We start from the raw sequence: 115,343 nt of genomic DNA on the forward strand, positions 1-115,343 counted from the left end.
GATCTTGGCGCGCGGGTCGTAGTTCTTGTAGACGCGGTGACCAAAACCCATGAGGCGGGCTTTGCCGTTCTTGGCGTCTTCAAGGAACTTCGAGCCGTCGTCGCCCGCCTCGTGGATGGCGGTGAGCATCTGGATCACGGCCTGATTGGCACCACCGTGCAGCGGGCCCCAGAGGGCATTCACGCCGGCGGCGGCGGAGGCGAAAAGATTGGCGCCCGCGGAGGCGACCATGCGCACCGTCGAAGTGGAGCAGTTCTGCTCGTGCTCGGCGTGAAGCAGCAGGAAGAGATTGATGGCGCGAGCAACTTCCGGCGTGGCATTATACTCGTCGTAGGGCACCGAGAACATCAGGTGCAGGAAGTTCTCCGCGTAACCGAGGCTCTTCTTCGGGTAGTTGAGCGGGAGACCGCCACTGACGCGATAGGTGTGCGCAGCGATGGTGCGCACCTTCGAGAGCGCGATGGCCGCAGCTTCGTCGAAGTGTTCCAAGTCCCGCTGGTGATTGTTGGAAGCGATGTGCGGGTAGTAGGCGCCCAAGGCGTTGAGCGACGACGAGAGCACCGCCATCGGGTGGGCGTCGCGCGGGAAGTTCTGAATGAAACGCTCCATTCCGGCGCGCAGCGGCGCCTGCTCGGTCAACGCGGCCGAGAAACGGGCGCGTTCAGCAGTGGAAGGCAACTCGCCGTAGATGACGAGGTAGGCCACGTCGATGAAACGGCAATTTTCGGAAAGTTGTTCGATGGGGTAACCGCGGTAACGGAGGATGCCGGCCTCGCCGTCGATGTAAGTGATTTCACTTTGGCAAGAGCCCGTGTTGCCGAAGCCTTCATCGTAAGTGATGTAACCGGTCGTGGAGCGAAGCTTGCGGACATCGACCGCCTTCTCGTTCTCGGTGCCTTCGAGGACCGGGAGTTCGAGTTCTTGGTCGCCAATCTTTAGGGTAGCGGACTGTGCCATAAGGAGAGAAAGGGAATGGATATTAGAGGTATTGCAAAGCAAAGACCTACAGAAAGCGGAACCATTCCCACAACATTAGCGAGTGGGTCGCACAACTTTAGCCGAACGAATAGAGATCAGCGAAATTTCATTCGCTCAACCCGCCGCCACGCGCGCGAAGTTGCGGTAGATTTGCAATCCCTTCGCCTGACTTTTCTCCGGATGGAACTGCGTCGCGAAGCAACGTCCGCGCGCAATCGCCGCCGTGAACGGGCCCGCGTAATCGGCCTGTGCCAACACAAGCTGCGAGTCCGCCGGCACACAGTGATAGCTGTGCACAAAATAAAACGACTCCCCTTCCGTCGCGAGGTCGGCGGCCAACGGCGAATCGGCCTGCGTGAAGCGCACCGTATTCCAACCCATGTGCGGCACCTTAAACTCCGGCGGCAGGCGGAAGCGTTTCACTTCGCCGGGAAAGATGCCGAGCCCTTCAACACCGCCCTCTTCCGAACGTTCGAAGAGCGCCTGCATGCCGAGACACACACCAAGGAACGGACGATCCGCGGCAATCCACTCGCGCACCGAATCCGCCAGTCCCGTGGCGCGGAGCGAAGCCACACAATCGCGCAACGCACCGACGCCCGGCAGCACCAGACCGGTGGCCGAGATGGCTTCGAGTTCCGCCGGTGTGCGAATGACATGAGGCTGCGCACCAACCGCCTCCAAGGCTTTGGTGACGCTGCGCAGGTTGCAGATTCCGTTATCGACGACGGCGATCATCTCTTCGAGATGAAGTCGAAAGTCCCAAAGTCTAAAAGTCTAAAGGTCGGATTGGTGATTCCTGACTTTTAGACCTTCGGACATTTGGACCTTAAGACTCCTTATATAAGTCCCTTGGTTGAAGGCAGGCTGTCGGCGGCGCGCGGGTCGATCGATGTCGCGATGTCGAGCGCGCGGGCGAGGCCCTTGAAGATGGCTTCGGCGACGTGGTGCGGTTCCTCACCATAGAGGAGCGCGACGTGCAGGTTGGCGCCGAGGGCGTTGCTGAAGGCGCGGCAAAATTCCTTCACCAGGATGATGTTAAAATCGCGCACAAACATGGTCGGCGCATTGGCCTCGTAGACGAGGTGCGGACGGCCGCCGATATCGACCACCACGCGGGCGAGCGACTCGTCCATCGGCAGCAGGAAAAAGCCGTAACGTCGGATGCCCTTCTTGTCGCCGAGCGCCTGCTTCAGCGCGTCGCCGAGCACGAGCCCCACGTCTTCCACCGTGTGATGGTAATCCACATCGACGTCGCCGTCGCAACGGACGGTGAGGTCAAACAAACCATGCTTCGCGAAGAGCGTGAGCATGTGGTCGAAGAACGGCACGCCGGTGGCCACATCGGCCACGCCGGTGCCGTCGACCGCGAGCGTGAGCTCGATGTCGGTTTCGGCGGTTTTGCGCGAGACGGTTACGGTGCGTTGGTCAGCCATGCTTGGATTGCTTCGTCGACGGCGAGCATCTCGTCGTCGGTGCCGACGCTGATTCGCAGGAAGGATGCGGTCAAGGCGTGGCTGGGGAAGGCGCGCACGAGGATCTTGCGCGATTGGAAGAACTTAAAAAGGGACTCCGCGACGGCCGGTCCACTCTCACCCGCGGCGTTGCGTGGCTCCACGAAAAGGAAGTTGGTGGCGGACTGATAGATGAACCAATCGCGCTGCGCCCACTCCCCGGCCCAGTGGTCGCGGGTGCGTTTGATTTTGCCGATGATGGCGTCGTAGTAACTCGCATCGGAAAGCGCGGCGAGCGCGGCCACCTGCGAGAGGCGGTTGACGTTGTAGCTGTCGCGCACGCGATCGAGCAGGCCGATCGTCTCGGGATCCGCCAGCGCGTAACCGACGCGCATGCCGGCGAGGGCGTGGGCTTTGGAGAGCGTGCGCACGACGACCAGGTTGCGATACTCGGCGAGCAGCGGGACGGCGTTCTCTTCGGCAAACGGCGCGTAAGCTTCGTCCACCACGAGCACGCCCGGGAAGGTATTGAGCACGGCGCGGAGTTCGGCATTGGTGAAACCGACGCCGGTCGGCGCGTTCGGCGAGGTCAGGAAAAACGCGCGAGCCCCGGATTGCGCAATGCGATCAACCGGCAGGCGCATGGAGCGGTCGAACTCGATGACCTCGGTGCCACCGTCCTGGATCGCCACCAGCACCGGATAGAGCGAGTAACTCGGAAAGGTGAAACCGGTGCTCTGACGATCGTCACCAAAGACGCGCACGAGCAGATTGAGAATGTCGTCGGAGCCATTGCCCACGATGACTTGCTCCGGGGTCACGCCATGCACTTCCGCAATCTTTGCGCGGAGCGGCGCGCTGGTCGGACTCGGGTAGAGGCGCAGCCGCGCGCCGCCGTGAGTGAGCTCCTCTTGAATGGCCGCGACCACGCGCGGGCTCGGTTCGTAGGGGCACTCGTTGGTGTTGAGTTTAACCCAACCGGAATCTGTCGGCTGCAGGCCCGGCGTGTAGGCGTAGAGCGCGGGCACATGAGCGCGGGCAAGTTCGGAGGGCGTAGGCATGGTGAGTTCAGGTAGAGGACAACGACGCCGAGGAGGCTCGCTTACTCTACGCGCATCGTCGCACTGCGACCGTGAGCGTCGAGCTGCTCCATCTGGGCGAAGGCCGCGACGACCTCGGCGCCCTTGGCGATCGATTTTTGGTCGTAGCGGATGATGCTGGTGCGACGCAAGAAATCGGCGACCCGCAGACCGCTGAAGAACCGGCCGGCGCGGCCGGTCGGCAGCACGTGGCTGGGGCCGGCGGTAAAGTCGCCCAAGGCGGTCGCGGTGAGGTTGCCGATCATCATGGCTCCGGCAGTGGTGATGGTCCGCTCGAGTTTCTTGGCCGTGGCCGGTTTGACCAAGAGCTCCATGTGTTCCGGAGCCACGTAGTTGGCGACCTCCGCCATTTGCTCGGGCTTGGGGGCGATCAAGGTGAGGAATCCCTGATCGAGCACGCGCTCGGCCTTTTCGTTGCGACCGAGCGTCGGCAGCTGCTTTTGAACTTCGGCGTGAATGGCCTCCGCCACCGCGGCGGTCGAAGTGACGAGGTAAATCTTTTCGCGACCAGAGCCGTGCTCGGCCTGCGCCAGCAAGTCGGCGGCGGCGAAATCCACGCGAGCGGACTCGTCGGCAATGACCATGACCTCACTGGGCCCCGGCAGACTGTCGACCCCCACCGTGCCAAAGACCTGGCGTTTCGCTTCGCAGGTGTAGGCGTTGCCCGGACCATAAACCTTGTCGACCGCCGGGATCGTCTGGGTGCCGTAAGCCATCGCGCCGATGGCGTGCACGCCGCCGATACGGTAAACCTCGGTCACCCCGATGAGGTGGAGGGCCGCCAGCAGACCGTCGGCGATTTTGCCCTTGGCATTGGAGGGCGTGAACACGGCGATTTCAGGGCAGCCAGCGATTTTCGCGAGCGTGGCGGTCATGAGCACCGTCGAGACCAAGGGCACTTCCCCACCCGGCACGTAGAGCCCGACCCGGCGGATCGGATAGTGGCGTTCGCCGACCTCCGCGCCTTGGGCGTTGGTGCTGGTCCAGTTCTGCGGCAGGCCCTGCTTGTTGTAGGCGCGGATATTGGCGAGCGCGGCCTTCATCGCCTTCATTTGGGCGGCGGGCAGACGCTTGGCCGCGGCGGCGAGGGAGGCGGGACGCACCCGGAACTGGGCGGGCTTGAGCGAGGCACCATCAAAACGGTGCGCGTAGTCGGCGACGGCGGCGTCACCGCGCTCGCGCACATCGGCGAGGATGGCGGCCACGCTGTCTACGATCGCAGTCGGAACGATCGCCCCTGCACAGAAGGCGGCGAGTTCCGTCCGGGCGGACTTGGAAGCAAAGTTGATCTGGCGCACGATGAAGAGAAACCGCCCAGCGTTAGCGGGCGGAGTGCGTTCGAGCCAGCCGGAAACGAACCGGCAACTTAATTGGCCGTCGGCGCGACGGTCGGGACGCGGAAGAGCGAGGCCGGGAAGGTCTCGTTCACCGTCACCTTGTCGAAGACCACTTTGACTTGGGTCGAGCCACCGTCGGCGCGGGGCGAAACCGTGGTGACCGAGCCGGGGAAACGCACGCCCGCGACGCGGTTTTCGCCGTCCTCGGTGATGGTCGCGCCGCTGTCGGTTTCACTCACCACCAGCTTGCCGGTGGCGGGATCAAAATAGCGGTGGAAGACGATGCCGTAACCATGGTCGAAGGAGACGAGGTGCAGGCTGCGGTCGTTTTTGGTTACCAGACCGCCATCGATCACCTTGCCGCCCTGCTTCTCCAAGCCGGCGAAGAAGGACAGATTTTCCCAGGTGTTGGCGCGCAGACGACGGATCTGCGGCTGGTCGAGCAGCGACATTTGCCACTGGTTGACGTTCTCCGGGTTTTCGATGCGCTGCCACGCCTCGTAGATGTCGAGGGCGGTGGTTTCGTTCTTCTCCGGCGTCGTGATGGCGATGCGTTGGTAGAAGGGCTTGGCGAAAATGATGTCGATCTCGGCGGTGGTGGAACGGGTTTCACCGTCGGCGCTGGTGATGGTCGATTCCAGCTGGCCGTGATAATGCACCGACTTGATCGCATTGAGCGCGGCGTCGCCACCCAGGAACGAACGGGCCTTCGCGATGATCGCAGTGGGTTGAGCCAACACGGGAGCGGCGACCAAAGCGAGGAGGAGCAGAGAACGGGACAGGGATTTCATGATGCGCGAGCGATTAAACAAATGACGCAGAAGCAGGCGGAAACCATCGGGGATTCCCCCCACCAATGCAAGTTGCAGACGGGGCAAAACCGGCAAGCCACCGGAGGGCTGCCTCACTCCCACTCAATCGTGGCGGGCGGCTTCGAGCTGATGTCGAGCACCACACGCGAGACGTCACGAACCTCGTTGGTGATACGATTGGAAATGCGTTGCAGCAGATCATACGGGAGGCGGGTCCAGTCGGCGGTCATGGCGTCGATGGACTCCACCACGCGGACCGCAATCACCCAGGAATAGTTCCGCTCGTCACCGATGACGCCGACGGATTTGACCGGCAGGAAAACGCAGAACGACTGCCACACCTTCCAATACCATTCGGTGGTCTTCATTTCCTCCATGAGGATGGCGTCGGCTTCCTTGAGCACGTCGAGCTTGGCTTTGGTGATTTCGCCCAGCACGCGCACGCCGAGACCCGGGCCCGGGAAGGGCTGGCGCCAAACCACCTCGCGGGGCAGACCCAGCTCGGCGCCGACGGCGCGGACCTCGTCCTTGAAGAGTTCACGCAGCGGCTCGAGCAGCTTGAGCTTCATGCGCTCGGGCAGACCGCCGACATTGTGGTGGCTCTTGATCAAGGCCGCCGGGTTGTTGCCGATGGCGACCGACTCAATCACGTCCGGATAGAGCGTGCCCTGCGCGAGGAACTTGGCGTGGCCGATCGTTTTGAGCGACTTCTCGAAGACGTTGACGAAGGTATTGCCGATGATCTTGCGCTTCTGTTCGGGCTCTTCGACGCCCTTGAGGCGACGTAGGAAAAGCTTCGAAGCATCCACCACCCGCAGGTCGATGTGGAAGTGGTCGCCGTAGAGTTTCTCCACCGCCTCCCGCTCCCCTTTGCGCAGCAGACCATTGTCGACAAAAACGCAGGTAAGCTGCTTGCCGATGGCCTTGTGTATCAGCGCAGCCGCTACAGAGGAATCAACGCCGCCGGAGAGACCGAGAATGACGCGGGACTTGCCGACCGTCTTGCGGATTTCCTCCACGGCATGGTCGATGTAATCCTTGGTCGTCCAATCCTGGGCCGCGCCGCAGACATTGAGCAGGTAGTTCCGGATCACATCCACGCCACGCTCGGTGTGAAATACTTCGGGGTGAAATTGGATACCGTAGAAGTCGCGCTTGCGGTCCTCGATGACGGCGAAGGGCGAATTGTCCGTCGTGCCGATTGGCGCGAAACCCGGGGGCAGCTCGGTCACCTTGTCGCCATGGGAGTTCCACACACGGAGTTTGCGGGGCAGCTTGCGGAAGAGGCGGCCGGGCTTGGTGATGGAAAGGGTGCCATGGCCAAACTCGCGCTCTTTGCTCTTCGCGACCTTACCGCCGAGCATCTTGCCCATGAGCTGGAGGCCGTAACAGATGCCGAGCACGGGAACGCCGAGTTCAAACACCGCCTTGTCCGGCATCGGGGCGTCCTTCGCGAAAACACTGCTCGGACCACCGGAAAGGATCACGCCCACGACGCCATCTTTCTTCAATTCCTCCGCCGAGGTCGTGTAGTGGTAGATCTTCGAGTAAACCTCGCACTCGCGAATGCGACGCGCGATGACCTGCGTGTATTGGGAACCGAAATCGAGGACGGCGATCGTCTGAGCCATGGGGGAGCAAAAGCACCCGCAATGCCGGAATCAAGAGGCGATGCTTCTCCGCGACGTTTTCCTCTCGGACCCTTAATTATCGCGCCGGGTCTTAAAAACGCAGTCGGCCATTTAGGTGCCCACATCGCGGGCAATTGGCTTCATCCACCCTGCCCCGCGTGGTGTAAACATGCTCGCACCGCACGCAGTGGAAGATCGTCTTCCGTTTTTCCGCCTCAAATCGGGCGTGGTCCCGGCGATCATAATAGATCCATAGACCGAGAAAGAACGCCGCCAGTCCGAGACAGTAAATTACAGCGGCGGTGGTGAGATCGATCATGGCGCATCCAACGGTTTGGCATGCCCGTTGACGGGGACAAAGAAAAACGCCGACCGGGAAAACCGATCGGCGTTGAAAGTGGCGAGAGGCACGCAGGCCAATGGCCTTAGTCCTTCTTCTCTTCTTCAGTCGCGGGAGCCTCGGTGGCCTCGACTTCGGCAGCGGGGGCCTCTTCAGCGGCGGGAGCCGGAGCAGCTTCAGCCTTGGCCGGGGCGGCCTTCTTCTTCGGCTTCTTGTAACCCGGATCGTCGGCCTTCACGAATTCGATCAGAGCCATCTCAGCCGCGTCGCCGATACGGGCGCCGAGCTTGTAGATGCGGGTGTAACCACCCGGACGGTTGAGGAACTCGGAGACCTTGTCGTTGAAGAGCAGGTCAATGGCAGCCGTGTCGCGAACATCGCGCAGAGCGAGGCGCTTGAGGTGCAACTTGTCCTTGGCCTCGGTTTTGGCGTGAGCCTTCTTGGCCTTGGTGACGACCTTCTCAATGAAGGGACGGAGGGCCTTGGCCTTGGTCAGGGTGGTCTTGATGCGACCGTAGGTGATCAGGGACACGGACATGTTGGACAACATGGCCGCGCGGTGCTCGCGGGTGACGCCGAGGGACTGGCGATGAACTTTGTGACGCATTGTGGTGTGTGTTTTTGGTGTGTGGTGGTCTCCGATCGGCTACCGGGCTGCAGCGTTGGGCGGCACGGCGGCGCGAAGACCGGGAGGGGAGAAAATCCTAAATCCTAATGACTAAATCCTAAACAGAACTGCGACGGGATCGTTGCTACCTCTGTTAGGATTTTGAAATTTGGGATTTAGGATTTACCGGGCGTAAAACCGCCCGGTTTTTAGATTTCCTTCTTCGAGTCGAGGAGGCGCTCGTCGAACTTCATGCCGAGCGAAAGGCCGAGGGCCTCGAGCTTCTCTTTGATCTCGTTGAGCGACTTCTTACCGAAGTTGCGATACTTGAGCATCTCCTGCTCGGTCTTCATGGCGAGTTCGCCGACCGTGGTGATGTTCGCGTTGTTCAAGCAGTTGGCCGCACGAACGGAGAGTTCGATTTCGTTGACCGACATGTTGAGGAGCTTGCGGAGCTTGTTCTGCTCTTCGCTGACCTCGGACTGCTGGTTGTCGAACTCGTAGGTCTCCTCGGACACGCGATCGAAAACGTCGAGGTGGTGCTTGAGGATCGAGCCGGCTTGCTTGAGGGCGTCGTCCGGGGTGATGCGACCGTCGGTCCAGACCTCGAGGATGAGCTTGTCGTAGTCGGTGATCTGACCCACGCGGGTGTTCTCAACGGCATACTTGACGAGCTTCACCGGGGAGAAGAGCGAGTCGATCGGGATGACACCGATGGCTTGATCTTCCTTCTTGTTGAGCTCGCCCGGGCAATAGCCGCGACCGGTCTTCACCGTGATCTCGGCTTCGAAAGGCTGGGCCTTGTCGATGGTGCAGATGACCTGCTCCGGATTGACGATGGTGATGTTGGCGTCGGCTTGGATGTCGGCCGCGGTGACGGGGCCTTCGCGGTCAACCTTGATGCCGAGCACCACTTCGTCGCGGTTGGCGGTCGAAACGATGAGCACCTTCTTGAGGTTGAGCACGATATCGGTGACGTCCTCGACGATGCCGTCGACGCTCTGGAACTCGTGGTTCACGCCTTCGATCTTGATGGAGGCGATGGCAGCACCCTCGATGGAGGACAGCAGCACGCGACGCAGGGAGTTACCGATGGTGTGACCGTAACCGGCCTCGAAAGGCTCGGCGATGAACTTGCCGTAGGTGGCGGTGGAGCCTTCCTCCACCTTCGTGAGCTTGTTGGGGAGTTCGAACTTACCGAGGCGTTTTGGCATGGTGATTAAGAGATTAAGTCAAAAGGTTAAGTTTAAGGAGGAGGACGTTGAGGTCTTCAACGTCAACTTCCCTCTTAAACTCGGCAATTAGCGCCAATCAGAAGCGAGAGTAGAACTCAACGATCAGCTGCTCGTTGATGTCCTGGGTCATCTCTTCGCGGGTGGGCAGACGGTTCACGACGCCGGTGTAGGTCTCTTGGTTGAGCGTGAGCCAACCGGGGACGTTGCGGGCGCGGGTCTCTTCGAGATTGCGGGTCGCGATCTGACGGGAGGTCGGGGTGTCCTTGATCATCACCTCGTCGCCAGCGACGACGGTGTAGGAGGAGATGTCGACCTTCTTGCCGTTCACGCGGACGTGACCGTGGTTGACCAGCTGACGAGCAGCGGCGCGGGTCTTGGCGAAGCCGAGGGAGTAAACCGTGCTGTCGAGACGGGTCTCGAGGAGCTGGAGGAAGCGCTCACCGGTAACGCCCTTTTCGTTCTTGGCCTTCTCAAAGGTGCGGCGGAACTGACGCTCGAGGAGGCCGTAGACGTAACGCAGCTTCTGCTTCTCATCGAGGCCGATGGCGTATTCCGACTTCTTGCGGCGCAGACGGGGGCCGTGCTGGCCGGGCGGATACGAGCGCTTCTCGTAAGCCTTGGTGGCGCCAAACAGCGGCTGGCCGAAGCGGCGGCTGAGGCGAGTGGTGGGTCCGATGTAACGAGCCATGGGAGGTGATCCTTGTTTTTAAATAAGTTGGATTGCGCGGGCTCGCATTAGACGCGGCGACGCTTGCGGGGGCGGCAGCCGTTGTGCGGGACCGGGGTGACATCGATGATCGAAGTCACCTCGAGGCCGATGGCCTGGATGGCGCGGACGGCGGAGTCACGACCGAGGCCGGGACCAGACACCTTGATCACGACGTCCTTGAGGCCGTGGGCCATGGCGGCGCGGGCGGCATCTTGAGCGACGATCTGGGCGGCGTAGGCGGTGGACTTGCGGGAACCGCGGAAGTTGCACTTGCCGGCGCTGGACCAGGAGATGACGGCGCCCTTCGGATCGGTGATCGAAACGATGGTGTTGTTGAACGAGGCGAGGACGGAAACGATACCCGAAGAAATGTTCTTCGAGCCTTTGGCCTTGCGGATCTTCACCGCGCCGAGCTCCTCCTTCAGGAGGTCTTCAGCGGTGGGCTGCTTGGGCACGCCACCAACCAACTCGACCTTCTTCTCGGCCGGGGCATCGGTGGCCTCAACCGGAGCGGCACCCTCGGGGGCGGCGGCGGCAGGCTTGGTTTCGTTCTCAGGAGTGGGCTTCTCTTCGGCCATGACGGGAAAGGGAATGGGTTATTTCTTGGTGACACCAACGGTGCGACGCGGGCCCTTGCGGGTGCGGCTGTTGGTCTTGGTGCGTTGACCGCGAACCGGGAGGCTGCGGCGGTGACGGAGACCACGGTAGCAACCGATGGCCTGGAGGCGCTTCAGGTTGCCGGTGATTTCACGGCGGAGGTCACCTTCGACCACCCATTTGTGTTCGGTGATGACGTTGAGGATCTGATTGAGCTGTTCCTCATTCAGGTCGTTCGCACGCATGTCCGGATCGAGTCCGGTTTCCTGCACGATCTGATCGGCCCGCTGCGGACCGATGCCATAAATGTAGCGAAGCGCGTAGTTGAGCTTTTTCTTCGCCGGGATGTCGACGCCAAGGAGACGAGGCATAGTGGAAGGTGTTGGGTGTTTAAGGGAAGGTTAGTTGGTAAAAACGGGAAGGGATCACGCGGTCAGTGCGTGAACCGTGGGAGACGAATCAAGGCGCGGAATCGTGAGGACCTCGGGGCCTTGTTCGGTGGTGAGCACGGTGTGTTCGAAATGCGCGGAGTCGGAGTTATCGACGGTCGTGATCGTCCAGCCATCGCGCAGGGTTTTCGTCCGCCAATTGCCGACGTTGACCATCGGTTCGATAGCCAGAGTCATGCCCGGACGGATAATCTCTCCCTTACCACGGCGGCCGAAGTTGGGGATCTGCGGTTCCTCGTGCATCGAGGCCCCTACCCCATGGCCGACCATGTCGCGCACCACACTGAAACCATTACGTTCCACGTGGGTTTGCACTGCATGCGAAATGTCGCCGATGCGGTTGCCGACCGTAGCTTGGGCGATACCCAAGCGGAGGGCTTCTTCGGTGACCCGCAGCAGTTTTTGCTTAGCGGATGAGATGGTGCCGACCGGCACGGTGATGGCGTTGTCGCCGATGTATCCATCGACTTCCAACACTACGTCGAGGGCGATGATGTCGCCGTCGGAGAGGACCCGTTTCATGCTACCGATGCCGTGAACCACCTCCTCGTTAACGGAGAGGCAGGTGTAGGCGGGGAATCGGCGGGAGCCGATTTGGTAGCCGTAACAGGCGCTGCGGGCACCGAGCTTTTGCATTAGCTCGCGGCCAATTTGATCCAAGTCGTAGGTAGTGATCCCAGGCGCGACGTGCTCTCTAAGCGTATAGAGCACGGTCGCGGCAATCGCACTGGCTTCGCGCATCTTCGTGATGGCTGCAGAGTTCTTAATCGGAATGGCCATCAGACGGCGAGGAGTTGGTCGGCCACGAAAACGTCGTAACCTTGAGTGCGATAATGATCGACGACGACGGAGTCAGCCGCATCACCGACAGCGCAGGCGCTGAGGGACATGCCGCGAGACTCGAACCATTCGTCGAATACTTTTGCTTGGAGCAACGTAGCCGGGAAGTCCGTAAGGACGAAGCCCGCATCGGGTTTGCGCGCCCAAAACCAACGACGCATGACGCCGAAGATAACTTGGTCTGGAATCGGAAGACCCTTTTCCAGTGCACGCTCGGCGGCTTGGCCGGCGGGCGTGCGGCGCGAAATCTCCTGTCGTATCATTTCAACAGAAGAGACGTGCTCAAAATTCAAAGAACGGGATCGTTCAGCCAAGGCTGACGAGATGGATCCAAGGATCAGAACCTTGGCCTTGGCGGGCATACCGCCAAGCGAAAGGGGGCAGAACGTGGAGACCGCCGTGGCCAAAGTAAAGGGTTATTTTTACCCGCCAAACTGGCGCCACAGCCAGATGGCCAAACCGAAGGCGAGCATGCCACCCATGAAGGCAGTGAGCTTGTAAACCGCGTCGGCGCTGGCGGCATCGCCCAGCGCCCCCTGACGGGTTTGCGAAGCGGAGCGAGCGCGCACGCGACCCTTCTTGAGGAAGCCATCATAATGACGCTGCAGCAGGAAGGTCTCAATCTGGCGCATGGTGTCGAGCACCACACCCACCGTGATCAGCATACCGGTGCCACCGAAGAAGATCGCGATACGTTGCGGGACATTAAGCTCGAAGAGCAGAACGTCCGGCAGGACGGCGATGATCGTCAGGAAGATCGCGCCAGCCAAAGTGAGGCGGGTCATGATGAAGTCCAAGAATTTGGCTGTCGGTTCACCGGGACGGACGCCCGGGATGTAACCGCCATACTTCTTGAGATCATCGGCGATCTGGATCGGTTTAAACATCACCGACACCCAGAAGTAGCTGAAGAACAGGATCAGGAATCCAAAGCCGACGTAGTAGACCCAGTGGCCGCGCAAAAGGTTATTGGCGAATTCGACCAAGAAGTCCCAACCGATCGCGGCGCCGAGCTGCGACATGATCTGTTGCGGGAACATCAGAATCGCACTGGCAAAAATCACCGGCATGACACCCGAGTAGTTCACCTTGAGCGGCATAAAGGAGCTTTGGCCACCCATGACCTTATTGCCGACCACACGCTTGGCGTATTGCACCGGGATCTTCCGTTGGCCCTGCACCACCATGATGATGCCCATCGTAACGGCGATAAAGAGACCGAACATCACGAGTCCCTGCGGCAGGCCGAGCGTTTGCACTCCCACCGGAGCGAAGAAGAGCTGCCACGTCGCCTGAGCGGCCCCGGGGATATCCGCCAAAATACCGATGGTGATGAGGAGGGAGACACCGTTGCCGATGCCGCGCTGCGTGATCTGCTCACCGAGCCACATGAGGAGCATCGTGCCGGCCGTCATGATGACCACAGACGTGATGAGGAACCACGCCTTGCTCACGATGACGATGTCACCGTAGGCCGCGACATCATAGCCGCTGAAAAGGCGAGCTGGATTCTCTAGCGCCAGAATAAGCAGCGTGCCCTGCACCAAACAGATCAACACCGTCGCATAACGCGTGTATTGCGTGAGCTTCTGACGGCCCACGTCCCCTTCCTGCTGCAGGCGGCTCAAGGCCGGCACCACGGCCGTCATGAGCTGGAAAATGATCGATGCGCTGATGTAGGGCATGATGCCCAACGCGCCGATCGCGCCCTGCACCAGAGCTCCACCCGTGAACATGTTGTAGAGCCCAACGAGGGCACCGGAACCAGCAGCCGTCTGGTCGGCGAAGAACGCCTTCAGCGGTGCGGGGTCCAAGCCCGGCAGCGGCACGACCGCCGCCACGCGGGCGACGAACAGCAACGACAGCGTATAGAAGATCCGTTGACGGAGCTCAGGAATCTTCAGCGAGTTCGTAAAGGCAGAGAGCACGGGGGTTCAGTAATTGCGGATTGTAAAAAACTGGACGCGGAAAAGCCGGTTTGCAGGCCAAGGTGTTTTACTCCCCTGCCCCACAAGCCGACTTCCGCATAAGATGAAATCAGGCTACGATGGCTTCGCCGCCAGCGGCCTCGATTTTGGCTTTGGCCGAAGCGGAGAACTTGCTGGCCGTGACCTTGAGGGCACGGGAGAGCTCACCGTCGCCGAGCACTTTCACGAAGGTCTCACCGGCGCGGATAATACCGGCCTTGGCAAGCACCTCTGCGTTGACCTCGGTCACGCTCTCGTCGAGACGAGCGAGATCACCGACATTCAGAACGGCCGGCTCAGTGCGGAAGTTCGCCTGGTTGAAGCCGCGGTGCGGCAGACGACGATAAAGGGGCATCTGGCCACCTTCAAAGCCGATCCGGATACCGCCGCCGGAACGAGCCGTTTGGCCCTTACCGCCGCGACCGGAGGTCTTACCGTGGCCGCCGCCTTCGCCGCAGCCGACACGCTTCCTGCGGTGCACGGCACCAGCAACATTCTTGAGTTCGTGGAGTTTCATTTTGGTTTCCTCAATGGACGCCCCGATTCCGCAACGGCGGCATCGGGACTCGGATAAAGTTACGGACGATAAGCGGAGATCAGGCCTCGCTGGTAGCGACCGGAGCGCGGAGAGCCTTGATGGTCTCGCGGTTGCGGAGCTGCTTGAGCGCGTCGAACGTGGCGTTGACGACAGCCTGATGATTGTTGGAGCCGAGCGACTTGGTGAGCACGTTGTGCACACCGGCAGCTTCAAGGACAGCGCGCACACCGCCACCGGCGATGAGACCCGTGCCGGGAGTGGCCGGACGGATGAGCACCTTGCCACCATCGGAGACGCCAAAGGCCTCGTGCGGGATGGTGTCGTTCTTGATTTGAACCTTGGTCATGCGCTTGCGGGCACCTTCATTACCCTTGCGGATAGCCTCGGGGACCTCGTTGGCCTTGCCGAGCGAAACGCCGACCTGGCCCTTGCCGTCGCCGACCACGACGAGGGCGGAGAAGCTGAAACGGCGACCACCTTTGACGACCTTGGCGCAACGGTTGATGAAAACGACCTTTTCGAAGAGCTCCGGCCCCTCGTCTTGGGTCGGGGCATTATCGCGGCCGCCACGACGACCGTCGCGACGATTGCCGCCCGGGCCACGGCCACCGGGGCCACGGCCGCCCGGACCACGATTGTGACCGGCGGGGGAGTTGGAGGAAGGATTGGCGGAGGGATTGCTCATGGCCTTTTCGTTCTTAGAATTTGAGTCCGCCTTCACGGGCGGCGTCGGCGAACACCTTCACCTTACCGTGGTAGAGGGCACCATTGCGGTCGAAGACCACATCGGTGATACCAGCGGCGGTAGCCTTGGCGGCGAACGCCTTGCCGAGCGCCTCGGCACCAGCGAGATTCGCGGCGAGGTTCTGCTTGCGCAGCTCCGCGTCGAGGCTGGAGAGGAAGGCAAGCGTCGCGCCGGCCTCGTCGTCGATGGCTTGGGCGTAGATGTGCTTGGAGGTGAATTTGACGGAGAGGCGCGGACGGGCGGCGGTGCCGGAGACCTTCTTGCGAATGCGCCATTTGCGCTTCTGGAGAAGCTTGGCTTTTTGAATCGTTTTCATGGGTGCAGTTACCTTTCTGGGCCTTAGGCGACGGTCTTACCTTCCTTGCGGCGGACGCGCTCACCAACGTATTTGACGCCCTTGCCCTTGTAGGGCTCGGCCGGGTAGTAGGAGCGGATGTTGGCGGCGACCTCGCCGACCAGCTGCTTGTCGACGCCCTCGACCTTGACCTTGGTCTGATCGGTGACGGTCACCGTGATGCCATCCGGCACCGGGTAGAGAATCGGGTGGGAGTAGCCCAGTGCGAGATCGAGGGTGTTGCCCTTGAGAACGGCTTTGAAACCAACGCCGGAGATCTCGAGATCCTTGACGAATCCCTCGGTCACGCCTTGCACCATGCCCGCGATGATGGAGCGAGCGGTGCCATACATGGCGTTGGCGAAGCGGGTCTTGTCGGCCGGAGAGACGCGAATCTCACCCTCCTCAAAAACGAACTTGGCGGCGTTGTTGAACGTCTTCTCGAGCTTACCCTTGGGGCCCTCGACGGACATGGTTTGGCCAGAGATGGTCACTTTGACTTTCTCCGGAACGGGAACGGGTTGTTTGCCGATGCGGCTCATGTGAATGGGCTCCTATTACCAGATGTTGCAGAGGAGCTCGCCACCCGCCTTGTTGCGGCGGCAGTCCTGGTCCTTCATGAGACCCTTGGAGGTGGAGAGAATGCTAATTCCGAGGCCATTGAGAACGCGCGGAATGTCGGTATAGCGGTAGTAGAGGCGGCGGCCCGGAGTGGAGACGCGCTTGAGGCCGGTAAGAGCCGGGGTGCCGGCGACGTATTTCATGGCAACGACGAGGGTCTTGTGGCCCTTGGCATCGGTGCTCTCGGTCACGTCATTCACGTAACCTTCGCTTTTGAGAATACCAGCGAGGCTGGCTTTGAGCTTGGAGTGCGGAACAACGCACTTGTCCAGCTGAGCGGCGCTGGCATTACGCAAGCGCGTCAGGAGGTCTGCAATAGGATCGGTCATTTGGGTGGATGTTTGTAGGTCTCGGTCGCCGGGTCATATCCGGGCCCCGCAGGGTGCGGGACGAACCCCCGGTCGACTGAAAAAGTTAAACGCTTTTACCAGGAGGATTTGATGACACCCGGGATCTTGCCAGCGAGGGCGAGCTCGCGGAATTGGATGCGGGAGACACCAAACTTGCGGATGTAGGCGCGCGGGCGACCGCTGAGGGAACAGCGATTTTTCACGCGGACCTGCGACGAATTGCGCGGGAGCTTCTGCAGCTTCTTTTGCGCAGCGAAGAAGTCCTCGTCGGAAGTTTCCGGATTGAGGAGCGCGGCCTTCAACTCAGCGCGCTTTGCGGCGTATTTGTCGGCAAGCTTCTGGCGCTTGATGTTGCGGTAGATGGCGGAGGTCTTCGGCATGGCGAAAAAGGCTTAGGCGGCTTGCGCGGTTTCGGCGGCGCGACGGAAAGGCATACCGAGGAGCTTGAGCAGCTCGCGGCCTTCATCGTCAGTGGAAGCGGTGGTCACGATGGTGATATCGAAGCCAATGGTGCGCTTGACGTTCTCAACGGAGATTTCCGGGAAAATGGAGAAGTCGGCGATACCGAGATTGTAGTTACCCTTGCCATCGAGGCGGGTCGGCACACCGCGAAAGTCGCGGATGGTCGGCAGAGCGATGGCGATGAGACGATAAAGGAAGTCCCACATGGCGTCGCCGCGGAGGGTGACATGGGCGCCGACCACTTGGCCTTGGCGCAGCTTAAAGTTGGCGACCGACTTGCGGGCCTTGGAAGCAACCGGCTTTTGACCGGCGATGAGGCCGAGATCACGAAGCACGTCGCCGACTTGGTTCTTGTCCAGATCGGTGCCGAAGCCGGAGTTGATGGAAACCTTCACCAGACCGGGGATCTGATGCGGGTTGGTGTAACCGCGGCTCTTGGTCAGCTCGGGAACAACCGTTTCTTTGTAGTGCGCCTTGAGGGCGGGAATATTGGACTGGCTCATTTTAATTGTCGCTGGATTACCGACCCAGCGGCGGCAATTGAGATGATTGCGGGAAAAAGAGGACGAGTAACGCAGTCGCCGCGTCGACTTGGCAAGTGATATCTTACCGAGGCAACGCGGTTGCGGATTCAGCTTTAGGCAGAGGCTGCGGCGCGCTTCTTGGAAGCATCGTAGCGGCTCTTGAGCATAAGGTTGGAGACGTGAACCGAACCTTCGCGCTCAACAATGGCGCCGTTGGGGTTCTCTTCGGACTTGCGCACGTGGCGCTTGATCATGGCGACGCCTTCGACGCGGGCGCGTTGTTTGGCGGCCAAGAGTTCGAGAACCTTACCGGACTTGCCCTTGTGGGCGCCGGCGATGACGACGACTTCTTCGCCGCGTTTGATATGGAACTTCTGCATTTTAGAGGACCTCCGGAGCGAGCGAGATGATCTTCATGAAGTTCTTCGCACGCAGTTCACGGGCGACGGGGCCGAAGATGCGGGTGCCCTTCGGGTTGCCGTCCTGATTGATGATGACGATGGCGTTGGAGTCAAAACGAAGGTAGCTGCCGTCGGCGCGACGGATCGGCGCCTTGGTGCGAACGACGACGGCCTTGGTGACCTCGCCCTTCTTGACCGAAGCATCGGTGGAGCTGTCCTTGATGTTGACGGTGATGATGTCACCAACGGTGGCAACGTTACGGCCGGCTCCCTTTTTGGAGATCATGTGGGCCTTACGCGCGCCAGTGTTGTCGGCGATGGTGAGAACGGAACGGAGTTGAATCATGGTATACCTCCTGGGAGTGGATGGGCTGGGTCTTAGGCCTCGGAGTCAGCGGCCGCTTCGGCCTTGACCTCTTCAGCAGCACGAGCGGCGGCAACCTCAACGTCAGCCGAGAGGGTGACGATGCGGAGGATGCGGAAGCGCTTCAGGCGGCTCAGCGGGCGGGTTTCCATGATCTCGACCTTGTCGCCAACGTGAGTCTCGTTCTTCTCGTCGTGCACGTGGACGACGGACTTACGGTTAATGACCTTTTTGTAGCGCGGGTGCGGGATCTTGTAGGGGATGGTGACCTTGACGGACTTGTCGCCGGAGCGGCTGGTGACGACGCCGATGAGGGTCTTGCGGGCATTGCGGGTCTCGGTGGACATGGCGGTTGCTTATATTGGGCTGCCCTCAGGCGGCGGCGGTTTGCTTCTCGTTAAGGATGGTCTCCAGGCGAGCGATCTCCTTGCGGAGGCTGCGGAGCTGATGCGGCTTCTCGACGAGGCCGGCGTTCTTCTTGAGGCGAAGATCGAGCAGGGCCTCACGGGTTTCGCGGAGCTTGGTCTCGATCTCGGTCGGCGCGAGTTCGCGGATGTCTTTGGCTTTCATTGACGGATGTCGGATCGAGGAGGTTTAGATGGAGGAATCGCGAACGATGAAGCGGCAGTGGAACGGCAGCTTGGCATCGGCGAGGCGGCAGGCCTCTTTGGCGATCGATTGAGGAACGCCGGCGAGCTCGAAGAGCACGGCGCCGGGTTTGATCATGGCGACGTAGTGGTCGACCGAGCCTTTACCGGAACCCATGCGGACTTCCGCCGGCTTGGAGGTGACGGGCTTGTGCGGGAACACGCGGATCCAGATCTTACCCTTACGCTTGAGGTGACGATTCATGGTCACACGAGCGGCTTCGATCTGACGGCCGGTGAGCTGGCCACGGGTGAGGGACTGCAGGCCGAATTCGCCGAACGCGATGGTGTTGCCACCCTTGGCGTTACCGGCATTCGAGCCTTTCATTACCTTGCGGTATTTGGTGCGGGAAGGTGCGAGAGCCATTGTGGTTATCTCCTATTATTGAAGGTTCGCGACCGCGCCTTAGGCAGGCTGGTTGCTGTCGGCTTCCGGCTTACAGATCCAGCACTTGACGCCGATCTTGCCGTAAACGGTGTTCGCCTCGGCGAAACCGTAGTCGATGTTTTCGCGCAGCGTGTGCAACGGGACGCGGCCCTTGCGCTGCCACTCGCGGCGAGCGATATCGGAACCGCCGAGACGGCCCGAGCACTGGATACGAATACCTTCGGCGCCGAGAGCCATGGCGATCTCGACGGTGCGCTTCATGGCGCGACGGAAGGCGATACGGCGCTCGAGCTGGAGAGCAACATTCTCAGCGACGAGCTGCGCTTCGATCTCGGGCTTCTTGACCTCTTGGATGTCGAGCAGGATCTCTTTGCCGGTGAGCTTGGAGAGCTCGTCTTTGATCTTCTCGATCTCCTGGCCCTTGCGACCGATCACGATGCCCGGACGGGCGGTGTAAATCTTGACGCGGACGCGGTTGGAGGCGCGCTCGATGAAGATGCGCGGCACGGAAGCCTGCTTGAGCTTCTCCATGAGTTTCTCACGGATGAGCTGATCCTCACGCAGGAGCGTGGGGAAGTCTTTCTTGTTCGCATACCAGCGCGACTGCCAGTTGCGGCGGACGGCGAGACGGAAACCGACGGGATTGGTTTTTTGGCCCATGGAAGTAGCTTTAGGAGTTGGTGCCGTCCGAGAGGACGATGCGGATGTGGGACATGCCCTTGCGACGGGGCTTGGCGGTGCCTCGGGCACCGGCCTTGAAGCGCTTAAGAACGGGACCTTGCTCAATGAGAGCACGGTGCACGATGAGCTCGTCGGCCGAGACGTTGTTATTGTTCTCGGCGTTGGCGATTGCGCTCTTGAGCGTCTTGGCGATGAGGCGGGCGGATTTGCGCGGGATGATCGAGAGGAGACCGAGCGCTTCCGGAGCCTTGCGGCCTTGGATGGTGCGGGCCACCTCGCGCATCTTCATCGGCGACATGCGCGCGTAGCGGGTGAGGGCTTGAACTTCCATGATTTTAGTGAGGATTCCCCGAACGATGGGGCGACAGCAGCGGGTCCGGCGAACCGGACCACCCTGCCCTTTTGTGGTTGATTGATTAAACGGGGGTTAAACGACGACGGGTTTAGTCCTTGCGGGTCATGCCACCGTGGGTGCGGAACGCACGGGTCGGGGCGAACTCACCCAGCTTGTGACCCACCATGTTCTCGGTGACGTAGACGGCGGTGAACTGCTTGCCGTTGTGCACGTTGAAGGTGAAGCCGACGAATTCCGGCGTGATGGTCGAGCGACGGGACCAGGTTTGAATGGGTTTCTTGGCACCACCGGCTGTATTGGCCTTCTCGATTTTCTCGATCAGGTGGTAGTCGACGAAGAAGCCTTTTTTGATGGAACGGGCCATGGGAAATCAGGTGCTGACTGCTTATTTCTTACCGCGCGGCTTCTTGCCGTTGTGGCGGACGAGGATGAGGCGGTTGGAGGCCTTGGAGCGCTTCCGGGTCGGGAAGCCCTTGGCCAACTGACCCCAGGGGGACACGAGGTGCTGGCCACCGCCACCACCCTTGGACTTACCGTTACCACCACCGTTGGGGTGATCGACCGGGTTCATCACCATACCGCGAACGCGGGGGCGACGGCCGAGCCAACGGTTGCGACCGGCTTTGCCGAGCGACTGGCGGTTGTGGTCACCGTTGCCGACTTCACCGATGGTGGCGCGGCACTTGGCATTCACGAGGCGGATCTCGCCGGAAGGCAGCTTGATCTGCGCGAAGCCTTCTTCCGTGATCGAGACGAGCTCGACCGCCGTGCCGGCACCACGAGCCATCTGCGCACCACGACCGGGCAGCAGCTCAACGCAGTGCACGCGGGTGGAGGGAGGCATCAGGGAGAGCGGATAGTTGTTACCGACATTGAAGTCGTTGATCGTTGCGGTCGTGCCGGCGACGATCTTGGTGCCAACATCGAGACCGTCCGGAGCGATGATGTAACGCTTCTCACCGTCCTCATATTGCACGAGGGCGATGTGGGCGGAGCGATTCGGATCGTATTCGATCGCGATCACTTCGCAGGGTTGGTCGAGACGGTCGAGACGCTTGAAGTCGATACGACGGTAGAGCTGCTTGTGGCCACCACCACGACGACGCGAGGTGATGCGGCCATAAACGTTGCGGCCACCAGTCTTGGGCTTCGGTTCGGTGAGAGCCTTTTCCGGACGCTTCTTGGTCAGCCCCTTGGAGGAGGTGATCGCAGTGAAACGCTGGGAAGCGGTGGTCGGGCGATGGGATTGAATAGCCATGGGATGATATCTCCAGGTTGAGGGATCGCGCTTAAACGAGCTCGATCTTGTCGCCGGCCTTTAGCGTAACGATGGCCTTCTTGAAGTCGGATTTCTTACCCGGACGGCCGGTGCGGCCGCGGGTGGTCTTGCCGAGGTAGTTCTGCACGTTGACGCGCTTGACGGTGACCTTGAAGGTCGACTCGACAGCGGCAGCGATTGCGGCTTTGGAAGCGTTGGGGAACACCTCGAAGGTATATTGACCCAACTCAGCGGATTGCGCGTTGGACTTCTCGGTGAGACGAACGGTTTTGAGAATCTTGTCGGCTTGCATCAGTTTTCACCTCCGTTGACACGAGCGAGGATCGCTTCGAGAGCTTTGGAGCTGACGACGATCTTGGCGTAACCGGCCAGATCGAAGGCGTTAAGTTTGGCGGCCTCCTGGAAGGAGACGCGCTCGATGTTGCGAGCGGCAAGGACGGTGGTGTCGGCGAACGGAGCGTCGACGAGCAGCACCTTACCCTCGGGGGCGATACGACCGATGATCTCGTTGACGACCTTGGTCTTGGCCGGGGCGACGGAGAACTCCTCGATCACGGCGATTTCGCCGGAGACCGCGCGATCAAACAGCGCACGGGAGAAAGCGAGCGCCTTCACCTTGGAGTTGATCTTCTTGGAGTAGTCACGGGGCTTCGGGCCGTGAGCGCGGCCACCGCCAACCCAGATCGGGGAGCGGGTGGAACCGTGGCGAGCGCGGCCGGTGCCCTTTTGGCGCCAGGGCTTCTTACCACCACCGGAGACATCGCCGCGGGTTTTGGTCGAGCGGGTGCCTTGGCGGTTGTTGGCGTTGATCGCGACGATCGCTTCCTTGACGGCCTGGAGACCCTTGTCGCCTTCGAAGGTGGGAAGGCTGAACTCTTCTTCACGGCTGTTGGTGCCGTCGGGAGAAAATACAGTGAGTTTCATGGTTGCGTGCTCTCCTTATCAGGCGGCGGCCTGCTTTTGACCTTTGATGGCCGAACGCACGACGACGGTGTCGCCATTGGCGCCGGGGATGCAGCCGCGGACGAGAAGCAGGTTCTTCTCGGCGTCGACTTGGACGATGCGCAGGTTCTGCACGGTGCGGCGCTTGTTACCCATGTGACCGGGCATCTTCTGATTCTTGAAGACGCGACCAGGGGTCTGGCGCTGACCCACCGAACCGATGCGGCGGTGGAACATGGAACCGTGCGAGGCGGGGCCACCGGCGACGCGGAAGCGCTTCACAACGCCAGCGAAACCTTTGCCCTTGGAGACGCCGATCACGTCGACCAGCTGGCCGGAGATGAAGGCTTCCACGGTGACGGTGTCACCGGCCTTGGCTTCAGGAGCGTCAGCAAGACGCACCTCATCAAGGATGCGGGGGGCTTGCTCGAGGCCCGCTTTCTTGGCGTGGTTGAGCTCGGCCTTCGAAGAATTTTTAATCTTCTTGGCGGAATAGCCGAGCTGGACGGCGTTGTAGCCGTCGGATTCGACAGTCTTGACCTGGACCACAGGGCAGGGTCCGGCTTCGACCACGGTGACCGGCACGAGGACATTGTTGTCATCGTAGACCTGAGTCATGCCGATCTTTTTACCGATAATGGTGTTGATCATGGGCTAAGTGGTAGGTGGAGGGTTTCCGTTTGGTTTAGACCTACATTAGCGATTCCGGAGGTTAGGCCCTCCGGAGATGCCGCTAAACTGTTGGTGAAACTGTTATTACTGGGTGATGCGCAGTTTGGGTTGCGGATCAGACGTTGATGGTGATGTCCACGCCTGAGGGGAGGTTGAGCTTCTTGAGCTCGTCGACCGTTTGGGCGGTGGGTTCGATGATGTCGATGAGGCGCTTGTGGGTGCGGGTCTCAAACTGCTCCATGGATTTTTTGTCCACGTGCGGGGAGCGGTTGACGCTGAGCTTCTCGATACGAGTCGGCAGCGGGATGGGACCGGAAACCCGGGCGCCGGAGCGCTTGGCGGTCTCGACGATCTCGAGGGCGGACTGGTCGATCACACGATAGTCGAAGCCCTGGAGCTTGATGCGAATGCGTTGGCCTTTCATGGCGGTATAAAGAACGGAGTTTAGGTGCGGGCCGGAGCGCGGCTGGAAGTCTCGACAATCTTGGCGAGAACCTGCTGCGGAACCTGCTCGAAGTGGGAGGGCGTGATGGTCGCGCTGGCGCGGCCCTTGGAGAGGGAGCGAATGTCCGTGACGTAACCGAAGAGCATTTCGAGCGGAACTTCGGTATCGACGATAGCGGCACCACCCTTGCTCTGCATGCCGTTGACGCGGCCACGACGACGGTTGATGTCGCCGATGAGATCACCTTGGAATTCTTCCGGGGTGGTCACTTCGACCTTCATGATCGGCTCGAGGACGATCGGGCTGGCCGCCTTCATCGCTTCCTTGAAGGCGAAGATACCCGCCATCTTGAACGCGATTTCGGAGGAGTCGACCGGGTGGAAGGAACCATCGATGATGGCCATCTTGACGTCCACAACCGGGTAACCGGCGACGACACCGTTGTTGCAGGCCTCCATGAGGCCGTCGGTGGTGGGCTTGATGAACTCCTTCGGGATGACACCACCAACAATCTTGTTGATGACCTCGATACCCTTACCCTTCTCGTTCGGTTCCATGGTGATGACGGCGTGACCGTATTGGCCCTTACCGCCCGACTGACGGACGAACTTACCTTCGCCGTTGGCGGAGCTGAGAATGGTTTCGCGGTAAGCGATCTGCGGCTTGCCGGTGGTCGCCTCGACTTTGAATTCACGACGCATGCGGTCGATGATGATGTCGAGGTGGAGCTCACCCATGCCGGCGAGAATGGTCTGACCGGTCTCTTCGTCAGTCTTGACAGAGAGGGTCGGATCCTCGGCGACGAGGCGCTGGAGGGCGGTGCCCATCTTCTCCTGGTCGGCCTTGGAGTTCGGCTCGATCGACATGGCGATAACCGGTTCCGGGAAGGACGGCGGCTCGAGGCGGATGTCAAAGTCGGCGTCGCAGAGGGTGTCACCGGTGATGATGTCCTTCACGCCGACGACGGCGCAAATGTCACCAGAGTAGGCGACGTCGATCTCGTCACGATCCATGGCGCGCATGAGCACGAGACGGGAGACGCGCTCGGAGCGACGGGTGCGCGGATTGTAGACCGCGGTGCCCTTTTTGAGCTGACCGGTGTAAACACGGTAGAACACGAGCTTACCCACGAACGGGTCGGTCCACAGCTTGAAGACGAGACCGGCGAGTTTGCCCGCGTCGTCGACTTCGGCAGTGACAGTCTCACCATCGCTGTCCTGGCCCTTGATGGGAGGAAGGTCGATCGGGGACGGCAGGTAGTTGACCACGGCGTCGAGGAGACGCTGCACACCCTTGTTCTTGAAGGCTGAACCAGGCATCACGCCGGTGAACTCGAGGGAGATGGTAGCCTTACGGACTGCGAACATAATCTCCTCAACGGAGATTTCTTCACCTTCAAGATACTTTTCAGCGAGGGTGTCGTCGAAGTCGCACAGCGCTTCAATCAGCTTCTCGCGATACTCAGCAGCCTGAGCTTGGTAGTCTTCCGGAATCTCGGTGGTGATCGGCTTGAGGCCGAGTGCGTCCTCTTCGGTGCCGAAGATGTAAGCCACGTTCTGAACCAGATCGATCAGACCAGAAAAGTTTTCCTCGGCTCCGATCGGAATGCAGAGCGGGTGGGCATTGGCGCCCAGCTTTTCGCGCATCTCGGCGACGGCCGTGAAGAAGTCAGCCCCGACGCGGTCCATCTTGTTGATGAACGCAAGGCGCGGAACGCCATACTTATTGGCTTGGCGCCACACGGTCTCAGACTGCGGTTGCACACCGGCCACGGCGCAGAACACGGCGACGGCACCGTCGAGCACACGCATGGAGCGCTCCACCTCGGCGGTGAAGTCCACGTGCCCGGGAGTATCAATGATGTTGATACGCTGCTTGATGCCAGACCACGGGCCACAGGAAGCGTCCCAAGCGCAGGAAATGGCGGCTGCGGTGATGGTGATGCCGCGCTCCTTTTCCTGGGCCATCCAGTCGGTCACAGTGTCACCTTCGTGCACCTCACCGATCTTATGAACGGCACCCGAGTAGAACAGGATGCGCTCGGTCGTGGTGGTCTTGCCAGCATCGATGTGAGCGGCAATACCGATATTGCGGGTCCACTCGAGCGGGAAGGGACGCTCTTTGGCGTTAACCTTGTTCGCTTTGGACCGTTCAGTGACGACCTTAATGACGGGATTTTCGTCGGACATGGATATTCCTTACCAGCGGAGGTGGGCGAAAGCGCGATTGGCTTGGGCCATCTTGTGAGTGTCTTCCTTCTTCTTCACGACGCCACCGGTGTTGTTGTAGGCGTCGATGATCTCATTCGCGAGAGCGTCACGCATGGTCGTGCCCTTACGGGAGTGAGCAGCGTTGACGATCCAGCGAAGAGCGAGGCTCTCTTGGCGCTCGTAAGAGATCTCGACCGGGACCTGATAGGTGGCACCACCGACACGACGGCTCTTCACTTCGAGACGCGGACGAGCGTTCTCAAGCGCGCCGATGAGCAGATCAACCGGATCACCCTTTTCGAGCTTCTCGGACACCTTTTCAAAGGCGCCGTAGACGATGCGCTCGGCGAGGTTCTTCTTACCATCAAGCATCACCACGTTAACGAGGTGAGCGACGAGGGGGCTGTTGTAGCGAACGTCCGGACGGACCTTGCGCTTGGTAGCTCTGTGGCGGCGTGACATGGTCTTAGTAGTTAAATTTTATTTCTTATCCTTCGGGCGTTTCACGCCATACTTGGAGCGGCTGCGACGACGCTTCTCCACGCCAGTGGCGTCGAGGGCACCACGCACGATGTGGTAACGGACACCCGGGAGATCCTTCACACGACCACCACGGACGAGCACGATGCTGTGCTCTTGGAGGTTGTGGCCTTCGTCCGGGATGTAGGAGATAACCTCGTTGCCATTGGTGAGGCGAACCTTGGCCACCTTACGGATAGCGGAGTTCGGCTTCTTCGGGGTGCGGGTCATGACCTGCACGCAGACGCCACGGCGAAAAGGGTTGGCGTCGAGGGCAGGCGACTTGGACTTCGCCACGATTTGGCGGCGTCCTTTGCGCACAAGCTGGTTGATGGTCGGCATGACTGAAACGAGGGTGTGAAGTTGAGAAAAGAGGCGAAACGTGAAGAGCGCCCAAAAGCTGATCAAGAACTTTTTGGCGAAAAAGAGATAGGTCACGCGCCAGACCGCGAAGAGCAGCTGGATCGTGATCAAAAAAAGCGCACCAGTCAGAAGGGACCGATCGCCGTTTTGAGAGGAAAAGGGGCGAGATAGCAGACACGACTTTCTTGAAAGACAAGCTCCGAAATCACTCAACGGCGCGCGACATTCGTTTTTATCGGCTCCCGGAGCAATTTTCCTCCCTGCCCTACTTTCAGCGACCCGCCTCCGCGGTATGCCCGCCGTCATTTCGTTAGATCGTCCAGAAATACCTCGACCCGGTTCGCAAACGCCTCCGGCCGGTCGGCAAAGACGTGATGCCCCGCCCCTTCGATCACGGTAAATTTAGCCCGTGGGATAAGCTGCGCATAACGCGCACTCGATTGTGGCAGAATCATATCCGCGCTCCCGTGGAGGACCAGACATGGAGCCGATATGCGCCCTAACGCCTTCGTATAGTCGTGCCGCTGACCGAGCCCGATGTAGAGGGCCTGGGCCAGCCATCCCCCCGTCCACTCCTGCTGATGTCGCGGCAACGGGGGCTGCCCGAGACTGGCGAGATAGTAGTTTGCGAAGGTGATGTTCAACTGGCGCATCTCGGTTTCGCTCCGACCAAGATGAGCAGGGAAATCGAGATAGTTCTCCATATAGCTTTTGAATTCCGCGGTCGTCTGCGCGGGCAGGCGCGCAGCCACGCGTTCAAATAGATCTCCCTCCTCGCTCGGGAAAACCAGAACGTCCGCCGGCGCCACCAGCACCAGCGCCTCTACGTAAGGGGGAAACTCAGCCGCATACATCGCCGCAAGAAATCCACCAAAGGAATGACCGATCAGCACCACTGGCTCATCTCCCTCCCCCACCAGTTCCCGTCGAACACGTTCCAGATCCGCTAGCTGAGTAGCGATACCCAAGGTCTTATCCAGATAGGCGATTTGCTCGAAGGGATTGTCTCCAACGGGTCGCTCAACCGGGTGCGAGGAGCGGCCGCAACCACGCTGATCGTAAAAGGCGAATTGATAACGATTCCCCAGTGAAACAAGTGCCGGCCACGGCTCGGCAAAGGGATGCCCCGGTCCCCCATGGAGGACAATAACCGGCTTCCCGGAGCCAATGATCTGGTGAAATATCTCAACCCCATCACCAGTGATCCAGCGCCTGGGGCCCTCGGGGTCGGATTTCGCAAAGGACTCTATATTTCGCTCCGCCAGCCTTCCCGGGATATAAAGCGGCTGCGCAATGAACCACTGCCACCCCCACACCAATCCTCCCAGCACCAAAAGCCCGGCAAGCCCGAGACCAAGACTGCGACATAGCCAAAAATTCCGAATAAGCATGTGGCGAATTCTACCAATCGCCGACCGTCGCGTGCTTGATCGGTTTTGCTGAAGCGACTGGACCTCGCAACCGCCCGCACCACGGGAACTCGGCGCACCGCGCCTCAGGCCGTGAGCTCCACGCCCTTGGATCGGGGCAAAAAAATCGCCCGGCCGGGAAGGCCGGGCGAATAAAGACCGCGGAGCTAGGCTCGACACGATCTTTTTGGCGGGAGGGACTGAGAGAGTCACGAGCCCGCGGGGCGTTGACAAGAGTATATTTGGAGAAATCCAAAAAAAACGTCCGGCCCCAACGCGGGACCGGACGTTATGAAAGAAACGATCGGACAGCAGTTTAGCTGGCTTCGGTCGAAACCGGCTCGTCGGCGATCTCTTCGGCGCCGAACGGCAGGCTGATCTTGAGCTTCTTGTAAGAAGGCAGACCCGTGCCGGCCGGGATGAGGTGACCCATGATCACGTTCTCCTTGAAGCCTTTCAGGTTGTCGATCTTGCCGAGGGTGGACGCATCGGTCAGCACGCGGGTCGTCTCCTGGAAGGAGGCGGCGGAGATGAACGATTCGGTCTCCAAGGACGCCTTGGTGATACCCAACAGGATCGGCTCGGCCTCAGCCGGCTTACCACCGGCCTCTTCGATCCGACGGTTGTCGGCGAGGAAGGTCGCGCGGTCAACCTGCTCACTCCAGAAGTATTCGCTGTCACCCGGATCGGTGATGCGCACCTTGCGGAGCATCTGGCGAATGATGATCTCGATGTGCTTGTCGTTGATGGTCACACCCTGAAGGCGATAGACCTCCTGGACCTGCGCGATGAGGAAGTCATACAGCGCGGAGGGACCGAGAATTTCGAGGATCTCGTGCGGGTCGGCCGAACCTTCGGTGAGGTGCTGGCCCTTGTAGACCACGTCACCAGGCTGCACGATGATGTGCTTGCCCGGAGCGATGAGATGCTCCTCTTCCTGCTCGGTTTCCTCGTTGCGAACGACGAGCTTGCGCTTGCCGCGGAGCGTGCCTTCGAAGGACACCACACCGTCGACACGGGCCATCTCGGCCGCGTCCTTGGGACGACGAGCTTCGAAGAGTTCAGCCACACGGGGAAGACCACCGGTAATGTCCTTGGTCTTGGACGCCTGACGCGGGGTCTTAGCGAGCAAGGAACCCGGGGCGATGATGTCGCCTTCGTTGACCGAGATCTGGGCGCCCACCGGAATGGTGTAAGCGGCGAGCGGCTTGTTGGCTTCGTCGCGGACTTCGATCTGCGGATTGAGGTCTTCCTTATGCTCGATGACCACGGTCGCAATGCGGCCTGAAGCCTCGTCGAGTTCGCGCTTCACCGTGACGCCGGGGATCATGTCTTTGAAGACGAGCGTGCCACCCTTTTCGGAGAGCACCGGCACGTTGTAAGGATCCCACTGGGCGAGGAGGTCACCCTTGTTGATCTGTTCACCATCCCCCACCGGGAGATAGGAACCGACAACGATATTGTAGGATTCAACTTCGCGCTCCTCAGCATCAACGATCTGGATCGTGCCTGTCTTGTTGAGCACGATGGAAGCACCGTCTGCCGTCGGCACGAGGCGCAGACCGCGATACTTCACGGTGCCACCCACGCGAACGCGGATTTCCGGGTTCTTGAAGCCACCGGACGCCACACCACCGATGTGGAAGGTGCGCATGGTGAGCTGCGTGCCGGGTTCACCGATCGACTGGGCCGCGATGATACCGACGGAGTCACCGGTCTTGGCGACCTTGTTGGTGGCCGGGTTGATGCCGTAGGACTTTCCATCGATGCCGTGGCGGCTGGTCGAGGTGAGCGGAGACATGACCTTCACGCGCTCAACACCGCTGTCCACGATCACGTCGGCCATTTCCTCGGAGATGAGTTCGCCGGACTTGACCAGGATTTCCTCGGGGCTGAGCGGGTTGTAAACGTCGTCACTGGAGCAGCGACCAACGATACGTTCCTTGAGGCCGACAATCTCATCGTCACCCTCGTAGATGGCCTTCTTCCAGATGCCGTCGCGGGAACCGCAATCGGGCTCGGCAATGACCACATCCATGGCCACGTCGCAGAGCTTACGGGTGAGGTAACCGGCGTCAGCGGTCTTGAGGGCCGTATCCGCGAGACCCTTACGGGCACCGTGGGTGGAAATGAAGTATTCGAGAACGGTCAGACCTTCGCGGAAGGAAGACAGAATCGGGCGCTCAATAATTTCGCCGGACGGCTTGGCCATGAGTCCGCGGGTGCCGCACAGCTGGCGAACCTGCTGTTTGTTACCACGGGCACCGGAGTCCATCATGATGTAAACCGGATTCACTTCCTCGCGACCGTCGTTGCCTTGGAGAATGCCGAACACCTCCTTGGCGATCTTGTCGGTGGCGTTGGTCCAAATGTCGACGACCTTGTTGTAGCGCTCGCCGTCGGTGATGATACCCTTCGAGAACTGAGCCTCGACTTCGGCGATCTTCTTCCGGGAGTCCTTCACGATGTCCTTCTTCGCCTCGGGGATGATCATGTCATCGATACCGATGGAGATGCCGGCTTGGAAGGCGGTCTGGAAACCGAGCTCCTTGAGCTTGTCGAGGGACACGACGGTCTCGGCCTCATTGGTCACCTTGTAGGTGTTGAGGATGATGTCACCCAGTTTGCCCTTCGGCACCGGGAAGTTCACGAAACCGAGTTCCTTCGGCCAGATCTGGTTGAAGATCACGCGGCCCACGGTGGTGCGGAGAATCTTCTTCTCCGAATTGCCGTAAACAGTGCCATCAACCCCGCGATCCGGATTGGGTAGATCGACCCAATCGTGCACGTTCAGTGCACCATCGGCCTTGGCGAAAAGCACTTCATTGAGGTCGGCCATGAGCGGCACACGGGCACCCTTTTCCGGCTTCTTGCGCGGTTCGAGGGTGAGATAGTAGGCGCCCAGAACGATGTCTTGCGACGGCGTGAGAATCGGCTTGCCGGAGGACGGCGAGAAGATGTTGGAGGTCGCCATCATGAGGAGTTTGCACTCCATGATGGCTTCAAGGGACAGCGGCACGTGCACGGCCATCTGGTCACCGTCGAAGTCGGCGTTGTAAGCCGTGCAGACGAGCGGGTGAACGCGGATAGCTTCGCCCTCGATGAGGACGGGCTCGAAGGCCTGAATGGACAGACGGTGCAGGGTCGGCGCACGGTTGAGCAGCACCGGGTGGCCCTTGGTCACTTCCTCGAGGATGTCCCACACTTCCGGGGACTTCTTCTCGATCATCTTGCGGGCACCGCGGACGGTGTGCACGAAGCCGAGTTCCTTGAGGCGGCGGATGATGAACGGCTCGAAGAGCACGAGCGCCATCTTCTTGGGCAGACCGCATTGGTTGAGCTTGAGCTCCGGTCCGATCACGATGACCGAGCGGCCGGAGTAATCGACGCGCTTACCGAGCAAGTTCTGGCGGAAGCGGCCCTGCTTGCCCTTGAGCATGTCGGAGAGCGACTTCAGGGAACGGTTGCCGGCACCAGTGACGGGGCGGCCGTGACGACCGTTGTCGAACAGAGCGTCCACCGACTCCTGCAGCATGCGCTTTTCGTTATGGATAATAACGTCCGGCGTCTTGAGCTGCATGAGGTTCTTCAACCGGTTGTTACGGTTGATCACGCGGCGGTAGAGATCGTTGAGGTCGGAGGTCGCGAAGCGGCCACCTTCGAGCGGCACCAGCGGACGCAGGTCCGGCGGGATCACCGGCAGCACCTCAAGCACCATCCACTCCGGACGGGAGTTGGAGGCAATGAAGCCTTGGATGACCTTAAGACGCTTGGAGAGCTTCTTCTTGATCTGCTTGGAACGGGTCGCGCGCATCTGCTCCTGGAGCTCGATGACGGTCGCGTCCATGTCCATGACTTGGAGGCAATCGCGAATGGCTTCGGCGCCCATCTTGGCCACGAAGGAATCGTCGCCGTATTCGTCGAGGGCCTGACGGAACTCGACGTCGGTGAGGAGCTGCTTGGGCTCGAGGGGAGTCTTGCCCGGGTCGACCACCATGTAGTTCTCGTAGTAGATCACGCGCTCGAGGGAGCGGGCAGTCATGTCGAGCAAGAGGCCGAGGCGGCTCGGCATGCTCTTGAGGAACCAGATGTGGGTGACCGGCACGGCCAACTCGATGTGACCCATGCGCTCGCGACGGACGCGGGCAATGGTGACCTCGACGCCGCAGCGATCGCAGACGACGTCCTTATACTTGATGCGCTTGTATTTGCCGCAGGCGCACTCGTAGTCACGCACGGGACCGAAGATCTTCTGGCAGAAGAGGCCTCCCGGCTCGGGCTTAAACGTGCGGTAGTTGATCGTCTCGGGGTTTTTGACCTCCCCTTTCGACCAGCTGCGGATGGTCTCCGGCGCGGCGACGGTGATGGAAACGCAATCGAACGGGTTCTCATCCACGCCCAGAGCAGAGCGAGCTTCCTCGCGGGCTCCGGCGGCGACTTCGTTGGGTTGAATGCTCATGTGTTCGTGTTCCCTGACAGGTTATTAGAAGTTGCTGGCGCGAGTTTGAATCGACGCGGCGGAGGGCGGTTGCACCGGCGTGAGATTGCCGAGCGCATCCTTCTTGTTGAGTTTGATGTCCAGACCGAGGGACTGGATTTCCTTGATCAAAACGTTGAAGGATTCCGGCGTGCCGGCCTGCAGCGTGTTGTCGCCCTTGACGAGCGACTCGTAGATCTTGGTGCGGCCCTGCACGTCGTCAGATTTGACGGTGAGGAGTTCCTGCAGCGTGTGCGCGGCGCCATAGGCTTCCAGCGCCCACACCTCCATTTCGCCGAAGCGCTGGCCACCGTATTGGGCCTTGCCGCCCAAGGGCTGCTGCGTGACGAGGGAGTAAGGACCGACCGCACGAGCGTGAATCTTGTGCGAGACCAAGTGATTCAGCTTCATCATGTAGATGTAGCCGACCACGACCTGCTGATCGATCTTCTCACCGGTGCGACCGTCGTAGAGGGTCGACTTGCCGGAGTTCGGCAAACCGGCATCTTTGAGGTAGTTACGCACCTGCTTCTCGGGAATACCGTCGAAGACCGGGGTGGCGACCTTGATGCCGAGCTTGGAGCAGGCCCAACCGAGGTGGGTCTCCAAAACCTGCCCCACGTTCATGCGCGACGGCACGCCCAGCGGGTTGAGGCAGATCTGAATCGGGGTGCCGTCCGGGAGGTAAGGCATGTCTTCCTCGGGCACGATCTTGGCGACCACACCCTTGTTACCGTGACGACCGGCCATCTTGTCACCGACCTTCAGCTTCTGCTTGGTGGCGACGTAGACCTTGACCTGCTTGATGGCACCGTTGCCGGCATCTTCGCCGGACTCCACGCCCTCAACCTTGCGCTCACGATCCGCGTCGAGCTCATCGAACTTCGACTGGAAGGAACCGATGATCTCCATGATCTTGATGCGAACCGGAGACGGATCGATCTCAACGTGCTTGGAGACCGCGGCGAGCTTGCGCAGGAGGGTCTTGGTGATCTTGCGGTTGGCCGGGATGATGATCTCACCCGTGTCGCCGTTGATGACGTCGAGCGGGATCTTCTCACCGAGGAGGATGTTGGAGAGGGACTCGGTCAGCGCCTCGCGGAGCTTGTCCATCTCGGTCTTGTAGGACTCCTGGATCTGCTTGATCTGGCGGCGACGATCGGAGGGCGAGAGCTTCTCCTTCTCGAAGTCGACGCGACTGGAGACCTTGACATCCATCACGATACCGGTGGCGCCGGAGGGAACGACGAGTGAGGTGTCCTTCACGTCGGCGGCCTTTTCACCGAAGATGGCGCGGAGGAGTTTCTCTTCCGGCGCGAGTTCGGTTTCGGACTTCGGCGTGATCTTACCGACGAGGATATCGCCCGGCTTCACCTCGGCACCGACGCGAATGACGCCATTGTGATCGAGGTTCTTGAGGGCTTCCTCACCTACGTTCGGGATGTCACGGGTGATTTCTTCCGGACCGAGCTTGGTGTCACGCGCGGTGACCTCGAATTCCTGAATGTGGATGGAGGTGAAGATGTCTTCCTTGAGCACCTTCTCGGAAATGAGGATGGCGTCCTCGAAGTTGTAACCATTCCACGGCATGAACGCGACGAGCACGTTGCGACCGAGAGCCATCTCGCCCTTTTGGGTGGAGGGGCCGTCGGCGATAATGTCACCGACCTTCACCTTCTGACCCTTGTCGACGACCGGCTTCTGGTTGAAGCAGGTGCCGGCGTTGGAACGCATGAACTTGCGCAGCTCGTAAACGTGTACGCCATTCTTCGAATCGCTCTTCGGGTTCTTATCGAAGTTGCGCGGGAGTTCGCCGTCGCGGCTGACCACTACGCGCTTGGCGTCGACGGAGGCGATGACGCCCTCCTCTTCGGCCACTGCAACGATCTTGGAGTCGCGGGCGACGCGCTCTTCGATACCGGTGCCCACATATGGGGACTCGGCCTGGAGGAGCGGCACACCTTGGCGCTGCATGTTGGCGCCCATGAGCGCACGGTTAGCATCGTCATGCTCGAGGAACGGAATCATCCCGGCCGCGATCGAAATGACCTGCTTCGGCGAAACGTCCATGTAGTGGACCTCTTCCGGGTCGAGTTCGAGGAACTCCCCGTCCTGACGAACGGTGACCTTGCCGATGAAGTGATTCTTGTCGTCGATCTCAGCGTTGGCCTGGGCAATGATCTTTCCCTCTTCCTGGTCGGCAGTGAGGTAGTCGATTTGATCGGTGACACTGCCATCTTTCACCAAACGATACGGCGTTTCGATAAAGCCGAACTCGTTGACGCGAGCGTAGGTGGACAGGGAATTGATGAGACCGATGTTCGGACCTTCCGGGGTCTCAATCGGGCAGATACGACCGTAGTGCGAAGGATGCACGTCGCGCACTTCAAAGCCGGCACGTTCACGGTTAAGACCACCCGGGCCTAGCGCGGAGAGACGACGCTTGTGCGTGACCTCGGCGAGCGGGTTGATCTGGTCCATGAACTGGGACAGCTGCGAACGGGCAAAGAAGTCACGAATAACCGTGGTGAGCGCCTTCGGGTTGATCAGCTTCTGCGGCGTGATCGAATCGACGCTCTGATCATACATGGTCATGCGCTCGCGCACCAGACGTTCGGTGCGGGCCAGACCCACGCGGCACTGGTTGGCGAGCAACTCACCCACGGTGCGGACACGACGGGAACCGAGGTGGTCGATATCATCGACGACGCCCTCACCCTTCTTGAGACGCACGAGATACTTGGTGGCGGCGGTAACGTCGCCTGACTCCAACGTGCGTTGCTCGAGATCAACTTCGAGACCGAGCTTTTGGTTGACCTTGTAACGACCCACGCGACCGAGGTCGTAGCGCTTCGGATCAAAGAAGAGACGCTTGAGCAGGGCTTTGGCGTTGGCGGTCGTCGGCGGTTCGCCCGGACGCAGGCGCTTGTAAATTTCCTTGAGGGCTTCCTCCTCGTTGCGAGTCGGATCCTTCTTGAGAGCGCGAATGATGGCACCCTCGTCGGCCGAAGTATCGATGACACGGATGGCCGCGATATCGTGCTTCTCGAACGTGCGGACAATCTGCTTGGTCAGCGGCTCAAAGGCACGGGCGAGCACCACACCCTGCTGGGCGTCGATGGCATCTTCCACCAGCACGAGATTGGAAACATTTTCCATCTCGAGGGCCTGGTTCACCGTGAGTTCCTGGATCTCGTAGAACAGGTTCAGGATATCCACGTCGCTGGAGTATCCCACCGCCCGCAGCAGCGTGGTGATGAGAAACTTGCGCCGACGACGGCGACGGTCGAGGTAAACGTAGAGGAGGTCGTTGTTATCGAACTGGACTTCCAACCAAGTGCCGCGGTCGGGAATGATGCGGAAGGAGTGCAACGGCTTGCCGTTGGCGTGCGGCGTCACCTCGAAGGCGATACCCGGCGAACGGTGCAGCTGGGAGACGACGACGCGCTCGGCACCGTTGATGATGAACGAGCCGCGCTCGGTCACCATCGGGATTTCACCCATGTAAATTTCTTCGTCTTTGATGAAGTCCTCTTCGCGCAGACGGAGCTTCACGTAGAGCGGCACCGAATAGGTGATACCTTCACGGAGGCACTCGATCTCGGAATTTTTGGCGTCGCCGATCGTGTAGGAAACGTATTCGAGGGTCAGACGACCGTCATACGACTCAATCGGGAAAACCTCGCGGAACACCGCTTCCAGGCCTTGGTTCAGGCGCTGCTTGTCCGGGGTGCCCTTTTGCAGGAATTCAAGATACGAACTGATCTGGAGTTCGATCAGATTCGGCGGCTGAAGCACTTCGCGGAGCTTACCGAAGTTGATGCGATCGGCTTGATTTTTGCGGACGGCCATGGGTGTTCCCGGTTGTATTAGTGGAATGGAGAATGTGGTGGTGGCGGCTTTACGTAAGCCCCACCTCAAGCCTCAACGACCGCGCAGCGGTTGCGGTCCGATTGAAGCGAAACTGGCGTAAAAAGAACGGAACGAGAAAAGGCAAAGGACAGGCCGCGTCCAAACACGGCCTGTCCCGAAGTAAACGGACGATTTTCGTCGGAATGAGACAAGCGGCAGGTGCCTTACTTGAGCTCGACCTTGGCGCCAGCGGCCTCGAGCTTCTTCTTGATCTCTTCGGCTTCTTCCTTCGAAGCGCCTTCCTTGACGGGCTTCGGGGCGCCTTCGACGAGGTCCTTGGCTTCCTTGAGGCCGAGGCCGGTGATGCCGCGGACTTCCTTGATGACGTTGATCTTCTTGTCGCCAGCGGCGGCCAGAATCACGTCGAACTCGGTCTTCTCCTCGGCGGGAGCAGCGGCAGCGGCGGCAGCCGGGGCGGCGGCAACGGCTACGGGAGCAGCGGCGGAAACGCCCCACTTCTCCTCGAGGTCCTTGACGAGGCCGGCGATTTCGAGAACGGACTGGCCGGAAAGCCACTCGATGACTTGGTCTTTGGTGATGTCGCTCATGATATGAATCTCCTGCTCCTGAATAGCGGCCTCAAACCGGAGGCGCGTTTAAGAGACGTATCTCCTATTCCGGTGCTGTTGATTTTTGGGCTTTCATCAGGCGCACCTGGCTAGAGGCCCGTGCGCTGTTGAAAAGGGTTGGATTAAAAGATTTGGAGGATGGAACTTACTCTTCGCCGCCCTCTTCGCGAACCTTGGCCTGAAGCACGTTGGCCAGATTTTGCGCAGGAGCATTGAGGAGGCGGACAAACATGGTGCCGGGCTGATTGAGCAGACCAAGCAGCTGTGCGCGGAGGGCGTCGAGGGACGGAAGTTCGGCGAGCGCCTTAACATCGTCGGCGGTGATGACCTTGTCGCCGAGGATGGCCGACTTAACCTCAACCTTCTTCTTATCCTTGAAGAAGGCCGTGACGGTCTTAGCCGCCCCCGGGGAGTTTTTACCGCCCACAATGATGGCAGTCGGGCCACTCAAAACATCGTCGACTTCGGGCAGACCGAGGGACTTGGCGGCGACGCGGAACGAGCTGTTCTTGACCACGTGGAACTCGGCGCCGTCGGCGGAGAGTTTTTCACGCAGCTCAGCAGTCTCCTCGACCGTGATGCCACTGTAGTCAGCGAGGATGACCCAGTCGGACTTCTTGAGGTGCGTCTCGACCTCGTCGATAAGGTATTTTTTAGCGAGTCTCATTTCCGGGTCCTCAGAATTGGTTGTATTCGGTGCTGGCGATACGAACGCCCGGGCTCATGGAAGCCGAAATGGAGACGTTCTTGATGTAGAGACCCTTCACCGCGGAGGGGCGGGCCTTGCCAATGGCTTCAATCACGGCCTTGGCGTTCTCAACGATCTGCTCGTTGGTGAAAGAACGCTTGCCGATGCCGACGCCAATGTTGGCGGTCTTGTCCATTTTGAACTCAACGCGACCGGCCTTCACGGCCTTAATGGCGCCTTCGATGTCGTCGGTCACCGTGCCGCTCTTCGGGTTGGGCATGAGGCCCTTCGGACCGAGGACACGGGCGATCGTGCGCACGGACTTCATCGCTTCCGGCGTGGCGATAGCGACGTCGAATTCAAGCCAGCCTTCCTTGATCTTGTTCATCACGTCGTCGAGACCGGCGTGGTCGGCGCCAGCAGCGAGAGCGGCGTCGGCATCGGCGGTGAAAACGAGCACGCGGACCGTCTTGCCGGAACCGTGCGGCAACGGCGTGGTGCCGCGCACCATTTGATCGCCTTGGGTCGGATCGACAGTGAGGCGGAAGGAAAGCTCGACGGTTTCGTCGAACTTGGCCTTGGGGAAATTCGTCAACACCTTGACGGCGTCAACGAGGGCATACTCCTGCTTCAGATCGGTGCTGGAAGCGGCGGAGCGGTATCGTTTGCTGTGTTTTTCCATTTAGGACTCCTTGCGGTGCAGACGTCCGGGAAATCGGACTCCCGCGATGAGTGGGTTGTGGGTGAAAAGGATGAGGATCAGTCGATGACCTCGATGCCCATGCTGCGGGCCGTGCCAGCGATGACCAAAATACCGGCTTCAACGTTGGTGGCGTTGAGGTCCTTCTTCTTGAGCTCGTAGATCTCCTCGAGCTGCTTGCGGGTAACCTTGCCGACCTTGTCGAGGTTAGGCTTGGCCGAACCGGAAGCGATGTTGGCGGCCTTCTTGAGCAGCACCGCGGCGGGAGGGGACTTGAGGATGAACGTGAAGGACTTGTCGGTATAGACGGTGATAACCACCGGCAGGATCATACCGTTCTGATCCTTGGTCTTGGCGTTAAACTCCTTACAGAACGCCATAATGTTGACGCCTTGGGCACCGAGAGCGGGACCGACAGGAGGAGAGGGATTGGCGGCACCAGCGGGGAGCTGGAGACGGATGTAACCTTGAATCTTCTTAGCCATGGAGGTGAATGAATTGGCGGGTGTTGAGTGACGTTGGTGGGACTTGCTGAACGTCGGCGGTGAGAAAGAGGCGTCGCGTTACTCGGTAATGCGTTCCACCTGCCAGTATTCGAGCTCGACCGGCGTAAACCGGCCGAAAATGGAAACGGAGATCTTGAGCTTGCCGCGCTCCGGATCGATCTCGTCGATGCGCCCAGTCAGGTTGGCAAAGGCGCCGTCGGTGATCTTGACGTTTTCGCCCACCTCATAAGCCACCTTCGGCACTTCTTTGCCGCTGGCGGCCTCGATACGGGCACGAATTTCATCCACCTCGGATTGACGCAGGGCCGCAGGGCTTTCCCCGCCGACAAAACCGATCACGCCCGTGGTCTCCTTCACAAAATACCAAGGCTTGTTGATCAGCTTCTTATCCTCGCCGTAGAGGCGCATGTTGATGAAGACATAGCCCGGGTAGAGCTTACGGGTCTTCGTGCTCTTCTTGCCGTTCTTGACCTCGGAAACAACCTCGGTCGGGAGCAGCACTTCGAAGATGTAGTCGTCGAGTTCTTCCGCCTTTTTGAACTTCTCAATGTAAGTCTTCACCTTGCCCTCCTGACCGGAGAGAGTGTGAAGCGCGAACCATTGCGCGCTGGCGGGGGCGGTGCTGGTGGACTCGGACATGAGGGATTAGCTCACCCAGGAGGTGAGCAGGTCGACGACTTGATACAGCGCGAAATCGCTGATGCTGGTGAAAACACCGAGGATAACCGCGGCAACGATCACGACGATGGTGGAGTCGCGAAGTTCGGTGCGAGTCGGCCAGGAAGCTTTTTGAAGCTCACCAATCATTTCACCGACGAAGATACGGGTGCTGCGGAACGGGTTTTTCATCAGACTTAAAAGTGGCAGGCGCGGAGGGACTCGAACCCCCAACCGACGGTTTTGGAGACCGCTACTCTACCAATTGAGCTACACGCCTTTAGGAAAGTAATTCTCAGACGACGCAGCCGAGGCCCCTATGCGAGGCCTCGGCGGTCGGTAAAACGACTGAAAGCGATTATTCAGTGATCTCGACGATACGACCGGCACCGATGGTGCGACCGCCTTCGCGGATGGCGAAGCGCTGGGTCTTCTCCATGGCGATCGGGCAGATCAGCTCGATGTCGACGGAGACATTGTCACCCGGCATGACCATCTCGACACCCTCGGGGAGGGTGATGACGCCAGTGACGTCGGTCGTGCGGAAGTAGAACTGCGGACGGTAGCCGTTGAAGAACGGGGTGTGACGGCCGCCTTCATCCTTGCCCAGCACGTAGATCTCGGCCTTGGCCTTCTTGTGCGGGGTGATGGACTTCATGGCCGCGATGACCTGACCGCGCTCGATGGAGTCCTTATCGACACCACGGAGGAGGAGGCCGACGTTGTCACCAGCCTGGCCGCTGTCGAGCAGCTTGCGGAACATTTCGATACCGGTCACGACGGTGGTGGCAGTGTCCTTAATACCAACGATTTCAACCTGCTCGTTGAGCTTGATGATACCGCGCTCGATACGACCGGTGGCAACGGTGCCGCGACCCGTGATCGAGAAGACGTCTTCAACAGACATGAGGAAGGGCTTGTCGGTCTCGCGAGCCGGCTCCGGGATCTCAGCGTCGATGGCATCCATCAGATTACCGATGGCCTCAGCACCACCCGGCTTGCCCTCGAGGGCGGCGGTGGCAGAACCACGGACGATCTGGGCATTGTCGCCGTCGAACTGATACTTCGAGAGAAGCTCACGGATTTCCATCTCGACGAGCTCGAGGAGCTCCTCGTCGTCGATGAGGTCGACCTTGTTCAGCCAAACCACGATCTTCGGCACGCCAACCTGGCGGGCGAGGAGGATGTGCTCGCGAGTCTGCGGCATCGGGCCGTCAGCAGCGGAAACCACGAGGATGGCGCCGTCCATCTGGGCAGCACCCGTGATCATGTTCTTCACGAAGTCGGCGTGGCCGGGGCAGTCGACGTGAGCGTAGTGACGATTGGCGGTCTCATACTCCACGTGGGCGACGGAGATGGTCACGATCTTGGACGCGTCACGCACGGTGCCGCCCTTCGCGATGTCCGCGTAGGACTTGAATTCCGCCAACCCCTTGTCGGCCTGAACCTTCAGGATAGCCGTGGTGGTGGTGGTTTTGCCGTGGTCGACGTGGCCGATGGTGCCGACGTTGACGTGCGGTTTGGTGCGCTCGAATGTGCCTTTAGCCATTTGGGTTGGAGACGATTGTTATTCTAGATGTGAGGAGAATGTTCTAACGACGATTGTTTCATGGAGCCCAGAACCAGAGTCGAACTGGCGACCTCACCCTTACCAAGGGTGTGCTCTACCAACTGAGCTATCTGGGCGACACGAGACTTCGTCAAAAGACGAGAAAAGAGTGCCGAACGTGGAGAGCCGGAAAATCACCGTCAACTGCAATTTTAAACATTTCTCTAAGTCTCATGGACCTAGCGAAATGCGGTAGATTCCGGCGGCCAAACGCCCCTCAAACTGACTTACACGCAGCAACTTCGAGAGGGCGGAAAGATTAACAGGTTGCTGGTCCAACAACGGCGCTCCTCCTCCACTGGCCGCCAGCTCCACCGCGCCACGACTGGTGACCATCCCCGCCTCATTCACCAAAACCAACAGGTCCAGTGGAGCGATCCCATCCTGCACGCCCTCGGACTGCACCGGAATAATCTCCTCCCACATCACCTTCCCGTCCAAAACCCGCCGCACCTCAAGAATCGCCTGGCGTCCCGCCAACGGGTCGACCGCGAACGCCTCCCGCGGCAATTCAGCGAGGACAACGCGTGGAGCGAGATTCTCCAAAACCTGAAGTGGTTCCGCATCCAGATGGACGACATCCGGCACCGCCAACTGATTACCACTCTCCGGAAACACAAGTTTGGACCCGATCACGTCGAACGCGATGCCGGGCGAACGCTCTGCGGTCATATCCATTTCCACCCGCCCACTGTTATAAGGGGTCGGCAAGAACAACGGCGTCGGATCGTTGAGCGACAACTCCAGTGCGGAGGCACTTTCATCCGCCCCAAGTTGCTCCGCCCACGGCGTCAGGTTGACCTCAGTCTCGTTCCGACGCGTGGACCTCTCTGTCGACTCCAGCTCAGGTCCTCGCCAATTGATCAGATTAAGCGCCCCGAGCAGGCCCCCTCCGGCGAGCAGCGCCGCCCACACCCACGGAAACGTTTTGCCGTCACCCCGCATGATTCGCGCTTAGGGATTGGGCTGCACCTGCAGCACGTCACGCGGGTTCTCCAACGCCAGCTGCACCCCGGAAAAACCAGCCGCCCGGGCCATATCAGACAGCCGCACCAAATCCTGCGCTGCCACTCGGGCGTCTGCCCGCACCAGCAAACGCGATTCCTGCTCGCCGCCCCGGGCAACTTGAGTCGGCAGCCAGAGGCTCAATTCGCCGTAGGTCATCCGTCCATCCGCCGTGAACACCATATCCGCCCCCAGCACACTGATCACAGCGGTAGAACTCGCTCCGGTCACCGCCGGATTCTCCGCTACGGGCAAGGCGAAGTTACCGCTTCCCAGCTCCATACTCGGGGAAATCACAAAACGGGACCCAAACAACGCGAAGAACAGCCCCAACAAGACGAGGTTGGCATAAAACACCGTATCCATACTCCGTGGCGGCGGACGCAACTTGGACGCCAGATCCAATGGGCGGGTGATCACGACGATTCGCCTTCCTCCTTCAAGGGGTCCGATTCCGCCGCCGGCTGCCGCCGCTCAACCACCCCGGCCTCTCGACCCTGGTCCGCCAACACTCCGCGCCGATAGTCGACCAAAAGGTAGCGCATGATCTCATTTCCCGCCCACTCTACATCACGCACGATCGCCCGCACTCGACCGCTGAGAAAATGGTAACCCAAATGAGCCGGGATCGCCAAAGTCAGACTACCGATCGTCACCAGCAGAGCCTGCCACATCCCGTCCGCCAGCGCCCGCGCGGTCGCATACTCCGCTCCGCCGCTCATAAACGCATAAAAGGTGGTCGCCATGCCCAGCGCCGTGCCCAGCAGCCCCACCAACGGCGCGATCTGCGCGATCGCCGCGATCGAGCCCAAGCGACGCTCCAAGGCCGGGATCTCGACGATGCCAGCCTCCTGCACCGCAAACCGCATCTTCGCTTCATCATCATGCACGTGCAACAGCGCCGATTTCACCACCGCTGCGACCGGCCCGGGGGTTTCCTCACATACCGTCAAGGCCTCCATCACCCGTCTCTTCTCGAGAATGTTCTTAATGCCGTCGACAAAGGCCGTGGAACGGATCTGGCCACGATGCAGATAGAGCGTGCGCTCAGCGAATAACACCACCGCTGCTACGGCCATGACCAGCAATACCAACATCATTGGTCCGCCCTGTGCCAAGAGACTGAATTCGAAATCACCCATGAGTCGTCGCTGTTAGAGAGTCTCGGCCCCGTGCCGTCAACCGCCCGACGGTCCGCTACCGACCGCCTCCCCCTCAGATTCCGGCACCGCAACTACCCCGCCCAACCGCTCCAACTGTCGCCGCGCCCAGAAGCCTTGGGGCAGCCCCGCCGCGATGATCAGTTCATAGGCCTTGCGCGCTTCCGCCACCCGCTCCTGCGACTCCAGCACCTGACCGAGCTGTGCCAACAGCCGCACCAACCAGTAACGCCCCTTCACGCCGAGTTCCTCCCCCGGCTCCCGACCAGCTTCGCTGGGTTCGACCAAAAACTGATTTACTACCTGCCACCACGTCTCCGCCGCCCGGTCCAAGGCACCGTTTTGCTGCAGGACTCCACCCGCCTTAAACCCCGCTTCCACCCGCAACGGCACCGCCGCCGTCGGCAAGTCCCGCAACCGCTCGTAAATCGCACCGGCACTCTCACGCAGCGCTGGCTCCGACAAACCTGCCTGCGCGCTCAGCGTATCGGCCAGGGCCAATTGCGCCGACCATACATCGGCGTGATTCGGGAACTGATTGATAATCAGCTCATATACCTGCCGCGCTGGCTCCCATTGATTGAGCTTCCGCAACAGGTCCCCCTGTTTGAAGCGCGCGTAAAACACCAGATCGTCATCCGGATAACGCGTCACGAGCTCCTCGATCTTCGTGATCGCCTCCTCCAAAAAGCTATCTTCACGCCGCCCCTCGGCAACCAACGCCGACTGATACAGCGCAAACGGCGCATAACGATGCTGCGGATGCTTCTCCACCAGCTCCGTAAGCAAACGCTGCGCCGCCACCAGCTGGCCACGACTCGCCTGCACATTGGCCTCTTCGATGAAGGAATAGACCGCTGCGAGCGTGTTCGGTGCTTCACTGCGGAGCGCCTGCAGCATCGCGAGAGCCTCGTCATGCCGATCGAGCCCAAAATACGCCTCCGCCTCCAAAAGCCGCAGCGAGGACTCGATTTCGTGCCGAAGCTCCTCCGCCACCCCAGCCACTCGTGCCCGCAATGCCGGCGCCAGGTCCAGGGCCCTCTGCCACTCGCCCGCTTCCAACGCCAACCGCACCTGCAACCACGCCAATCGCACCGCCAACGCTTCCGGCAACGCGCCGACCGCCACCGCGTCCCCTCGCATCAATTCGTTCACCCGGCGATAGGCCTCCACCACCCGCCCGTTCGCCTGCAACGCCCGAGCCAGTTTCCACTCCGCCTGCCAACGATTCTGCACGTCGAATCGCACATCCTCCTTCAGTAAATCGATGCGCTCCCCCGCTTCTGTGAGCTGCTGGTCAAGAATGCGCGCCAGGACTTCCTGGAAAATCATATCCCCTGGCGCCACTCCGGCCGGCAACTCATCCAGCGCCGCCGCGTAGGCGTCGGCCGCACTGCGATAGTCACGGGCCCGGAAAAAGGCCTCAGCCTGCAACACCGCCAATTGCGCGCGCACTTCACCATCCCCCAACGGTAACTCCCGCCGCGCCTGAGCCGCATAGCCCGCCGCCGCCCGATAGCGCCGTTCCTCCCACGCCGCCGTCACCAGCACGCCGAGGGCACTGGGCCGTAGATCCGAGGCCGGATAACGCTCCAACAGCATCAACGCATCCCGCGTTGCCTCCTCCGCCGTCCCTGCCAACTGCGCCCTGAAGAGCAACAAATCCTGCTCGATCGGGTGCGTCTGACCCGATTCCGCCGCCCGATTCAACAACTCGCCCAGAGTCGACCGCAGCGCCGCTTGCTCCGCCTCGCTCCGCGCGCCGACCGCCAACAGGCGCAAGGCAATGCGTTGCTTCTGTCGATCCACGCCTTCGCGCACCACCTGCTCAAGACGCAGTCGCCCGCGCTCATCCTCCGGCCCCGCGATCAACCCGAACAACAGGCGAAAATCATCCTGCTGCACGCGCTCCGCCGCCGGCAACGCCAGCAGCTGATTTTGCAGAAAATCAATCGCCTCCGGCTCCCTTCCCAACGCCGCCAGCACCGCCGCATAGCGCTTGGCCATATCGTAGCCGATCTGCTCGCCCGCATATTCTTCCATGCCGCGGCGAAGGTTCACCAACTGACCTTCCGTCGGCTCCGCCACCCGCCACGACGAACGCAAATCCGCCAACTCAAACCGCGCCCGCTGCAAGCCCGAAGTCGCCACCTGAATTGCCGCCCGATAAGCCTGCCGCGCCGCCTGCGTTTCGCCGGCCGCGTCCGCCACCGCCCCCACCGCGTAATGAAACCAAGCCCGCTCCCTCGGCGGCAACCGATCCGGGGTGAATCCACCCAACACGTCCTCCGCCGCATCCGTCTGCCCGCGCACCAACTCGATCAAAGCCCGCCGCAAACGCACCCGCGGCGTGTTCACATCACTCACTCCCGATAAAGCCGCCGCCGCGCCCGCCACATCATCCGCTTCGAGCAAAGCCAACGTCCACTCCAACCGCAGCTCATCCTGCCGCGCCGTTGCTCCCCCCTCCGCCACCAATTGCTCCAAAATCCCCGCCGCGACATGCGGAAAACCCATTTGCATGGCCCGCCGCGCCGCCGCTTCGCGCGTCAGCGACGTCGCCACATCCTCGCGCGGCCCCGCCCCCGCCATCAGCGGCACCTGCCCCACGCCATCCACCGCCAGAGCCGACTGCTCCTGGGCACACACACCCGTAACAGCCGCCATCCACAGCAGCATTCCCAGGGGCCAGAAATTCACGCGACACACTCGCATTCCGGGCAAAGTGCGAAGCCGCTCCATCTGACGCAAGTCCGCGGCGCGCTCCGTGTTTGCACCAACCCGCCCCATGCGTCCTCTTGGAAGCCCTCCGCATGACCGTCGCCCAACGCCAACAGTCCGTCGTCGAAGCCTACGCCCTGATCGAAAACAAACAGGAACGCCTCGGCGCAATCGTCGACACCGCCCGCACGCTCCCGCCCTTTTCCGAGAGCGAACGCATCGCCGAGCATCTCGTGCCCGGCTGCACCTCCCGCGTTTGGCTGCGCGCCGAGCTCCGCGACGACACCTGCCACTTCACCACCGATTGCGACTCCCCCATGGTCAAAGGGCTCGTTCACCTCATCTGCGAGTGCTGCGAGGGCCTGCCCCCCGCCGAGGTTGCCCGCGCCGAGATCAGCGTCATCGAAGCCCTCGGCCTCTGGCGCGACCTCTCCGGCACCCGCCAAAACGGCCTGCGCGCCGTCGCCCAACGCATCCGCCAACACGCCGTCGCCTTCGCCGCCGCGTAGTTCGCCAGCCCGCCCAGCCCCTGCCCCTCCCGTGCTGTTCGACGCTCACAACCACCTCCACTTCGCCGAACTCACCCCACACTTCGACGCCATCCTCGACGACCTGCAGGCCATCGGCCTCGCCGGCGCCGTCGTCAACGGCACCCACCCCGACGACGACTGGGCCGACGTCAACGCGCTCGCCGATCGTTACGACTGGGTCCTGCCCAGCTACGGCATTCACCCCTGGGACGTCGGCCAACGCCCCTCCGACTGGCAGGACAAATTCACCCGCCAACTCTCCGCGTCACCACGCTCGCCCGTCGGCGAGATCGGCATCGATCGTTGGATGACCGACTCCGCGCGCCCCGATCACCCCCTCCTGCAGGACGTCGTGCGCGCCCCCTATGCGGAGCAGGTGGAGGTCTTTACCTGGCAACTCCGCTGGGCCGCCGCCCACGACCGGCCCGCCACCATCCACTGCCTCCAAGCCTGGGGTCCGCTCCTCGAGATCCTGCGCTCCTCTCCGCTCCCCGCCCGCGGCTTCCTGCTCCACGCCTACGGAGGCTCTGCCGACATGGTGCCTGCTTTCGCCGAGCTCGGGGCCTACTTTTCTTACAACACCTCCTTCATCGATCCGCGTCGCGCCAAGACTCACGCCGCCTTCCGATCCGTGCCACGCGACCGCCTCCTCGTCGAAACCGACGCCCCGGCGACCCCGCCGCCGGAGCCGCCCTACCTCCTGCCCTCGCCCACCGCCGGCAGCCGGCCACTCAACCACCCCGCCAATCTTGTCGCCGCCTACGCCCATCTGGCCCAACTCCGCGACCACCCCCTGCCCGACCTGACTGCGCAGATTTCAGCAAATTACCACCGCCTATTTCTTGCACTCTAGGCCCGATTCGGAGGCGCCACCAAAAAACGCGGATCATCCGCCAAGCGTCGCGTGACTGTGACTCATTCGGACCTTGGCGACCGCCATATCCGACCTCCATATTAACGCTCCCCTGACGTCCGATCGTCACTGGGGCGCTGTGCCGATTTTGGCCTCAGTCCGTTCTTTTAGGTCAGATTTCCCTCCAATTGCCAGGGTGACACTCACACCGCGCATCCCGGCCCTTTTTCCATTACTACTATGGTCGCATCAAAACCCAAATACCCCGGCATCCGCATCACCACCAACGGAAACCAGCTGGTCTCGTCCTACACCGAGGCGCGCATCACTGACGCGGGTATCTTTTATCCGATCACGCCGTCCACCGAGATGGGCGAAATGTATGAGTTCGCGCGGGCCAAGGGTCAGCTCAACGTCTGGGGTCGCCCCACCCTCGCCATCGAGTGCGAAGGCGAGCACGCCGCTCAGGGTGGCGCCATCGCGACCAGCGTCACCGGCAAACGCGTCGTCAACTTCACCTCCGGCCAGGGCATCGTCTACGGCATCGAGCAATACTACCACGCGCCGGGCAAGCTCTCCACCATGGTCCTCGAGGTCGCCGCGCGCGCCCTCACCAAGCACGCCCTCAACGTGCATTGCGGCCATGACGACATCTACGCCGCTCTCGATACCGGCTGGATCATGCTGTTCGCCAAAGACGCCCAGCAGGCCGCCGACCAAGCCATCATTCTCCGTCGCGTCACCGAGCAGGCCCTCACCCCGGGCATGAACATCCAGGACGGCTTCCTGACCTCCCACCTCGAGCGCACCTTCCTCAAGCACGAGTCCGAGCTCCTCCGCGAATACCTCGGCTCGCCGGACGACATCATCGAGTGCCCGACCGAGGCCCAGAAGACCCTCTTCGGCCCGACCCGTCGCCGCATCCCCAAGGTCATCGACCTCACCAATCCCGCCCTGATCGGCCCCGTCCAGAATCAGGAGCACTACATGAACGGTGTGGTCGCCCGCCGAAACAACTTCGTTGAGCCCATCCTCGGCATGCTCGAGGACGCCTACCACGACTGGGCCGCCCTCACCGGCCGCAACTATGGTCTCGTCTCCGAATACAAGAACGACGACGCCGAAGTCACCTTCGTCACCCTCGGCTCCGCCGCCGAGAACATCGAGGCCGCCGTCGATCACCTGCGCGCCACCCGCGGCGCCAAGGTCGGCTCCGTGCACGTCAACGTGCTGCGCCCCTTCCCGCAGGCCGCCGTCGTCAACGCCCTCAAGGGCAAGAAGTCGGTCATCATTCTCGAGCGCACCGACGAGCCGCTCGCCGGCGACAACCCCCTCGCTCGCGAGGTTCGCGCCGCCCTCACCAAAGCCTACATCCATCCGGGCTTCCCGCACCGCAAGGGTCTGCCGGTCATCGAGCAGCACGAAGTGCCGCGTAACTTCTCCGGTTGCTACGGCATGGGCTCCCGCGACTTCCGTCCCGAGCACGTCATCGGCGCCTACGAATTTGTCGCCGAGGGCCGCGCCCGCCAGGACGGTCACACCGCCGCGCAGGGTTACACGTTCTTCAACCTCGGCGTCGACCATCCCTATTCCGTCTGCGCCGACGAGACGCCTTCCCTCCTCCCCGACAAGGCCGTCGCTGTCCGCCTCCACTCCATCGGTGGCTGGGGCATGATCACCACCGGCAAGAACCTCGCAGAGATCATCGGTGACCTCGGCACCCACGTCGCCGAGCGCGACAACGTGACCGACGCCAACGGCAACCCTCAGGAGGTCATCCACGTTTCGGCCAACCCGAAATACGGCTCCGAAAAGAAGGGTTCGCCCACCTCCTACTTCCTCACCGCCGCGCCCGAACGCGTGCGCGTCAACTGCGACCTCAAGCACGTCAACGTCGTGCTCTGCTGCGACCCCAAGGCCTTCACCCACATCAACCCGCTCGAGGGTCTGGTCGAGGGTGGCGCCTTCATCTGGGAGTCATCTGAGACGCCGGAAAAAGCCTGGACCCGTATCCCGGCCAAATACCGCCAGGAGATCATCGAAAAGCAGATCAAGGTCTACATCCTCCCCGGCTTCGACATCGCCAAGGCCGCCACCAACCGCCCTGACCTGCAGCTTCGCATGCAGGGCAACTCCTTCCTCGGTGCCTTCTTCAAGGTATCCCCGTTGCTCGAGCAATTCGGCATCTCCGAGGAACTGTTCCGCGACCTCGTCCGCGCCCAATACCAGAAGAAATTCGGCAAGTTCGGCGAGGCCGTCATCGAGTCCAACATGACCGTCATGACCGCCGGCGGTGAACGCATCCAACTCGTGCCCTACGGCCCGATCGATGCCCCCGACACCTCTTCCATGCGCGGTGAGCTCCTCCTGCCGACGAACTCCGACTGCGGTGGCCGCTGCGGCTGCACCCCGTCCGAGGAACAGGCCGAGGGTCTGCCCATGTATAAGACCGAGACCTTCGACGCGGAATTCCGCGCCGGCCTCGGCTACAACCAGCCCGCCTCCCCTCTCGCCGCCGTCGGCGTGATGGCCGCCGGCTCCGGTGCCACCGCCTCCAAATACGGCGCCCGCCGCGAGACCCCCAAATACTTCGCCGAGAACTGCACGCAGTGCATGGAGTGTATCACCTCCTGCCCCGACACCGCCCTGCCCAACACCGCGCAGGACCTGCAGACCATCCTCAACACCGCGGTCGACAACTACGTCACCGATGCCGAGCAACGCGCCGCCATCCACGCCGCCATCCCCGACATCGACGGCGCCATCCGCGAGCAGATGCTCGCCAACGCCAAGGCCAAGGAAGGTGAAACCGTCCGCGAGCTGGTGATGAACATCGTGCGATCTACGCCGTCCATCTCCGCCGACGCCGCCCTCGAACTCGACGGCATCCTCAACATCCTGCCGCTCTCCTACCTCAAGGTCCCCGCCGTGTTCCTCTCCAAGGAACGCAAGGAAAAGGGCGCCGGTGGCATCTTCTCGATCTTCGTCTCCGACCTCTGCAAAGGCTGCGGCCTCTGCGTCGAAGAGTGCGGCGATCACGACGCCCTGCGCATGATCGAGGACACCGAGGAATACAACGCCGAGCTCCTCTCGGCCACCGAGTTCCTCCGCCTCCTCCCCGACACCGACCAAAAATACCTCGGTCTCTACAACGACGCGGCCCCGGAACAATCCCGCCCCGCCGCCCTGCGGAACCACATGATGGTCAACCGCAACTACGATGCCCTCGTCTCCGGCGACGGCGCCTGCGCCGGCTGCGGTGAAAAACCCGTCCTCCACTCGCTCGCCTCGGTGACCGAGGCCTACATGCGCCCGATCTTCCACGCCAAGGCCGACCGCCTCACCGAGAAGTTCGGCAAGCTGAAGCGCGAAGGCACCACCGCCCTCGAGAAGCTCAAGGCCGAGAACCCGACCTCCTACGCCACCTGGAAACGCATGGTCGCCCATATCGTCATGGGCCTCGGCGGTGACACCGATAAGGACACCGACGCTCGCCTCGCCGCCCGCGGTGAGATCTCCGACCAGGAGGCCGTCAACGCCATCTGCGCCGTGATCAAGCAGGAGGCCTTCAACCACAAGATTATGCAGACCATCGACGGCCGCCTCTCCAACGGCATGTCCGTCATGGCCATGGGTGCCCACACCGGCTGCAACACCGTCTACGGTTCCACGCCGCCCAACAACCCGCACCCCTACCCGTGGCTCAACTCCCTCTTCCAGGATGGTGCCACCATCACCTGGATGATGGGCGAGACCTTCATCACCGACAACGCTCGCCGTTCCGTCATTCCGGAGCGTCTCATCGATCACCTCTTCGCCGGCGACGAGCTCGATCAGGCCTCCTACTTCAACTACACCCACTTCACCGACGCCCTGATGACCGACCAGGAAATCAAGGAGCTGCCCAAGGTGTGGTGCGTGGGTGGCGACGGTGGCATGGGCGACATCGGCTTCCAAAACGTCTCCAAGGTGATTCTCCAGAATCGCCCCAACGTGAAGCTGCTCATGCTCGACACTCAGGTGTATTCCAACACCGGTGGTCAAAACTCCGACCACTCGCCCATGACCGGTGGTTTCGACATGAATCAGGCCGGTGCCGCCTCCCAAGGTAAGCTCAGCGAGATGAAGAACATCGCCGAGTGTTTCCTCAACGGCCACGGCTCGCCCTTCCTCGCCCAGGTCTCCATGGCCGACTCCGCCAAGCTCTACCAGTCGATGATCTCGGCCCTCGAGTATCGCGGTGTCGCCTTCTTCCAGGCCTACACCACCTGCCAACCGGAACACGGCGTCGCCGACAACATGGCCACCAAGCAGGCCGAACGCGCCCGCGAGTCCCGCTGCTTGCCCGAGTTCGTCTTCGACCCGCGTCTCGGCGAGTCCTACGCCGAAGCCCTCTCGCTCAAGGGTAACAAGAACCCCGACCGCGACTGGACCACGCTGACCTACTCCGACACCGACGAGAAATACGCCTACACCATCGCCCATTGGGCCTGCACCGAGGCGCGTTTCCGCCAGCACATCAAGAAGGCCAGCGCCGACGAGGTGGAGCACATGGAACACCTCGAGGACGTCCTCCTCCGCGTGACCCAGCAGGATGTCGTCTACCGACGCTACAACGACCCGGCCTCCCGCGCCTACATCCCCGACTTCGGCGTCTACCTCAAGCTCGACGCCGGCAACGGGAAGCACGTCTTCATGAAGATGACCCGCCAGATGGTCCTCTTCTGCGTGGAGCGTCGCAAAGCCTGGCGCATGCTCCAGTCCCACGCCGGCATCGTGAACAAGGACTACCTCGCTCAGAAGGAGCTCCTCGCCAAGGTCGACAAAGGCGAGATCAGCATCGAGGACCTGAAGGCCAAGGGCCGCGCCCTGCTGGAAGTAGAGGCCTGATTTACTGGGGACTATCACTCATTCCCAACCCTCTCGAGGCACCGCCACCGGCGGTGCCTTTTTTGTATTGCGCTATATAACAATACTTTAGCGCCTACGTATTCCTCGCTCCCCGCCGTATGCAACCAAGTAGCGCGCTCAATCCGGTTCAGAACTGTGCCGATCATGAGGCCAGCGCTCCAGATGTCATTACCCTCACCACGTCCGCGATTTAAGCCTCTCGGCCGCCAGCTCCTGCTGTTGGTCACGATACCTCTGTGCTGTGCCCTCATCTTTGGCGCCGTATTTGCCTGGGAACGTTATCAAAAACTCCTGGCCTTTGAACACTTCGCCGAGGTGATGGCACTCGCCGACGCCATGGCTGAGTTTAATGAGGCCAATAACGCCGAGCTGGCTCTCACTTGGGCCTACAGCGGCACCGCCGTGGCCGAGAATGGCCAAACCGTAGTCGACCAAGCCAAGGCCGACCATCGCCGCACCGCAGAACAGGTCGATACTCTCTACGCCGAAGTCCAGGCCATCCACGAAGCCCTCGACAACCGCTACCGCGACCCGGCGCTGCACCCGATCATCGAAGACATCGCAGGCTACTATCAAAACCTGTCGACCCACCGTCAGCACCTCGGCGAAGAGACCAACTACTTCCGTCTGATCGCCCCCTACGTGGAGCTGCGCACCGGCATTCAGCGCGTCTTTCCCGCTCTGCTGAATGAAACGGATGACAAAGACCTCATCCAGCTCCTCAACGCTTACAACCTCTACACCGACTACCACGCCAGCGTCGTCCAATACGTCGGCACGCTCATTTGGGCGCACCAAGTCGCCGAACTCCCTCCCGGCGGCTACGCCGGGTATGAGGCCAACATCCTGGCCAGTGAGTTGCTGCTGAAACAATTCCGGCTCCTCGCCCCGTCACCCGTGCTCGCCGAGCTCGATACGATCCTGAACCGGCCCGACAACCGATGGGTCGAACAGCAAATCAAGTCCTTCCAGCACGCCGAGCGCATGCAGTGGTTCGACTTCCCCTCCGACGCCGCCGTGACCGAACACTTCAAAAGCCGCGCGGAAGGACGCTCCGTCGAACTCGGCACGATTTTGCACCGGCTACGACAGGAAATCGCCGAGCACACCCAGGAGCACATCGCCTTGCTACGGCGTGAAAGCCTCACCGCCGGCGCCACCACCCTGTTCGCCGCGCTCATCACCATCGTGATCAGCTTCCGCCTCGCCCACCGCTTGCGCAGCACCCTCAAGGCCATCACCCGCGGCATCACCGAAAGCGCCCATCACGTCTTCACCACCGCCCGCGACGTGCAACGCTCCAGCGAAAACTTCTCCCGCAGCGCGGCCGACCAAGCCGCCCTCGTCGAAGAGACCAACACCCGTCTCGAACAGATTTTGGAGGTCACGACGTCCACCGCCGAGAACGCTCGCTCTGCCACGACCTCGATGCGCTCCACCAACGACGTCATTGATTCCAGCAAAGCGACCGTCGACCAGCTCAACGTCGCCATGGACGAGATATCCACCAGCAGCGAGCGCTCGCAGCAGATCATGGAAGCCATCTCCGAAATTGCCTTCCAAACCAACCTGCTCGCTCTCAACGCCGCCGTCGAAGCCGCCCGCGCTGGCGAGGCCGGAGCCGGCTTTGCGGTCGTCGCCGACGAAGTGCGCAACCTCGCCCACCGCTCCTCCTCCGCCTCCGCCGATTCCAGCCAGCTCATCGAAAACTCCCGCCGCAACATCCACACCGGGCACGAGTTTGTCGCCGGCACCAATCAGGCCTTCGAAAACGTCGCCCGTCACGCCCAGGAGGTCATGCGCTTCGTCGCGGCCATCGACAGCGACACCATTCGCCAGGCGCAGGCCCTCGAGCACATCGAAGCCGCCGCCCGTCAAGTCGACGATACCACGCGTAACAACGCCCAATACGCGACCGAATGCGCCGAGGCTGCCACCGCCCTCAACCGACAGGCCCACACCCTCGAGCGTTACGTGCAGGACTTGTCTCAACTCGTCTATGGCACGAGCCACCACCCGTCGCCAGCGGGCTCCTCCCCTGACGTTGCCCCCACGGTCAAGTCGTCTCGCCCCCGCCCCCCCAGCCGTCCCGCCATGCCCGTAAAGTCTCCTGCCGTCGCCGACGTGACCCTATTTTAAGGCAGTCTGCCCGGCCACTCACCCCATCGTGCCCAGCCCCTCGACCAAACTCCGCACCGGTGCCCTCAGTCGTCGTCTCCTCGCGATTGTGGCCCTGCCCGCGCTCTGTGCCCTGGGCTTCAGCGGGTTGCAAGTTTGGCAACACCTGCGGGCCATCCATGAGTTTCGCACGTTCCGCGACGCCGTGACCATCGCGGAGCTGTTCTCTCAGGTAAACGAACAACACGAGATCGCGGTCGAGTCGCTCTGGGCGTTTACCCCGGAAGCCGTCGAAAACAACGGCGCCATTGTCGTTGCCGCCACCCAGCAACGCTACGAACAGGCCATGGAGGCGATGGCTGCCAGCTACGAAAATACCAAACTGCAACTCACCCAAATCGATACCGAGGCCTTCGGCACCACGTTCAATCAGGCCCTCAACGACATCGCCGCGAGCTACGCCGCGATGGAGGCGAGCCACGCTGATCTGCAGGGCACTTTCCAATACAACGACCTGACCGCTACCCCCGTCCGTTTCCGCGCCGCCCTATCGAGTGTCTTCCCCGCCATGCTCCACGAAACGAGTGACCGGGACCTCAACCTCCGCCTCGCCGCCTACAACATCTACAGCGAATACTACGCCGCCGTCGTGCGTTACTGCGGCACCATCATCTGGGCGCATCAGATCGAGGACATGCCGCCGGGCGGCTACGTCAGCTACGAACGCGACGTCGCCATCGCTGAAGTCCTGCGCCGTCACTTCCTTCTGGTAGCGTCCCCTTCCATCGCCGACCAGCTGCGTGAAATCCTGGCCACCCCCAACTCCCAATGGATCGAAGCTCAAGTTGCACTCGCCCTGCACGACGCCAAAGCGGTCTGGCACGACTTCCCCTTCGATCGCGACTACGCCCAACACGAGTTGAAGGAACGGATCGATGAACGAAAGGTTCAGCTCCACGAATTGCTGCAAGTCATGCGCGACGACCTGCGCACCTACACCACCACGCGCATCGCCTCTCTCGAACGCGAGCGCAACTTGGCCCTGGGCGTCACCCTCGCCGCGCTTTTCCTCAGTCTCGTTATCAGCCTGCGCTTCGCCCGCGGCCTCCGCACCGTTCTTGGCCAGATCACTCAGGGCATCACCGAAGGCACCCAGTCCGTGATCCGCTACGCCCAGGCCGTGCACCAATCGAGTGAGCAGTTCTCCCGCAGCGCCGTCGATCAAGCCGCGCTCGTCGACGAAACCAATCGCCGCCTCGAACAGATCCTCGACGTCACCACTTCCACCGCCGAAAACGCCCGCTCCGCCACCGCGTCCATGCGCTCGACCCACACCGTCATCGACGAATCGGGCCAGACCGTTGGCCACCTCACCGAGTCCATGCGGCATATCGCCGCCAACTCCGACCGCACCCAGGAGATCATGGAATCGATCACCGAGATCGCCTTCCAAACCAATCTGCTCGCCCTCAATGCCGCCGTCGAAGCCGCCCGCGCCGGTGAAGCCGGCGCCGGTTTTGCCGTCGTTGCCGAAGAGGTGCGCTCCCTCGCCCGCCGCTCCTCCGACGCCTCGGCCAACTCCAGCCAGCTCATCGAAGCTTCCCAAGCCGACGTCACCGAAGGCACCCGCCAGGTCGATCACACCCAACAGGCTTTTCAACGCATCGCAGCCCACGCCGCCGAGGTGATGAAGTTTGTCGCCGCCATCGACCACGACACCATTCGCCAGGCGCAGGCCCTCGAACACATCGAAGCCGCCGCTCGCCAAGTCGACGCCACCACCCGCACCAACGCCTCCAACGCCGAGGAATGCTCCGCCGCCGCCGACGCCCTCAATCAGCAAGCCTTGCTGCTCAACCGTCACGTCAGGGCTCTCGTCGCCCTCGTCGAAGGCCGTGCCGCACCGTCCCGCGAGACGCCGCCCGCTCGCGCCACCAACAAATCACGGGCGCAGGCTTCGGGCACCTCCCCTCACCGCTCCACCTCCAAGCCCGCGACCTCCGCCGCAACACCGGCCGACGTCACCCTCTTCTAAGAAGGCGTTCTACCGCCGAGGCCTTGCCGCCTCCCGCGCACCGTCGCGAACATCGCGACAGGATAGCGTTGTCGAAATCCCATCGGACCGCACGAATAGCCGGCGCCGCCGCCGTCCTTTTGCCGTCCGATGCCCGCGCTTGAGTTCACCCTTCACTTCTCCTCCGACGAGGTCCTTCGCTACTACCGCGGGCAATCCCGCCAGGTGATCGCCTACCTCGACGATGGCCGCTCGGTGCAGTTCCCCGCCTCCGCCTTGCAAAAGGTCGTGACCGAAAACGGCGTGCACGGCCGCTTTCGCCTGCTCTTCGACGAACACCACAAATTTGTGGGCCTGCAACGCCTCCCCGCGTCATTCTCCGCCTGACTCGCTCCGCCCTTCGCCTACGACTCCCAGCTTATGAAGCTCCGCGCGCCCAACGCCTTCGTTCTCATCGTCGCCATCATGGTCACCATGATGATCGCCACTTGGATCATCCCCGGCGGTCACTACGCCCGCGAAGTCCGGGAGTTTGAAGGTTACGGCAGCAAAGAGATCGTGCTGCCCGATCAGTTTGAGGTCGTCGACTCCGTGCCGCAGACGCCTTTCGACCTGCTGCTCGCGCCCATGAAGGGCGCCGAGGAGGCCGCCGAGACGCTCGCCTTCGTGCTGCTCATCGGCGGCGCCTTTGGGGTCCTCATGCAGACCGGCGCACTCATGGCCGGACTCAAATGGCTCACCCTGCGCGCTCAGGGCGCCGGGCGCTTCATCGTCATTCCGGTGCTCATGTTCGCCTTCAGTTTCGCCGGCGTGCTCTTCGGTATGGCCGAGGAGTGTCTCGTTTTCGTGCTGCTCACCGTGCCGCTCGCCATCTCCTTGGGCTTCGACGCCACCACCGGCGTGGCCATCCCCTTCATCGGCTCCCAGGCCGGTTTCGCCACCGCCTTCGTCAACCCCTTCTCCTTTGGCATCGCCAAGCAGATCGCCGAGCAACCCACCGATGTCGGCTACGGCTACCGCGTGTTCTGCTGGCTGCTCATCACCAGCGTCTGCATCGCCATCGTCATGCTGCATGCCCGCCGGGTCGCCCGCGACCCCAGCAAGAGTCTCACACCTGAGTCCGATGCCAACTGGCGCCAGCGTCTCGCCGCCGAATCCGGCGACAAGCCCGACTCCGCCGCGGTCATCTCTACCTCTCAGGTCGTCACGCTCGCCGCCTTCGGGCTCATGATGATCGTGCTCGGTTACGGCTCCATCCAGCTCGGTTGGTATGTCATGGAAATCGCCGGCCTCTTCCTCGCCATGGCACTGTTCTGCGGCCTCACCGCCCGCATGTCGTTCAACCAGATTGCCGACTCCTTCATGACCGGCGCTCAGCAACTCTGCTCCACGGCCGTGTTGGTCGCCTTCTCCCGCGCCATCGTCGTGCTCGCCGAGGACGCCAACATCATCGACACCATCCTGCACAGCGTCGCCTCGCGCATCGATCATCTCGGTCCCGACCTCGGCGTGTTTGTGATGTATAGTTTCCAGAGCTGCCTCAACTTTCTGATTCCCAGCGGCAGCGGTCAGGCCGCGCTCACCATGCCGATCATGACGCCGCTCTCCGACCTGCTCGGCATCCACCGGGAGAGCGCCATCCTCGCGTTCCAGTTTGGCGACGGCTTCACCAACATGATCATCCCCACCAGCGTCATTCTGGTCGGTGTGCTTTCCAGCGCCGGCATCGGCTACGGCACCTGGTTCCGCTGGTGGGCCAAGTGGCAACTCCTCCTCTTCGTCCTCGGCGCCCTCCTCCTCGCCGCCGCGCCGTGGAACTGAATTTCCGCCAGTAAAATCTCGTCCTGCTGCCGCTCAATACGACCAGCGGTAGCCGAGTCGTGCTGAGCGGCCTGCCCCCACCCGACCGGCCCGCACGAGCAGGTCTTCGTCCAACGCGTTCTGCACCCGCAGCGAGAGATCGTGCCGTTGTTTACCGTCTCCGGTGCGCCATTGGTAACCCAATCCCAGCGCCAGGGTCACGTAACCCGGGTAATCCAACTCGGCGTATCGAGTATCTTCATACCGCTGCACATACGACCCCATGTAAACGAGTGAGGTCGACGCGTTCCATCCCGCCAACGCCCCGTCCTGCCAAGCCAGCCGCCCCGACAGCGCTCCCGTCCAACGCGGCACCCGCGCGATCGCGCGCCCTTCCTCCTGCGGCAGATCCGGCGAACGCTCCGTGATCGAGTCCGTAAACGCCACCTTGCCCTGCACCTGCCAAACACCGGCCGGCTTCAACCGCACATCCAGCGTCGCCCCCTGAAAACGTTCCCGCCCCGCCGCGATCAACTCCGGCTGGGTCTGATCCGCATCCGCGATCGGATCGCGGTAGAGCGGGTTGCGCCGCGAGATGTTGCGGTTGACGAACGAAAACCCGTGCAGCGTGAAACTCAGCCGCCGGTCCCAGCCCATGCCTTTCAACCCGGCCTCCACCCCGCCCGTGGTTTCGTTGCCCTGAATGTCTCCCGTGCGCCGGTCCACCCGCGTCGAAGGTTCAAACGCCGTGCTGGTATTCGCATAAACCAGCAACCGTCCCGGCACCGCGATGACGTTGCCCCCCACGTGATAGGTCAGCTCGTGCGTCGTCGCCGACACCGCCGGCTGCGGCGCATTGGGCGCCTCGTCCGTGAGTTCGAGATCCACGCGATCGTGGCGCAGGCCCGCCGTGAGCACGACCCGACCACTGCCGATCGCCGCGCGCTCGCTAATCGCGTTGCCCCAATACCGCGTGACTTCCTCGCGGTCGTTGATGATGCGCCGATAACTCGCGGCACTCAGCGCCGGCCGAAACCAATCCGGCGCCGCCGGATCAAACCGCCGCACGCTCAAGGGCAACGCCGAGAGCTCCTCCGCGTCGAGGCCTCGCTGCAGACGCGAACTGTCGGCGCTGACCAACTCGGACGACACGAGCAGTTTGTGACTCACGTCGCCGACATCAAAACGCCAGGTCAGGTCACCATCCACCGCTAGCGCTCGCAGCGGCTGCGCAATATGCTGCGGCTGGCGCGTGCCGGCGAAGCGCCCCTGATCGAGCAGATAATCGCCCCGCGTAAACCGATCCTCCTCGAGCTCGCGCACCAAACCTTGCACCGACGCGCGCGTGCTCAGCGCCTTCGAGGTCTGGCCTTCGTATTGAAAACTGAAATTCGCCGTATGGCGCGACACCCCGGCGTTCGGTCCATACGTATGAAAATCCGCCATTGGCAGATAGGGGCCGAGCACCAGGCCGTTCGCCGATTCACGATAGCCGGGGACACCCGGCGACGGGTTGCCGTCGTAAGCCGCATAGTCGATCTGCCACAGGGTGCTGTGCGCCCGCGAGTGGCGCAGAGTCAGCGCGCCGCTCAACGTGAGATTATCGCGGTAGGCGAAGGCCTCCGACCCTTCCCGTCGCTCGTAGCTGAGCGCCACGCGTTGAAACACCTTCGTTTTGCCCCACTTCGCGACCGGTCCGCCCTTCTCCACCCGCACCCGCCAGATGTCGTCCGTGCTAGCGCTGGCATCCCAGCGCGTCATCGCCCGCCCCGGCGGCCGCGCCGTCATGTAGTTTTGGATGCCGCCCGGAGCCGCCCGACCCGTGACCGAGGTCAACGCGCCTTGAATCGTCTCCCGCCGCTTCACTTCCAACACCTCCGGAATGCCCGTCTGCACAAACGCGTTGCGCAGGCGCGGCGTCGGAAACCCGCGCAGGTTGAGCCGATCGGATCCGGTGGCCAAATCCGCCGCACTCGTCACCGCGATCTGCCCGAGCTCCGCCTCCACGTCGCTGCCCAGTTCGTCCTCCTCGTCGGCATCAAAGATCAGGTCATTGGAAAACGGCGGATCGCGTCGCTCCGCGTCCAGGTAGCCCATGCCGGTTTCGTCGAACGCGTCCTCCAACTCATCCGTGCGCACCTCAAATGCGTCCAGCGTCTGCACCGGTTCGCCCTCCTCGGGCGTAAGCGAAGCAGGCACTTGGGCAAATCCGGACTGCCAGACTGTGAAGGCACAGATCCAGATCGTCCAGCGGGGTAGCATGGGGCCGAGCATCACGCCGTTGACGCCTATTCCAAGCTTCAGGTTTCTCCGTCACCCGCAATTTGCGCTGCTATTTGACTGCTTCCGGGATCGACCCGACCGACCGTTTCGACGATCAATATCACTCATGCAAGCACTGGTCCTGGAACGTCAAAACGAACTCTCCCTCCGCGATATCGACATCGTTGAAGAACTCGGTCCGCACGATGTGCGCATCGACGTCAAAACGGTCGGCGTTTGCGGCAGCGACGTCCACTACTACACCCACGGTCGCATCGGCCCCTTCGTGGTTGATGCCCCCATGGTGCTCGGTCACGAGGCCGCCGGCGTGATCGCCGAGGTCGGCTCGGCCGTCACGCACCTCGCCGTCGGCGACCGGGTGTGCATGGAGCCGGGCATTCCCAATCCCCGCGGCCGCGCCACCCAACTCGGGCTCTACAACCTCGACCCCGACGTGCGCTTCTGGGCGACCCCACCCATCCACGGCGTGCTGCGCCCCTCCGTCGTCCACCCGGCCCAGTTCACCTTCAAAGTGCCGGATAACGTAAGCCTCGGCGAAGCCGCCCTTGTTGAACCTCTCGCCGTCGGCATGCACGCCGCCACCAAAGCCAAGGTAAAACCCGGTGACGTCGCCGTCGTGCTGGGCGCCGGCACCATCGGCATCGTCACCGCCCTCAGCGCTCTCGCCGCCGGTTGCAGCCGCGTCTTCATCACCGACGTCGCCCAACCCAAACTCGACCTCGCCGCCACCCTCGGCGCCATCACTCCGGTCAACATCGCCACAGAGAATCTGGCCGACGTCATCAACGCCGCCACGGCCGGTTGGGGCGCCGACATCGTGCTCGAAGCCAGCGGCAACGCCAAAGCCGCCGCCTCCGTCTTCGACGTGCTCTGCCCGGGTGGTTGCGTGGTTTACATCGGCATGCCCGGCGGTCCCATCGCCTACGATGTCGTCGCCGCGCAAATCAAGGAAGCGCGCGTCGAACACGTCTTCCGCTACGCCCATGTCTACCCGCGCTGTCTCGCGCTCATGGGCAGCGGCCAACTCAACGTGAAACCCCTCATCACCGAGACCTACGCCTTCGCCGACAGCATCGCCGCCTTCGACTACGCCAAGGCCCCCAAGCCCACCTCAGTGAAGGTGCAAATCGAGCTGTAACAGGTTTTCTGTTACAAAAAGCAACAGAGGGGAACAGCACCGTCAGCCAGTTGGTTTTTAACCACGGATGACCACGGATAGCTTCGCCTACCGGCTACGCACCGAAGTGCGTGGGCTCGGGGAGCGGCTCTATTCCTCCCTGTTTCCTTTTGTAAGATTTTTCAGGTAGCGACTCCACCAGCCGACGCACTGCTCTTGGAAGAAGCCGCGAGACCCATGGCGCGTTCACAACTGTTTTCGGCTCAATAGCTAACTTTGTTACTGCGATCGTCGCCTCCAAGCAATTCGATCCGGCCACTGGCCCCCAATTCTAAGTCGCTACCCCGCCATGAATATTGCCAAAGCCGTCGAGATTTGCAGCACGAGCCTGATCCTCAAGCGCATCGCGAGCGCCTATGTCATCGACTACCGAAATCTGACCGATGACGAACTAAAGGCAGCTCTGATTAAAACAGCCCCCCAATACTATTACCCTGCCAATCTATCCGTTGCCATCAACGACGTCTTCCATACCGGCGATCGGCAGCATCGCATTTTGGGTCGGGTCATCCTCAAAGAAATCCTCCTCAATCAGGATGGATTCATCTCCTGCGAAAAGGAGACATTCGAGTCGGTCGTAGCTTACGAACAGACGATCATTGATGCCGCGAACGAGAGTCTCCTCCAAAACGCCGCCGCCAGAAGCGATCATCTCGACTTGTTCAAATTCGTTGTCGAAACCGCGTGGCTCCAAAACGCCGACATCTCCGTCGACGAATTCAACCTCATCGAAAAACTTCGTGTGCGGATGAAACTGACGGAAAGGGAACACCGCGTGGTGGAAGCTTCGCTCAACCGCTTTCCCAAACCAAACAACGAACTCCACACTCGCACTGAAGTCGAAGAAACTCGCCGCCTCCTTCAGAGCAAAGGACTCCTTTTCTCGATTCGAAACGAGGACGGGACGGACTTCGATGTCGTCCCTGACGAGATCGCCGGTCAGCTCCGCCAGATCTTCGGAATTCGTCTAAAGCGCCACGGGTATGACGAACTGCTCAACTACAAAGCGGTGCGCTCCAAGAGCTATCTCACCACCGTGCTTCAGAAGTCCGAAATTGATCTGAACAAGGGGCTCTCACTACCGAATCTGCAACACCTCGTCCAAGCTCACATTCGCCCCGAAGTTCTGCTCGGCGGTCTGACTCCCAGAGACGGACTTGAGCTTGAAACGCTCAAAAAATGGTGCGCAGAGCTCTCGTTGATGGTGTCCGGTTCGAAGGCAGAGATCATCGAGCGAATCATTGAATTCTACGATGGACTACTGGTGCGCACAGAGACGGAGGGCGACCCGCGAGCAATCTGGTATGAGCATTTCGAAAAACTAGCCGCTAGGGACCTCCATTTTCTCCGCAGCCAGCAACTCATCGAAAAAGACATCGAGTGCGAATCACACTTCGAGGATGCAACCGACTTCTTGTTTCAGAAGAGGCTGCTCCACAAGCCACTGAAGCTAATCGGATCGGCCCATGCTGACGGTGTGCTTTCTTTTCGGGACAAGGTCATCGTTTGGGACAACAAATCGAAAGAAAGTCCGGTCCATCTGAAAGACCACCTTCGTCAGTTTGAAACCTACATCCGTAATTCTGAAAGACCCGTCGCTGGCTTTTGGGTGATCGGCCCAGACTTCACGACTGAATCCCAATCCCTCGCGATGCAGTTTACCGTCGACTGTGGTGCGACCATCACGCTGGTGAAAGCCTGCGACCTCAAACACATCGCTGAGGCATGGGCCAAGCGGAACGAGAAGAAATCGGAAGAACCTTTCCCCCTCGGCTACCTTATACAACCGGGTTTGATGAACCCTGCGTTGATTGTGATAAACTAACCAGCAAGGGCACGGGATGGTTCGTAACCTGGAAACCCAGCCTGGCGTCACTTCCCCAGTCACCTCACCACTTCCTGCTCAGCGGTGAGCTGCCCCTAGGGGGGAACCAGTGCAGGCTGAAGGCTTCGCGCTCTTCGTTTCCTTCTGTAAGAAAATCAGCTGCCTCCCGGCCTCTGTTAACCTCCGTTTCCTCCTGTAAATTTTCCAACCAAGTGGCCGGTGTCACTCCGCCAGCCACCGCACCGCTTCCTGCGCGGCGGTGAGGCCCATCGCCCCCGTCACCCAGACCGCCGTGCCGAAGCCACTGGCGCAGTCGAGCTTCAGGTTGCTCCCTGGCTCGGCTTCCGTGCTGCAGGTGCCGTCCGCCCAAGGGTAAACCGGCTTCTCTGCCGACCACACACAACGCACGCCGTAGCGATTGCCTTCCCCGCGCGCGAAGCCGTGGTCTTTGCGCAGTTTGCGCCGCACCATCTTCAGCAGCTCGTCGCCGCCCGCTTCGCCCAAGTCACCCACGCGCAGCTGCGCGGCGTCACGTTTGCCGCCTGCCCCGCCCACGGTCACACACCGCTTGCCCAGACGGACGCAGGCCGCGATGAGATCGGCTTTGTTGGTCGTGCCGTCGATGGCATCGACCACGATGTCGAATTCCGGCGCCAACAGACGGTCGGCGTTGCTGGCCGTGATGTATTCACTCACCGGTGACACGACGCAGCTCGGATTGATCAACCGCACACGCTCCGCCAACGCCTCCACTTTCGGACGGCCGAGATTGCCGTCCAGCGCCGGGAGCTGGCGGTTGGTGTTGGTGATGCACAGGTCGTCGAGGTCGATGAGCGTGAGGTGTCCCACGCCGCTGCGCGCCAGGCCTTCCACCGTCCACGAGCCGACGCCTCCCACGCCAATCACCACGACATGCGCAGCCTGCAAACGCTCAAGCGCCGCCGCCCCAAAGAGACGGCCCACGCCGCCGAAACGATCCGCGTAATCCGAGTTCATTGATTTCGTTGGGTTGTAGCCGGCCTCGGTGAGGCCGGACCGGGGTCAGCGCCCCCGGCTACAGTTGGCCGGGTTTTCATTCGACGTCGCGACGGGCGGTGCTGAGCGCCGAGAGGCTATCACTGAAATCCGCGCCACTCGGTTGCTGATACACTTCGAGATCAAACACCTTCGCGACCGCAAAGAGGTGATCAAAAATGTCGGCCTGAATGCCTTCGTAAACCGCCCACGCCGTGTTGTTGGCGAAGCAATAGATCTCCAACGGCAGGCCGTGCGGCGTCGGCTGGAGCTGACGCACCAGCAGCGTTTTGCCCGTGTCCACACTCGGATGCGTTTTGAGGTAGTTGAGGCAATACGCGCGGAACGTGCCGATGTTCGTCAGACGCCGACCATTGCCGAGCACGTTGGCTTCGTCGCCAAGCTTCTCGTTGTCGGCCGCAATCTCCTGCCGCTTGCGGTCGAGGTGCTCCCGCACGTGGCCGATCTTCGACCAGCGTTCCAATTGCTCCGGGTTGGCGAAGCCGATCGAGCTGATGTCGAAGAAAATCGAGCGCTTGATGCGGCGGCCACCGGAGTCCGACATGCCGCGCCAGTTGCGGAAGGAGTCCGAGATGAGACTGTAGGCCGGGATCGTCGTGATCGTCTTGTCCCAGTTCTGCACCTTCACCGTGGTGAGCGCGACGTCGATCACATCACCGTCCGCCCCGGCCTTCGGCATCTCGATCCAGTCCCCCACGCGCACCATGTCGTTGGCCGAAATCTGGATCCCCGCCACGAAGCCGAGGATGGCATCTTTGAAGACCAACAACAGCACCGCCGTGACCGCGCCCAGGCCGGAGAAAAGCAACACCGGCGATTTATTGAGCACGACGGCCAGGATGAAGATCACGCCCACCACCACGGCGGTGAGTTTGATCGCCTGCACAAACCCTTTAACCGGCACGCCTTTGCGCGCTTTGCGTTTCTCGATTGCGATCTGGATGCCATTCAGCAGCGCAAACAACACCCCCAGCCAAATGCAGATCAGGTAGATCGTCACGATGCCGTGCACCACCGCCGATAGCAGCGGCTCGTTGCCCAACACACTCGGACCAAAGGTATTGATCACAATCGCCGGCGCGAGGTGCGAGAGGCGCGTGAAGACCCCCGTCTCCTGCAATTGATCGTCCCAGGTGAAACGCGTGCGCTTCACCACCACGTGCACGACGTTCAGGATGACGCGCTTGGCGAGCACGTTGATCAGCACCGCCAGCAGCGCGAGCAACGTGAAACCGACCGCGGTCGTGATGACCTCACTCCAATAGTCGGAGAACTTGTGGGCCTCCAAAAAGGTCTGCAGGGATTCGAGAAGTGGGTTCATGAATCGGCCAGCGAAGGCCAGCCCACCCGCCTCGTCAATCCACCGCCGTCGCTTTGGGTGTCGGCACCGCTTCGCGCGCCACCGTCACATCGGCCGCCACTTCATCGCGAATCAGCGCCCAGTGAAACAGGTTGTCGTCGTTGGCCGTGAAGACGTTGTGGTTGTAGTGCGTCAGCCGCATGTCGCGGTAAAGCGGTCGCGTGATGTCGATCACCTCATCCCACGCCACGAGCGCTCGACCGAGTTCCCGCACCGCTTCCTCCTGCCGCGCGCTTTCACCGGTGCGCCGGTAAGTCGCCAGCGCCACCGCTCCCCGCAGCTTCGCCGCCAGATGCCGCCCGAGCCACGCCCAGGTTTGGATGTCTGCCACTTCGAAACGCAGAGACGCGTTGGCGCTCGTGTCGATCCACTCCACCAAACGCAACGCCTCCGCACAGTCGCGTTCCAGCATGTCGGCCAGAATCGGCGGCGTGATCCGTCCCGCCCCAAATCCACCGCCCGCCAACGTCGTCTCCACGTAGTCGCGCACGGACACATACTCCGACGCCATCGTGCCCTGGTTGATCAACGCATCCACGCCGATGTAGCGCGTGTAGTCGCCCTGCAAGGCCAGGAATCCCTCGCTGTAGAGCGTAAAGTCCCAACGCGATTCGTAGAGCGATGCGAGTCGGAGCTGCGTCGACGACGCCAGCGACATCGCCGCCAGCAGATTGCGCCCCGCCACCCCATATCGCCGCTCATACTCCGCCGCAAACACCGCATCCGGCGTCTCTGGGTTGTAGAGCAGCCGCCCCCAAAGTTTGTAGAACAGCCACTGCCGCTCGAACGCCCAGGTCCAGTCGACCGGCTCGTCCACCGCCGTGAAATAATCCAGCGCCGGGATGTAGCACTCCGAGCCCACAAAATAGCCACCCGCATACGCCGCCTGTCCGTTCAGCGCGATGTGTTGCCGAATGAACTCCGGCACGCCCCAACGCAGCGCAAAGAAGTCCTCGTTGCGCGCCTGCCACGTGACCCGGTAGTTGCTCGGCACCGGATCGAAGTAGGTGTCGCCGAGCTTGCCGCCGTGCACCTTCTCGAGCTTCGGCGTCGAATGGGCGTGCGACCAGTTGAACTTCATCTCCACCCAAATCGGTCCCTCAAACGTATCGCCCAATCGTTCCATCGCCTCGCGCGTCACGACTTCGACGTTCTTCGAGGTGCTGCCACCCGAATCGAGGTTGGCGGAAAACGGCACGCGGTGGATTAACTTCACCGGCCGCTCCGCCGTCACCTCCTGCATGCCCGCGATGATCACGTCGTCCATCCACTGCTGCCGCTCCAGCGGCGTCATGCCCGCCATGCCTTCGCCGTGCGAAAGCCCAATCCCGTCGAGATCCGGATACTCCGTCAGCACCTGTTTCACACTCTCGCGCAGGTAACGTCGCACCAACTCCGCCCGCTCACCTTCAACGTAGTAGTAGGGATAAAAATTGTCCTCCGCCAACCCGTGCGCCTCCGCCAATTCCCGACTCACAAAAATGCTCCAATGCACGATGTAGGTGTCGAGTCCGCGGTCCTTCGCCATCGCGAAAATCTGTCGGTAAAGCCCCTGCCATTCCGCAAACTCCGCCTCCGTCCAGGGACTCGCCTCCGGAAAACTCCGCGGCCGCACCATGAAGGTGTAGGGGTGCATGTTCCACAGGCTGATGGCGTTAAAACGGTTATCCACCATCATGTCCAAAAACGCCGCCCAATACGCCGGGTCCTTCGCCGTCTCGATGTGCTGATCGAGTGCCGAGCTCGGCCGGTAGGTCTCCCATGGCAGGTTAAACTTGATGCCTCGAAACGCCTGATCGGGTTTCTCCGCCTGAGCCGCGACGTCGCCCAACGCCGTGCCGTTCTGCAAAGCCTCCACCAACGCCAACGCGCCATACACCATACCGAGTCCGTCGCCGCCATAGATCGTGATGACCTTGTCCTCTGGCAGGATCTCAAACGCTTCCTTGCGCAAGCGGGTCGGATGCGTCGCGAGGCTGATGAGAAAATCATACTCGCCCGACTCCGCGACCACCTCGTGCCCCGCCGCCGCCAGCGCCGCCGTCAACCGCGCCACCGCGTAGGCACTCGTGCGTTGTGTATCATCCGGGACAATACGCACCACGTCGGCCCGCAACACCGGCGCGAGCACGAGGACAACCAACAGAGCAAAAGCAGGGAAACGACGATTCAGCATAGCGGGGAAAACGGGGTTGCGACCACCCCACCAAAAACCCGCGTCCGCCGCCATCCCCAACGCGCTGAACGTCAGCCACCCACCGGCAACCCGATCGCCGCCAGCGCCGCCAACGCGCTCGCCAAACGCGCCTCCCCCTCGCCCCGCACGACCGCCACCCGCGCATCGACGTCGTTGTAGGCCGCCCGCAACCGCCCCGCCGCCGCGCACCACTCCGCCGGATCCGCAAAACAGCGCTGCGGATCCGCCTCCCACACGAGGTCCGTATCGCACCACAGAAACAACGCATACGCCTGCCGCCGCCGCACCGCCTCCTCCCGCACCCACGGCGCAATCTCACCGTCATACAACGCGTCCGCCCAAAACACATTGGTCGTCAGATCCGTGTCACAAAACACCACCCGCCGCGCCTGCGCCGCCGCCACTTCTTCATTGGCCATCTGACCGCGTGCGATCGTAGCCAAATCCCACGGCGTAATGTGCCCGCCCCGTGCTTCCCAGAACGCCCGCACCGCTTCCTCCGCCCACGGTTCGCCGAAGTGCGCCGCCAACGCCGCCGCCAGCGCCGACTTGCCGGTCGACTCCGCCCCGATGACCGCCACGCGCAAGACCGCGTCGTCGCTCATGCGCTCGCTTCCTCCGTTTTCATCGCCCGCCACCAACTCAACCAGCCGGTGATGCCCATGATCAAAAAGACCAGGTAAAGAAAGGAGGTATAGGTCAGCCCCGCTGCCCAATAGGTCGCCACCGCCACCGCATTCACCGCGACCCAGCCCGCCCAGTTTTCCAACCGCTTGCGCACCTGCAGCACCTGCGCCGCCATGCTGAACGATGCGATGAACGTATCGCGATAGGGCATGGCCGCATCGGTGTGGCCACTCTGCCACCAGCCCCAGCCCAGCATCACCACCACCGCGCCGACCAGCCATGCCAACCGCGCCGACCAGCCCAGCGTCGTGATCGGCAGCTCCGGCGCGTTGCCCTTGTGCTTCACCCAATGCCACCAGCCATACGCGAGGCAGACGAAGAAAAACCCCTGCAGCTTGGCGTCCGCATAAAACGTCGCCTGCCAAAACAGCACGCCCTGCACCGTCACCGCCACCAGCCCCACCGGAAACGCCCACAAGCTGCGCCGAATCATGAGCGCCACCCCGGCGATCCCCAGCACCAGATTCATCTGATCCAACGGGCTACCCGAGCGCAACCCGGTCAAAATCTCACTCATCCACGACGGCATTCCGTCACTCTTCCCCCATTTCCCGGGGTTTGAACAGCGTCTTATTGGCCTCAGCCACAATCGCTTGCACCAACCGCCACCTCGTCCGCTTCACTACCCCCATTAATTTCCCTGCAAACCTTTATCATTTTATCGAATAGGAGTATGCTTTCGGCATAGCTTTCGCTGCCTTTCCGCCCTGCACCGCCCCCGGCTTTCGCCCTCTATTTCGCCACCCGATGGCACCTTCTGCATCCGCAAACCGCACCTAGTGTCGATGCGCCCCCGTCCCACCCCCTCTCTGCTTCGCTCGAGCCTACCCTTGCTGGGAATGCTCGTCAGCGCAGCGATGGCGCCCGCCCAAACCGACCGCACGTGGACAGGATCCAACGCCTCCCAAGATGATTGGAACCGCCGCCAAAACTGGTCTTCCAACAACGAACCAAACGGCTCCACCGAACGCGCCCGCTTCAACACCGACGGCCTGCTCACCAGCATCGAGGTCACGGCCGCCGACACCACCGGCGGCATCATCTTCACCAGCAACCTCTCCGATTCGATCACCTTCTACGGTTCCGGCGACCTCACCCTGCTCAACACCTACGGGCTCAACACCGCCTCCGAGGGCACCCAGACCTTCTCCGTGCCGCTCTCCATCAGCAGCACCCAAACCTGGTCCAACACCTCCACCTCCGGCTCCCTCATCCTCTCCGGCGGCATCAACCTCAACTCCGCCTCGCTCATCTTCCTGTCCAGCAACGCCGGAGCCGACATCACCGCCGATAGCGTCATCTCCGGCACCGGCGGCCTCACCCAAAGCGGCTCGGGCACCCTCAATCTCTCCGGCATCAACACCTACGCCGGCTCCACCAGCGTCTCCGCCGGCACGCTCTCCATCTCCTCCGCCAACGCCCTCGGCACCACCGGCTCCGGCACCACCGTCAGCTCCGGCGCCACCCTCGCCCTTGCCGGCTCCGGCACCACCTTCGCCGCCGAATCCCTGACCCTCAATGGCACCGGTGCCTCCGGCGCGGGCGCCCTCGCCAATACCAGCGGCAACAACACCTACACCGGCAACATCAGCCTCGCTTCGGCCTCCACCGTCACCGTCGCCTCCGGCACCACCCTCACCACCACCGGCACCCTCTCCGGCACCGGCAACCTCACCAAATCCGGCGCCGGTATCCTCGATCTCTCCAGCGGCAGCAACTCCTTCTCCGGCTCCACCACCGTCAGTGCCGGCACGCTCCGAGCCAGCGCCGCCGGCGCCCTCGGCAGCACCAGCGGCGTCACCGTCAACTCCGGCGGCACCCTCGCCCTCGCCACCTCCTCCGGCACCTACACCCCGTCCCTCACCCTCAACGGCACCGGCACCGCCAGCTCCGGCGCCCTCGCCAACACCACGGGCGCCAACACCTGGTCAGGCAACATCACCCTCGCCTCCAGCTCCTCGATCGACGTCGCCGCCGGCTCCTCCCTCGACCTCAGCGGCACCGTCTCCGGCAGCGCCGGCCTGACCAAATCCAGCACCGGCACCCTTACCCTCTCCGGCTCCAACTCCTACTCCGGGGCCACCACCATCAGCGCCGGCACCCTCATCGCCACCACCGACACCGCCCTCGGCACCTCCGCCGCTGGCACCACCGTCGCCAGCGGCGCGACCCTCCAGCTCGAGAACAACATCAGCATCACCGGCGAGGCTCTCACCAACAACGGCCAACTCACCAACGCCTCGGGCACCAATTCCTTCTCCGGCACCATCTCCGGCTCCGGCGATGTCCTCCTCAGCGGCGGCCAACTCACCCTCTCCGGCACCAACACTTTTTCCGGCGACGTCACCGTCAACTCCGGCTCCGTCCTCGTCGCCACCTCCGATGACGCCCTCGGCTCCGGCGGCGGCACCACCACCATCCAATCCGGCGGCACCCTCCAACTCACCGGCGGCATCGATGTCGACACCGAGACCGGCATCACCCTCGCCGGCACCGGCACCTCCGGCCAGGGCGCCGTCCTTAGCTCCTCCGGCGACAACATCCTCGACTCCGTCTTCTCCCTTGCCGGTGACACCACCATCTCCGCCACCGCCGACTCCCTCACCGTCGGCACCCAAGGCACCTCCCCCCTCTTTGAACTCAACGGCTACGACGTCACCTTCAACACCGACGGCGGCGACATCAACTTCGAGGCCGACTTCACCGACGCCGGCGACGTCTACAAAACCGGCTCCGGCACCCTCTCCCTCAATCACTCCGAAGCCTACCCCGTCCCGGTGCTCTCCGCCGATACCGACTTCTACCTCCAGGACGGCACCACCATCCTCAACACCTACAACAACGAAGACGTCGGCATTCTCGGCGACGTCGTGGTGGGTGACGGCATTGGTGCCGCCGGCTCCGCCGTCTTCCAGCAGGGTCACACCGAAAGCGGCAACGGTTACCTCTTCAATAACCTCATCTCCGACTCCTCCAATATCACCATCAACTCCGACGGTTACTGGGACCTCCAAGGCTACAAGGAGATCGTCAACGACGTCACCATGAACGGCGGCACCATCGAAGCCACCAATGGTTCCGGCACCGGCGACCGCCTCGACATCATCGGCACCCTCACGGCCACCGGCGGCACCACCGCCACCATCGAGGGCCGGCTCGGCATGAACAACGACACCGCCAAATCCATCGTCGTCGACTCCGGTGCCACCCTCGACATCAACGCCGTGCTCTCCAACGGCGGCTTCGACAAAACCGGCGACGGCACCCTCGTCCTCTCCGGCGCCAACTCCTTCACCGGCACCGCCAAGATCTCCGACGGCATCGTGCGCGTCGACAACGACTCCGGCCTCGGCGCTGTCGCCGGCGGCACCCAGGTCCTCTCCGGCGGTCAGCTCCAACTCGACGGCGTCACCATCGGTGCCGAGTCCCTCCAGATCGCCGGCTCCGGTCACAACAACGACGGCACCGGGGCCCTCCGCGCCCTCGCCGGCACCACCAACACCTGGGGCGGCAACGTGCTCATGACCGCCAACGCCCGCATCGTCACCGCCACCGGCGCCGACCTCACCATCGATGGCAACATCACCGGCTCCGGCACCACCCTCGACGTCGAGTCCATCGGCGACACCACCTTCAACGGTAACAACACTTTCAATACGCTCAACAAAACCGGCGCCGGCACCCTCACCGTCACCGGCAACAACACCTACGCCAACAACAACATCGACAGCGGCACCTACGCCCTCGGCGCGTCCAACATCCTCTCCGACACCATGGATGTGAACCTCGGCGCCTCCGGCACCTTCAACGTCGGCTCCTACACCGACGTCATCGACGACCTCAACGGCAGCGGCACGCTCACCATCGCCTCCGGCGGCGACCTCACCATCGATCAGATCGGCAACAGCGGCGCCTTCACCGGCACCCTCAATATCGACGGCATCCTCACCCTCAACGGCGGCACCATCGGCGCAGCCGACGGCTCGGCCTCCACCGGCACCATGGAGCTCACCGCCGGTAACACCCTCAACATCGTCGATGACTTCAACTTTGGTGGCACTCTCCTCCTCGCCGACAATACCACGCTCAACCTCGTCAACGACGGCACCACCTTCGACCTCGGCACCCTCCGCGTCACCGGCGACAGCGTGATCGATTTCTCCGGCAGCGACGTCGGCACCTTCAACATCGGCACCCTCGAGATCGACCTCGGCGGCACCATCTACGCCACCAGTTGGAACAGCTTCTACGACCTCTGGACCGCCACCAACTTCAACGGAGCCACGCTCGACGCGCGCAACAGCACCACCGCCCAAATCACCTTCGAAGGCTTCACCGCCTCCGACACCATCTGGCTCACCTACGACTACGGCGCCAACGAGATCACCGTCCCCGAGCCCAGCACCTATGGCTTCCTGCTCATGAGCGCTCTCGGCGGCCTCTACGCCCTCCGTCGCAGAAAGCAGTCGAAGTCCAAAGTTGAAGCTTAAGGTAGGGTCGGCTTCAGCCGACCCAGTAGGGCCGCCACTCGCGGCGTGCCGCCCCCTTAACCTTAAACTTGCCCCTTAACCTCCGTAGCGCGGCTGCGCCGCGCTACGACGCCGCCACAAACGCTTCCATCGCCTCGCGCGTGATCACATGCCGGGCACTGCAGCGCGGACACCGGATCTCGATCGCCGGATCCTCGCCAAACAACGCCTCGCCCTGCGACTGAAACGGCACCGCCAGAACCTGCATCATGCGCTTTTGATTGCAGCCACAATGCCAGCGCTGAATCCGCCGCTCCATCAGATTGGTCGTCTCCGTTTCGTGGATACGCCCGACGTCCTCCGCCGTGAGCGCCTCAAACCACGGCATGTCGCAATCCGGGTGTTCACTCACCAGCGCAAACGTCTCCTCGGCCAACTGAAAATACCGCGCCCCGCGTTGTTCGCTCTGACCGTAAAACGCCTCCACCGCCACCAGCGGATCGTCGCCCGCAAACGTCACCGAGCTGCGCCGCTTCGGCTGCTTGCCCCGAATCACGTCGGCATAAAACAAATTGTCCGGCAGCTCCTTCACGTTCTCGTCAAAGACCCGCCCGGTCACCGCCCCCGTCTCGTTGTCTCCGGTCAGGAACAGGTTCACCAAGGGCTGCTGGAAATTGATCGTCCACGCCGTCATCTCATTCCACGGCCGCGAAGCGCAGTGCAGGACGAACCCCGCCAAGGCCCGCTTGAACATCGCGTCATGCTCCGGCGCCGGCTTGATGCCATGATCATTGAGGTGGAGGTAGTAGTCGACGAACAGCGGACCAAAGTCCGCCTGCGCCACCAACGCGTTGCGTTCGCGCACAAAAAACGTCCGGACCTCGAGGCCGGAATCCGCGTCATTCACCGGAGTGGATGCATCACTGCTCATGCGCGCCACCATTCACCCAACCCGCCCCCTGTCCACTCCCGATCGCACTTTCCCCTCACCACCTGTAGGGCCGGCGCTTGCGCCGCGCCGCCCTCCGACCTCCCGCCGCCCACCCGCTTTAAGCGTGCGCCCGCCGCCCCCACCTGCCCTCATCGCCCCATGTCCGCCAACTTCGAGGAACTCGATTACCAGCCCACCCCACTCGGCCCCGTCAGCCTGCGCCGCCAGGTGCTCAAGATGTTCGACAACCGCGAGATCCACGAGGTGAAGCTCGGCAACGACTACCTCATGTCCTCCCTCTTCACCAAGGTGGAGGAAGAGCTCGCCCACCTCAGCCTTGCCGAGGTCAAAGCCCCACAGGCCGATGTCGTCGTCGGCGGACTCGGTCTCGGCTACACCGCGTGGTCTGCCCTGCAACACGACCACGTCGCCTCGCTCATCGTCGTCGATTACCTCGCCCCGGTCATCGACTGGCACCAGCGCGGCCTCGCCCCCCTCGGCCCCAAACTCACCGGCGATCCACGCTGCCGCTTCGTCCACGGCGACTTCTTCGCCCTCTCCGCGGCCGACGGCGGCGGTTATGACCCCGCACAACCCGACCGCCGTTTCCACGCGATTCTGCTCGATATTGATCACTCGCCCGATCACCTCCTGCACGAGCGCCACGCCGCCTTCTACAGCGAAGCCGGGCTGCGCGATTTTGCCCGCCTGCTCCATCCCGGCGGCATCTTTGGCCTCTGGTCCGACGATCCACCCGAAGCCCAGTTCCTCGCCAACCTCCGCGCCGTCTTCGCCACCGTCGAAAGCTACGTCGTCGCCTTCCCCAATCCCTTTCTGCACCGCGACTCGCACAGCACGGTCTACGTCTGCCAGCTGCCATCCTGACCCCGCGACAGCGGACTGCGTAATCCTACGCAGCGGCGACCCGGCATCCCCCCGATTCCTTCCAACGCAACGAGTTCGCTATACTCGTCGCCATGGAAACCGCGCACGCCCAAGTCCTCGCCCGACGTCAGGCCATCTACCAGACCCTCGTGCAGAAAGAATCTGCCGAAGTTCAGACTGCCCAAAAAGTCGCCGCCACCGAAGCCACCAAACTTCCGGTCCAGCAAGCCAATCCCTCCCTCCCCGACCACCTCGGCGGCACCGTCAACGTGCGCGTCTGAACCTACGAATGCCCGGCAGCGGATCCATTCCGCTGCACCCGTTGCACAATTTTCACACTTAATTGTGAGAATATCGGCAACTCGTGCCGCTCTTAGGTGTTATATATGCATAGTAAGAAGAACACCATGGCAGCCGCTCAATTCATCTCCCTGATCCAACTCCGCGCCCGGCGCATCGCCGCTTGGCTGCGCGGCCAGTTCCAATTCACCTGGCTCGAAAGCCTCGATTCCGACTACCGCGAATGGAAGCCCGAGGGCCCGATTTACGAACGCCTGATTCGCTGAAACATGCGAGCCACCGCTCACCCCTAACAACCGCCACGGCCCACCCGCCTGGCGGTTTTTTATCGTCCGTTTTCCGGCGCCACGACTAGCTCGGCGGGTGCCCCTCCGCCTTCCGCCCGCGCTCTCCGTCCCCGCTCCTGCCGCCCGCCAGTTTGCCCTGCTCGCCACCGGGCTCACCCGTCCGCATCCCGACGTTGCCACCGCGCTCGTCCACCACGGTTTCATCCAGATCGACCCCATCAACGTCTGCGGACGCATGCACGAACACATCGCCCGCCCGCGCATCGCCGCTTACCGCGAGGGCGACCTGCACCTCCACCTCCACGGTCTCGCCGACTCCGCCCCGCACGGCGCTCCCACCCTGCCCGCCGAGTCCCGCACCGCCTTCGAACACTTTCACCCCGGCCGTATCGTGCTCTCGGCCTTCGACGTCGAAGCCTGGCCCTACCTGCAAACCCTCATGGCCCGGCGCTCCCGCATGCCCGGCTCCTGGGGCGGCAAACTCACCGCCGCCGAACGCCGCCTCGCCACCGACGTGCTCGCCGAAATCACCACTCGCGGCGCCCTCGCTTCCGAACACTTCGAACACGACGCCCGCGGCCACAACGGCTGGAACTCCACCCGCGTCGTCAAAGTCGTCCTCGACAAACTCTTCGCCCACGGCCGCCTGCTCATCGCCCGCCGCCTCAACGGCCGCCGGGTCTACGATCTGCCTGAGCGCATCCTGCCCGCCGCCGTCCTCGCTCAACCCCGCCCCTCGCCCCGCGCCACTCAGCGCTGGATCGCCCGTCTCAAGCTCCGCCAACACCGCCTCGTCACCCTCTCACGCGCCGAACTCCCCCTCGTCGCCGACGAAATCCAACCGCTCGCCGTCCCCGACTGTCCCCCGCTCTACATCCTGCGCACCGACCGCCCCCTGCTCGAAGCCGCCCTCTCCAACAACGCGCCGCCCCCGCCCGAGCCCCGCCTGCTCGCCCCGCTGGATCCGCTCATTCTCGACCGCAAGGTCACCCAAAAACTTTGGGACTTCGATTACACTTGGGAAGTCTACACCCCCGCCGCCAAACGCCAACGCGGCTACTACGCCCTGCCCCTCCTCGCGGGAGATCGTTTCATCGGCCACGCCGACCTCAAAGCTGACCGCCCCACCAACCGCCTCAAAGTCATCGGTCGCCAATGCGCCCGCGGCCACCGCCTCGCCCCCGCCGTAGCCCAAGTAGCCACCTTCCTCGGCCTCAAACCGTAACCCGTTCGCCCCCACCCCGTCGGCCGCGAGCTAGCTCGCGCTAAGTTGCCCCACCGCGCCAACACGCGGACGACACCTCCGCCCAAATGTAGCAGCGGCCGTCTCGGCCGCTCCTCCATGCCCCTCCGCCCCCCGCATCAACTGTCACGTATTACGTGACACTCTGCCCACCAAGCGTAGCCCAAAACGCCACCACGCTTGCTCCCGTAGCCGCCTTCACCGACGCGCCCGCCCCAAATAAAGCGTTCGCACCCGCAATGTAGGCTGCGAGCGAGCGCGCGCTACGTTGCCCCTCCGCGCCGCAAAGACCAACACACCCGCGGACGACACCTCCGCCCAAATGTAGCAGCGGCCGTCTCGGCCGCTCCTCCCTGCCCCTCCGCATCCTCCCCCGCACCAAGAGTCACGTATTACGTGACACTTGTCCCACTCAGAGTAACGGAAAACGCTGCCCCGCTCGCGTCCCCCACGGTTCCTCGCGCCATCCTGACCTCCGTGCCTTCTGTGCCTCCTCTGTGACCTCTGTGTCCCAAATCCCCCTGCCTCCCGGCCCTTGCCCCTCCGCCACCTGGCTCCCGGTCGCCCGCCCCTCAGCCGCTCTCCGCCGCTCCGCCTTCAAAACAGCCCCAACTGCGCCCCGGGCAACTCGTCCTCCCCCGGCTCAGCTTCGCCCGGCCACACCGCCGGGGCCGGCACGGCCGCCGGACACCGCGCATGCAACATCGCCTGAAATCGCCGCGCCAACGGCGGCGCATGCAGATCGTCCGCGTGGTGGATGAACACATACGGCTCGCGCCCTTCCTCCACCCAGCGCGCCACCACGTCCACCCACTCCGCCAGCCACGCGTCGTTCTTCACCACCTGCGGATCGCCCACCCAGCGCACAAACGGTCGCCGCCCCGTCGCCGTGAAACGCACCGGCACCCGCGGCTTCTTACTCAACGCCTCCTGCGCCGCGTCGTCCTCTCGATCCACCGCCGCCGCAAACAAAGGTCGCGTGTCAAAATTCACCCGGTCGACCCCCAACTCGCACAGCATCGCGTCCAACGCCGTCTCGTCTTTCCCGTTCGTAAAAAACGCCCGGTTCCGCACCTCCACCGCGTAACTGAACCCGCTCGGCAACCCCGCCAAATAGTCGCGCAACAGCTCCAGCCGCTCCGGCCCAAAATTCTGGTGCAGCTGTAGAAAAAACGGCCCGCACCGCTCCGCCACCGGCTCCAGTCGCGCAAAAAACGCCGCTGTGTCCCCCGCGCAGTTGAGCAGCGCCCGGTCGTGCGAAATCACCCGCGGAAACTTAAAGGCAAACCGCCACCAATCCGGCGCCTCCTCCGCCCACCGCGCCACCGTCTTCTCGCTCGGCAACCCGTAAAACGTCGCGTTGCCCTCCGCCGTCGCAAACACGCTCGCATACTGCCCCAGAAACTCCTCCCGGCGCGCCTCCCGCGTGAAGAACGTCCCCCGCCACGGCGCATGCGCCCACACCGGACACCCGATCCGCACACGCGTCGACACCGCACCTGCTGCACCAGCCTCACTCATCCCCCTCACCGAACCCCGCATTCCGCCTCAGCACAATCTTCCGCACCTTTTACTTCATACATCTTACTTCTTACTTCTCACTTCCCCCGTGCCTGAGCTCCTGGACACCCTTCGCACCACCTTCGGATACGATCACTTTCGCCCTCTCCAGCGCGAAATCATCGAGTCGCACCTGGCGGGCCGCGACGTCTTTGCCCTCCTCCCCACCGGCGGCGGCAAGTCCATGTGTTTTCAACTCCCCGCCCTCGTGCGCCCCGACCGCGGACTCACCGTCGTCGTCTCTCCGCTCATCGCCCTCATGAAGGATCAGGTCGATCAACTCTCGGCCGCCGGCGTGCCCGCCACCTACCTCAACTCCACCCTTTCCGCCACCGAGGCCCGCTCCCGCCTCGCCGGTCTGCACCGCGGTCAATTCCGCCTCCTCTATGTCGCCCCCGAGCGCCTCATGCTCGACAACTGGCAACAAAATCTCACCGGCTGGAAGGTCGCCGCCCTCGCCATCGACGAGGCCCACTGCGTCTCCGAGTGGGGCCACGATTTCCGCCCCGAGTTTCGCCAGATCGCCCAGCTCCGCGACCTGCTCCCCGAGGTCCCCGTCATGGCCCTCACCGCCACCGCCACCGAACGCGTGCGCGACGACATCATCAACCACCTGCGCCTCCGCGACCCGGCCGTCTACGTCGCCTCCTTCAATCGCCCCAACCTCAACTACAAGGTCCTGCCCAAGGACGGCCCCACCCGGCAGATCATCGACTTCATCAAAACGCGCCCCGAGGAGAGCGGCATCGTCTACTGCGCCACCCGCGCCACCGCCGAACGCACCGCCGAAGCCCTCGCCGGTCGCGGTTACTCCGCCCGCCCCTATCACGCCGGCCTCTCCAACGACGAGCGCTCCGCCAATCAGGAATCCTTCCTGCGCGACGACACCCGCATCATCTGCGCCACCATCGCCTTTGGTATGGGCATCAACAAACCCAACGTCCGCTGGGTCATCCACTACGACCTCCCGAAAAACATCGAAGGCTACTACCAGGAAACCGGCCGCGCCGGCCGCGACGGTCTGCCCGGCGATTGCCTCCTGCTTTTCTCCGCCGGCGACGCCGCCAAACAGACGCACTTCATCGACGAGATGACCGACGAGCATGAGCGCAACGTCGCCCGCGCTCAGCTCCGCCAGATGCTCCACTACGCCGAGAGCGCCGGCTGCCGCCGCGTCGACCTGCTCGGCTACTTCGGCGAAGCCTTCACCATCGACGGCTGCGGCGCCTGCGACAACTGCCTCGAACCGCGCGAAACCTACGACGGCACCATCCTCGCCCAAAAATTCCTCTCCTGCGTCTACCGCATCCGCCAGGCCTCCCAATTCGGTTGCGGCGCCAACCACGTCATCGAGGTCCTCACCGGCGCCGACACTGAAAAGATCCGCCGCTGGGGCCACGACCGCATCACCACCTACGGCATCGGCACCGAACGCTCCCGCCCGCAATGGGCCGCCGTTTTCCGCGAACTCCTGCGCCTCGGCTACCTCATGCAGACCGACGGCAAATTCCCCACCGTCGAACTCACGCAGGAGGGCGTCGACGTCCTGCGTTCCCGCGAGACCATCATGCTCACCAAACCCCTCATCGTGCCCAAGGCCCAGAAAGTCCGCCGCCGCCGCGAGGGTGAGATCGCCTGCGACGAAATCCTCTTCGACGCCCTGCGCAAGCTGCGCAAAACCCTCGCCGACGAACGTGGCGTGCCCGCCTACGTCATCTTCGGCGACGCCACCCTGCGCCAGATGGCGCGCGAGTATCCAGAATCTCCCGACGCCATGCACGACATCTTTGGCATGGGCGCCAAGAAGCACGCCGAGTTCGCCGCCACCTTCGCCGACGCCATCCGCGCCTACCTCCGCGACCACGGCCGCCAAACCTTCAACGACTAGCCCATTCCGGCACCTCGTGACCTTCCCCGCCTATCTGCCCGTCGGTCCTTGGTCGCTTCACCCTCACGCGGTGTTTGAACCGCTCGCCTACTTCGTGGGCGCACGTCTCTACTTTTATCGTCGTCGGCGCGATGCCACCGCGCCACGTCTCCCGCTTGAGGCCACTCTTTGGCTCTTCATTGGCTGCATCTTCGGCGCCTGGGCTGGCTCCAAGGTCCTCGCATGGGTCGAGTCCCCCTCCCACTATTTCCCACTCGCCGCGGATCCGCGTTTGCTACTCGGAGGCAAGACGATCGCCGGCGGCATTCTCGGTGGCTGGCTGGGTATCGAGATCGCCAAACGGGCGCTGCACATCACGCACTCCACCGGCGATGCCTTTGTCTGGCCACTGGCCGTCGGCACGGCTCTCGGTCGCATCGGTTGTTTTCTGTCCGGCCTGGAAGATCACACCTACGGCATCGCCACGGACCTGCCATGGGCCGTCGATTTTGGCGACGGCTTGTCCCGCCATCCCACGCAACTCTACGAATCCACCGTCGTGCTGCTCCTGGCCGCCGGACTCACCGCTCTCTCCCATCGTGCCCGTCATCCCTGGACCTCCGGCATGAGCTTTCGCCTCTACGTGGGCGGTTATCTCTTTTGGCGACTGGGTGTCGAATTCCTCAAACCGCGGGAGACGTGGTTCTTGAACCTGAGCGCCATTCAACTCGCCAGCATCGTCGGTATGATCATCGTGCTGGTGAGTCTGCGCCGCCTGGCCCGCGCGCCGACCTGAGCCACTCCCTCGCGCATGGACCGCCCCTACCTTTTCGCCGAACTCACCAACAGCCTCTGCTCCCATTGCCTCGGCAAAGTGGAAGCCAAAATCATCTTCGAAGGCGACAGGGTGATGATGCACAAACACTGCCCGGAACACGGCGCCGAGCGCGTGCTCATCTCGACCGACGTCGAATACTACCGGCGTTGCCGCACTACCCTCAAACCCGGGCAGATGCCCGACGTGTTCAACACGCCAACTCGCTGGGGTTGTCCCTACGACTGCGGCCTCTGCCCCGACCACGAACAACACTCCTGCCTGTCGCTCGTGGAGGTCACCGATGCCTGTAACCTCCAATGCCCGATCTGCTATGCCGAATCTTCACCACATCGGGTCACGCATCGTTCGCTCGAGCACATCGAACGCATGCTCGACGCCGTGGTGCGCAACGAAGCCGAGCCCGACATCGTGCAGATCAGCGGCGGTGAACCCACCGTCCACCCCGAGTTCTTCGCCATTCTCGACGCCGCCAAACGCCGCCCGATCAAGCACCTCATGCTGAACACCAACGGTGTGCGCATCGCCCGCGAACCCGACTTCGCCGCTCGCCTCGCCGACTACCAACCCGGCTTCGAAATCTACCTCCAGTTTGACTCACTGCGACCCGACCCCATCAAAGCCCTGCGCGGCGCCGACCTGCTCGACGTGCGCCGACGCGCCCTCGACCGACTCAACGAACTCAATCTCTCCACCACACTGGTCGTCACCCTCAAGCGCGGCCTCAACGACGACGAAATGGGCGACATCGTCGACTTCGCGCTCCAGCAACCCTGCGTTCGCGGCGTCACCTTCCAGCCGATCCAAGATGCCGGGCGCACCGAGGGATTTGATCCCGCCACCGATCGCCTGACCCTCGGCGGCGTGCGCCAGCAGTTCCTGCAACAGACTTCCGTCTTCGCCCCCGATGACATCATTCCGGTCCCCTGTCATCCCGACTGCCTCGCGATGGGTTACGCGCTCAAACTCGGCGACCAAGTCACGCCGCTCACCTCCCTCATTCCGCCAGAGCTGCTCCTGAAAAGCGAAGGTTCGACCATCGTCTTTGAACAGCACCCACAATTGCGCGAAGAGGTGTTTAATCTGTTTTCCACCTCGCACTCGCCCGAGTCTTCGGCCGCCGCCCTGCGCCAACTACTCTGCTGCCTGCCGCTGGTCGACGCACCGCCGACGCTGAGCTACAACAACATCTTTCGGGTGCTCTTCATCCAGTTTCTCGACGCCCACAACTTCGATGTCCGCAGCGTCAAAAAAAGCTGCATTCACATCGTGCATCCCGATGGACGTATCATTCCTTTCGATACCTACAACCTCTTCTACCGCGACGACCGTTCCCACCAACTGGAAGCACTGCGACGCCGTCAATCCACCTCGGTTAAATCCTAAGTCGCAGATCCCCCCGAGGTAGCCGACCGCAACTCACCCCGGACGACAAACTCCCCCCATGGACACGCCTCCTGACCTTTCCGAAAAAGCCAAGCTTCAGCTCAATTCCGAGGTCGAGAAACTCAAACCTCGCGGCCTCGGCTGCGGCTCCATCATCGCCGGAGTCGCGATCGGTGGAGTTACCTGCGTTTTTTTCCTCGTGCTACTCGGAAAACACCTGGGTCTCGGGGCATTGATCCTCTCGCTGGCCATCGGGATCGCCTTAAGCGTGCCGCCCCGCACGCGTTATATCGGAATCGGTTTCATTCTAGCCAACGGTTTGGCCCTGCTCGGTCTGGGTGTTTGCTTCAATATTCTGAAAGACCTCTGAGGGCAGCTAATTCCCCAAGGCCCCCCGACTCCGTCACGCCTGCATTCTGGAACTCGCCGTTCACCCGAACAGCAGGTTCAGCAGCACGACGGAGAGCAGCACCCATACGACGATGCTGGCGAGCTTGGCGGCACCGGCCACCGCCACCGCGCGTTGCCACGAACTCGCGTGCGTGAACTTCATCAGGACCACCAGCAGGCCCAAATACGACAGGCCGTGGTCGACATAAAACACGTCGGTGACGCCCCACATTTTTTGCGCCGTAAAACGCACCACCACCTTGATCGCCACCGCCACGAAGGCCGGGAAAAACATCTGCCCCCAATCCCCGTGGATATCGCTCCACGCAAAGGCCAGTTTCAGGATCACCACCATCACGACGAGGCCCACCACGATCTCCACTCCGAGATAAAGTGCTTCCTGCCCCGGCGAGAGTTCCCAATCCGATTCATCTTCAGCCCCAAGCTCGCCGTTCAGAAACGCTTCCGTTTCCGACTCAAACTCTTCGCGCAGTTTCGCCATCTCGGCTTCAGACGCCTCTCGCTCGCGTTCGAGCTCCGCCTCCAACGCCGCCTCTTCCGCCGCCTGCGCCTCCGCCGCTGCCTCAGCCTCGCTTTGTTCCGAGAGCGCCACCGAGCGACGCTTGGCCCCATTCACGCCATCCACCGGCAAGTGCTGGATCGCACTCACTTTGCCTTCGCTGAAAACCACACGACCGTCCGCGTCATACATCCAGATGTCGCGCCCGCCGGCCGACATGGTGGAGCGCGGTCGTCCCAATTCCTCCAACACCTCCTCCGGCGTCATGCCATACTGCAACGCCTGACCGTGCGCCACGCCCACCAGCCACACAGCGAGGCAGACTCCGCAAAAGATCCAGCGCTTCATCGCGACGCCCTCCGCAGCTTACCTGAAGTTAACCTTCGCTTCCGGAGCCGGGTGATACACCGCGGTGTGCCCCGGAATCTTTTCGTCTCCGATGAGATACCATGACTTCACCGTGATCTCCTCGGCCGAAATGGTCGTCTCCGCCTCCACCGCGGTCACGCCCCCGGCCTTCTCCGGATTCGCCACCGTCTCATAGCTGTAGAGCACGTCCCCCCGCGGCTCCAGATGCCCGCTGGTCATGAAACCTTCGGTCGTGAAGTAGTGAAACACGATCTTCTGCGCGTCGTCATCCCACCGCATCAAGGTCTCGCCGCCATAGTCGCCGTCATTGATGGAGTGAAACGACCGCACCGCCGTGCCATTGAGCGCCCGCTCATACCGCACCACATCCACCATCGGCTGCTCCGCGGTCGACTGCTTGATCTCCCCACTGAAGGTCTTGCCCAGAATCGGCGCAAACAACGCCAACTTCTCGTGCAACGGTCGCGCCTCCTCGGCCCCCGCCAGCAACACGCTCCAGCCCAACAACATTACGATACCCAAACGTTTCATTGGCGGCTTGCTTACTGCCAATCATCGGCATCCGCCAACAACTTCCTCGGGCCCTTCACCACTTTTCGCCAACTCATCCGGCCACACGCTGCCGAAGGGCACGGGCCAGGCCATCGCCTCCTCAAGCGTGGTCCGCCCCGTGAGGTGCCGCCACGCCCGCAACACGCCGGCGTGCGCCACCACCGCCACGACTCCATCCCCGCCGCGCGCCTCCGCCCAGATGTCCTCCCGCACCGCCGCCACTCGCGCCGACATCTCCGCGCCACTCTCGCCGCCCGGCGGTCGCCCATTCCACGGATCCACCGCCCACGCATCGCTGCGCGCGTCATGAAACGTTTCCCAACGCCGCCCTTCCCACTCGCCAAAATTCAGCTCCCACAGCCGCTCGTCCACCCGCAGTGGTCCGCCCAAGGACTCCGCCAGCCGCACGCAACGCGTCGCCGGACTCGTCCACACCAACCGCGGTCTGTCCGGCAACCCCGCCCGCACCGCCGCCGCTTCCTCGGCAAAGGTCTCCGCCACCGGCACATTCGTCCGCCCGTAACACACGCCTGGTTCCACCGCCACGCGCGTATGACGCACCCACCAAACGCTCACGCCGCACCTCCCAACGCCACCAGCGCGATCCATCCCGCCAACTCACTCAACTGCTGCGCCGCGCCTAAACAGTCGCCGGTGTAACCACCGATCCTCCGCTGTATCCACAAAGCAAACACGGCCGTTACCGCCGCCATCGTCAGCGCCACTGGTATCACCGCCCCCGCCGGCAACAGCGCCAGCGCCGCCCCGCCAGTCACGATCACCCAGATCAAACGGCCTCCGCGCAACTGCGTCGCCAGCGGCTTCGCTTTGCCTTCCTCGGCCACGTAACACTGCACCGCCATCAACAGCCCCGACGCCACCCGACTCACCACATGCAGACTCACCAAGGCCAGCGGCACCTGCGCAACCGACACCGCCGCCACCGCCTGCCATTTGAGCCCGAGCATCAGCATGATCCCGATCGCGCCAAACGCGCCCACCCGCGAATCCTTCATGATCTCCAGCACCCGTTCCTTGGTGTAGCCGCCACCAAACCCGTCGCACACATCGGCGAAGCCATCCTCGTGAAACGCACCGGTCACCAACACCGACGCCGCCAGACTCAAACCACTCGCCAACAACGGCGGCAGCCCCACCACCTCCGCCGCCAGCCACCACACCGCGGCGGCCACGCCGCCCACCACCACCCCGACCCACGGAAACCACGCCGCCGAGCGCTGCAGGTGCCCGTTCTCCCAGTGGCGCAACGAGGGCAGCGGCAGGCGGGTGAAGAACATCACCGCTGTCCACGCCGCCGCTGCTTCTCGTCGCCACCAGTTCATCACGTCAGGGAGCCGTCGGCACCGTCACGCCGGCCGATTCAAAGGTCGCCATCTGCGCCAGGAAGTTGACCGAGGCCTCCAACAACGGCCATGCCAACGCCGCGCCCGTGCCTTCGCCCAAGCGCAGGCCGAGGTCCAACAACGGCTTGCCGCCCAACTCCGCCACGAGCTGCGCATGCGCCTGCTCGGCCGAGCCATGGGCAAAGACCGTGTAGTCGAGCACCCGCGGATTCAGTCGCGCCGCCACCAGCAGCGCCGCTGTGATGATGAAGCCATCATTCACGATCAGCATCCGCCGCTCGGCCGCCGCCAACATGCCGCCCACGATGACCGCGATCTCCAGGCCGCCCACCGCCGCCAGCACGTCGAGCGGTTCGGGCTTCGCCCACACGTCGGCATGGCGCTCCACCACGGCTTCCAGGATGGATATCTTGTGCGCCAACCCCGCGTCGTCGTGCCCGGCGCCCCGTCCGGTGCACGCCGCGATCGGCGTCCCGGTCAACGCACTCATCAGCAGCGACGCGCTCGCAGTATTGCCGATGCCCATCTCGCCAAAAATCACCGCGTTCTTTCCCTCCGCCGCGATCTGCGCGACGAGGCTTTCGCCGCCCGACAAAGCCGCGTCCACCTCGTCCATCGTCATCGCTCGCTCAAGGCGTGCATTGCGCGTCCCCGCCCGAATGCTCAGCGGCACCAGATCCGGGTGCGCCGGCAAGGGCGCCGCCACACCCGCATCGACGACCTTCAACGGCAGGCCCATCTGTCGGGCAAACACATTGATCCCGGCGCCGCCCGCGAGGAAGTTGAGCACCATCTGCACTGTCACCGCCTGCGGACACGGGCTCACGCCGTCCTCCGCAAACCCGTGATCACCCGCGACCACAAACGCCGCGCCGGCCAGCTTCGGTTCAACCGTGGCCTGCATCAGCCCGAGCTGCAGCGCCAGCGCCTCCAAGCGGCCCAGCGACCCGATCGGCTTGGTCCGACCATCAATGCTCGCCCGCAACACGGGTTCGAGCTCTTTCGCCAACGGGGGGATTTCCGGAGTGTTCCAGTTCATGAGAGTGTCCTGCCCTTCAACGGCACCGCGCAGCCGCTCACCATGAGCCACGCTTCCGTGGCCGCCGCCGCCGCCCGTTGCCCCATCCAGCCCGCCAGATCGCGAAACCGGCGCACCGCCGGATTCTCCGGCACCGGCGCCCAGCCGATTTCGTTGCCCACGATCACCATCGGCCACGGGGCCGCCCGCGCCGCCGCCAACAGCGCACTCCACTCCGCCAAAATCTCCTCGTCTCCACGCTCAAACCGATCGCCCAGCCACAGGGTCGCACAATCCAGCACCACCCCCGACGGCCCCGGATCCAACGCCGCCAGCTCCGCCACCACATCCCGCGGCGCCTCCAGCGTGCGCCAGCTCGCCGGCCGCTCCGCCCGATGCCGCGCCAAGCGCGCCGCCATTTCGTCGTCGTCACCAGAATCCCGATACGTCGCCACAAACACGACGTCGTCCCCCCAGCCTTTCGCCAGCTCTACCGCCCGCGAACTTTTGCCGCTGCGCACCGGCCCGGTGAGGTAAATCAGGTCACTCATGCCGCATCCTTTCGCAACGCTCCGCGCGCCTCCAGCCATTCCTCCACCCAGTCGGCCCTTTCCGGCACGGAGCCCAACGGCACTTCATGCAAGGTAAACCCGGCCTCCGCATACACCTCCCGCAACCGGGCATCCAAGGCCACCGCATCGGCCCAACTCTGCGGCCGACTCGGCTCCTGTTGAAAGATGTCCGGCCACAACGGAGCGATGAGCGCATCCGCCGCATAACCCATCAACGCGGACTCCACCGTGACCTCAATCTGCGCGTGCCGCAGATACGCCCACAGGTCCATTTCCGCCCGATCAAAGAGAGTGCTCCGCAACGTCGTTGCCGCCGCGCGATTCCGCCCCATCCGTTCCGCGCAGGCGAGCGCCCACGTCGCCGGGTGATCCCACGGAGTGAGCCCCTCCCCCGCGATGACTTGGCGCGACACTTCCTCCCGCACGTCCCACCCCCGCGTCGCGAGCTCGGCGATCAGCGCACTTTTCCCCGTCCCCGGGGCTCCCGTCAGAATCACCTGCATATCCACATCCTCAGGCCTCCGGCCATTAACAGCATGGTGAAGCAAACGGCCTGATTCAGCCGCGCCCACCCATGAATTTCGTGGCGACCAATCGGGCGCGCCTCGTCTCCGATCCAGGGCTTCTCCACCCACTCACCGTCATAACGCGTCGGGCCTCCGCAGCGCAGTCGGAAGATGCCCGCCATCGCCGCCTCCGGATAACCGGCGTTCACGCTCTCATGCGCCCGGCCGTCGCGCCACACGATACGCGCCGCGCCCCAGCGTCCGCTCAGCAAAACCATCAACCCCGCGGTGAGCCGCGCCGGCACAAAGTTGGCGACGTCATCCAAACGCGCCGCCCACTTGCCGAAAAACTCATAGCGCGCATCGCGATGCCCGATCATCGAATCGAGCGTGTTCACCATCTTGTAGGCCATCATGCCCGGCACTCCCGCGATGCCCCAAAAGAACAGCGGCGCGACCACGCCATCACTCAGGTTCTCCGCCATCGTTTCGGCCACCGCCGTGCGCACCTGCTGCGCGTCGAGATCCGCCGTGTCGCGCCCCACGATCCACGCCAGTCGCGCCCGCCCCGCCGCCAGACTCTCGTCCAACGCGACGAACACCGCCCGCCCTTCGGCGATCAGGGTGCGGTTGGCCAAACCAAAAAACACGCCGGTCGCCCCCACCGCCCATAACCAGCCCGCGCCGGCCCACGCCGCCACCTGCTCCAGCCCGGCCCACAACGCCGCCGTGCCCGCCACCAGAACCGTGGCCATCACCGCGCCGCGCACGAAACGCGCGCGGGCGTCGCCCCGATTCAACCAACGCTCCCCAACACGGATCGCCCGGCCGTATCCAACAATCGGATGCGGCAGCCAGCGCGGATCGCCCAACAGGAGATCCAGCGCATAACCGGTGCCCAGCGCGGCCCAAGCGATCGTCACAACATCCATCGCCACACGGCCTCCACCAAGGTTTGATCATCGTCTTCGCCGCGCGCCGCCACCCGCGCCCAATGTGCGTCCAGTCCGTCGAAGTTGCCCGCGTCACGAATCAGGATGCCGTGCTCGCGCACCAGGTCGGCCTTCAGCCGCGCCGCCGGCGCCTTGTTGTTACGCCACAGGAAATAATGCGTGCCACTCGGCCGCACGGTGATGCCCCGCACCTGCGCCAATACCCCCGCCAAGGTCCGCGCCTCCCGCCGCCGCTGCGCCATCTCGTCTGCCGACGGGCCTGACCGCCCCAACAGAAAACGCCCCGCCGCCAGCGCCAATCGGTTCACCGCCCACGGCACCGCGCGTTCCCGCAATCGCTCCACCAAAACCGGCGCGCCCACCACATAACCCAACCGCAAACCTGGCAGCGCGTGCAGTTTGGTCATCGAACGCACCAACAACAGATTGGGTCGGACCACCGCGTCCGCCGCACTCACCGCAGGCTCAGCGGCAAAGTCGGCGTAGGCCTGATCCACGACAAACAGACCATCCGGCGCCGCATCCACTCGCGCCAACACCTCGTCCCGCGGCGTCACCGTCCCGGTCGGATTGTTGGGATTGCACCACCACACCAAGGCCCCGGGAGTGGCGTCCGGCGCGTCACCGTCACCGGCATCCATCACGACCTGCCCGTGCCGCCGCGCGGCTTCGGCGTATTCCGCAAAGGTCGGCCGACCGATGGCGGCCGGACGCTCGCGCCAAATCAACGCGATGCGGTCGATCGCATCCGCCGCGCCATTGCACACCCACACCGCCTCGGCCGGCACCGCCAGTTGCGCCGCCAACTCCGCGGTGAAGGTTTCCGCCATTGCTTCCGGATAATGATCGATCCGCGTCAGCTCCGCGGCGAGATGCGCCTGCAAGGCCGTTTGCGTCGCGACCGCCGGCGTCGGCCATACGTTGGAACTGAAGTCCAAACGCACCGGGTGCGCCTGCCGATAGGCATCATCTCCGTGGGCGTGATGCACCTCCGCTCAGATCCCCAGGTAGCGTCGCACCGGCGCCAGATTTACGTGCTCCACCAAGTGATCCGCCATTGCGCGGTAGATCGCCTGCCTTCGCTCACTCCAAGTCTGCGGGTGCGCCGCATACGTTTCGCCAAAGCCCGCCTCCGCCGCCACATGCTGCCGCAATTCCGGCGCCTCAAACCATCCGTGCAGGTAGGTGCCCCATACCCGGCCGTGACGACAACCTTCGTCGACCGTCACCCCGTCGCGCACCACCCGTTGTAAGGCTTCGCCGCCACGTCGCGTGGTGCGTCCCATGTGAATCTCGTAGGCCGTCCACGTCCGCTCGCCCCACGTCGCCGTCACCGGCGCCACCACTTTTTCGGCCACAAATTCCGTCTCCACCGGCAACAGCCCCAGCCCCGCCACTTCGCCGGCGTCACCGGCCAATCCGGTTGGGTCACGCAACGTTTCGCCCAAAGCCTGATAACCGCCACACACGCCAATCACCAGCGCCCCGCGCGCCGCCGCGCCGCGGATCGCGTCCGCCAAGCCGGTTTCGTGCAACCATCGCACGTCGGCGATGGTGTTCTTCGAGCCCGGCACCACCACGACCTTGGCCCGCGCGATCAACGCCGGATCTTTCGTCCAGACCGTGCGCACGCCCCGATCGTCCCACCACGGCTGACAATCGGTCAGATTGGCCGCGTGCGGCCAACGTATCCACGCCACCATGTCACCGCTGCCGCGGTCGGCATCCTCCTCGCGCAGGCCGTCCTCCTCCTCCGGTTGCAGGTCCGGCCGGAACGGTAACGTGCCGAGCACGTCAAAACCCGGCGCATGCGGCGCCAGCCAATCCTGCGGATTCGGAAACAGCCCGATGTCGCCGCGAAACCGATTCACAATCGCGCCCAGCGACCGCGCCCGGTCGGCTTCCGGCAACAGCGCCCAGGTGCCCGCCAACTGCGCGTAGATGCCGCCCCGATCGATGTCGCCCACCAGGATCCACTTGCCGTCGAGGTGCCGCACCGGCCGCAGGTTCACCAGGTCGCGCTCCATCAGGTTGAGTTCCACCGGACTGCCCGCGCCCTCCATCACCAGCACGTCGCAACGGTCGCGCCAGCTTTCGAGCACGTCGCGCACGACGCCCCACAGTCGGTCGAACTCGCGATAGTAATCCTTGCCCGCCTGATGCGTGATCGCGCGGCCGTTGAGCACGAGCTGCGAGCCCATCGGACCGGTGGGTTTGAGCAGGATCGGATTCATCGCGATGTCGGCCGCCAGTCCGCAGGCCTCCGCCTGCACCGCCTGCGCTCGTGCCATCTCGGTGCCATCGGGCATGGCCCACGCGTTGTTGGACATGTTCTGCGCCTTGAACGGCGCCACCCGCACGCCCTCGCGATGCAGCCACGCGCAAAACGCCGCCGTCACCCACGACTTCCCCGCCCCCGACGACGTGCCTAAAATTCCGAGCGCCTTCACAAGTTGGTTTTTTTAACCACGAATGGACACGAATGGCTTCGGCTACCGCCTACGCACTGAAAACATAGTAAGGACTCCTCTGTCTCCGCCGAACGGTAGTGAGGCTCATTCGTGTCCATTCGTGGTTTAATAAGTTCCTTAAAACTCGATGCCGCGTTGGGCTTTTACGCCTTGGGCGAAGGGATGTTTGATTTCCTTCATCTCGGTGACGAGATCGGCCAGCTCCACCACCTCGGGCGCTGCGTCGCGGCCGGTGATGATGACATGAAGATCCGGACGTTTCGTGCGCAGTTTTTCCAGCACGCGCTCGAGCGGCAGGTAGTCGTAGCGCAGCACCACGTTGAGCTCGTCCATCATGACGAGGTTCACTTCGGGATCATCCATGGCGGCCGTCGCCAACGCCCAACCCTGCTCGCACAGCGCGATGTCACCGTCGCGGTCCTGCGTGTCCCAGGTGAAACCGCCGCCCGTGGCGTGCCACGTGAGGTTGTCGCTCTTGAGCAGCTTGGCCACCGCATCGGGCGAGCTCTTGATGAACTGCACCACGACCGCCTTGCCGCCGTGGGCGAGCGTGCGCACCACCACGCCAAAGCCGGCGGTGGTTTTGCCCTTCCCGTTGCCGGTGTTCACGATGATGAGCCCCTTCTTCTCCTTCGCCGCGCGCATCTTCGCCCGCATGCTTTCCTGCATGTCCTGCATGGCTTCTTTGTGTTCGGTGGGATCGGTAATCTTGCGGTTTTCGTTATCGTTCATGGCAGTTCCAAAATCATTCCGGGCGCGGTGCGTAGTTTAACGCCGAATACATGCTCCAGGTGTCCCGCACTGAGCACCTCCGCCGGCGGTCCCTTCGCCCGCAACTGACCGCGGTCCAGCATCACCACCTGATCCAGGCAGTGCGCCACGCGCAAGTCGTGCAGCGACAACAGGACCGCTGCGCCTTGGTCCGCCAGCTCACGGGCCAGCACCAACACCTCGAGCGCATGCCGCACATCGAGCGCGGCCAGCGGTTCATCCCAAAAATGCAGCCGCGGTCGCACCGCCAGAGCCCGCGCCAACATCACGCGATGACGTTCGCCGCCGGACAGCCGATCCACTGGCCGATCCGCCAGCTCCATGAGGTCGAGGCGTTGCAGCGCTTCCTCCACGCCGTTGCCGTCGTCGCCATGCGCAAAGCGACCCTGCGCGACCACCGAACGCACGGTGAAACCAAAGGAAAAATGCGCCTCCTGCGGCACCCACGCCGCCATCCGGCCCCGTTCCATCACGGCCAGTTCATCCAGCTTCCGCTCCTGCCAGCACACCTGTCCTGAGGCCGGCAACAACCCCGCCGCGGCCGACAGCAACGTCGACTTCCCGCTGCCATTGGGCCCCACCAAGCCGACCAATTGCCCGGCCTCCACACTCAGGTCCAAAGGCTGCAACCGCCCCGCAACACCAACGTCTTTCAGCTCCAGCGCCTTCATGACTGCCTCCTTAACATCCAGAGGAAGAACGGGCCGCCGACCAGGGCGGTGACGATGCCGAGGCGCAGGCCGCCGGCCGCGCGGCCCATCAGGTCACACAGGAGCACAAAGCCGGCGCCGCCGATCAGCGCGAGCGGGAGGAGTCGTTTGTGCTCTGGTCCAAAGATGAGGCGGAAGAGATGCGGCACCACCAAGCCTACGAAACCCACCGTGCCCGCGACCGCCGTCGCCAGCGCGGTCATGACCGTCGCCAGCGCCAGCATGCGCCGGCGCACCGACTTCACATCCACGCCGAGACTTTGCGCTTCGGTTGCACCGAGGCTCAACAGGTCCATCGCCCGGCCCATCGGCCAGGCCAGTCCGGCACAACCCACTACCGCCGCCGCCATCCAGACGTGCTCCCAGGTGCGATCCTCCAGGCCACCCAAGAGCCAAAAAATGATCTGCGCGTTGCGTTCGTAGGTGAGCGTGAAATTCGACAACACGTAACTGGTCACCGCACCCAACAACGCGTTCAACGCCACACCAGCGAGGAGCAGGCGCTCCGTGCTCGCACCACGTTTGGCGAGTCCGATCACCGCCACCGTCGCGCCCAGCGCACCGATCACCGCCGCGATGGGCAGCACCCAGAACGAGAGCACAGTCCACCCCGCCCCGATCGCCACCACGGCACCGGCCGAGCCGCCCGCACTCACGCCGAGGAGTCCCGGACTCGCGAGGCTGTTGCGAAAGTAAGCCTGCATGATCACGCCGCTCGCCGCCAGCGCGGCGCCGATCTCGATCGCCACCAACGTGCGCGGCAAACGGATGTTCCACAGGATGATCGCCACGACCTCATCGGTCTTCGTGAAACCCGCCCAAAGTTTGGCGGGCGATAGCGCCATGTCGCCCACGCTGAGCGACAACAAAGTCAGGACGGCCAGTGCAAAACTGCACAGGCTCAGGGCGTGACGTTGCGGCCAAGGCAGTGCCCGCTCACCCGTCACTAAACACCTCCGGGTGCAACTCTCGCGCGAGTGCTTCGTAAGCTTTGATGCGATGATGCGACACGCTGCTCAGCATGTAGGGCGCGATCAGGGCGACACGCTTTTCGCGGATGGAGGCCATGAACGCATAAGGCGGCAACTTCGCGTAAGGCGCGAGGGCGTCGTCCACGGAATCCGCCGCGAGCACCACTTTCTCAATCGGCCAGGTAAGCATGCTCTCCACCGGCGGTGGCGCGTGGCCTTCGAGTCCGCCGAGCGTCGTCGCCAAATTCTCCGCGCCCGCATGGTCGCATAAATCCTGGAAGGTCGTGCCGGCTCCGCCGATCACACCGTAGGTCGAGGGTGCGATCACCTTCACCGGTTCCACGTTGGCCAAACGCGCCTCCAGCGCTGCCACGCGCGCTTCGCCGTCGGCGATGATGCGTTCGGCTTTCGCTTCGGCCTCCGGACCGATGGCCGCCGCGATCATGCGGAGATTGTGGTAGGCGTCGGTCAGCGTGCCGTAGTGCTCGATCTTGATAACCTTCACGCCGGCGCGCTCGATTTGCTCCAGCAATTCGACGCGGCTGTAGTCGGCGCCGATCACGAGCGTCGGACGATATTTGAGAATCGTTTCGGCGTCGCCGCGTTCGATTTTCGGGTAGGCCTTGGCCTCCTCCGCCACGGCCGAATACACCGGCTCGTAGGCGAGGTGGCTCAGGGCCGCAATCTGCTCGGGCTCGGCGAGCGCGAGCACGATTTCATCGGTGCCCACCGTCTGCGAGACGATGCGCACGGCTTCGGCCCGGGCCACGCCCAGGCCACCGGCAAACAAACCCACTCCCCCCGCCAGGAGGCGGAAGCCCAGGTGCAACAGTCGGAACATTTCCATGATTCTGGTGGGGAAAGTGCGGTCCGTTTGCCGGAGGCGGGAGAGCGTTAGAAGGACCAATCGATGCCGCCAAAGACACCCAGCGGCAACGCGGGATAACCGCTGATCGGCTCATAGGCCTTGTCGAAGGCATTCTCGATCCGTGCCTTCACGCGCAGACCGTTGCCGAGGTCGTAGGAACCGAAGAAGCGGAAGACCGTCCAGCCCGGCACCGCGACCGGCGCGCTGGAGCTGCCGTCGAAGCCACCGTCGACGCCTTCAAAACCGGCACCCACGATCAGCTCGTCGGTCGGGCGGAAAATCACCTGACCGGAGAAGCGGTGCTCGGGGCGACGCAGCAGCGGCACATCGAGCTCGTCGTTATCCGCATTGAGCTGCGTGTAGGCGAAACGCAGGGACACGCGCTCGGTGGCGTTGATCAACAACGCCGCTTCCACGCCGTCGCTGCTGGCGATGCCGGTGTTGAGCATGCCGGGAACGGTGAAGTCGTAGACCAACAGGTTTTCGAAATCGTTGGTGAAGTAGGTCAGGCTCGCGACCGCGACACCGTTACCGAACTCTTGGTCGATGCCGAAGTCCCAGCCTTCGGATTCTTCCGGCAGGATGTCCGGGTTGGCGTTATACCACGGGCCACCCTGCACGTAGATCGGACGCGGCGCGGCGAAGCCGGTGCCGTAGTTGACGCGCAGCTTGGTGCCGGTGGCGAAGACCTGCGAGGCTCCGGCCTTCCAGGTGGTGGCGTCACCGAACTGGTCGTAGTCGTCGTAACGCACACCACCGAAGAGCGTGGTGCCCTCGGCCGGCGTGTAGTTGACGAGTGCATACGCGGCGTTGGAGTCGTTCGCGAAACGGTCGTTGTCCGTCGGGCTTACGGTGGCGATGTCCTCGGTCTCGACGGTGATGCCTCCCACCACGGACACGCTCGAGGCGGGATCCCAGTTGGTCTGCCAATCGATCACGTTGCGCGTGTCGCGGCTGTAATAGTCGGTGTCCCAGGCGTTGCCCACCGGCGGCGGCACCGGGGTGTAAACATACTCCTGCTGCACCCAGCCGTAGGTCAGGCGGGAGCTCAGCTGGTCGGACGGTTGCCACAGCGCGTAGACCGTGGAGAGGTTCTCGCGGGAATCGACTTCACCCACGTAGGTGGAACCAACGCTGCCCGGCGAGCCGGTGTCGACGTCCTGACCGCGCAGGGTCCAGCCGACCGTCAGGCGGTCGTTCAACTGGGTCTCCAGACGCGCGGTGTAGGAGAACTGGTCGTAGGTGTTGTAGGCACGGTCGTTGTCGCTCGACACGCCAGAGAGCGAAGCGGCGTAATTGAGGCCGCTGGTCGCGCCCCGCCATTCGACGGAGCCGCGGTAGGTGTTGAACGAACCGGCTTCGAGGCTCACTTGGCCGCGGTTGTCACCGCCGCCCCGCGCCGACTCGAGCACGATCACGCCGCCCATCGCGCTGGCGCCGTAGAGGGTGCCTTGCGGACCGCGCAGGACTTCGGCGCGATCGAGACCGCAAATGCCCGCGGCGCCGAGGTAGTTGTTGTAGCTGGCGTCGCTGGTGTTCATGCGCACGCCGTCCACCATGAAGAGGGTGTGATCGGCGCCACCGCCGCGGATGAAGACGGAGGTCGGTCCGCCCGGCGCGCCGGTTTGCATGACGCTCAGACCGGGCACCTCACTGAGGGCGCTGGCCAGGCTGTCGACCTGCGCCGCGGCGAGGTCCGGCAGATCCATCACCGTGACGGAGGACGTCACGGCGGCGGCATCGGTGGGCGTGCGGTTGGCGGACACCACGAGCGTATCGAGCTCGGTGACCAAACTGGATTGGGCCAACGCGGCGACCGCGCTGGAAAGGAAAATACCCGTGAGAGAGGAACGGGCAGACAGGAGGTTCATGGGAACGTGTAACTGACTCTTGTTTCAGGTAAGAGCAGTGGCACGGCCACCCACCCCGATCTCGATCGGTGATGGATTTCGCTGAGCTGCTCTCACGCTTCATTTTTGCGATGAAGATTTCACGTCGGTTGCGCGCAAAAGATTCGCAGCCGACGCGTGAGCACCTCGAGACACCGTGTTCGGACTTCTCACGTCCCAGCTCGCTTCGCTCGCAAGTAAAAGAAGCCAAGTAACAAGTAGCAGGATAGAGACTTCATCCTGGCACTTCATTTCTTGGACCTTGGAACCTGCGCGCATCGCGCGAGCCTGCCTCCACTCCGCCTTCACCGCCGGCATTCGCCGAACGATTGGCTTTGCTCCAGACTCGCGGAGTGCGACCTGGATGGAGCTTTGGACTGGTGAGTTACCGCAGCGCAACTGTAGCCGAGTTTCACGGCTTTCCCTGCGCCTCGTGGCCTATGCGAAAGAACGGACGAGCACTCTCCGCTCCATCCCGCCCCCAAAGCAATGCTCAAGCTTGCGCAACTTTTGCTGCGGCCTGTCGGGATATTGGCCGACCCATTCGACATATCATCGCATTTTGATGTAATGATATGTTTCTTGCGTCCGATACTGATATTTCATTCAACCGACCTTCATGCCGACCGCCGACCACGATTCTGATTCCACCTCCGCCCTCCGTGCGCTTTTCGCCGAACGCATCGCCGTGCTCGATGGCGCCATGGGTTCGGTCGTCCAGGGCTACGGCCTCAGTGAGGATGATTTTCGCGGAGAACGCTTTGCCGACCACCCGCAGGACCTGAAGGGCAACAACGACCTGCTCTGCCTCACCCGGCCCGACATCGTGGAGGAGATCCACGCCCGCTACTTCGCCGCCGGGGCCGACATCGTGGAAACCAATACCTTCAGCGCCACCACCATCGGCCAGGCCGACTACGCGCTCGAGTCCGCCGTCACCGACATCAACACCGCCGCCGTCGCCTGTGCCCGCCGTGCCGCCACCGCCGCCGAAGCCGCCACGCCCGGCCGCCGCTGTTTTGTCGCCGGCGCCATGGGTCCGCTCAACCGCACCCTTTCGATGTCGCCCGACGTCAACCGCCCCGACTACCGCGCCGTGACTTGGGATCAGGTCGTCACCGCCTACACCGAACAGGTGCGTGCGCTCGTGGCCGCCGGCGTCGACGCCATTCTCGTCGAGACCATCTTCGACACCCTCAACGCCAAGGCCGCGCTCTTCGCCCTCGAGACCGTGTTTGAGGAAACCGGCACCCGCCTGCCGGTCATGATCAGCGTCACCATCACCGACGCCTCCGGCCGCACCCTCTCCGGCCAAACCATCGCCGCCTTCTATCACTCCATCCGCCACGCCCGCCCCTTCAGCGTCGGCATCAACTGCGCACTCGGCGCCAAGGAAATGCGCCCCTACCTCGAAGAGCTCGCCGGCCTCGCCGAGTGCGCCGTCACGTGCTACCCCAACGCCGGCCTGCCCAACGCCTTCGGCGGTTACGACGAGACGCCCGAACACATGGCCCACGACCTCGGAGGTTTCGCCAACGCCGGCCTCGTCAACCTCGTCGGCGGCTGCTGCGGCTCCACCCCCGACCACATCGCGGCCATCGCCAAGGCAGTCAAAACCCTGCCCGCCCGCGCCATCCCGCAACGCTCCAACGCCCTCCGCCTCTCCGGCCTCGAACCCCTCGTCGTGGCTTAAGCCACCCTGCCTACTCGCTACCCGCTACTCACTACTCGCTACTACTCAGTGAACGCTGCCTCCTCTTTCCTCGTCGTCGGTGAACGCACCAACATCACCGGCTCCCCCCGCTTCGCCAAACTGCTCAAGGCCGGCGATTGGGATGGCTGTCTCGCCATCGCCGCCCAACAGGTCGAAAACGGCGCCAATATCATCGACATCAATGTCGACGAGGCGCTCATCGACGGCGATGCGACCATGGTCAAGTTCCTCAACTTGATCGCCGCCGAGCCCGACATCGCCCGCGTGCCCATCATGCTCGATTCCTCGAAATGGAGCGTGCTCGAAGCCGGCCTCCAATGCCTCCAAGGCAAGGGCATCGTGAACTCCATCTCGCTCAAGGACGGCGAAGAGACCTTCCTGCAGCGCGCCCGCCTGCTCATGCGCTACGGCGCCGCCGCCGTCGTCATGGCCTTCGACGAGGACGGTCAGGCCGCCTCCCGCGATGACAAAGTGCGCATCTGCACCCGCGCCTACCAACTCCTCACCGGCATCGGCTTCCCGCCCGAGGACATCATTTTCGACCCCAACATCCTCACCGTCGCCACCGGCATCGAGGAGCACAACAACTACGCCCAGGACTTCTTTCAGGCCACCCGCATCATCAAGGAAACCCTGCCCCACGCCAAGGTCTCCGGCGGCGTCTCCAACGTGTCGTTTTCGTTCCGCGGCAACAACCCGGTCCGCGAAGCGATGCACACGGCCTTCCTGTATCACGCCATCCGCGAAGGCATGGACATGGCCATCGTCAACGCCGGCATGCTCGGCGTATACGACGAGATCGAGCCCACGCTGCGCGACCTCGTCGACGACGTGCTCCTCAACCGTAGCGACGACGCGACCGAGCGCCTCATCGAACACGCCGAAGCCCTCAAAGCCAGCGGCGCCAACAAGACTTCATCTTCAACTTCCAACCTAAACTCCGACGCGTGGCGCAAGCTCTCCGTCGAGGAGAGATTAAGCCACGCGTTGGTCAAAGGCATCGATACCTTCATCGAAGCCGACACCGAAGCCTGTCGCACCGACCCGCGATTCCCGCGCCCACTCGACATCATCGAGGGGCCGTTGATGGACGGCATGAAGGTCGTCGGCGACCTCTTCGGCGCCGGTAAGATGTTCCTGCCGCAGGTGGTCAAATCCGCCCGCGTGATGAAGAAAGCCGTCGCCTACCTCACCCCCTTCATGGAGGAGGAAAAAGCCCGCACCCTCGCCGCCGGTGGCACCGCCCGAACGCAGGGCAAATTTTTGATCGCGACCGTTAAGGGCGATGTCCACGACATCGGCAAAAACATCGTCGGCGTGGTGCTCGCGTGTAACAACTACGAGGTCGTCGACATGGGCGTGATGGTGCCCTGCGACAAGATCCTCGCCAAAGCCAAGGAGATCGGCGCCGACGTCATCGGCCTCTCCGGTCTCATCACCCCGTCGCTCGATGAGATGGTGCACGTCGCCCAGGAGATGAAGCGCACCGGCCTCGACGTCCCGTTGCTCGTCGGCGGCGCCACCACCAGCCTCGCCCACACCGCGGTCAAGATCGCGCCCGAATACGACCACGGCGTCGTGCACGTCCTCGACGCCTCGCGCGTCGTCAACGTCGTCAGCGCCCTGCTCAGCGACACGCAAAAGCCGGTCTTCCTCGCCGAAAACACGACCAAGCAGGACAAACAGCGCGCCGACTTCGCCGCCCGCCAAAACCGCAAACCCCTGCTCCCCTACGCCACCGCCCGGACACGCGCGCAGACCTTCGATTGGGACGACGTCGACATCCCCACGCCGGCGTTCCTCGGCACGAAAACCTTCGGGAGCGATCAGCGGTCAGCGATCAGCTCTCAGCTGCCCCAAGCACCAAAAGCTGACAGCCGACCGCTGAACACTGAGAGCTTCGACGGCGAAGCCATCCGCCTCGAGGACATCATCCCCTACATCGACTGGCGGCCGTTCTTCTCCACGTGGGAACTGCATGGTCGCTTCCCCGACATCCTCACCGACGAGGTCGTCGGCACCGAAGCCACCAAACTCTATGCCGACGCCCGCGCCATGCTTGATCGCATCGTGGCCGAGCAACGTTTCCGCCCGCGCGCTATCATGGGTTTCTACCTCGCCAACGCCGTGGGCGATTCCGTGGAAATCTACCGCGACGACTCGCGTAACGAGGTTCTGGATACTTTCCACTTCCTCCGCCAGCAACAGCCCAAGCCCGACGGCCAGTCCAATCACTGCCTCGCCGACTTCATCGCGCCGCGCCACAGCGGTCGGCTCGACTACCTCGGTGGTTTCGCGGTCACCGCCGGTCCGGAAGTCGAAGCCTGGTCGGCCGAATTCAAAGCCGCCGGCGACGACTACAACGCCATCATGGTGCAGGCCCTCGGCGACCGCATCGCCGAAGCCATGGCCGAGCTCTGCCACAAAAAGGCCCGCGACTTCGCCGGCTTCGGCCAAAGCGAGACACTGACGATGGACGAAGTCATCCGGGAAAAGTATCGCAGCATCCGCCCCGCGCCGGGTTATCCGGCCTGCCCCGATCACACTCAGAAGCGTCAGCTTTGGCAGCTCATGGACGTCGAGGCCGCGACCGGCATCGCGCTCACCGAAAGCTGCGCCATGACGCCGGGCAGCAGCGTGAGCGGCTTCTACTTCGCGCATCCAGATTCCAAATACTTCGCCATCGGCCGCCTCGGCAAAGACCAGGTCACCGACTACGCCGACCGCAGCGGCCGACCGCTCGCCGAAGTCGAGAAGTGGCTCGGACCGTATCTGGATTATTGAACGAAAACGCCCTCCCCGCATTGCGCTTCACGTAACGCTCGCCCTCACTGCGCCGCATGGACCTCGTCTTGCCCATCTACGTCGCGTTGTGCGCGGGCGTCGGCTTCTTCGGCCGCGACCGTAAACTGGGCTTCTGGGGCTACGTCTTGGTATCGCTGCTCTTCAGCCCCCTAATCGGCGCCATCGTCGTCGCCGCCTCCGCCCCCCGCGCCCCCAGCAGCTGACGCGGCGGCAAGGACTGATTCGAGATTCTAGTCACCGATTGCGCCAAACGTTGTGGCCGTGACTTGGCCAACGCCGAAAATGGGCTCGGCCCCTACTTCGACTACGACAGTGGGCGACCGTAGGAAAGCCGGCGAAACACCCACTCGATCGGCCCACGCTCGAACCGCTTGAGCCAGATCCAACTGAATACCGTGAACGCCAGGTAGACGGCGATCGCCAAGCCGATCTGTTGAGGCTTGTTCAGCTGCGCATACCACCCGAGCCCCGGGTGACAAAAGATCAGCGCGTAGACTCCCGCGCCGCCCATATATCCGGTCAGCGACAACCGCCCGTTATTGGCGAGCGCCCGGGACACCACGTGATTCGGCCCCAACTTTCGACTCAATGCCGCCAACAGGAACACGTAGGCAAAAATCGTCGCCAGCGTGAACACCGCATGCAGGACCGAAAGCACCAGCGAATCGGTGATCAGAAACTCGGGCCTCCCCTGCTGCCAGGCAAGCAGACCGAATCCCACGGAATAGAGCAACGCGAACCCAAACAGTTTCCTATACTTCTCCAGCTCGCTCATGAATGTGCGATGCCAGCCGTTGCTCCCGGCGAGGTATCCCACCAGAATCATCGCAAACGACATCCCGAGGTGAAATCCATTGTCGGCGTAGATCGTGCCATACTCGATCCAGCGCAACTTGGCCGCTGCCCAGAAAGGGCCCTGCGAATAGATCTGGCGCAGCTGGTCACCGGAATAGTCCTGCACAAACCAGCCGAACAGCTCGATCCAGCGCGGACGACCCACTACCTCGTAGAGCGACCCCCAGACAAAAAACGCCAAGCCCGCCAGGGTCAGCAGCAGACCACGGGGCCAACGCGAGATCAGATAGACCACGGTGCCAAACACCGCGTAGACGAGCAGGATTTCGGTCCAGAAAAAGAAGGTCGTATTAATCACCCCCAACAGGGCGAGCATTGCCATCCGACGCAGGAAGTAACCGGTGAAGGGCACCCCGCGGCTGGCAAAATTCTGTTGCTGGATCGCAATCCCGATACCGAAGAGCAGTGAGAAAATGGCGATGAACCGCCGGTTGATGATGAGCGGCATCCAAAAGCCCAGCACCTCATCCCACGAACTCGAAGGGGAATGCACTTCGTTCCCAAACGCCAAAGATCCGCCGTAGCTGTCGATGATGGAAACGAGGATCCCCAGCAGCACAAAGCCACGCACAAAGTCGAGGGTGGTGGTCCGATCCCGGACCGGATGCACCGAGCCGTTGGTAATGGATGAATTGGTCATGCGCACCCAGCGTGCATTGTTGTCCGCTTGTCGGGGAAGCGGGGTCGGGTCTCATATCGCCATGTGAGACTCCGTTTCGCCGGCCTACGCCCCCGTGGCCCCACTCGCCGCAGGAGAAATCGCGGCGGTATCCACAAACTCTCGCGGGGTTTGACCGCAGTGTTTTTTGAAGGTGCGGTGAAAGGAAGCCTTGGACGCAAATCCCACTTCCTGGGCCAAGCCGAAGAGAGACATGCGCCGTGCTCCCGGTTCCTGTGCGAGTTGTTTGAACGCATCCACCCGCAACTGGTTGACCAATTCGCTAAAGTTGCCGTGACCGCCTTCCAGCACCGCTTCGGTCAACGCCCGCTGGGCGAGTCCCAGCTCAGCCGCCGCTTGCGCCAGAGTTAGTTTCTGTTTTCGAAACAGACCGGTATCACGCAGCCGACCAATCACCGCAGTGGCCTCGGGACGGGTCATGGGTTCCTTCGGCCTCGCGAGGGGACTCGCCAGCAACCGCATGAACTTTGCCCGCATCTGCAGGATGAAGGAAAACCCTGCACCGTAGATACTCACAATGGCCGCACCATGCACGAGGTAAGAGACTGCGTAGCCCAGCGGATTCCATTTGCCGATAAACTTCACCAGCACCCAGCTCACCCAAAACGTTATCAAGGTGGGCAACAGACGCCGCAGCCAAACCCGCAGGACGTGATCCTCTGATTTGGACGCCAACTGCCGGCCCACCTTGACCAGCACGATGGTGTAGAAAAAGAAATGGAGACTGAAGATAAGGTCGTAGGTCCGAAAGAACTCCCGCACCGCTTCCGGGCTCTGAATGAGCACAAATCCACCGTAAATCCCCTCGCCCGGCACCAAGTAATACGCCGCAAATTCCATCAGCACCGCCGGCGTAAAATGCCACAACTCCGACCAACGAAACCGCTCTGCTGGAGCCATCAGATGGCGCAGGTGCAGGTAGATCGCGGGCAGGTAAGCCAAAGGAAAAGTGAACGGGATCGGCAACTCCCCGGCGCCCGGCGGATAGAAGATGCCTTCAACCGCTTTCTCGCCGCAACCGAGGGACATCAGGACAAAAAACAGCGCCAGATAACCGAATGAAACATGGCGAGGTCGTTGGGCCGCTACGATTCCCCCCAACACCAGTCCCTGGCCGGCAGTCACCAATAACACATAAAGGAGAATCAAGGTCGGCAGATCCATAGGCTCGTGAATTCAGCAAAAGAACTCCGCCATGCTGGGTCCACCGTCGAAATTCGCCTCCGCCCCCCGCGCCCCCAGCAGCTGACGCGGCCCCCTTCACTATAGACCTTGCCCCGGTATTACTTTTGATGCTTTTTCTTACTCATGAAGCTCACCAGTAAGGGTCAGGTCACCATCCCGCAACGACTGCGGAAGCGCTACGCTTTGACCCCAGATACTGAGGTGGTTTTTGAGGAGACCCCGGAAGGCGTCTTGATCAGACCCGCCAATATCGAGCGCCTGCAGAAGCTGCGCGTTGCGCTGCGGCGTTCCAAGGGATCGGCCGCCATCCAGCGTTCGGCTGAGTTACTGGACCTGACCCGGGGCGAGGACTGATCGGTGATTCTGGTCGATACCAACGTCCTCATCGACGTGCTGGCCGACGACCCGGATTGGGCCGAGTGGTCAGAGGCCCAATTGATAGCGGCCATCAAGCAAGAGGAACTCGCCATCAATCCGATCATCTACGCGGAGCTAGCCGTCGCCTATCGCACCGCCGCCGGACTGGAAAAGGCTCTAAAACACTGGCCCTTGACCCGCTTGGAGCTGCCATATGATGCGGGATTTCTAGCCGCCCATGCCTTTCGGGTCTATCGCCAGCGGGGCGGAACGAAACATCGCCCATTGCCCGATTTCTACATCGGCGCTCATGCCCAAACGTCCGGTCTTCGTCTGCTGACGCGCGACGGCAGCCGCTATGCCAGCTATTTCCCGCGCGTCCCGCTGATTACCCCCTGACGCGCCGAGCACACAAATCGTTCCCGATACATTGCGTCGCGTCCCCGGCCCGCTCAACTGAGAGCAGCTTGCCGCTCGTCCCTTCCCGCCCACGCCGCCACGGTCCCATCTGCCCATCCCCATGAACCGACGCACCTTTGTTTCCCATCTCGCCGTTGCCGGCGCCGCCACCGCCGCCTCCTCCCGTCTCTACGGCGAATCCTCCGTCAAACGTCCCACCCTCGGCATCATCGGCTGCGGCTGGTATGGCGGCGTGAACTACAACGTCTTCACCCGCTGCGGAGACTTCCTCGTCACCGGCCTGGCCGACGTGAACACCAAGAATCTGCAGAAAACCCTCACGCAGGTGGCCGAGCATCAAAAGGAGGTGCCGCAAACCTATGCCGACTACCGGCAGATGTTGGCCGAGAACGCACCCGACATCGTCATCATTGCCACGCCCGATCATTGGCACGCCCTGCCGACGATCGACGCCATCAAAGCCGGTTGTGATGTCTTCCTCGATAAACCCATCGGCGTCGACGTGATCGAGGGCGAGGCCATGGTCGCCGCCGCCCGCAAATATGATCGGGTCGTGCAGATCAACACCCAGCGGCGCAGCAACCCGTTGTATCAGGAAGCTCGTGACGCCTACATGCGCAGCGGTCGTCTCGGGCAGATCGCGCTCGTCGAGGCCTACAGTTACTTGAGCATCGAGGGCTACTCCACCGGACCTCGTCCGGTCGTGCCGGTGCCCGACCACCTCGACTACGAAGCCTACGCCGGGCCGGCCGAAAAGCAGCCCTACCGGGAGATCATTGAGAACCGTGGTTGGCGCTCCTTCATGGCCTACGGCAACGGCGTCATCGGTAACGTGGGGGTGCACACGCTCGACAAGGTGCGTTTCCTGCTCGATCTGCGCTGGCCGGACTACGTGCAGTCCACCGGAGGCATCTACGTCAACAAGGACTCGTTCTCCGACGTCTACGATACGCAGCACAGCACCTTCCATTACCCGGATCTCGACGTGAGTTGGGAACACCGCCTGTGGGGCGGCTCCCCGATTCCGCAGCGCCATTGGAGCGACCAGTGGGGAGCCCGCTTCCTCGGCGAACACGGCACGCTCAACCTGACCATGTATGACTACACCTTCACCCCGGCCGACGGCGGACCGGTCGAAGGGCGTCACATGATGTCGAAGAGCGGTGACCTCGAGAACATCGACTTCGGCAACGCCGGCGTCTTCCAAGTCGCCGAGGACAACCACGTAAAGGACTTCCTCGCCGCGCGCGAAACCCGCAGCCGGCCGATCGCCGACATCGAGGAAGGTCACATCTCGAGTTCCATGTGTGAGCTCGCCAACCTGTCCGTCGCCCTCGGCCGCCCCATCGCCTACGACCCGACGACGCGCACCGTCCCCGGCGACCCCGAGGCCACCGCCCGCCTCGCCCGCCCCTACCGCCCCCCCTACGTCCACCCGGATCCGGAGAACGTGTGAGGCGCGGCGTCCCAATCCCGTTGTAGGACTCGACCTCGTGTCGAGCCGCCGCGAAAAGGCAACGCACCGGCCTCACACGAGGCAACGCACCGGCCTCACACGAGGTGAGGCCCTTGTTGCTACACTTCGGAGTTCATTGCAGATGATCCGCTTCGCCGGCGTAGGCGACGCCGTCGATCAGGGTGCCGACGCAGTGCGTGGTGTATTCGAAGGGGTCGCCGTTGAAGAGCGCGAGGTCCGCGTCCTTGCCGACTTCGATCGTGCCCACGCGGTCGGCCAGACCGAGGATCTCCGCCGGCGCGCGCGTGATGCTCGCCATGGCTTCGTCCCAGCTCAGCCCGCGCGCCACCAGCAACCCGGCTTCAAACAATACCGTGCGCGTTTTGGGCGCATACGCTTCGTAGCCACTTTGGATCGCAAACGGAATGCCCGCGGCCTGCAGCTTCGCCGCCGTCTCCATGCTCAGGTTCTCCAACTCACCCGCCGCCCGCGCCATCGTGGGATGCAGGATTACCGGGAAACCGGACGCCTTGATTTGATCGAGCACCAGATGCGCCTCGGCGCAGCCATCGAGGATGATCTCGAGGTCAAACTCTGCCGCGACGCGCAACGCGCCGAGAATGTCGACCGCTCGTTGCGCGGTGATCAGCAGCGGCTGCTCACCAGACAGTGCACGGCCCAAAGCCTCGAGATGCAGATCGCGGCCGGGGCGTTTGGACTCGTCCTCGAGCGCGCGCTTGGTCGCGTATTCCTGCGCTTTGATCAGATCGGCGCGCAGCATGGCGATCGCCTTGGGGCGGGTGCCCGGCGCTTTGCCTTTGGCCGCATCACTGGCGATCGCATCCATGCCCAACGACACCGTCACCATGCGCTGCGGCAGGATCACGTCCTCGTCGGCGGTGCGACCGTGGAGCTTCACCACCATGGTTGAACCGGACACCAGGGTGCCCGGACCGTGCCCGGTGTTGATCGTGGTCACACCCAGTCCGCGCGAAAACGCGACAAACTCCTCCTTGGCGTTGTAGGCATCGATCGCGCGCAGGTCCGCCTGCAGCGGCGCACTTTCATCGAGCATGTCCTGATCGTGCGGTTGGTTGAGAATACCCGACAGGCCCACCACCGAATGCGCGTCGACGAGTCCCGGCACCACCACCGCCACCTCGAGCGTGCGGATGCCAGCCGGCAGGGTCATGGCCGCAGCCGGGCCGACTTGGACGATTTTGCCGTCCTCGACGAGCACGATGGCGTTCTCAATCGGTTCGCCGGCCATGGTGTGCAGGGTGTCGGCGTGCACCGCGATGGTCTCCGCCGAGGTCGTCAGCGCGCCGCCCGCCACGGCCGCCAGTAACAGAATTTTTGATACAATGGTCTTCATGGCGTGTTCCTCAGTGCGTGTGTTCAAAGTCGATCTGGCTGGAGTAGCAGCACAGGTAGGGAGCGACCGGCGAGCTCGCGCCGAATCCGCCCACGGCAAACAAATGATCCTCCGGATCACTGCGATCGAAGACGCGTTGGCCTTCGACGAAGGTTTGTTCGACCACCGTGTAAACGCTCAGCGGGTCGCCGGAGAGCACGAGGAAATCGGCGTCTTTGCCGGCCTCGAGCGAACCGACGCGATCATCGAGCCCGAGGATCTTGGCGTTGTTGATGGTGAGGCCGCGCAGGGCGCCCTCGGGGGTCATGCCGCCGCGCACGGCCAACGCGCCGGTGCGCAGGAAAAGGCGTGAATCGGTGATGTAGTCGTCGGTATGAAAGCCGACCATCACGCCCGCCTTTTCGAGCGCCGCGCCGGTGCGCCAGGCGAAGTCGGCTGCCTCCAGTTTTCCGCCCGGACTGTCGAGCACGATGAGCGAACACGGCACACCGGCGGCAGCAATTTGGTCGGCCACCTTCCAGCCCTCGCTAACGTGATGCAGCACGACATTGAAGCCGAACTCCTGCTTCAGGCGCAGCACCGTGATGATGTCATCGTGGCGATGGGTGTGGTGTTGCACCACCCGCTCGCCGTCGAGGACTTCGACGAGGATCTCCATACCGAGATCACGCGCCGGTTTTTTCTCCGGGTCGTCACCGGCGGCGGCGAGTTTGTCGCGATACTCCTGCGCGGCGATGTAGGCCTCGCGCACGAGCGCGGCGGACTTGGCGCGGGAACCGGGGAACTTGGCCAGTTTGTCCTGGCGGATCGAGTTGGTGCCATTGGCCATCTTCAGGCCACCGGCGGTGCGGCCGTTCGGCAGCGTAATGAGCATCTCGTCGACCGTGCCCACGTCACGCAGCTTGGCGTAAATGGTTTGGCCGCTGATGAGGTGGCCGGAGCCCGGCATGAGATTGGCCGTGGTGATCCCGCCGGCTTGCGCGCGCTGCACCGTGGCGTCGCGGGCGTCGATGCCGTCGAGGGCCCGCATGCTGGGTTGGATGGCATCGGAGTTGTCGGCGGAAAAGCCCGGCCAACCGCCGATGTGGGAATGCGAATCGACCAACCCCGGCATAATGACCTTGCCGCCGACATCAATGGTCTGTGCATCGGCCGGAATCTCGACCGAACCCTCCGCGCCGACCGCGAGAATTTTACCGTCTTGAATGACCAGGACGCCCGTCTCAATGGGGTCCCCCGTGATGGGCAGAATCCGGGCCCCCGTATAGGCCACCGGCGATTCCTGCGCAAAGAGCGTCGCCACCGAACAAACCAGTGCGACGAATGTAACAGGTTTGAGCATGCGGGCAGAAAACCGGTCTGGGCACAGAGCGCAACGCACCACTGCCCGCGGGACGGTTTTTTGGAGACCAAAGCCACGAGGCATTCGGTCGCGCTGCCGGTAAATTTCGGCGTGCGCTCGGTGGACCGTGTTGCACATGCTGCGGTGAAGCTGGCCGCTTAGATCGTTTCTTAATGCCCCTAAAACCCCTCGCCCGCATCAGCACCGCCATCGCCATGGCCTGGGTGCTGACCACCGCATCGTTTAGCTCCGCCCAAGGTATCTCCGCACTGTGGAATCACTACTCGGGTGACCGCCACCACGCTGGCTACGTCGATGGACCGGGCGACCTCGCTCGCTTCTCCTCTCCTCAAGCCCTGGATGTCGACGCCGCGGGCAACATCTATGTCGCCGACCGCGGCAATAGCGTGATACGCAAAATCACCCCGCAAGGCGTCGTCTCCACCATCGCCGGTAAAGCCGGCGAAGGTGGCCTGACCGATGGCCCGGCCGACGTCGCCCGTTTCAGCAATCTGATCGCGCTGGCGGTCGCTCACGACGGCTCGATCTACCTGATCGATAACTTGTGGCTGCGACGCATCTCCCCCAACGGCGTCGTATCCACCATCGGAGGCACCACCAGCGGCGGCCAATCCCTGATTTCCCTTGGAGACTCCGCCCCCGCCCGCTCCACGTTCATGTTCAGCTCCACCGGTGTCGCCGTGGACCAAGACCTGAATGTCTTCGTCTCGGCGAATGGCAACATTCTGAAAGTCACGCCCGATGGCATCGCCACGGTCTGGGTGAACAACTCGTCTCCCGGAGTCGAGCACAACCCGACTCTGGTCAACGACCTGCAGGTCGGCGCCGACGGCTACCTATATTTCGGCATACCGTTTTCCGGGGTGGTCTATCGTATCTCTCCAACCGGGGAAGGAGAGCAGATTGGTCCTCCGCAATATTCCCTCCCGATTTTCCAGACCAATTTTCAAGGCATCGCCGTGCACGACAACGGTGAGGTGTGGCTGAGCCAGATGACGTCCCGCATCATCAGCACCGTGACCGATGACCACAACCTGCAGATCGTCAATGAGCCCGACCCCCGCTTGGGATATCCGGGGCTTTTTCTGCGCGCCAACGACATCGCCCCCGCCCCCAATGGCGGCGTCTACCTGGCCGACCCGCTCACTCACTCCATCCAGCACCTGACCAAGGACGGGACCTCGACGGTGATCGCTGGCCTCGGCATCCAACCCGTCGCTGATGGGCCCAGGGAGGATGCCGGCTTTTTCGAAGCCAGTTCGTTGAGCGCCATCTACAACGACACCCTTTATGTATCCGACTTGGCCCGCATCCGTGCGATCGACCTTCGCACCGGCGACGTCGCGACCGTATTGGATCGCGCGGATACCCCCTACCCCGACGCGTTCTTCAATCGCATCGATGCCGATCAGGCCGGAAACCTCTACTTCTGCAATTTCCCGGAAAATTGTATCAGCAAACTCACTACTGACGGCCAATGGAGCATATGGGCCGGATCGCCCGACGAGGCTGCAATCCGGGACGGCACCGCCGCCGAAGCACGTTTTCGTGGTCCTTCCCATTTTGCCGTTAGTCCCGCCGGCACGGGCTACGTGATCGACTACAACGGCGGCTACGTGGTGCGCGCCATCGCCCCGGACGGATCCGTGAGCTCCTTGGCCGGGTCGCACACCGAAGGCGGCGGATACTCCGATGGCACGGGGAGCGACGCGCGTTTCGTGCTACCCCGATCGCTCGGCGTCGCCCCGGACGGCTCGATCTGGGTGGGAGATCATTTATGGATACGACGCGTCGCGACCGACGGCACCGTCACGACCATTGCCGGCGGCAACACCTACTATCCTCCACCCGACGGCATCGGTGCCGAAGCTGGCTTCAATTCAGTGCAGGACATCGCGTTCCTCCCCAACGGCGTGGCAATCGTATCGGAGTTTAATCCCCATCGCCTGCGGGAAGTGCGCCCGGACGGCACCGTCACGTCTCTCGACATCACCGGCACCTTTGCACCAGCGCCATATGGGACCGCAATTGCGAGTCTTGCGATTTCCCCGACCGGCGAGATCTACGGCGCGGATCCCTATAACCACCGCATCATGGTCGGATTTGCGACGCCCGACGCCGGACGTCTGGCCAATCTCTCCGTGCTCAAGCGCGTGGGCGATGGCGGCTCCACGCTCACGGCCGGCTTCGTCGCCGAGGGCGATGCGGCCAAACCCGTGCTGGTGCGTGCGGTCGGTCCGCAGCTCGCCGCCCACGGCGTCACCAGCGGCTTCATGCCCGACCCGCTGCTGGAGCTCTACGACCGCAACGGCCAACTCGTTGAAACGGCCGACAACTGGTCGGACGCCGACAACCTTGCCGGCACTGCCCAACGCCTCGGTGCCTTTCCCCTCACCGCCGGTTCCACTGATGCCGCCACGACGCGCGCCATCCCCGGCGGTCCGCTCACCGCCACCATCTCGGCCGCCGACGGCGTCGCCGGGCAGGTGCTCGTCGAGGTCTACGATGCCGATCTCGATGGCGTTTCCCGCCTCACCAACGTGTCCACCCTCACAACCGTATCGCCCGGCGATGGGCGTTTGGTGGCGGGCTTTGTCATCACCGGCACCGGCCAAAAAACCGTGCTCATCCGCGGCGTCGGCCCCTCGCTCACCGGCGTCGGCGTGCCGGGGGGCGCCGTGCTGGACGATCCACGCCTGCGGCTCTTCCGCGGCAGCACGCTCATTAATCAAAACGATGATTGGGCCGGCGCCCCGTTGATCGAAGCGGCCGGGACCGCAGTGGGCGCATTCCCCCTGCTCGGGTCCGACACGACCGACGCAGCGCTGCTGGTGCAACTCGAGGCCGGCAACTACTCGGTGCACCTGGAGTCGGCGAGAGGCGATGCTGGTCTGGCGATCATCGAGGTCTACGAGGTGAAGTGAGCGTCCTGGCCGCCCTCGCCCCCAAATTTTCCCAGCTTCAGCACGGGGCCTGCTTAGCTGCGGGCACGCATGAAACTCATCAAAGCCGTCATCAAGCCGTTCAAAGTCGAAGCCGTGCGGGAAGCGTTGGAGGCGACGGACGCGCAGGGCATGACGGTGAGCGATGTGCGCGGCATGGGACGACAAATGGGGCACTTCGAGATCTACCGCGGCAGCGAATACGTGGTCGGCTTCCTGCCCAAATCCATGTGCGAAATCGTGCTGCCGGGGGATGATATGGAATCGATCATTCGGCTGATCTGCGACTGCGCTTCCACCGGCCGCATTGGCGATGGCAAGGTGTTCGTCATCCCGGTCGAGCAAGCCGTCCGCATCCGCACGGGCGAAACTAGCCACGACGCGTTGTAGCGGACCCGCCACACCGGCCCCACGCCCGCCGATGGCACCAAATCCGGCTGAACCGGTCCATGGACGCGGTATGCCCGCTTCCTCCCCTCGCGCCAGCCCCGCTCCCACTGCTGCAGCCGCCCCGCGTTGGCGGCGGCTGGGTCGCGCCCTCGGTCGAAGCGCCGTCCGTGGGAGCACCAGCTCGTTGATGCTCGGCATGACATTGGCCCTCTACGGGCTGCTCACCCACTACGTCGAAGCCGCCCGGGACCGCCTGCCCTTTCGGGTCGCCGGCTGGTTCGATGTGAAGGCTCAGCTCGGCAACGTCTTCTATGCCGCGGCGCACAACACGGCGGAGTTTTTCCCCAACCTGCTGCACGGCCGTTGGGGCGACGCCGTCACCAATCTCACTAACATGGCCGGCATCCGCTCCACGGTTTACACTCAGGTGCTGCACGCCGGCGCCACCAACCGCGCCGAAGCCTACGTGCTATGGGCGCCGGCGCTGCTGCTCGGGCTGCTGCTGGTCGGCCTGTGGTGGAGGGCCCGGTGCCAACGGGCGCTGTTGCCCTACGTGGCGCGGATCGGCGTGGCGTCCGCCGCCGGCACCAGCCTGCTCCTCAACGTCGTGGCTTATTACCAAGGTGTCACCGGCGGGGTGGCGGGCTTCATCGGCTACCTCGGCTCCGGGGTGGCCCAGACAATCGATCTTGTCGTGCGGGTCGGCACCGGCGTGGTGAAAGAGATCGCCTGGCATCTCTTCTTCCTGCTCACCGACGGTAAGGAAAAGACCATCGGCTGGCTGACCGACAGCCGTCCGGCCGAAGACCTCAGTCACTACCTTGCCCACTTTCCGGATCACCAGATCAACGCCGCGCTGCACACCGCCGTGTATCAAGCCCTCGTCGCCTGCGGCCTCCTGCTGCTGGCGCACGCGCGGCAGGAGCGCAAAGCCCGACACGCCGAGCTGAAGCCGACACCATCAACGCGGCGGAAACAGAAACGTGCCTCGCTTCGAACCTCGCGACGCCGCAAGGCACACACCGGCCCTCGCCTCAGAAGATCGCGCCCCGCCAAGCAGGCCTGATCCGCGCATTGCGGTGGCGACCCCAGCAGGCCACAAACACCGGCGCATGAAGATCGTCGTTTTGACCGGAGCCGGCATCAGTGCTCCCAGCGGAGTGCGGACGTTTCGCGACGCCGGAGGTTTGTGGGAAAATCATCGGATGGAGGACATCGCCACGCCTGAGGCCTGGCACCGCGATCCGGATCTGGTGCTGCGATTCTACAACGACCGCCGGGCCCAGCTCGCCCAGGTGGAGCCGAACGCCGCCCACCGCACCTTGGCCGCTTGGGACCGAGACCACGACGTCACCGTGATCACCCAAAACGTCGATAATCTGCACGAGCGGGCCGGCTCGCACCACATTGTCCATCTTCACGGTGAGCTCACCAAAGCCCGTAGCACCCGCTATCCGGCGGACGTGATCGACATCGGCTACGCACCGATCGCGCGGGGCGATGTTTGCTCGCGCGGGGCGCAGTTGCGGCCATACATTGTGTGGTTTGGGGAGGCGGTGCCGGCCCTCGAGGAAGCGGCCGCGATCATGGAAACTGCGGAGCTGGTGGTGGTCATCGGCACCTCGCTGCAAGTCTATCCAGCGGCCAGCCTTACCCAATTTGCGCCCCCGGCGGCGGCCTGTTATTTGGTCGATCCGCGGCCCCAAAATGTGCCTCTCGGCTACGAGGTGGTGACAGAATCTGCGGAGCGGGGTGTGCCGCATCTGGCCGACCTTTTGGGACTCCCTCAGAGCGAATAACACGGCGGAACGTGCGCCAAATCTCTCAACAAGTGCGCAGGGTTAAGGCTTCACGCCACGAAGCGGAGCGGATTGTTTCGACGTCCTTTTCAGATCTCGTCCCAAGCAACGCATGAAACTGATCAAAGCCATCATCAAACCCTTCAAATTGGAAGAGGTCCGCCAGGCTCTCCACGAAATGGACGTGCAAGGCATGACCGTCTACGAAACCAAGGGCTTCGGTCGCCAGAAGGGGCACACTGAAGTCTACCGCGGCAGCGAATACGTGATCGATTTCCTGCCCAAGACCACGGTGGAGCTGGTCGTTCCCGACGAGTTGGTCGCCAAGGCGTTGGAAGTCATCACACGCCACGCCCGGACCGGCAAGATCGGTGACGGCAAGGTCTTCATCATGGACGTCGAAAGCGCCGTGCGCATCCGCACCGGCGAAGTGGGCGACGACGCCGTCTAAATTCTCAGCGTCGACGCTTCCTACCCCTCTTTACACCCAGCAAAGAAAACCGAAGGCGCTCCGGCAACGGAGCGCCTTTTTGGTTGGGTTATAGCCAGGGTCATTGACCCCGGACCGGGCTCAACGAGCCCAGCTACAGCTGGCGGACCAAGGTGACGCCGCTTTGCCTGACTTCTAGTCGGTCAACCTACGCCGCTGAAGGCGTTGGCGGTAGACCAATCCCAGGCAACCAAGGCCCAAAACAAGGGCAGTGTGGGCAGGCTCGGGCACGGGCGTCAGTGCCGCGGCATTTATGGAGAAACCCAAATCCTCCAGGATGCCCACTTCCAGCGCACTTAAGTTTCGTGGCCCCGCTCCATAGCCGGTCATCGGGGTCATGAGCAGTTCCCCAAAGACGGTCTCATCCAGGTGGCCCATATCCGCCGACAGCAGCACCGGCCCTCCGTAGGCGTTCACCGCATTCGGGCCCTCAAAATAGAACTCACCGGAAACCAAATCCATGTCCGCATAGGTGCCATCGGCATGGATTACGAAGTCGCTGCCGTTGGTGATGAACGACGTGAACAGCGGAAAGCTATCCGCGCTGCCCGGAGTGGCGTCCAAATCGATGGCGGAGGCGAAGCCCAGGATATGCAGCGCCTCATGCATCACCGTCGTTTTGAAATCGAAACGGGAGGCCCCCACGTCGTCGTCGAAATCCCAAGGTTGGTTGGGATTTATTCGAAGCATCCCGTCAAAAGAGGCGACACGAGGATCGACGCCAGTG

General features: G+C 62.6%; 109 protein-coding genes and 2 tRNA genes (2 of these 111 only partly in view). 29 read left to right on the forward strand and 82 right to left on the reverse strand.

Annotated elements, in window-relative coordinates; all coding sequences use genetic code 11:
- The 54 genes from K1X11_RS09485 to K1X11_RS09750 all read right to left on the reverse strand — a co-directional run.
- Window positions 1-957, reverse strand: partial view of a citrate synthase gene (locus K1X11_RS09485; protein ID WP_221029675.1) — the 5' portion only. It extends 333 nt beyond the left edge of the window; 957 of the gene's 1,290 nt are visible here — the first part of the coding sequence; the start codon lies at window positions 955-957; its stop codon lies off the left edge, out of view.
- A 135-nt stretch (window positions 958-1,092) separates the two neighbouring features.
- Window positions 1,093-1,716, reverse strand: coding sequence for an imidazole glycerol phosphate synthase subunit HisH (hisH, locus tag K1X11_RS09490; RefSeq protein WP_221029674.1), 624 nt, complete (start codon window positions 1,714-1,716; stop codon window positions 1,093-1,095).
- Window positions 1,717-1,817: 101 nt separating this feature from the next.
- Window positions 1,818-2,414, reverse strand: a complete 597-nt coding sequence (hisB, locus tag K1X11_RS09495) for an imidazoleglycerol-phosphate dehydratase HisB (protein ID WP_221029673.1) — start codon at window positions 2,412-2,414, stop codon at window positions 1,818-1,820.
- Window positions 2,393-3,493: a histidinol-phosphate transaminase gene (hisC, locus tag K1X11_RS09500; RefSeq protein ID WP_221029672.1), complete on the reverse strand. Its 1,101-nt coding sequence runs from the start codon at window positions 3,491-3,493 to the stop codon at window positions 2,393-2,395. Before hisC ends, hisB begins: the two co-directional genes overlap by 22 nt.
- A gap of 41 nt (window positions 3,494-3,534) precedes the next feature.
- Window positions 3,535-4,830 carry a histidinol dehydrogenase gene (hisD, locus tag K1X11_RS09505; protein WP_221029671.1) on the reverse strand — a complete coding sequence of 432 codons (1,296 nt, stop codon included), beginning with the start codon at window positions 4,828-4,830 and terminating at the stop codon, window positions 3,535-3,537.
- Between the two features lie 68 nt (window positions 4,831-4,898).
- Entirely contained in the window at window positions 4,899-5,660 is a 762-nt protein-coding gene (locus K1X11_RS09510; protein WP_221029670.1) for a hypothetical protein, read from the reverse strand.
- A 113-nt stretch (window positions 5,661-5,773) separates the two neighbouring features.
- Window positions 5,774-7,312, reverse strand: a complete 1,539-nt coding sequence (guaA, locus tag K1X11_RS09515) for a glutamine-hydrolyzing GMP synthase (protein ID WP_221029669.1) — start codon at window positions 7,310-7,312, stop codon at window positions 5,774-5,776.
- 425 nt (window positions 7,313-7,737) lie between these two features.
- Window positions 7,738-8,259, reverse strand: a complete 522-nt coding sequence (rplQ, locus tag K1X11_RS09520) for a 50S ribosomal protein L17 (protein ID WP_221029668.1) — start codon at window positions 8,257-8,259, stop codon at window positions 7,738-7,740.
- 209 nt (window positions 8,260-8,468) lie between these two features.
- Window positions 8,469-9,473 (reverse strand): DNA-directed RNA polymerase subunit alpha, encoded by a 1,005-nt coding sequence (locus tag K1X11_RS09525; protein ID WP_221029667.1) that lies wholly within the window; start codon window positions 9,471-9,473, stop codon window positions 8,469-8,471.
- Between the two features lie 97 nt (window positions 9,474-9,570).
- Window positions 9,571-10,182: a 30S ribosomal protein S4 gene (rpsD, locus tag K1X11_RS09530; protein WP_221029666.1), complete on the reverse strand. Its 612-nt coding sequence runs from the start codon at window positions 10,180-10,182 to the stop codon at window positions 9,571-9,573.
- A gap of 47 nt (window positions 10,183-10,229) precedes the next feature.
- Window positions 10,230-10,781, reverse strand: a complete 552-nt coding sequence (gene rpsK, locus K1X11_RS09535; RefSeq protein ID WP_343212913.1) for a 30S ribosomal protein S11 — start codon at window positions 10,779-10,781, stop codon at window positions 10,230-10,232.
- A gap of 18 nt (window positions 10,782-10,799) precedes the next feature.
- Window positions 10,800-11,171, reverse strand: coding sequence for a 30S ribosomal protein S13 (gene rpsM / locus K1X11_RS09540; protein WP_221029665.1), 372 nt, complete (start codon window positions 11,169-11,171; stop codon window positions 10,800-10,802).
- 54 nt (window positions 11,172-11,225) lie between these two features.
- Window positions 11,226-12,029: a type I methionyl aminopeptidase gene (gene map / locus K1X11_RS09545; protein ID WP_221029664.1), complete on the reverse strand. Its 804-nt coding sequence runs from the start codon at window positions 12,027-12,029 to the stop codon at window positions 11,226-11,228.
- Window positions 12,029-12,451, reverse strand: coding sequence for a nucleoside monophosphate kinase (locus K1X11_RS09550; protein WP_221029663.1), 423 nt, complete (start codon window positions 12,449-12,451; stop codon window positions 12,029-12,031). Before K1X11_RS09550 ends, map begins: the two co-directional genes overlap by 1 nt.
- A 60-nt stretch (window positions 12,452-12,511) precedes the next feature.
- Window positions 12,512-14,017 carry a preprotein translocase subunit SecY gene (gene secY, locus K1X11_RS09555; protein ID WP_221029662.1) on the reverse strand — a complete coding sequence of 502 codons (1,506 nt, stop codon included), beginning with the start codon at window positions 14,015-14,017 and terminating at the stop codon, window positions 12,512-12,514.
- 109 nt (window positions 14,018-14,126) lie between these two features.
- Window positions 14,127-14,573: a 50S ribosomal protein L15 gene (gene rplO / locus K1X11_RS09560; protein ID WP_221029661.1), complete on the reverse strand. Its 447-nt coding sequence runs from the start codon at window positions 14,571-14,573 to the stop codon at window positions 14,127-14,129.
- 79 nt (window positions 14,574-14,652) lie between these two features.
- A complete protein-coding gene (gene rpsE / locus K1X11_RS09565; RefSeq protein ID WP_221029660.1) occupies window positions 14,653-15,279 on the reverse strand; it encodes a 30S ribosomal protein S5 in 627 nt (208 codons plus the stop codon).
- Window positions 15,280-15,292: 13 nt separating this feature from the next.
- On the reverse strand, window positions 15,293-15,655 hold the full coding sequence (gene rplR, locus K1X11_RS09570) for a 50S ribosomal protein L18 (protein ID WP_221029659.1): 363 nt from the start codon (window positions 15,653-15,655) through the stop codon (window positions 15,293-15,295).
- A gap of 23 nt (window positions 15,656-15,678) precedes the next feature.
- Window positions 15,679-16,215 (reverse strand): 50S ribosomal protein L6, encoded by a 537-nt coding sequence (gene rplF, locus K1X11_RS09575; protein ID WP_221029658.1) that lies wholly within the window; start codon window positions 16,213-16,215, stop codon window positions 15,679-15,681.
- 15 nt (window positions 16,216-16,230) lie between these two features.
- On the reverse strand, window positions 16,231-16,623 hold the full coding sequence (rpsH, locus tag K1X11_RS09580; protein WP_221029657.1) for a 30S ribosomal protein S8: 393 nt from the start codon (window positions 16,621-16,623) through the stop codon (window positions 16,231-16,233).
- 95 nt (window positions 16,624-16,718) lie between these two features.
- Window positions 16,719-17,024: a 30S ribosomal protein S14 gene (rpsN, locus tag K1X11_RS09585; RefSeq protein WP_221029656.1), complete on the reverse strand. Its 306-nt coding sequence runs from the start codon at window positions 17,022-17,024 to the stop codon at window positions 16,719-16,721.
- Window positions 17,025-17,036: 12 nt separating this feature from the next.
- A complete protein-coding gene (gene rplE, locus K1X11_RS09590; protein WP_221029655.1) occupies window positions 17,037-17,609 on the reverse strand; it encodes a 50S ribosomal protein L5 in 573 nt (190 codons plus the stop codon).
- Window positions 17,610-17,743: 134 nt separating this feature from the next.
- Window positions 17,744-18,010 (reverse strand): 50S ribosomal protein L24, encoded by a 267-nt coding sequence (gene rplX / locus K1X11_RS09595; protein WP_221029654.1) that lies wholly within the window; start codon window positions 18,008-18,010, stop codon window positions 17,744-17,746.
- Between the two features lies 1 nt (window position 18,011).
- Window positions 18,012-18,377: a 50S ribosomal protein L14 gene (gene rplN, locus K1X11_RS09600; protein ID WP_221029653.1), complete on the reverse strand. Its 366-nt coding sequence runs from the start codon at window positions 18,375-18,377 to the stop codon at window positions 18,012-18,014.
- Between the two features lie 32 nt (window positions 18,378-18,409).
- Window positions 18,410-18,742 (reverse strand): 30S ribosomal protein S17, encoded by a 333-nt coding sequence (gene rpsQ, locus K1X11_RS09605; RefSeq protein WP_221029652.1) that lies wholly within the window; start codon window positions 18,740-18,742, stop codon window positions 18,410-18,412.
- A gap of 25 nt (window positions 18,743-18,767) precedes the next feature.
- Complete coding sequence (rpmC, locus tag K1X11_RS09610; RefSeq protein WP_221029651.1) at window positions 18,768-18,965, reverse strand: 50S ribosomal protein L29; 198 nt, start codon at window positions 18,963-18,965, stop codon at window positions 18,768-18,770.
- 24 nt (window positions 18,966-18,989) lie between these two features.
- A complete protein-coding gene (gene rplP, locus K1X11_RS09615; protein WP_221029650.1) occupies window positions 18,990-19,409 on the reverse strand; it encodes a 50S ribosomal protein L16 in 420 nt (139 codons plus the stop codon).
- Window positions 19,410-19,448: 39 nt separating this feature from the next.
- On the reverse strand, window positions 19,449-20,090 hold the full coding sequence (gene rpsC / locus K1X11_RS09620; protein WP_221029649.1) for a 30S ribosomal protein S3: 642 nt from the start codon (window positions 20,088-20,090) through the stop codon (window positions 19,449-19,451).
- A gap of 10 nt (window positions 20,091-20,100) precedes the next feature.
- Window positions 20,101-20,442, reverse strand: coding sequence for a 50S ribosomal protein L22 (gene rplV, locus K1X11_RS09625; RefSeq protein ID WP_221029648.1), 342 nt, complete (start codon window positions 20,440-20,442; stop codon window positions 20,101-20,103).
- 112 nt (window positions 20,443-20,554) lie between these two features.
- A complete protein-coding gene (gene rpsS, locus K1X11_RS09630; protein ID WP_221029647.1) occupies window positions 20,555-20,830 on the reverse strand; it encodes a 30S ribosomal protein S19 in 276 nt (91 codons plus the stop codon).
- A gap of 21 nt (window positions 20,831-20,851) precedes the next feature.
- Complete coding sequence (gene rplB / locus K1X11_RS09635) at window positions 20,852-21,724, reverse strand: 50S ribosomal protein L2 (protein ID WP_221029646.1); 873 nt, start codon at window positions 21,722-21,724, stop codon at window positions 20,852-20,854.
- A 31-nt stretch (window positions 21,725-21,755) separates the two neighbouring features.
- Window positions 21,756-22,037 carry a 50S ribosomal protein L23 gene (gene rplW / locus K1X11_RS09640; protein ID WP_221029645.1) on the reverse strand — a complete coding sequence of 94 codons (282 nt, stop codon included), beginning with the start codon at window positions 22,035-22,037 and terminating at the stop codon, window positions 21,756-21,758.
- Window positions 22,037-22,669, reverse strand: coding sequence for a 50S ribosomal protein L4 (gene rplD / locus K1X11_RS09645; protein WP_221029644.1), 633 nt, complete (start codon window positions 22,667-22,669; stop codon window positions 22,037-22,039). The genes rplW and rplD overlap by 1 nt, the downstream gene beginning before the upstream one ends.
- 18 nt (window positions 22,670-22,687) lie before the next feature.
- Entirely contained in the window at window positions 22,688-23,338 is a 651-nt protein-coding gene (gene rplC / locus K1X11_RS09650; protein ID WP_221029643.1) for a 50S ribosomal protein L3, read from the reverse strand.
- 136 nt (window positions 23,339-23,474) lie between these two features.
- On the reverse strand, window positions 23,475-23,783 hold the full coding sequence (rpsJ, locus tag K1X11_RS09655) for a 30S ribosomal protein S10 (RefSeq protein WP_096055068.1): 309 nt from the start codon (window positions 23,781-23,783) through the stop codon (window positions 23,475-23,477).
- Window positions 23,784-23,803: 20 nt separating this feature from the next.
- Complete coding sequence (gene fusA, locus K1X11_RS09660; RefSeq protein ID WP_221029642.1) at window positions 23,804-25,993, reverse strand: elongation factor G; 2,190 nt, start codon at window positions 25,991-25,993, stop codon at window positions 23,804-23,806.
- A gap of 9 nt (window positions 25,994-26,002) precedes the next feature.
- A complete protein-coding gene (gene rpsG / locus K1X11_RS09665; protein WP_221029641.1) occupies window positions 26,003-26,476 on the reverse strand; it encodes a 30S ribosomal protein S7 in 474 nt (157 codons plus the stop codon).
- A gap of 18 nt (window positions 26,477-26,494) precedes the next feature.
- Entirely contained in the window at window positions 26,495-26,875 is a 381-nt protein-coding gene (gene rpsL / locus K1X11_RS09670; protein WP_221030064.1) for a 30S ribosomal protein S12, read from the reverse strand.
- A gap of 323 nt (window positions 26,876-27,198) precedes the next feature.
- A complete protein-coding gene (locus K1X11_RS09675; protein ID WP_221029640.1) occupies window positions 27,199-28,287 on the reverse strand; it encodes an alpha/beta fold hydrolase in 1,089 nt (362 codons plus the stop codon).
- Window positions 28,288-28,621: 334 nt separating this feature from the next.
- Window positions 28,622-32,764, reverse strand: coding sequence for a DNA-directed RNA polymerase subunit beta' (gene rpoC, locus K1X11_RS09680; RefSeq protein ID WP_221029639.1), 4,143 nt, complete (start codon window positions 32,762-32,764; stop codon window positions 28,622-28,624).
- A 24-nt stretch (window positions 32,765-32,788) separates the two neighbouring features.
- On the reverse strand, window positions 32,789-36,634 hold the full coding sequence (rpoB, locus tag K1X11_RS09685) for a DNA-directed RNA polymerase subunit beta (RefSeq protein ID WP_324726154.1): 3,846 nt from the start codon (window positions 36,632-36,634) through the stop codon (window positions 32,789-32,791).
- Between the two features lie 224 nt (window positions 36,635-36,858).
- The gene (rplL, locus tag K1X11_RS09690; RefSeq protein WP_221032141.1) at window positions 36,859-37,242 is read right to left on the reverse strand and encodes a 50S ribosomal protein L7/L12; all 384 of its coding nucleotides are present in this window, start codon (window positions 37,240-37,242) and stop codon (window positions 36,859-36,861) included.
- 166 nt (window positions 37,243-37,408) lie between these two features.
- Entirely contained in the window at window positions 37,409-37,930 is a 522-nt protein-coding gene (gene rplJ, locus K1X11_RS09695; protein WP_221032142.1) for a 50S ribosomal protein L10, read from the reverse strand.
- 10 nt (window positions 37,931-37,940) lie between these two features.
- Window positions 37,941-38,633, reverse strand: coding sequence for a 50S ribosomal protein L1 (gene rplA / locus K1X11_RS09700; protein WP_221032143.1), 693 nt, complete (start codon window positions 38,631-38,633; stop codon window positions 37,941-37,943).
- A gap of 77 nt (window positions 38,634-38,710) precedes the next feature.
- The gene (gene rplK / locus K1X11_RS09705; protein WP_221032144.1) at window positions 38,711-39,136 is read right to left on the reverse strand and encodes a 50S ribosomal protein L11; all 426 of its coding nucleotides are present in this window, start codon (window positions 39,134-39,136) and stop codon (window positions 38,711-38,713) included.
- Window positions 39,137-39,214: 78 nt separating this feature from the next.
- Window positions 39,215-39,796, reverse strand: a complete 582-nt coding sequence (gene nusG / locus K1X11_RS09710; protein WP_221032145.1) for a transcription termination/antitermination protein NusG — start codon at window positions 39,794-39,796, stop codon at window positions 39,215-39,217.
- Window positions 39,797-39,802: 6 nt separating this feature from the next.
- Entirely contained in the window at window positions 39,803-40,006 is a 204-nt protein-coding gene (gene secE / locus K1X11_RS09715; protein WP_221032146.1) for a preprotein translocase subunit SecE, read from the reverse strand.
- A gap of 12 nt (window positions 40,007-40,018) precedes the next feature.
- Window positions 40,019-40,094: transfer RNA gene (locus K1X11_RS09720), tRNA-Trp, on the reverse strand.
- Window positions 40,095-40,172: 78 nt separating this feature from the next.
- Window positions 40,173-41,363, reverse strand: a complete 1,191-nt coding sequence (gene tuf / locus K1X11_RS09725) for an elongation factor Tu (protein WP_221032147.1) — start codon at window positions 41,361-41,363, stop codon at window positions 40,173-40,175.
- Window positions 41,364-41,424: 61 nt separating this feature from the next.
- Window positions 41,425-41,500, reverse strand: a tRNA-Thr gene (locus K1X11_RS09730).
- A 94-nt stretch (window positions 41,501-41,594) separates the two neighbouring features.
- Window positions 41,595-42,368 carry a hypothetical protein gene (locus K1X11_RS09735; protein ID WP_221032148.1) on the reverse strand — a complete coding sequence of 258 codons (774 nt, stop codon included), beginning with the start codon at window positions 42,366-42,368 and terminating at the stop codon, window positions 41,595-41,597.
- A 9-nt stretch (window positions 42,369-42,377) separates the two neighbouring features.
- On the reverse strand, window positions 42,378-42,848 hold the full coding sequence (locus K1X11_RS09740) for an ExbD/TolR family protein (RefSeq protein WP_221032149.1): 471 nt from the start codon (window positions 42,846-42,848) through the stop codon (window positions 42,378-42,380).
- Window positions 42,845-43,570, reverse strand: coding sequence for a MotA/TolQ/ExbB proton channel family protein (locus K1X11_RS09745; RefSeq protein ID WP_221032150.1), 726 nt, complete (start codon window positions 43,568-43,570; stop codon window positions 42,845-42,847). Before K1X11_RS09745 ends, K1X11_RS09740 begins: the two co-directional genes overlap by 4 nt.
- Window positions 43,571-43,606: 36 nt before the next feature.
- Complete coding sequence (locus K1X11_RS09750) at window positions 43,607-46,288, reverse strand: tetratricopeptide repeat protein (protein ID WP_221032151.1); 2,682 nt, start codon at window positions 46,286-46,288, stop codon at window positions 43,607-43,609.
- Between the two features lie 113 nt (window positions 46,289-46,401).
- Here K1X11_RS09750 and K1X11_RS09755 point away from each other — a divergent pair, with 113 nt between their 5' ends.
- From K1X11_RS09755 to K1X11_RS09785, 7 genes are all read left to right on the forward strand, one after another.
- Complete coding sequence (locus K1X11_RS09755) at window positions 46,402-46,818, forward strand: SufE family protein (RefSeq protein WP_221032152.1); 417 nt, start codon at window positions 46,402-46,404, stop codon at window positions 46,816-46,818.
- 31 nt (window positions 46,819-46,849) lie between these two features.
- Window positions 46,850-47,692, forward strand: coding sequence for a TatD family hydrolase (locus tag K1X11_RS09760; RefSeq protein ID WP_221032153.1), 843 nt, complete (start codon window positions 46,850-46,852; stop codon window positions 47,690-47,692).
- A gap of 240 nt (window positions 47,693-47,932) precedes the next feature.
- Entirely contained in the window at window positions 47,933-52,582 is a 4,650-nt protein-coding gene (locus tag K1X11_RS09765; protein ID WP_221032154.1) for a 2-oxoacid:acceptor oxidoreductase family protein, read from the forward strand.
- A gap of 240 nt (window positions 52,583-52,822) precedes the next feature.
- The gene (locus tag K1X11_RS09770; protein WP_305082560.1) at window positions 52,823-54,742 is read left to right on the forward strand and encodes a methyl-accepting chemotaxis protein; all 1,920 of its coding nucleotides are present in this window, start codon (window positions 52,823-52,825) and stop codon (window positions 54,740-54,742) included.
- A 28-nt stretch (window positions 54,743-54,770) separates the two neighbouring features.
- A complete protein-coding gene (locus K1X11_RS09775; protein ID WP_221032155.1) occupies window positions 54,771-56,756 on the forward strand; it encodes a methyl-accepting chemotaxis protein in 1,986 nt (661 codons plus the stop codon).
- A gap of 129 nt (window positions 56,757-56,885) precedes the next feature.
- Complete coding sequence (locus K1X11_RS09780; protein WP_221032156.1) at window positions 56,886-57,122, forward strand: DUF2835 domain-containing protein; 237 nt, start codon at window positions 56,886-56,888, stop codon at window positions 57,120-57,122.
- Window positions 57,123-57,155: 33 nt separating this feature from the next.
- On the forward strand, window positions 57,156-58,556 hold the full coding sequence (locus tag K1X11_RS09785; protein ID WP_221032157.1) for a YfcC family protein: 1,401 nt from the start codon (window positions 57,156-57,158) through the stop codon (window positions 58,554-58,556).
- 33 nt (window positions 58,557-58,589) lie between these two features.
- Here K1X11_RS09785 and K1X11_RS09790 read toward each other — a convergent pair whose 3' ends face one another.
- A complete protein-coding gene (locus K1X11_RS09790; RefSeq protein ID WP_221032158.1) occupies window positions 58,590-60,797 on the reverse strand; it encodes a TonB-dependent receptor in 2,208 nt (735 codons plus the stop codon).
- A gap of 127 nt (window positions 60,798-60,924) precedes the next feature.
- Here K1X11_RS09790 and K1X11_RS09795 point away from each other — a divergent pair, with 127 nt between their 5' ends.
- Window positions 60,925-61,956 (forward strand): NAD(P)-dependent alcohol dehydrogenase, encoded by a 1,032-nt coding sequence (locus tag K1X11_RS09795; RefSeq protein ID WP_221032159.1) that lies wholly within the window; start codon window positions 60,925-60,927, stop codon window positions 61,954-61,956.
- Between the two features lie 328 nt (window positions 61,957-62,284).
- Window positions 62,285-63,820 (forward strand): SAP domain-containing protein, encoded by a 1,536-nt coding sequence (locus K1X11_RS09800; RefSeq protein WP_221032160.1) that lies wholly within the window; start codon window positions 62,285-62,287, stop codon window positions 63,818-63,820.
- Between the two features lie 222 nt (window positions 63,821-64,042).
- On the opposite strand, the gene K1X11_RS09805 is transcribed toward K1X11_RS09800, so the two are convergent.
- From K1X11_RS09805 to pnuC, 5 genes are all read right to left on the reverse strand, one after another.
- Complete coding sequence (locus K1X11_RS09805) at window positions 64,043-64,816, reverse strand: tRNA threonylcarbamoyladenosine dehydratase (protein ID WP_221032161.1); 774 nt, start codon at window positions 64,814-64,816, stop codon at window positions 64,043-64,045.
- Window positions 64,817-64,892: 76 nt separating this feature from the next.
- Window positions 64,893-66,176 carry a mechanosensitive ion channel family protein gene (locus K1X11_RS09810; protein WP_221032162.1) on the reverse strand — a complete coding sequence of 428 codons (1,284 nt, stop codon included), beginning with the start codon at window positions 66,174-66,176 and terminating at the stop codon, window positions 64,893-64,895.
- A gap of 34 nt (window positions 66,177-66,210) precedes the next feature.
- Window positions 66,211-68,391, reverse strand: a complete 2,181-nt coding sequence (locus tag K1X11_RS09815; RefSeq protein WP_221032163.1) for a hypothetical protein — start codon at window positions 68,389-68,391, stop codon at window positions 66,211-66,213.
- A 71-nt stretch (window positions 68,392-68,462) separates the two neighbouring features.
- On the reverse strand, window positions 68,463-69,017 hold the full coding sequence (locus K1X11_RS09820) for an AAA family ATPase (RefSeq protein WP_221032164.1): 555 nt from the start codon (window positions 69,015-69,017) through the stop codon (window positions 68,463-68,465).
- On the reverse strand, window positions 69,014-69,616 hold the full coding sequence (pnuC, locus tag K1X11_RS09825) for a nicotinamide riboside transporter PnuC (RefSeq protein ID WP_221032165.1): 603 nt from the start codon (window positions 69,614-69,616) through the stop codon (window positions 69,014-69,016). Before pnuC ends, K1X11_RS09820 begins: the two co-directional genes overlap by 4 nt.
- Window positions 69,617-69,938: 322 nt before the next feature.
- Here pnuC and K1X11_RS09830 point away from each other — a divergent pair, with 322 nt between their 5' ends.
- Window positions 69,939-73,589 carry an autotransporter-associated beta strand repeat-containing protein gene (locus tag K1X11_RS09830; protein WP_221032166.1) on the forward strand — a complete coding sequence of 1,217 codons (3,651 nt, stop codon included), beginning with the start codon at window positions 69,939-69,941 and terminating at the stop codon, window positions 73,587-73,589.
- Between the two features lie 103 nt (window positions 73,590-73,692).
- On the opposite strand, the gene K1X11_RS09835 is transcribed toward K1X11_RS09830, so the two are convergent.
- The gene (locus tag K1X11_RS09835; protein ID WP_221032167.1) at window positions 73,693-74,499 is read right to left on the reverse strand and encodes an Hsp33 family molecular chaperone HslO; all 807 of its coding nucleotides are present in this window, start codon (window positions 74,497-74,499) and stop codon (window positions 73,693-73,695) included.
- A 159-nt stretch (window positions 74,500-74,658) separates the two neighbouring features.
- On the opposite strand from K1X11_RS09835, the gene K1X11_RS09840 reads away from it, so the two are divergent.
- From K1X11_RS09840 to K1X11_RS09855, 4 genes are all read left to right on the forward strand, one after another.
- The gene (locus K1X11_RS09840) at window positions 74,659-75,384 is read left to right on the forward strand and encodes a polyamine aminopropyltransferase (RefSeq protein ID WP_221032168.1); all 726 of its coding nucleotides are present in this window, start codon (window positions 74,659-74,661) and stop codon (window positions 75,382-75,384) included.
- 92 nt (window positions 75,385-75,476) lie between these two features.
- Window positions 75,477-75,665, forward strand: a complete 189-nt coding sequence (locus K1X11_RS09845) for a hypothetical protein (RefSeq protein WP_221032169.1) — start codon at window positions 75,477-75,479, stop codon at window positions 75,663-75,665.
- Between the two features lie 126 nt (window positions 75,666-75,791).
- Entirely contained in the window at window positions 75,792-75,950 is a 159-nt protein-coding gene (locus K1X11_RS09850) for a hypothetical protein (RefSeq protein ID WP_221032170.1), read from the forward strand.
- Between the two features lie 97 nt (window positions 75,951-76,047).
- Complete coding sequence (locus tag K1X11_RS09855) at window positions 76,048-77,196, forward strand: DNA glycosylase AlkZ-like family protein (RefSeq protein WP_221032171.1); 1,149 nt, start codon at window positions 76,048-76,050, stop codon at window positions 77,194-77,196.
- Between the two features lie 615 nt (window positions 77,197-77,811).
- Here K1X11_RS09855 and K1X11_RS09860 read toward each other — a convergent pair.
- The gene (locus tag K1X11_RS09860; RefSeq protein ID WP_221032172.1) at window positions 77,812-78,735 is read right to left on the reverse strand and encodes a DUF72 domain-containing protein; all 924 of its coding nucleotides are present in this window, start codon (window positions 78,733-78,735) and stop codon (window positions 77,812-77,814) included.
- 88 nt (window positions 78,736-78,823) lie between these two features.
- On the opposite strand from K1X11_RS09860, the gene recQ reads away from it, so the two are divergent.
- Genes recQ through K1X11_RS09880 form a run of 4 tightly spaced genes read left to right on the forward strand, consistent with a single transcriptional unit; the run spans window position 78,824 to window position 83,232 of the window.
- Window positions 78,824-80,662, forward strand: coding sequence for a DNA helicase RecQ (gene recQ, locus K1X11_RS09865; protein ID WP_221032173.1), 1,839 nt, complete (start codon window positions 78,824-78,826; stop codon window positions 80,660-80,662).
- Window positions 80,663-80,678: 16 nt separating this feature from the next.
- Window positions 80,679-81,437, forward strand: coding sequence for a prolipoprotein diacylglyceryl transferase (locus K1X11_RS09870; RefSeq protein ID WP_221032174.1), 759 nt, complete (start codon window positions 80,679-80,681; stop codon window positions 81,435-81,437).
- A 15-nt stretch (window positions 81,438-81,452) separates the two neighbouring features.
- Window positions 81,453-82,862, forward strand: a complete 1,410-nt coding sequence (locus tag K1X11_RS09875; RefSeq protein WP_221032175.1) for a radical SAM protein — start codon at window positions 81,453-81,455, stop codon at window positions 82,860-82,862.
- 58 nt (window positions 82,863-82,920) lie between these two features.
- The gene (locus K1X11_RS09880; protein WP_221032176.1) at window positions 82,921-83,232 is read left to right on the forward strand and encodes a hypothetical protein; all 312 of its coding nucleotides are present in this window, start codon (window positions 82,921-82,923) and stop codon (window positions 83,230-83,232) included.
- Between the two features lie 60 nt (window positions 83,233-83,292).
- Here the strand turns inward: K1X11_RS09880 and K1X11_RS09885 are convergent, their stop codons facing one another.
- From K1X11_RS09885 to K1X11_RS09955, 15 genes are all read right to left on the reverse strand, one after another.
- Entirely contained in the window at window positions 83,293-84,120 is an 828-nt protein-coding gene (locus tag K1X11_RS09885; protein WP_221032177.1) for a hypothetical protein, read from the reverse strand.
- A gap of 18 nt (window positions 84,121-84,138) precedes the next feature.
- The gene (locus tag K1X11_RS09890; protein ID WP_221032178.1) at window positions 84,139-84,672 is read right to left on the reverse strand and encodes a hypothetical protein; all 534 of its coding nucleotides are present in this window, start codon (window positions 84,670-84,672) and stop codon (window positions 84,139-84,141) included.
- Window positions 84,673-84,693: 21 nt separating this feature from the next.
- Complete coding sequence (locus K1X11_RS09895; RefSeq protein WP_221032179.1) at window positions 84,694-85,254, reverse strand: histidine phosphatase family protein; 561 nt, start codon at window positions 85,252-85,254, stop codon at window positions 84,694-84,696.
- An 11-nt stretch (window positions 85,255-85,265) separates the two neighbouring features.
- On the reverse strand, window positions 85,266-86,036 hold the full coding sequence (cobS, locus tag K1X11_RS09900) for an adenosylcobinamide-GDP ribazoletransferase (RefSeq protein ID WP_221032180.1): 771 nt from the start codon (window positions 86,034-86,036) through the stop codon (window positions 85,266-85,268).
- 4 nt (window positions 86,037-86,040) lie between these two features.
- Window positions 86,041-87,096, reverse strand: coding sequence for a nicotinate-nucleotide--dimethylbenzimidazole phosphoribosyltransferase (gene cobT / locus K1X11_RS09905; protein WP_221032181.1), 1,056 nt, complete (start codon window positions 87,094-87,096; stop codon window positions 86,041-86,043).
- On the reverse strand, window positions 87,093-87,626 hold the full coding sequence (locus tag K1X11_RS09910; RefSeq protein WP_221032182.1) for a bifunctional adenosylcobinamide kinase/adenosylcobinamide-phosphate guanylyltransferase: 534 nt from the start codon (window positions 87,624-87,626) through the stop codon (window positions 87,093-87,095). The genes cobT and K1X11_RS09910 overlap by 4 nt, the downstream gene beginning before the upstream one ends.
- Window positions 87,623-88,150, reverse strand: coding sequence for an AAA family ATPase (locus K1X11_RS09915; protein ID WP_221032183.1), 528 nt, complete (start codon window positions 88,148-88,150; stop codon window positions 87,623-87,625). Before K1X11_RS09915 ends, K1X11_RS09910 begins: the two co-directional genes overlap by 4 nt.
- Window positions 88,141-89,085 carry an adenosylcobinamide-phosphate synthase CbiB gene (gene cbiB / locus K1X11_RS09920; protein WP_221032184.1) on the reverse strand — a complete coding sequence of 315 codons (945 nt, stop codon included), beginning with the start codon at window positions 89,083-89,085 and terminating at the stop codon, window positions 88,141-88,143. The genes K1X11_RS09915 and cbiB overlap by 10 nt, the downstream gene beginning before the upstream one ends.
- Complete coding sequence (locus K1X11_RS09925; RefSeq protein ID WP_221032185.1) at window positions 89,073-90,095, reverse strand: pyridoxal phosphate-dependent aminotransferase; 1,023 nt, start codon at window positions 90,093-90,095, stop codon at window positions 89,073-89,075. The genes cbiB and K1X11_RS09925 overlap by 13 nt, the downstream gene beginning before the upstream one ends.
- A gap of 6 nt (window positions 90,096-90,101) precedes the next feature.
- Window positions 90,102-91,556 carry a cobyric acid synthase gene (locus tag K1X11_RS09930; protein WP_221032186.1) on the reverse strand — a complete coding sequence of 485 codons (1,455 nt, stop codon included), beginning with the start codon at window positions 91,554-91,556 and terminating at the stop codon, window positions 90,102-90,104.
- Between the two features lie 138 nt (window positions 91,557-91,694).
- Window positions 91,695-92,309 (reverse strand): cob(I)yrinic acid a,c-diamide adenosyltransferase, encoded by a 615-nt coding sequence (gene cobO / locus K1X11_RS09935; RefSeq protein WP_221032187.1) that lies wholly within the window; start codon window positions 92,307-92,309, stop codon window positions 91,695-91,697.
- On the reverse strand, window positions 92,306-93,019 hold the full coding sequence (locus tag K1X11_RS09940) for an ABC transporter ATP-binding protein (protein ID WP_221032188.1): 714 nt from the start codon (window positions 93,017-93,019) through the stop codon (window positions 92,306-92,308). Before K1X11_RS09940 ends, cobO begins: the two co-directional genes overlap by 4 nt.
- Entirely contained in the window at window positions 93,016-93,927 is a 912-nt protein-coding gene (locus K1X11_RS09945) for a FecCD family ABC transporter permease (protein WP_225919602.1), read from the reverse strand. The genes K1X11_RS09940 and K1X11_RS09945 overlap by 4 nt, the downstream gene beginning before the upstream one ends.
- A 67-nt stretch (window positions 93,928-93,994) precedes the next feature.
- Window positions 93,995-94,876 (reverse strand): ABC transporter substrate-binding protein, encoded by an 882-nt coding sequence (locus K1X11_RS09950; RefSeq protein WP_221032189.1) that lies wholly within the window; start codon window positions 94,874-94,876, stop codon window positions 93,995-93,997.
- A gap of 47 nt (window positions 94,877-94,923) precedes the next feature.
- Window positions 94,924-96,768 carry a TonB-dependent receptor plug domain-containing protein gene (locus K1X11_RS09955; RefSeq protein WP_221032190.1) on the reverse strand — a complete coding sequence of 615 codons (1,845 nt, stop codon included), beginning with the start codon at window positions 96,766-96,768 and terminating at the stop codon, window positions 94,924-94,926.
- 637 nt (window positions 96,769-97,405) lie between these two features.
- On the opposite strand from K1X11_RS09955, the gene K1X11_RS23500 reads away from it, so the two are divergent.
- Genes K1X11_RS23500 through K1X11_RS09970 form a run of 3 tightly spaced genes read left to right on the forward strand, consistent with a single transcriptional unit; the run spans window position 97,406 to window position 101,508 of the window.
- Window positions 97,406-98,479 carry a homocysteine S-methyltransferase family protein gene (locus tag K1X11_RS23500; protein ID WP_221032191.1) on the forward strand — a complete coding sequence of 358 codons (1,074 nt, stop codon included), beginning with the start codon at window positions 97,406-97,408 and terminating at the stop codon, window positions 98,477-98,479.
- A gap of 48 nt (window positions 98,480-98,527) precedes the next feature.
- On the forward strand, window positions 98,528-101,284 hold the full coding sequence (locus K1X11_RS09965) for a vitamin B12 dependent-methionine synthase activation domain-containing protein (protein WP_324726156.1): 2,757 nt from the start codon (window positions 98,528-98,530) through the stop codon (window positions 101,282-101,284).
- Window positions 101,285-101,340: 56 nt separating this feature from the next.
- Window positions 101,341-101,508, forward strand: coding sequence for a hypothetical protein (locus K1X11_RS09970; protein ID WP_221032192.1), 168 nt, complete (start codon window positions 101,341-101,343; stop codon window positions 101,506-101,508).
- Between the two features lie 101 nt (window positions 101,509-101,609).
- Here the strand turns inward: K1X11_RS09970 and K1X11_RS09975 are convergent, their stop codons facing one another.
- Window positions 101,610-102,800 (reverse strand): DUF418 domain-containing protein, encoded by a 1,191-nt coding sequence (locus K1X11_RS09975; protein WP_221032193.1) that lies wholly within the window; start codon window positions 102,798-102,800, stop codon window positions 101,610-101,612.
- 84 nt (window positions 102,801-102,884) lie between these two features.
- The gene (locus tag K1X11_RS09980) at window positions 102,885-104,003 is read right to left on the reverse strand and encodes a helix-turn-helix transcriptional regulator (RefSeq protein WP_221032194.1); all 1,119 of its coding nucleotides are present in this window, start codon (window positions 104,001-104,003) and stop codon (window positions 102,885-102,887) included.
- A gap of 144 nt (window positions 104,004-104,147) precedes the next feature.
- Between K1X11_RS09980 and K1X11_RS09985 the strand changes: the two genes are divergently transcribed.
- The 3 genes from K1X11_RS09985 to K1X11_RS09995 all read left to right on the forward strand — a co-directional run bounded on the left by K1X11_RS09985 (window position 104,148) and on the right by K1X11_RS09995 (window position 106,257).
- On the forward strand, window positions 104,148-104,378 hold the full coding sequence (locus K1X11_RS09985; RefSeq protein ID WP_221032195.1) for an AbrB/MazE/SpoVT family DNA-binding domain-containing protein: 231 nt from the start codon (window positions 104,148-104,150) through the stop codon (window positions 104,376-104,378).
- 3 nt (window positions 104,379-104,381) lie between these two features.
- Window positions 104,382-104,780, forward strand: coding sequence for a type II toxin-antitoxin system VapC family toxin (locus K1X11_RS09990; protein ID WP_221032196.1), 399 nt, complete (start codon window positions 104,382-104,384; stop codon window positions 104,778-104,780).
- Between the two features lie 121 nt (window positions 104,781-104,901).
- On the forward strand, window positions 104,902-106,257 hold the full coding sequence (locus K1X11_RS09995) for a Gfo/Idh/MocA family protein (protein ID WP_221032197.1): 1,356 nt from the start codon (window positions 104,902-104,904) through the stop codon (window positions 106,255-106,257).
- Between the two features lie 133 nt (window positions 106,258-106,390).
- Here the strand turns inward: K1X11_RS09995 and K1X11_RS10000 are convergent, their stop codons facing one another.
- Together K1X11_RS10000 and K1X11_RS10005 are read right to left on the reverse strand one after the other, a co-directional pair.
- Window positions 106,391-107,659, reverse strand: a complete 1,269-nt coding sequence (locus K1X11_RS10000) for an amidohydrolase family protein (RefSeq protein ID WP_324726157.1) — start codon at window positions 107,657-107,659, stop codon at window positions 106,391-106,393.
- Window positions 107,643-108,974 carry an amidohydrolase family protein gene (locus K1X11_RS10005; RefSeq protein WP_221032199.1) on the reverse strand — a complete coding sequence of 444 codons (1,332 nt, stop codon included), beginning with the start codon at window positions 108,972-108,974 and terminating at the stop codon, window positions 107,643-107,645. The genes K1X11_RS10000 and K1X11_RS10005 overlap by 17 nt, the downstream gene beginning before the upstream one ends.
- A gap of 173 nt (window positions 108,975-109,147) precedes the next feature.
- Here K1X11_RS10005 and K1X11_RS10010 point away from each other — a divergent pair, with 173 nt between their 5' ends.
- From K1X11_RS10010 to K1X11_RS10030, 5 genes are all read left to right on the forward strand, one after another.
- Window positions 109,148-111,919 (forward strand): NHL repeat-containing protein, encoded by a 2,772-nt coding sequence (locus tag K1X11_RS10010; protein ID WP_221032200.1) that lies wholly within the window; start codon window positions 109,148-109,150, stop codon window positions 111,917-111,919.
- Between the two features lie 69 nt (window positions 111,920-111,988).
- Window positions 111,989-112,327 carry a P-II family nitrogen regulator gene (locus K1X11_RS10015; RefSeq protein WP_221032201.1) on the forward strand — a complete coding sequence of 113 codons (339 nt, stop codon included), beginning with the start codon at window positions 111,989-111,991 and terminating at the stop codon, window positions 112,325-112,327.
- A 70-nt stretch (window positions 112,328-112,397) separates the two neighbouring features.
- Entirely contained in the window at window positions 112,398-113,393 is a 996-nt protein-coding gene (locus K1X11_RS10020; RefSeq protein WP_221032202.1) for a hypothetical protein, read from the forward strand.
- A gap of 46 nt (window positions 113,394-113,439) precedes the next feature.
- The gene (locus tag K1X11_RS10025; protein ID WP_221032203.1) at window positions 113,440-114,126 is read left to right on the forward strand and encodes an SIR2 family NAD-dependent protein deacylase; all 687 of its coding nucleotides are present in this window, start codon (window positions 113,440-113,442) and stop codon (window positions 114,124-114,126) included.
- Window positions 114,127-114,238: 112 nt separating this feature from the next.
- Window positions 114,239-114,577 (forward strand): P-II family nitrogen regulator, encoded by a 339-nt coding sequence (locus K1X11_RS10030; protein ID WP_221032204.1) that lies wholly within the window; start codon window positions 114,239-114,241, stop codon window positions 114,575-114,577.
- Window positions 114,578-114,751: 174 nt separating this feature from the next.
- Here K1X11_RS10030 and K1X11_RS10035 read toward each other — a convergent pair whose 3' ends face one another.
- Window positions 114,752-115,343: the 3' portion of a hypothetical protein gene (locus K1X11_RS10035; RefSeq protein ID WP_221032205.1), read on the reverse strand. It continues 173 nt past the right edge of the window; the window shows 592 of its 765 coding nt (coding positions 174-765); its start codon lies beyond the right edge, outside the window — the gene reads right to left on this strand; its stop codon occupies window positions 114,752-114,754.

This window comes from Actomonas aquatica, assembly GCF_019679435.2.
GTDB lineage: Bacteria > Verrucomicrobiota > Verrucomicrobiia > Opitutales > Opitutaceae > Actomonas > Actomonas aquatica.

Excerpts from the sequence above, each read along its gene's own strand:
- hisH (WP_221029674.1), bottom strand. The coding sequence starts at position 1,716 with ATGATCGCCGTCGTCGATAACGGAATCTGCAACCTGCGCAGCGTCACC.
- hisB (WP_221029673.1), bottom strand. The coding sequence starts at position 2,414 with ATGGCTGACCAACGCACCGTAACCGTCTCGCGCAAAACCGCCGAAACC.
- hisC (WP_221029672.1), bottom strand. The coding sequence starts at position 3,493 with ATGCCTACGCCCTCCGAACTTGCCCGCGCTCATGTGCCCGCGCTCTAC.
- K1X11_RS09510 (WP_221029670.1), bottom strand. The coding sequence starts at position 5,660 with ATGAAATCCCTGTCCCGTTCTCTGCTCCTCCTCGCTTTGGTCGCCGCT.
- guaA (WP_221029669.1), bottom strand. The coding sequence starts at position 7,312 with ATGGCTCAGACGATCGCCGTCCTCGATTTCGGTTCCCAATACACGCAG.
- rplQ (WP_221029668.1), bottom strand. The coding sequence starts at position 8,259 with ATGCGTCACAAAGTTCATCGCCAGTCCCTCGGCGTCACCCGCGAGCAC.
- K1X11_RS09525 (WP_221029667.1), bottom strand. The coding sequence starts at position 9,473 with ATGCCAAAACGCCTCGGTAAGTTCGAACTCCCCAACAAGCTCACGAAG.
- rpsD (WP_221029666.1), bottom strand. The coding sequence starts at position 10,182 with ATGGCTCGTTACATCGGACCCACCACTCGCCTCAGCCGCCGCTTCGGC.
- rpsK (WP_343212913.1), bottom strand. The coding sequence starts at position 10,781 with ATGGCCGAAGAGAAGCCCACTCCTGAGAACGAAACCAAGCCTGCCGCC.
- rpsM (WP_221029665.1), bottom strand. The coding sequence starts at position 11,171 with ATGCCTCGTCTCCTTGGCGTCGACATCCCGGCGAAGAAAAAGCTCAAC.
- map (WP_221029664.1), bottom strand. The coding sequence starts at position 12,029 with ATGGCCATTCCGATTAAGAACTCTGCAGCCATCACGAAGATGCGCGAA.
- K1X11_RS09550 (WP_221029663.1), bottom strand. The coding sequence starts at position 12,451 with ATGCCCGCCAAGGCCAAGGTTCTGATCCTTGGATCCATCTCGTCAGCC.
- rplO (WP_221029661.1), bottom strand. The coding sequence starts at position 14,573 with ATGAAACTCCACGAACTCAAGAATGTTGCTGGTGCCGTGCACCGCAGG.
- rpsE (WP_221029660.1), bottom strand. The coding sequence starts at position 15,279 with ATGAGCAATCCCTCCGCCAATCCTTCCTCCAACTCCCCCGCCGGTCAC.
- rplR (WP_221029659.1), bottom strand. The coding sequence starts at position 15,655 with ATGAAAACGATTCAAAAAGCCAAGCTTCTCCAGAAGCGCAAATGGCGC.
- rplF (WP_221029658.1), bottom strand. The coding sequence starts at position 16,215 with ATGAGCCGCATCGGCAAACAACCCGTTCCCGTTCCGGAGAAAGTCAAA.
- rpsH (WP_221029657.1), bottom strand. The coding sequence starts at position 16,623 with ATGACCGATCCTATTGCAGACCTCCTGACGCGCTTGCGTAATGCCAGC.
- rpsN (WP_221029656.1), bottom strand. The coding sequence starts at position 17,024 with ATGCCGAAGACCTCCGCCATCTACCGCAACATCAAGCGCCAGAAGCTT.
- rplE (WP_221029655.1), bottom strand. The coding sequence starts at position 17,609 with ATGAGCCAGTCCAATATTCCCGCCCTCAAGGCGCACTACAAAGAAACG.
- rplX (WP_221029654.1), bottom strand. The coding sequence starts at position 18,010 with ATGCAGAAGTTCCATATCAAACGCGGCGAAGAAGTCGTCGTCATCGCC.
- rplN (WP_221029653.1), bottom strand. The coding sequence starts at position 18,377 with ATGATTCAACTCCGTTCCGTTCTCACCATCGCCGACAACACTGGCGCG.
- rpsQ (WP_221029652.1), bottom strand. The coding sequence starts at position 18,742 with ATGTCCACCGAGACCCGCAATGCCCGCAAGACCCTCATCGGCGTCGTC.
- rpmC (WP_221029651.1), bottom strand. The coding sequence starts at position 18,965 with ATGAAAGCCAAAGACATCCGCGAACTCGCGCCGACCGAGATCGAGACC.
- rplP (WP_221029650.1), bottom strand. The coding sequence starts at position 19,409 with ATGGCTCTCGCACCTTCCCGCACCAAATACCGCAAGGTAATGAAAGGC.
- rpsC (WP_221029649.1), bottom strand. The coding sequence starts at position 20,090 with ATGGGCCAAAAAACCAATCCCGTCGGTTTCCGTCTCGCCGTCCGCCGC.
- rplV (WP_221029648.1), bottom strand. The coding sequence starts at position 20,442 with ATGGAAGTTCAAGCCCTCACCCGCTACGCGCGCATGTCGCCGATGAAG.
- rpsS (WP_221029647.1), bottom strand. The coding sequence starts at position 20,830 with ATGGCCCGTTCCATCAAAAAAGGCTTCTTCGTCGACTACCACCTGATC.
- rplB (WP_221029646.1), bottom strand. The coding sequence starts at position 21,724 with ATGGCTATTCAATCCCATCGCCCGACCACCGCTTCCCAGCGTTTCACT.
- rplW (WP_221029645.1), bottom strand. The coding sequence starts at position 22,037 with ATGCAAGCCGACAAGATTCTCAAAACCGTTCGTCTCACCGAGAAGTCC.
- rplD (WP_221029644.1), bottom strand. The coding sequence starts at position 22,669 with ATGAAACTCACTGTATTTTCTCCCGACGGCACCAACAGCCGTGAAGAA.
- rplC (WP_221029643.1), bottom strand. The coding sequence starts at position 23,338 with ATGATCAACACCATTATCGGTAAAAAGATCGGCATGACTCAGGTCTAC.
- rpsJ (WP_096055068.1), bottom strand. The coding sequence starts at position 23,783 with ATGAAAGGCCAACGCATTCGCATCAAGCTCCAGGGCTTCGACTATCGT.
- fusA (WP_221029642.1), bottom strand. The coding sequence starts at position 25,993 with ATGTCCGACGAAAATCCCGTCATTAAGGTCGTCACTGAACGGTCCAAA.
- rpsG (WP_221029641.1), bottom strand. The coding sequence starts at position 26,476 with ATGTCACGCCGCCACAGAGCTACCAAGCGCAAGGTCCGTCCGGACGTT.
- rpsL (WP_221030064.1), bottom strand. The coding sequence starts at position 26,875 with ATGCCGACCATCAACCAGCTTGTGCGCAAAGGACGCCGCCAAATCGTG.
- K1X11_RS09675 (WP_221029640.1), bottom strand. The coding sequence starts at position 28,287 with ATGCTTATTCGGAATTTTTGGCTATGTCGCAGTCTTGGTCTCGGGCTT.
- rpoC (WP_221029639.1), bottom strand. The coding sequence starts at position 32,764 with ATGAGCATTCAACCCAACGAAGTCGCCGCCGGAGCCCGCGAGGAAGCT.
- rpoB (WP_324726154.1), bottom strand. The coding sequence starts at position 36,634 with ATGGCCGTCCGCAAAAATCAAGCCGATCGCATCAACTTCGGTAAGCTC.
- rplL (WP_221032141.1), bottom strand. The coding sequence starts at position 37,242 with ATGAGCGACATCACCAAAGACCAAGTCATCGAGTGGCTTTCCGGCCAG.
- rplJ (WP_221032142.1), bottom strand. The coding sequence starts at position 37,930 with ATGAGACTCGCTAAAAAATACCTTATCGACGAGGTCGAGACGCACCTC.
- rplA (WP_221032143.1), bottom strand. The coding sequence starts at position 38,633 with ATGGAAAAACACAGCAAACGATACCGCTCCGCCGCTTCCAGCACCGAT.
- rplK (WP_221032144.1), bottom strand. The coding sequence starts at position 39,136 with ATGGCTAAGAAGATTCAAGGTTACATCCGTCTCCAGCTCCCCGCTGGT.
- nusG (WP_221032145.1), bottom strand. The coding sequence starts at position 39,796 with ATGTCCGAGTCCACCAGCACCGCCCCCGCCAGCGCGCAATGGTTCGCG.
- secE (WP_221032146.1), bottom strand. The coding sequence starts at position 40,006 with ATGAAAAACCCGTTCCGCAGCACCCGTATCTTCGTCGGTGAAATGATT.
- tuf (WP_221032147.1), bottom strand. The coding sequence starts at position 41,363 with ATGGCTAAAGGCACATTCGAGCGCACCAAACCGCACGTCAACGTCGGC.
- K1X11_RS09735 (WP_221032148.1), bottom strand. The coding sequence starts at position 42,368 with ATGCGGGGTGACGGCAAAACGTTTCCGTGGGTGTGGGCGGCGCTGCTC.
- K1X11_RS09745 (WP_221032150.1), bottom strand. The coding sequence starts at position 43,570 with ATGGGTGATTTCGAATTCAGTCTCTTGGCACAGGGCGGACCAATGATG.
- K1X11_RS09755 (WP_221032152.1), top strand. The coding sequence starts at position 46,402 with ATGACCGTCGCCCAACGCCAACAGTCCGTCGTCGAAGCCTACGCCCTG.
- K1X11_RS09765 (WP_221032154.1), top strand. The coding sequence starts at position 47,933 with ATGGTCGCATCAAAACCCAAATACCCCGGCATCCGCATCACCACCAAC.
- K1X11_RS09780 (WP_221032156.1), top strand. The coding sequence starts at position 56,886 with ATGCCCGCGCTTGAGTTCACCCTTCACTTCTCCTCCGACGAGGTCCTT.
- K1X11_RS09785 (WP_221032157.1), top strand. The coding sequence starts at position 57,156 with ATGAAGCTCCGCGCGCCCAACGCCTTCGTTCTCATCGTCGCCATCATG.
- K1X11_RS09790 (WP_221032158.1), bottom strand. The coding sequence starts at position 60,797 with ATGCTACCCCGCTGGACGATCTGGATCTGTGCCTTCACAGTCTGGCAG.
- K1X11_RS09795 (WP_221032159.1), top strand. The coding sequence starts at position 60,925 with ATGCAAGCACTGGTCCTGGAACGTCAAAACGAACTCTCCCTCCGCGAT.
- K1X11_RS09800 (WP_221032160.1), top strand. The coding sequence starts at position 62,285 with ATGAATATTGCCAAAGCCGTCGAGATTTGCAGCACGAGCCTGATCCTC.
- K1X11_RS09805 (WP_221032161.1), bottom strand. The coding sequence starts at position 64,816 with ATGAACTCGGATTACGCGGATCGTTTCGGCGGCGTGGGCCGTCTCTTT.
- K1X11_RS09810 (WP_221032162.1), bottom strand. The coding sequence starts at position 66,176 with ATGAACCCACTTCTCGAATCCCTGCAGACCTTTTTGGAGGCCCACAAG.
- K1X11_RS09815 (WP_221032163.1), bottom strand. The coding sequence starts at position 68,391 with ATGCTGAATCGTCGTTTCCCTGCTTTTGCTCTGTTGGTTGTCCTCGTG.
- K1X11_RS09820 (WP_221032164.1), bottom strand. The coding sequence starts at position 69,017 with ATGAGCGACGACGCGGTCTTGCGCGTGGCGGTCATCGGGGCGGAGTCG.
- pnuC (WP_221032165.1), bottom strand. The coding sequence starts at position 69,616 with ATGAGTGAGATTTTGACCGGGTTGCGCTCGGGTAGCCCGTTGGATCAG.
- K1X11_RS09830 (WP_221032166.1), top strand. The coding sequence starts at position 69,939 with ATGCTCGTCAGCGCAGCGATGGCGCCCGCCCAAACCGACCGCACGTGG.
- K1X11_RS09835 (WP_221032167.1), bottom strand. The coding sequence starts at position 74,499 with ATGAGCAGTGATGCATCCACTCCGGTGAATGACGCGGATTCCGGCCTC.
- K1X11_RS09840 (WP_221032168.1), top strand. The coding sequence starts at position 74,659 with ATGTCCGCCAACTTCGAGGAACTCGATTACCAGCCCACCCCACTCGGC.
- K1X11_RS09845 (WP_221032169.1), top strand. The coding sequence starts at position 75,477 with ATGGAAACCGCGCACGCCCAAGTCCTCGCCCGACGTCAGGCCATCTAC.
- K1X11_RS09850 (WP_221032170.1), top strand. The coding sequence starts at position 75,792 with ATGGCAGCCGCTCAATTCATCTCCCTGATCCAACTCCGCGCCCGGCGC.
- K1X11_RS09860 (WP_221032172.1), bottom strand. The coding sequence starts at position 78,735 with ATGAGTGAGGCTGGTGCAGCAGGTGCGGTGTCGACGCGTGTGCGGATC.
- K1X11_RS09875 (WP_221032175.1), top strand. The coding sequence starts at position 81,453 with ATGGACCGCCCCTACCTTTTCGCCGAACTCACCAACAGCCTCTGCTCC.
- K1X11_RS09880 (WP_221032176.1), top strand. The coding sequence starts at position 82,921 with ATGGACACGCCTCCTGACCTTTCCGAAAAAGCCAAGCTTCAGCTCAAT.
- K1X11_RS09885 (WP_221032177.1), bottom strand. The coding sequence starts at position 84,120 with ATGAAGCGCTGGATCTTTTGCGGAGTCTGCCTCGCTGTGTGGCTGGTG.
- K1X11_RS09890 (WP_221032178.1), bottom strand. The coding sequence starts at position 84,672 with ATGAAACGTTTGGGTATCGTAATGTTGTTGGGCTGGAGCGTGTTGCTG.
- cobS (WP_221032180.1), bottom strand. The coding sequence starts at position 86,036 with ATGAACTGGTGGCGACGAGAAGCAGCGGCGGCGTGGACAGCGGTGATG.
- cobT (WP_221032181.1), bottom strand. The coding sequence starts at position 87,096 with ATGAACTGGAACACTCCGGAAATCCCCCCGTTGGCGAAAGAGCTCGAA.
- K1X11_RS09910 (WP_221032182.1), bottom strand. The coding sequence starts at position 87,626 with ATGAGTGACCTGATTTACCTCACCGGGCCGGTGCGCAGCGGCAAAAGT.
- K1X11_RS09915 (WP_221032183.1), bottom strand. The coding sequence starts at position 88,150 with ATGCAGGTGATTCTGACGGGAGCCCCGGGGACGGGGAAAAGTGCGCTG.
- cbiB (WP_221032184.1), bottom strand. The coding sequence starts at position 89,085 with ATGGATGTTGTGACGATCGCTTGGGCCGCGCTGGGCACCGGTTATGCG.
- cobO (WP_221032187.1), bottom strand. The coding sequence starts at position 92,309 with ATGAACGATAACGAAAACCGCAAGATTACCGATCCCACCGAACACAAA.
- K1X11_RS09940 (WP_221032188.1), bottom strand. The coding sequence starts at position 93,019 with ATGAAGGCGCTGGAGCTGAAAGACGTTGGTGTTGCGGGGCGGTTGCAG.
- K1X11_RS09950 (WP_221032189.1), bottom strand. The coding sequence starts at position 94,876 with ATGGAAATGTTCCGACTGTTGCACCTGGGCTTCCGCCTCCTGGCGGGG.
- K1X11_RS09955 (WP_221032190.1), bottom strand. The coding sequence starts at position 96,768 with ATGAACCTCCTGTCTGCCCGTTCCTCTCTCACGGGTATTTTCCTTTCC.
- K1X11_RS23500 (WP_221032191.1), top strand. The coding sequence starts at position 97,406 with ATGCCGACCGCCGACCACGATTCTGATTCCACCTCCGCCCTCCGTGCG.
- K1X11_RS09970 (WP_221032192.1), top strand. The coding sequence starts at position 101,341 with ATGGACCTCGTCTTGCCCATCTACGTCGCGTTGTGCGCGGGCGTCGGC.
- K1X11_RS09975 (WP_221032193.1), bottom strand. The coding sequence starts at position 102,800 with ATGACCAATTCATCCATTACCAACGGCTCGGTGCATCCGGTCCGGGAT.
- K1X11_RS09980 (WP_221032194.1), bottom strand. The coding sequence starts at position 104,003 with ATGGATCTGCCGACCTTGATTCTCCTTTATGTGTTATTGGTGACTGCC.
- K1X11_RS09985 (WP_221032195.1), top strand. The coding sequence starts at position 104,148 with ATGAAGCTCACCAGTAAGGGTCAGGTCACCATCCCGCAACGACTGCGG.
- K1X11_RS09995 (WP_221032197.1), top strand. The coding sequence starts at position 104,902 with ATGAACCGACGCACCTTTGTTTCCCATCTCGCCGTTGCCGGCGCCGCC.
- K1X11_RS10005 (WP_221032199.1), bottom strand. The coding sequence starts at position 108,974 with ATGCTCAAACCTGTTACATTCGTCGCACTGGTTTGTTCGGTGGCGACG.
- K1X11_RS10010 (WP_221032200.1), top strand. The coding sequence starts at position 109,148 with ATGCCCCTAAAACCCCTCGCCCGCATCAGCACCGCCATCGCCATGGCC.
- K1X11_RS10015 (WP_221032201.1), top strand. The coding sequence starts at position 111,989 with ATGAAACTCATCAAAGCCGTCATCAAGCCGTTCAAAGTCGAAGCCGTG.
- K1X11_RS10020 (WP_221032202.1), top strand. The coding sequence starts at position 112,398 with ATGCCCGCTTCCTCCCCTCGCGCCAGCCCCGCTCCCACTGCTGCAGCC.
- K1X11_RS10025 (WP_221032203.1), top strand. The coding sequence starts at position 113,440 with ATGAAGATCGTCGTTTTGACCGGAGCCGGCATCAGTGCTCCCAGCGGA.
- K1X11_RS10030 (WP_221032204.1), top strand. The coding sequence starts at position 114,239 with ATGAAACTGATCAAAGCCATCATCAAACCCTTCAAATTGGAAGAGGTC.